Genomic DNA, 114,514 nt, shown 5'->3' on the forward strand with positions numbered 1-114,514 from the left:
GTGCTGCTGCTGTGGGCCCTGCTGTAACGGCATCATAAGGATCCTCACCTGAAAGACGCATTTAGCAGCCGCAGTCGGGCAGCATGGCCGCTTTCGGCCAGCGGCCCGGCGCGTCACCGGTCGCTACCGGATGACCGTCCCGCAGCCAGAAGTCCAGCCCGCCGATCAGCTCTTTCACCTTAAACCCCGCCGCCGCCAGCTTCCACGCACCTTTGGTGGAGCCGTTGCAGCCGATACCGTCGCAGTAGGTCACGTATACCTTGCTGCGATCGAGCGCCGCCAGGGTTTCGGCGGTCATGGTGCGATGCGGAAAGCTGATGGCCCCGCAGATATGCCCGGCCTGATACTGCTCCGGGGAACGCGTATCGATCGCCACAATCTCTTCGATCCCCTGCGCTAAATCCTGCGCCAGATCCCAGGCATCGGCATACCAGGCCAGCTTTTGCCGCAGATGGGCTTCGCTCTGTTCCGGTGTCATTGGGGGAAACTGTAAAACGGCAGATGATGTCATCATAATTATCCTCTTGAAGTCAGTGCTGGCATGATAGGGCGAAATTGGCCTTAACAGTAAGACCATTACCCGACGAGGGATAAGACCCATATGCCACACAACGCCGTACCTTATCTGGCACTGCTGGGCCAGCAGCAGGCCGCCACGCTGCGCGAACGCGTCTGCGCCATGCTGCGTGAGGCGATCCGCAGCGGGGCTCTCGGCAGCGCGGCACGCCTGCCCTCTTCCCGCCTGCTGGCGCAGGATCTGGCGGTATCCCGCGTGACGGTCGAAGCGGCCTATGCCCAGCTGGAGAGCGAGGGCTATCTGACCCGGCAAACCGGGCGCGGCACCTTTGTTGCACATGACCTGCCCGCCGTGAACCGTCGGAAGGTGAAGTCACCCCCGGTGCAGCTTTCCACCCGCGGCCGGCTGATTTATCGCGGCGGCGGCTGCGATGACCCGCAGTTTCCGCAGGCGTTTGCCGCCGGTTCCCCCGACCTTCATGCCTTCCCGCACCGCACCTGGCGACGGCTAATGCAGCAGCGGCAGCGGCTTGAGGGGGAAAAACTGATGCGCTACGGCGACCCGCAGGGCTTGCCGCAGCTGCGGGCGGCGGTGGCAGACTACCTCGGCCAGTCGCGCGGCGTCAGATGCAGCGCCGACCGGGTGATGATCCTCACCAGTTCGCAGCAGGCGCTGCAGATGATTGCGCTGCTGCTGTGCGACAGCGGCGATCCGGTATGGCTGGAGGAACCCGGATACGCCGGTGCCTGGCACGCCTTTCGCAGCGCCGGGGCGCGCGTAAGCGGTATCAACGTGGACGATCGCGGGGCAGTGCCCGCTGCGGAAGGCACGCCGAAGCTGGTGTACCTGACGCCCTCCCACCAGTATCCCACCGGAGTGACTCTTGGGCTGCCGCGCCGGCTGGCGTGGCTGGACTTCGCCCGCCGCAGCGGCTGCTGGTTGGTAGAGGACGACTACGACAGCGAATTTCACTACGACCGCAATCCCCAGCCTGCGCTACAGGGGCTGGAGGACAACGCGCGGGTGCTGTACGTCGGCACCTTCTCCAAGGTGCTGTTTCCCTCGCTGCGGCTGGCCTATCTGGTAGTGCCCGACGCGTTAATCGAGCCGCTTTGCCGCCTGCGCAGCATGATGGACGGACACAGCGCGCAGCTGATGCAGGCGGTAACCGCCGATTTTATCCAGCACGGTCACTTCGCCGCCCACCTGCGGCTGATGCGGCAGCTGTACGGCAGCCGTCGCGATCTGCTGTGCCGGGAGCTGGCGGATAAACTGGGCGACAGGCTGACGCCGCTGGCACATCAGGGAGGCTTACAGCTCACCGTGCAGTTAAACCACGGCGGTGAGCAGCGGCTGACGCAGCAGGCCGCCGCGCAGGGGCTGCTGCTGCCGCGCCTGTCGCCGCTTTATCATCAGCCGGGCAGCAAGGCGCGTGAGGGATGGATACTGGGATATTCGGCGTTGCAGCCGAACGAAATCACTCAGGCGGTCGCTAAGCTGGCGCGCCTCAGCTACTGACAGCGCTGCGGGCAAAGCTGAAGGTCACGGCAATCCCCAGTGCCGCGCAGGCGGCCCCGGCCAGAAACACTGAACCGTAGCCGAAGGTGGTGGCAAGGATGCCGGTCAACGGACCGCTGGCACCGTAGGCGATGTCCTGGAAGGCGGAGAATCCGCCCAGCGCCGTGCCGCGCACCTGCGGCGCGACCCGTTTCAGCACCTCAACGCCCAGCGACGGGAACACCAGCGAACAACCGCAGCCGGTCAGCGCTGCACCGGCCAGCGCCACCCAGCCGTTCGGCGCAACGCCCAGCAGCAGCAGGCCCAGCGCCTCAACGCCCAGTGAGATCAGCGCAACCCGCGCGCCGCCCAGCCGGTCCGGCAGCCCGCCGAAGAAAATTCGCACCATAACAAACGCCACCCCAAACGCGGTGAGCGCAAATCCGGCATTGCCCCACAGGCGATCGGCAAAATAGAGCGAGGTAAACGTGCCGATCACCGCGAAGCCAGTGCCCTGCAGCGCCAGCGCGCAGCCGGGCTGCATAATCTGCCCCACCACTTTCCACAGCGAGGGGCGTTCTCCCCCCAGCACCGGCACCGGCCGGATGCTGACGTTAATCAGCAGCGCCACCAGCGGCAGCAGGATCGTCGCCGCACCCAGCGCCATAAAGCCCCACTGACTGTGCAGCATCAGGCCCAGCGGCGCACCGGCCGCCAGCGAACCGTAAATCGCCATGCCGTTCCACGACATCACCTGGCCGGAGCGCTTCGCCCCGACCAGCCCCATTCCCCAGGTCAGGTTGCCGGTCAGCAGCAGGCTTTCACCGAAGCCCAGCAGCAGCCTGCCCGCCACCAGCAGCGCAAACTTTCCGGCCACCGGCAGCGGCAGAAAAGCCGCCAGCAGGTAGGCTACGCCCACCAGCGCCAGCGCCAGGATCCCCTGCACGGTCGTGCGCTTGGCACCGCGCTGATCCGCCAGCCTGCCCGCATAGCCGCGCGTCAGTAAGGTGGCGAAAAACTGAATACCGACCGCGATGCCGACCATCACGTTGCTGAGGCCCAGCTCCTGGTGAACGTACAGCGGGATCACCGGCAGGGCCAGCCCGGCGGTCAGATAGGTAAGAAAAACGGCAAACGAAATCCGCGCCAGCTCGCGGGTAGCCTGCGCGGGGCGCGCTTCAACACTGACCGACATGCTTACGACTCCTGAGGAAAACCCACGCTGCCCGCAGAGGGTGGAGCGACTTCGTGGAATTTTTTTTTCAAAGATGAAAATATTGGCTGTTAAATTTCATTTCGTCAATAATTGAAAACGGAGTTCGTGAGATGCCTCGCATTCACCGTTTTTGGCAGAGCAACTGCATTTTGTACGAAAATAACGTAATAAATTCTAACGTTGACTCCATTCAGGGCATGGCGCCCGGGGAGAGAAATGCGATGATTCTCGCAGTTTCGATAACAAAATCGCCCGATAATCACCCTGAGTAACCATTTCTGCCCGAGACAGAGAAGCACAGAGATCAAATGATATGCATTTGTTAACAAACAGATAATAATTAACAAAACAATAACCAGTATTTGGCGTAAAATTACTACTAAACCACAATAATTAACAATTATTTAACCAAATAAATCATAAAAACAAACATAAAAAGTCACCGATCACATAATTCCATTCTGCTCCGATCCTCCGCAAATCCTTCTTGCTATCCTGGTGCCGTTGTTAAAACCCCTGTTACCTGACAAAAACACGCCCTACAAAACAAAGGTACTGCTATGAAATTCAATCTCGCATTACTGAATGCATGTGTTGTTTCCGCCTGCATGCTGTTAACCACCCCGCTGATGGCTGCGGAAAAACACGATATTGCGCTGGTCGCCAAAGTAACCGGCATTCCCTGGTTCACCCGCATGGCAGTAGGCGTGGATGAAGCGGCGAAAAAACTCGACGTCAACGCCTATCAGGTCGGGGGATCCACCGCCGATCCGGCGCAGCAGGTGAAAGTGATTGAAGACCTGATCGCCAAAAAAGTCGATGCGATTATCGTGGTGCCAAATGACGCCAAGGTACTGGAGCCGGTGCTGAAAAAAGCCCGCGACCAGGGCATTGTGGTGCTGACCCACGAATCTCCGGACCAGCAGATTGGCCAGTGGGATGTGGAAACCATCGACAGCGTGAAGTACGCACAAAAAAATATGGATGAGCTGGCCAGCGCGATGGGCGGCCAGGGCGGCTATGCCATTTACGTCGGCTCGCTGACCGTACCGCTGCACAATGCCTGGGCGGATGCGGCGATTAAATACCAGAAAGAAAAATATCCCAACATGCATGAGGTCACCTCACGCCTGCCGGTGGCGGAAAGCATTGATAAATCCTACGCCACCACCCTCGACCTGATGCGTACCTATCCGGACCTGAAGGGCATCATCGGCTTCGGTTCACTTGGCCCAATCGGTGCCGGCCAGGCGGTGAAGAGCAAGCGCGCGAAAAACAAAATTGCCGTCGTCGGTATTGCCATGCCGGCGCAGGCTGCGCCATACCTGGCCTCCGGCGACATCAAAAAAGCGCTACTGTGGGATCCGAAAGATGCCGGTTTCGCGCTGGTCAGCCTGGCAGACCAGCTGCTGGACGGCAAAGAAGTCACGCCTGACCTGACCATCGACGGCATCGGCAAGGCGGATGTGGATATGGAACATCACGTGATCCGCTTCAACCGCATTCTGGAAGTCACCAAAGACAACGCAGCATCCCTCGGCTTTTGACAGATTCGGGCCAGCGCTTGCTGGCCCCTCCCCAACACCAGGGCACTAATTATGGCCACGCAAAATACCTTTATTTCGCTGGAAAATATCAGCAAATCGTTCCCGGGCGTGCGCGCGCTGGATAACGTTTCGCTGACGCTGAATCGTGGTGAAGTCCACTGCCTGGCCGGGCAAAACGGCTGCGGCAAGAGCACGCTGATTAAAGTGATTTCCGGCGTTTATCAGCCCGATAAAGGCTCGCATATCAGCGTTGACGGCAAGCGCTTTCCGCGCCTGACGCCGGCGCTCTCTTCATTCTACGGCGTGCAGGTGATTTATCAGGATCTGTCGCTGTTCCCGAATCTGACGGTGATGGAAAACATCGCCATCCACCGCATGCTGCCAGGCGGCGATCTGCTGGTTAATCGACGCGCCATGCGCCAGCTGGCGGTAGAGACGATGAACCGCATCGGGGTTAACCTCGACCCGTCTCGCAAAGTGGAAAAGCTGTCGATCGCCGATCGCCAGCTGGTGGCTATCTGCCGGGCACTGGCGGCCAAAGCCAGCCTGGTGATTATGGATGAGCCAACCGCCTCCCTGACCCGTCATGAGGTCAACGGCCTGCTGCGGGTGGTCAACGAACTGAAGGCCGCCGGGATCTGCGTGGTGTTCGTCAGCCACAAGCTGGATGAGGTGATGGAAGTCTCCGACCGCATCAGCGTGATCCGCGACGGTAAGCTGGTGGGCACCTGGCAGGCCAGCGAACTGGACAGCGACGAGCTGGCGTTTCTGATGACCGGCCAGCGCTTCAGCTTCAGCCATCTGCCGCAGCGCGCCGACGGCGACGAAACGCCGCTGCTGGAGGTGCGCAACCTCAGCCGCCGCAACGAATATCAGAATATCAGTTTACAGCTGCGGCGCGGCGAGATCGTCTCCATCGTCGGTTTACTGGGTGCCGGGCGCACCGAACTGTGCCTGTCGCTGTTTGGCATCAGTAAGCCGGACAGCGGCGAGCTGATTGTTGACGGCCAGCCGGTGAAACTGCGCCACAACCGCGATGCCATTCGCCACGGCATTGCCTACGTTTCCGAAGATCGGCAGAGCGAAGGGCTGATTATGCCGCAGTCAATTTTCGACAACCTGCTGGTGTCGATTTTCGATCGCCTGCGCGGCGGCCTGGGCCTGATGGATCGCCAGAAAGCGCGGCAGCAGGCGGCCGATTTGATCCGCGAACTGAATATCAAAGTCTCTGACAGCCAGCTGCCGGTGCAGACGCTCTCCGGCGGTAACGCCCAGCGCGTGGCGATCGGGAAATGGGTGGCAACGCAGCCGAAAGTGCTGATCCTCGACTCACCGACCGTCGGCGTGGATATCGCTAATAAAGAAGGGATCTATCGCATTGCGCGCCAGCTGGCCGAGTCGGGCATGGCGGTGCTGATGATCTGCGATGAGATCCCGGAAGCCTACTACAACAGCCATCGGGTACTGGTGATGCGCAAAGGCGAGCTGGTTGCCAGCTTCGCACCGCATCAGTGCCGCGAAGAAGAGATCGCCGGGGTGGTCAATGAATAATAAATTACGCCAGCTTATCGGCTATCACGAGTTCTGGCTGGGCATGCTGATCCTGCTGCTGGCGGTGGGCCTCAGCCTGCGCACCAGCGAATTTTTAACCCTCGGTAACCTGACCGACGTCGCCACCAGCTATGCCATTCTCGGCATTCTGGCCTGCGGCCTGTTTGTGGTACTGATTGCCGGCGGGATTGATATCTCCTTCCCGGCGATGACCGCTATCGCGCAGTACGTGACGGCCAGTACCATGCTGGCGCACGGCGGCAATCTGTTCAGCGTGTTTGCCGTGGCGATGGTCGTCGGCCTGCTGCTGGGCATAGTCAACGGGCTGCTGGTTTATCTGCTGCGGGTTCCGGCGATCATCATCACCATCGCCACGCTGAATCTGTTCTACGGCCTGCTGGTGTGGTTCACCGGCGGTACCTGGCTGTACGGCTTCCCGGACTGGTTTATGAACGGCATTAACTGGTTCTCCTTTACCGCCGCCGACGGCTATGAATACGGACTGACGCTGCCGCTGCTCTGCCTGCTGGGCACCTTTATCGTCACCGGATTCCTGATGAACTATACCCGCCTGGGTCGGCAGATCTTTGCGATGGGCGGCAACCGCGAATCGGCGGCACGGCTCGGCATCAATCTGCGCGGCCTGCACTTACGGGTGTATGGCTATATGGGTCTGCTGGCGGGCGTGGCGGCGGTCGTACAGGCGCAGACTACCCAGTCGGTGGCCCCTAACTCACTGGTCGGCTATGAGCTGACGGTGCTGGCGGCGGTGGTGCTGGGCGGCACCAGCATGAGCGGCGGGCGCGGTTCGCTGACCGGGACGCTGCTTGGCGTGCTGCTGCTGGCCTTCCTGCAGAACGGGCTGACGCTGCTGGCCGTCTCCTCCTACTGGCACATGGTCTTCAGCGGCGCGATTATTCTGTTCAGCGTCAGCGCCACGGCGTGGAACGAAAAACGCAAACAGGTTGAGGGGAATTAAGATGCAGAGTCTGATGAAGGTTTTGCCAGGCGACCGGATTATTCGCCTGCAGCTGTTAATGATCGCCATCGTGCTGGTGCTGTTTTCCCTGACGCTGGGTACACGCTTTTTCAGTTCAGGTAACTTCCAGTCTATCGCCGGGCAGCTGCCGGTACTGGGCCTGCTGGCGCTGGGCATGGGCGTCACCATGCTGACCGGGGGCATCAATCTGTCGATTATCGCCAGCGCCAACGCCTGTTCGCTGGTGATGGCGGCGATTATCGTGGCCCACCCCGACCAGCCGGTCTGGCTGGCGATTGGCCTGCTGGCCGGGCTGCTGCTGGCGGTGGCCATCGGCGTGCTGAACGGCGTGCTGATTGCGGTGATTGGCGTATCCCCGATTCTGGCGACGCTCGGCACCATGACGCTGATTGCCGGGCTGAATATTCTGCTGACCAACGGCGCGGTGATCTCCGGCTTCCCGCCGCTGATCCAGGCGATCGGCAACAGTTCGCTGGCGGGCATTCCGCTGTCGCTGCTGCTGTTTTTAGCCGTGGCCGCCCTGCTGTGGCTGCTGCTGGAACGCACCACGCTGGGCCGCAGCATCCTGCTGCTCGGGTCGAATCTCAAGGCTACCCGCTTCAGCGGCGTGAATACCACCCGCGTGCTGATCACCGTTTACGTTCTGTCCGCCCTGATGAGCTGGGGCGCGGCCCTGCTGATGATGTCGATGTTTAACTCGGCCAAGGCGGGCTACGGCGAATCCTGGCTGCTGGTGACCATCCTGGCCTCGGTGCTGGGCGGCATTAACCCCGACGGCGGCTTTGGCCGGGTTATCGGGCTGGTGCTGGCGCTGATTGTCTTACAAATGCTGGAAAGCGGACTGAACCTGCTGGGGGTCAGTAGCTACCTGACCATGGCGCTCTGGGGCGGCGTACTTATCCTGTTTATTGCGCTACAGAATCGCAAAAACTGATTATCGAGGGAAAAAATGAGCAGCTATTACATTGGTGTGGATGTAGGGACCGGTAGCGCACGCGCGGGCATTTTTGATATTACCGGCCGAATGATGGGCCAGGCCAGCCGCGAAATTGCGCTGTTTCGCCCGCAGGCAGATTTCGTTGAACAGTCCTCGGATAATATCTGGCAGGCGGTGTGCCAGTCGGTGCGCGATGCGCTTAACCAGTGCAATATCAACCCGGTACAGATTAAGGGGCTGGGATTCGATGCCACCTGTTCGCTGGTGGTGCTGGATAAAGAAGGCCAGCCGCTGACGGTCAGCCCGTCCGGGCGCAACGAGCAGAACGTGGTGGTGTGGATGGATCACCGCGCTATCGTGCAGGCCGAGCGCATCAATGCCCTGCAGCATGAAGTGCTGGACTACGTGGGCGGGGTGATCTCGCCGGAGATGCAGACGCCGAAGCTGATGTGGCTGAAGCAGCATATGCCGGGCAGCTGGAATAATATCGGCCACCTGTTCGACCTGCCTGATTTTCTGACCTGGCGCGCCACCGGCGATACCACCCGCTCGCTCTGTTCGCTGGTGTGCAAGTGGACGTATCTGGCGCACAAAGAGGGCTGGGATGCCAGCTACTTCCGCGAGATTGGCCTGGACGATCTGCTGGAACACGATATGGCGAAGATCGGCAGCGAAGTGAAAAGCATGGGCGAGCCGCTGGGCCGCGGCCTGACCCAGCGCGCCGCGCTGGAGCTGGGGCTGCTGCCCGGCACCGCGGTCAGCGCATCGATCATTGATGCCCACGCCGGCAGCCTGGGCACGCTGGGTGCCTCCGGCCCTTCCGGCGAGCTGGCCGATTTTGACCGCCGCATCGCGCTGATTGGCGGCACCTCAACCGGACATATGGCGATTTCCCGCGAGCCGCGCTTTATTAAGGGCGTGTGGGGGCCATACTTCTCGGCGGTACTGCCGGACTTCTGGCTGAACGAGGGCGGCCAGTCGGCCACCGGCGCGCTGATTGACCATATTATCCAGTCCCACCCGTGCTACGCCGCGCTGCGCGAGCAGGGCAAAAGCCAGGGAAAAACTATCTACGAGGTGCTGAACGAGCTGCTGCGCAAGATGGCCGGCGAGGTGGACCAGATCGCCTTCCTCACCCGCGATATCCATATGCTGCCCTACTTCCACGGCAACCGCTCACCGCGTGCAAACCCGCATCTGACCGGCATGCTGACCGGGCTGAAGCTCTCCCGCACGCCGGAAGATATGGCCCTGCAGTATCTGGCGACCATTCAGGCGATTGCGCTGGGCACCCGCCATATCGTTGAAACGATGAACCAGAGCGGCTACAGCATCGATACCATTATGGCCAGCGGCGGGGGCACCAAGAACCCGATCTTCGTGCAGGAGCACGCCAACGCCACCGGCTGCACCATGCTGCTGGCCGAAGAGAGCGAGGCGATGCTGCTGGGCGGCGCGATGATGGGCACCGTGGCCGCGGGCGTGTACGACACGCTGCCGGAAGCGATGAACGCCATGAGCCGCATCGGCAAGACCGTGACGCCGCAGACCAACGAGATCAAACGCTACTACGATCGTAAGTACCAGGTGTTCCGCGAGATGTATCACGACCAGATGAAGTATCGCCAGATGATGCAGGAGGGATCATGAGTTCCCTGCCCGACTGGCAGCAGGCCACGGCGGCCTGGCAGACCTATCGCCAGGCGCTGGACGCGCTGGAAGCCGAACTGGACCGCCCGCAGTGGCAGGCGGTGCTTGACGCGCTGGCCGGCTGTCGCGGGAAAATTGCGGTGACCGGCATCGGCACCTCCGGCATCGCCGCGCGCAAAATCGCCCATATGCTGGCCTGCATTGAGCACCCGGCAATCTGGCTGAGCGCGGCCGACGCCGCCCACGGCGATATCGGCTTTCTGCGCGAAGATGATGTGTTGATTATGCTGTCGCGGGGCGGCAACTCGGACGAGCTGACGCGGCTGCTGCCAACGGTGAAGGCGAAAGGCACCCGGCTTATCGCCGTCACCGAAAACGGCGCATCCGCCATCGCACAGCAGGCCGATCTGCTGCTGCTGATACCGAAGAGCCAGGAGGTCGACCCGTTGCAGATGCTGGCGACCACCTCGATTATCAGCGTTCTGGCGGTTTTCGACGCGATGGTGGCGGCGCTGATGCGCCGCAGCGGCTACAATAAAGAGACCCTGCTCGCCGTACATCCCGGTGGCAACGTCGGTAAGGTGCTGCGTGAAGCGCAGGATTAAGCGTTAAAAATGATACACAGGTCAACCAATGAAAGATAATTGGTTGACTTCACTTCCCACCTGACCGATTTTATCTGCCAGCAGATGATCTTTCTTCCGCGCTCCACGGCGGCGGCGTCATCTCCCCATTCAATGCAGATAAAAGAGGGATCCAACATGAAACAAACCTGGCGCTGGTACGGCCCTGACGATCCGGTAACGCTGGCCGATGTACGCCAGGCGGGTGCCACCGGCGTGGTGACCGCCCTGCACCATATTCCCAACGGCCAGATCTGGCCGCTGGACGAAATCCTCAAGCGTAAAGCCATCATCGAAGCCGCAGGCCTGGTCTGGTCGGTCGTTGAAAGCGTGCCGATCCATGAGGAGATCAAAACCCACAGCGGGCAGGTCGATCTCTGGTGCAGCAACTACCAGCAAACCCTGCGTAACCTGGCGCAGTGCGGTATCCGCGTGGTGTGCTACAACTTTATGCCGGTGCTGGACTGGACCCGAACCGACCTCGAATACCTGCTACCGGACGGCGCAAAGGCGCTGCGCTTCGACCAGATTGAATTTGCGGTATTCGAGCTGCACCTGCTGAAACGCGCAGGCGCGGAAGCGGACTACACGCCGGAAGAGATTAGCGAAGCCGCGCAGCGCTTTGCCAGCATGAGTGAGGCACATAAAGAACGGCTGGTTCGCAATATTATCGCCGGCCTGCCGGGTGCCGAAGAGGGCTATACGCTGGAGGCCTTCAGCCAGGTGCTGGCCACCTATGACGGGATTGATAAGGTGAAGCTGCGCGAAAACTTCGCTTATTTCCTGCGGGCGATTATTCCGGTCGCCGAGGAAGTCGGCATCCGCATGGCGGTTCACCCGGACGATCCGCCGCGCCCGATCCTCGGCCTGCCGCGCATTGTCTCCACCCGTGACGATATGCAGTGGATGGTGGAAACGGTCAGCAGCCCGGCCAACGGCTTTACCTTCTGCACCGGCTCCTACGGCGTGCTGGAGGAGAACGACCTGGTGGCGATGTTCAACGAGTTTGCCCCGCGCGTCTGGTTCGCTCATCTGCGCTCCACCCGCCGCGAAGAAAACCCACGCACCTTCCACGAGGCCGCGCATCTGTACGGCGACGTGGATATGTATGCGGTGATCAAGGCGATTGCCGAAGAGGAGCAGCGCCGCCGTGACGAGGGCCGCGACGATCTTATCCCGATGCGCCCCGACCACGGCCATCAGATGCTGGATGACCTGCACAAGAAGACCAACCCGGGCTATTCGGCCATCGGCCGCCTGAAAGGACTGGCCGAAATGCGCGGGGTTGAGTTAGCCATTCACCGCGCCTTCTTCAGTCAGTAAACCGTTGCGGCAGGTTTCCCCTGCCGCCATCCCTCTTTCCTGCCCGACATTGTATCCGCCGACCCCGCCGCAGCGCGGGCGCAGCGGATATCAGGAGTTTGCTATGGAACAGAACCTCGCCAGCGGGGCGGTAAACGCCCAACGCCCGGGCTGGGACGCTTCACGCCTGGTGCCCCGCATCGTCCACCTCGGCTGCGGCGCTTTTCACCGGGCGCATCAGGCGCTGTACACCCACCGGCTGCTGAGCATTAGCGACAGCGACTGGGGCATCTGCGAAGTCAGCCTGATGTCCGGCCGCGGCGCGCAACTGATCCGCGATCTGAACGCGCAAAACCGCCTCTATACGGTGGCCGAGCGCGGTGCAGATGAAACAGAACTGCATATTATCGGCGCGGTGGTGGAAGCCCTGCACCCGCAGACCGACGGTTATCAGGCGATCCTGGAGGCGCTGGCCCGGCCGGAAACGGCGGTCGTTTCGCTGACTATTACGGAGAAAGGCTACTGCACCGGTGCCGCCAGCGGCCAGCTGGACCGCGATAACCCGCTGATTCAGCACGACCTGGCTCACCCACAGCAACCGCAGTCGGCGATTGGCTATCTGGTGGAGGCGCTGGCTATTCGCCGCCGCCGGGGGCTGCCGGGTTTTACCGTACTCTCCTGCGATAACGTCCGCGAGAACGGCCACGTGGCAAAGGCGGCGGTCATCGGTCTGGCACAGGCTCGCGATGTGGAGCTGGCCGCGTGGATTGCGCAGCACGTAACCTTCCCCTGTACCATGGTCGACCGCATTGTGCCCGCCGCGACCGCTGAAACCCTGGATGAGATTGCCCGCCAGCTGGGCGTTTACGATCCCTGCGCCATCGCCTGCGAGCCTTTCCACCAGTGGGTAATTGAAGACCACTTCGTTAACGGCCGGCCGGACTGGGATCGCGCCGGCGCGCAGTTCGTCAGCGATGTGGTGCCCTTCGAGCTGATGAAGCTGCGAATGCTCAACGGCAGCCACACCTTCCTTGCCTGCCTGGGTTACCTGGCGGGCTATCGCACCGTCGCGGAAACGATGAGCGATCCGGAGTTTCGCCGGGCGGCACGCTCGCTGATGCTGGATGAACAGGCACCCACGCTGACCATGCCACCGGACACCGACCTGCCCGGCTATGCCGCACGGCTGATAGCGCGTTTCAGCAATCCGGCGCTGAAACACCAGACGGCACAGATTGCCGGCGACAGCAGCCAGAAGCTGCCCCAGCGCCTGCTGGATCCGATCCGTCAACATCTGCGCGAGGGCAGCGACTGGCGCTATCTGGCGCTGGGCGTGGCGGGCTGGATGCGCTACGTCGGCGGGGTTGACGATCGCGGCAACGCCTATGAGGTAGTTGACCCGCTGGCCGCCACGCTGCAGGCGATATCCCGGCAGCCGCACACCCCGTCAGAACGGGTTCGCGCCCTGCTGGCGATCGGCGATATCTTCGGCAGCGATTTACCGGCGCAGCCCCAGTTTGTCGACGCGGTCACGGCCGCCTACTGCCAGTTACTCAACGACGGTGCCGCCGCCACGGTAGCCGCACGTTAACTCTGAAGGAGAACCACATGACCGCATTTATGAGTGAGAATTTTTTACTGCACAACGGCACCGGGCGTCAGCTGTACCACCGCTATGCGGCGGACATGCCCATCTTTGATTATCACTGTCACCTCAACCCGCAGGAGATTGCTGAGGATCGGGGCTTTGAAAACCTCAGCCAGATCTGGCTGGCGGGCGACCACTACAAATGGCGCGCGCTGCGCGCCGCCGGGGTGGATGAATCGCTGATCACCGGCAGTGAGACCAGCGATTATGATAAATACCTCGCCTGGGCAAATACCGTGCCGCGCACGCTGGGCAATCCGCTCTACCACTGGACGCATCTGGAGCTGCGCCGTCCATTTGGCCTCAGCGGTACGCTGTTCGGCCCGCAGACCGCGCCGGCAATCTGGCAGCAGTGCAATTCGCTGTTAGCCACGCCTGAGTTTTCCGCGCGCGGGATCATGCGCCAGATGAACGTGCATATGGTCGGCACCACCGACGATCCAACCGATTCGCTGGTTTATCATCGCCAGATAGCGGACGACCCGCACTTTAACGTCGACGTCGCCCCGAGCTGGCGACCGGATAAAGCCTTTAAAATCGAACTTGAGGGCTTCGCCGACTATCTGCAAAAATTATCCGCCGTGGCGGACGTCAACATCACCCGCTTTGAGCATCTGCGCACGGCGCTGACCCGGCGGCTGGACCACTTTGCCCGCCACGGCTGCCGCGCGGCCGATCACGGCATTGAAACGCTGCGCTATGCGCCGGTGCCGGACGATGCGCAGCTGGATCTGATCCTCAGCAAGCGCCTGTCGGGCGGCGAACTGAGCGAGCTGGAAACGGCGCAGTTCAGCACCGCCGTGCTGGTGTGGCTGGGGCGGCAGTATGCGGCTCGCGGCTGGGTGATGCAGCTGCATATTGGTGCCCTGCGTAACACCAACTCGCGGATGTTCCGCCAGATCGGCGCCGACTGCGGTTTTGATTCCATCGGCGATGGGGCTATCGCCTGGCCGCTTTCGCGCCTGCTGGACAGCATGGACGTCAGTAACGAGCTGCCGAAAACCATCCTCTACTGCCTGAATCCGCGTGATAACGCGCTGCTGGCCACCATGGCCGGTAACTTCCAGGGTTCCGGGATCGCCGGGAAAGTGCAGTTTGGCTCCGGCTGGTGGTATAACGACCAGAAAGACGGCATGACCGCACAGCTGACCCAGCTGGCGCAGATGGGCTTCCTCAGCCACTTCGTCGGTATGCTCACCGATTCCCGCAGCTTCCTGTCCTACACCCGTCACGAGTACTTCCGCCGCCTGCTGTGCAATATGATCGGTCAGTGGGTAGAGGATGGCGAGCTGCCGGACGACGAGGGGATGCTCAGCGGGCTGGTTGAAGATATCTGTTTTAACAATGCGCAGCGCTATTTTGCCACGGCGTGATCTTCACCCACGGCAGACGCAGCCACTGGCTGACCCATTATGCTATAGTGGCCGACATCAATCGGTGACAGCGGATGCCTGTACAGAAGATGAAAGCGGATAGCATGATAAAACAGACCGGCCAGCAGCGCCCCTATCAGGAAGTGGCAACGATGCTGCGCACGATGATCGCGCAGCAGCAGTATGCGGTGGGCGACAGGCTGCCGCCGGAGCGTGAGATCGCCGAACGGCTGAACGTCAGCCGGACGGTGGTGCGCGAAGCGCTGATCATGCTGGAAATTGAGGGGCTGGTCGACGTGCGGCGCGGCGCGGGGATCTTCGTTACCGATATGCCCGCTGAGTCCCCCGACGCCGCCGCCGCGGTCACCTCCGACAGCGCCGCCGGGCCGTTTGAACTGCTGCAGGCGCGCCAGCTGCTGGAGAGCAATATCGCCGAGTTTGCCGCCCAGCAGGCCACCCGCGACGACATTATTAAAATGCGGCGAGCCCTGCAGATTGAAGAGCAGGAGCTGGTCAGCGACGACCACGAAAGCGGCGATATGCAGTTTCACCTGGCCATTGCCGAAGCGACCCACAACAGTATGCTGGTTGACCTGTTTCGCCAGTCCTGGCAGTGGCGTGAAAACAATCCGATGTGGATCCAGCTGCACAGCCACCTGAAAGATACCCACTATCGACAGCAGTGGCTGACCGACCACCAGCAGATCCTCGCTGCGCTGATTAAGAAAGATGCCAAAGCCGCCAAGCAGGCGATGTGGCAGCACCTGGAAAACGTCAAAAACCGCCTGCTTGAGTTCTCCGACGTTGATGACATCAATTTTGACGGCTACCTGTTTACATCCTGGCCGCTAAACCACCTCAATTCCTGACGGCAGGCGAGCAGCATGGAACCTGAAATCCCTTCCTCTTCTCCGACCCGGCTGCGCGTGCTGGCCGCGGCGCGCGCCTGTTTTTCCCGCGACGGCTTCCACGGCGCATCGATGAAAAACATCTGCAAAGCGAGTGGGATCAGCCCCGGCACGCTCTACCACCATTTCCCCGGCAAAGAAGCGCTGGTGGAGGCGATTATAGAGGAAGACCAGCTGCGCGCCTTCTCGCGCTTTGCGCAGGATAACCCGGACAGCGACCCGGTCGAGACGATCGTGTACAACCTGCTGGCGGTGCGTGAGGAAGATCGCGCACAGCGCGCGCTGGTGGTCGAGATTATGGCCGAAGGCATGCGCAACCCGCTGGTGGCTGAGATGCTGGATCGTAAACATCAGGCCATCATTGGCATGATTGTGGCACGCCTGCGGCTGGCGCAGCAGCAGGGATTTGTCGCTGGCGATATCGATCTGCCGGCGGCCTCCAGCCTGCTGCTCTCGCTGACCTACGGCATTCTGGCCGATACCGCCGTCGATTCCGGGTTGAGTGAAGCGCAGCGCCGCCGGGCGCTGTTGGCGATGATTAACGGCGTGCTGCGCCCGGCCGGATAAGCGGCACCCCACCCCTCACCCCTCACCTCTCACCTCTCACCTCTCACCTCTCACCTCTCACCTCTCACCTCTCACCTCTCACCTCTCACCTCTCACCTCTCACCCAGAATTTTACAATTATCATCTAAAACAGCATGTTATATCAGATACTATCGCGTTATTTTATGCAACCGAACTCGAACGAACGTTCGATTGATCATCTGGCGATGAAAGTCAATGACCCTCCATCGCCGAACGTGAAGCCCCTCTCCTTTTCGGCTATTGACGCGTGGCTTTTATGATCCATCCACCACCGATCGCTTCTACCGTTAACGATCCTGAGGCCTGCATGGTATTTGTTTAAACCGTTAGTAATTTGGTTGACCTTTTTAAAACTGGTTAACCATTACGGAACTTAAACCTGTAATGGAGAAAGATCGATGTTAAAACCCGTTGAAACCCGTAGTCGTGAAATCAAAACGCTGGATGGCCTGTGGGACTTTGCCGTTGACCGCGACGGCCAGGGGATGACCCGGCAGTGGTGGAAGCAGCCGCTGAATGAGAGCCGCAGCATTGCGGTCCCCGGCAGCTTCAATGAACAGTTTGCCGATGCGGAAATTCGCAATCACGTGGGTAACGTCTGGTATCAGCGCACGGTGATCGTTCCTGCGGGCTGGGAGGATCGCCGCATCGTACTGCGCTTCGACGCCGTGACCCACTACGGCAAAGTGTGGGTGAACGATCGGGAAGTGATGGAACATCAGGGGGGCTATACCCCATTTGAATGCGTGATTTCCCCGCAGGCTAAACCCGGTGAGAGCATCCGCATCACCGTCTGCGTCAACAACGAGCTGAGCTGGCAGACCATCCCGCCGGGCACCATCGTCGAAGACGATGCCGGTAAATGCGAGCAGCTCTACTTCCACGATTTCTTCAACTACGCCGGGATCCATCGCAGCGTGATGCTTTACACCACGCCGGAAACCCACGTCCGCGATATCCACGTGGTCACCGATCTCACCGACGATCGTCAGCAGGCTATCGTTCGCTACAGCGTGGCGGCGGAAGGCAAGGTGCGCGTGGTGCTGAAGGATCGCCAGCAGCAGACCGTAGCTGAAAGTGAGGGTGCCAGCGGTGAACTGCGGGTGAATGCGCCGCATCTGTGGCAGCCGGGCAATGCCTATCTCTACACCCTGTGGGCCAGCGTCAGCAACGGCAGCAGCCACGACGAGTATCCGCTGCGCGTCGGCATCCGCACGGTAAAAGTGGTGGGCGAGCAGTTCCTGATTAACGACCAGCCTTTCTACTTCACCGGCTTTGGCCGACATGAGGATGCGGATATTCGCGGCAAGGGCTTCGATCACGCGCTGATGGTGCACGACCACGCGCTGATGAACTGGATTGGCGCGAACTCCTACCGGACATCGCACTACCCTTACGCGGAGGAGATGCTCGACTGGGCGGACGAACACGGCATTGTGGTGATTAACGAAACGCCGGCGGTGGGGCTGAATCTGGCGCTGGGCATCACCTTTGACGGCGCGGCCAAACCGGCACAGCTGTTCTCCGACGAAGCGGTCAACGATGAAACCCAGCGGGCGCACCTGCGGGCGATTGAAGAGCTGATTGCCCGTGATAAAAACCACCCGTCGGTGGTGATGTGGAGCATCGCCAACGAGCCGGATGCCAACCAGCAGGGCGCCAGGGACTACTTTGCCCCACTGGCCGCCGCCACGCGTGAACTGGATCCGACCCGCCCGATTACCTGCGTCAACGTGATGTTCTGCACCGCCGAAACCGACACCATTACCGATCTGTTTGACGTGGTATGCCTGAACCGCTACTTCGGCTGGTACACCCAGTCGGCAAATCTGGCGAAGGCGGAACGTGCGCTGGAAGCCGAGCTGCGCGCCTGGCAGGAGAAGCTGCACCGCCCAATCATTATCACCGAATACGGTGCCGATACGCTGGCAGGGCTGCACTCGTCCTATCAGGAGATGTGGAGCGAAGAATTCCAGAACGCCTTCCTCGACATGTATCACCGGGTCTTCGACCGCGTCAGTGCGGTGGTGGGCGAGCACGTGTGGAACTTTGCCGACTTTGCCACCTCGCAAAACATTATTCGCGTCGGCGGCAACAAAAAAGGCATCTTCACCCGCGACAGAAAGCCAAAATCCTCCGCGTTTGTCCTGCGCGAGCGCTGGACGTCACGCACCCCGTTTACCAAACCCGGCGATGCGGAGTAATCCCCGATGAAAAATAGCCTCACATGGAAAAATATTGTGGGCTATGGCTTAGGCGACGTTGCTAACAACTTCGCCTTTGCTATGGGCGCGATGTTTTTACTGAACTATTACACCGATACCGCCGGGATCTCTGCGGCCGTGGCCGGAACCATGCTGCTGGTGGTAAGAGTTTTCGATGCCGTCGCCGACGTGGTGGTGGGCAGAGTGGTGGACAGCACCCGCAGCCGCTGGGGAAAATTCCGGCCGTTTATCCTGTTCGGTGCGGTACCCCTGATGGTCTTCAGCATCCTGGTGTTTTCCGTGCCGTCATTTTTAAGCGACGGCCAGAAGATCTTCTATATCTATCTGACCTACATGGGCCTTGGGGTCTGCTATTCGCTGGTCAATATCCCCTACGGATCGCTGTCTACCGCCATGACCCAGAATCCGGAAGAGCGCGCCAGGCTGGGGGCCGCCCGCACGATTATGGCCTCGTTTACCTATACGCTGCTGGCCTTCGTGATTTCTCCGGCCATTGGCGGCGGCCACGGTGAGTCGCAGTCCACCTACACGCTCTATACCGCGATTCTGGCCGTGGTTGGCGTCGGGCTGTACTGGATGTGCTTTGCCAGCACGCGGGAGAACATCACCCGCACGGTTGAACAGCCCTCGCTGCGCATCAGCCTGCGCACGCTGAAGAGCAACCGGCCGCTGATTATTCTGTGCCTGGTGGCGATAGCCACCCTGACCGGCACCTTTTCACTCAGCGCCGCCGGGCTGTATTACGTGCGCTATATCCTCAACGATATGAGCTATTTCAGCGTGCTGATTTTTATCCAGACCTTCCTCGGCGCGGTGCTGGCCGCACCGCTGGTGCCGCGGCTGGTGAAGCGCATGGGGAAAAAATCGACCTTCCTGCTCGGATCGGGAATTGCCGCCTGCAGCTATCTCACGCTGTTTTTTTTCCTCTCTGCATCGCCGTACGTCGCCTTCGCCCTGTTTGCCTGCGCCTCGTTTGGCGCCAGCCTGTGCATGACGGTGATGTGGGCGCTGGAGGCGGATACCGTGGAGTACGGCGAGTATCGCACCGGGGTACGCATTGAAGGCTTAACCTACTCGCTGTTCTCCTTCACCCGCAAATGTGGCCAGGCGCTGGGGGGTTCCCTGCCCGCGTTTATTCTCGTTTCGTTCGGCTATGTTTCTAACCAGCCGCAAACGGTGGAAGCGGTGATGGGTATTAAACTTTCCGTGGCGGTGATCCCCGCGCTCTTTATGCTGCTGGCCTTTATCGGAATGATTTTCTATCCGCTGACCGAAAAACGCTACCAGCAGATATTAGCCGAAATAGAACACCGCAAGAAAAACAGCCAGGAATTCTTAGAGACGCTGGAAGAAAACCAGGTTTACCGCCGCAGAACAGAATAATAACCCATTCGGGGTAAATAATGATGACACTGATAGCGAGAAATACGCTGATCGGCGGCTGCGTGCTGCTCTGCAGCTGGCCGCTGTATGCCTCCTCATTTAATCAACAGGATGACGATGCGGTAAGATTACGCTTAAGAAACGAACTGCGCCGGGCGGACAAACCCAGCGCGGGCAGCGGGCGGGATATTTACGCCTGGGTGCAGGGTGCGGCGCTGGAATATAACAGCCATTATTATCAGGACCGTGTGGGCGTGGATCTCGGTGATTTTTATGTTTATAAACTGGGCGCACGAAATAACTGGAGTTCACGCTGGTATCTCAACGGCACGGACAGTTTTAATCGCTACACCGCCGCGTTGAAATTTAAATGGTCCGAACGGCTGTATATTAAGGCCGGACGGATGGTGACCGACAGCGCATACAGCGGTGGAAAAGATCTGCTAATTATTAACTCGTCGTCGCAGCGAACGGTGCCGACATTATCCGATGCGGTATTGATGCAGTATCGGGTGAATGAAGAGCTGGATATTTATGCCATGTATCGGCACGGGATTTATACCTACCCGGACGTTGCGGAAGGGGTACATAAAACCGGGCCGGTCAACCCGGAAACCTATCGCCATGATACGCTCAGGCCGCAGTATATCGCCGCTCTGGCCTGGCAACGCCAGTGCGACAACGCCGGGCTGGCCGTCTCCTGGCAGGAGGACGTGGCGGCGCAGGTGATGACCAAAGGCGCACGCTGCATCCCGCTGGCGGGCGACGGGCAGGAGGTCATCAAACCGGAGTTTATGGCGTTCTACGCCCGGCTTAACGGCACCAGCACCCGCTATGACGGACCGGATAACGCCTGGGTGATGAGCGGGCAGCTGAGCTACATCGTGCCGCGCGGTCGGCTCTCGTTTGGGGTGGGTAAAACCGGGAATAAACCCAACGGACTGAGCGGCATCGATACCGATCTGGGCTACCCGTTCGATCTGAGCATCGACCGTAACCACAGCGATATGTGGTCGGTGCAATTCGGCGGCACGCTGAACCTGCCGGGTGAAACCTTTATCGGCATCGCCCCGATCCTGACCCACGGCTATGAGGATATCCACCACCGGGTGACCATTAACGGGCTGAGTACCAACCTGCTGTTCGGCTATCAGCCGCAAAGTGGGCTGTTTAAGGGCGCGAAGGCGCTGCTGGTGCTGAATAAGGCGCGGGAGCATCGCAACGGCAGTGCCTTTGGCGACCGGCTGGACTATTACGATATCAAGATGAACCTGCAGTATGATTTTATGCTGAAGTAACCGCGTGATGGCGTCAGTAGTGAGTGGTTGACGCCGGACATCCCCCCTGCAGAGAAGCGGCCGCCCGCACGTATCGCCCAACTCCGTTTTGCAATCCTCCGTAAGTTGTCTACGCCCAACGCACACAGGGAACAGACTATGTTACGGATGCTCGCGCTCATCATTTGCCTGACGGCTCTCACCGGCTGTGCCACCATGGACAGCAGAACGCCGGAAAACTATCAGAGAAACTCATTTTATTCAGGAACGCAGCAGGACTATCACTGCTTTTTTGATTCGGCGCTGTGCGCGCTCGATCTGCCGCTGTCGGTGGTGGGGGATACGCTGATGACGCCGTTTGACGGCTGGTACTATTATCAGACGCCGGATGATGGCGAAACAGAGCGTCACTGAGGAACGGTGTGAACGGGGGTGAGGCTCACCCCCGCTGAAAACTTACTTCAGCTTGCGCATCACCAGGGTGGCGTTGGTGCCGCCGAAGCCGAAGCTGTTGGACATGACGGTAGTCAGTTCACGCTCGGTCGGTTCGGTGATGATGTCCAGGCCTTCTGCTGCCGGGTCCAGCTCGTCGATGTTGATGCTTGGGGCGATAAAGCCGTGTTCCAGCATCAGCAGCGAGTAGATAGCTTCCTGCACGCCTGCAGCACCCAGTGAGTGGCCGGTCATGGCTTTGGTTGCCGACATCGCCGGAGTTTTGTCCGGGAAGACGGCACGGATCGCGCCCAGCTCTTTCACGTCGCCAACCGGTGTGGAGGTACCGTGAGTGTTGAGGTAATCCACCGGCGTATCCACGCCTTCCATCGCCATACGCATGCAGCGCATTGCGCCTTCGCCGGAAGGTGCCACCATGTCCGCACCGTCAGAGGTTGCGCCATAGCCGACGATTTCGGCGTAGATGTGCGCGCCACGCGCCAGCGCGTGCTCCAGCTCTTCAACCACCACCATGCCGCCGCCGCCGGCGATAACGAAGCCGTCACGGCTGGTATCGTAGGTGCGTGAGGCTTTTTCCGGGGTTTCATTGTATTTGGTAGAGAGTGCGCCCATGGCGTCAAACTCACAGGACATTTCCCAGCACAGCTCTTCGCCGCCGCCGGCAAATACGATGTCCTGTTTACCCAGCTGGATTTGCTCAACCGCGTTACCGATGCAGTGGGCAGAGGTCGCACAGGCGGAGCTGATAGAGTAGTTCACGCCGTGAATTTTAAACGGGGTTGCCAGGCAGGCAGACACGCCTGAGGCCATCGCCTTAGTCACCATGTAAGGACCGACGCCGCGCAGACCTTTTGCGCGCATGCCGTCAACGCTGGCCGCCTGGTAGAACGGCGAGCCGCCGCCGGAACCGGCAACCAGGCCCACGCGTGGGTTATTCTGATACTGCTCAACGGTCAGACCGGAATCCTTTACGGCATCCTGCATAGCGAGGAAAGCGTAGATAGAAGCATCGCTCATAAAGCGCAGCATTTTGCGATCGATACGCGCGGAGATATCGTCTTTAGACAGTTTGACGTTACCCCAGACGTGACTACGCATACCGGAATCTTTCAGCTCCTGCGAGAAGGTAATGCCGGAACGTCCTTCGCGTAATGACGCCAGAACTTCTTCCTGGTTATTACCAATACTGGATACGATTCCAAGGCCAGTAATCACAGCACGTTTCATTCAATACCTCTTCTACTTCTATTATTAGGATTCGACACGCACTCTAGCTTACAGATGTACGCCGAACAAGTCCGATCAGCGTTTTCCTTGTGTAAATTTGCGTAGCCTGGCTCACATAGTTAGAATCCCGCCACTGCCTGAGCAATGAGCCTTTGTCGTGAAAACCGCCCCAATTGAGTACGCTGCGCTAAGCTGGAACGAACAGGGTACACCTGTATCCCGAGCGTTTGATGACGTCTACTTCTCCAACCAGAATGGTCTGAAAGAGACGGAATACGTCTTCCTGGACGGTAACGGCCTGCCCGATCGCTTTGCTCAGCATCCGCGCGATCTGTTTATCGCCGCCGAAACCGGTTTTGGCACCGGGCTGAATTTTCTCACCCTGTGGCAGGCGTTCGATCGCTTCCGCCAGCAGCATCCCGATGCCCCACTCCAGCGCCTGCATTTCATCAGCTGCGAGAAATTCCCGCTCAGCCCTGAGGATTTAGCCGCCGCGCACGCCAGCTGGCCGGAGCTGGAACCCTGGGCGCGCGCCCTGCGGCAACAGTGGCCTTCCGCGCTGGCGGGCTGCCATCGCCTGCTGCTTGACGGCGGCCGTATCACCCTGGATCTGTGGTTTGGCGATATTAACCAGCTAATTCACACTTTTGATGACACGCTGAACCAGCAGGTGGATGCCTGGTTCCTGGACGGCTTCGCCCCGTCGAAAAACCCGGACATGTGGACCGATGCGCTGTTCGCCTGCATGGCGCGGCTGGCGCGGCCGGGCGCGACGCTGGCCACTTTCACCTGTGCCGGATTCGTGCGGCGCGGACTGCTGGCCGCAGGCTTTAGCGTCAGCAAGCGCAAAGGCTACGGGCAAAAACGCGAAATGCTGGTAGGCCATCTGCCCGCCGCCATTGAGGCTCCGCTTCAGGCACCGTGGTACGCCCGCCCCGCGGCCAGCGGTGACGATATCGCCCTGATTGGCGGCGGCGTGGCCAGCGCGCTGCTGGCCAACGCGCTGCTGCGTCGCGGCAGGCGCGTCACCCTCTACAGCGAAGCATCCGCGCCCGCCGAAGGGGCTTCCGGCAATCGCCAGGGCGCGCTTTACCCATTACTGACCCATCACGATCCGGCGCTGGCGACCTTCTTCCCCGCCGCGTTTACCTTTGCGCGGCGTATGTACGACGCGCTGACCGTTCCCTTTGAGCACGACTGGTGCGGCGTGACCCAGCTCGGCTGGGATCAAAAAAGCGCGGATAAGATCGCGAATATGCTGGGCATGGCGCTGCCTGCCGATATCGCGCGTGCGGTGGACGCCGACGAGGTCAGGGCCATGACCGGGGTGGAAACCGGCTGCGGCGGCATAACCTACCCTGCGGGCGGCTGGCTTTCCCCCGCCGAACTGACCGCCGGACTGATTCGTCAGGCCTGCGATCGGGGAATGACCGTGCACTGGCAGCACGAGCTGAGCGGTCTACTCCGCCAGCAGGATGAATGGCAGCTAAGCTTCCGCCAGCAGGAACCTGTTCGGCATCGCAACGTGGTGCTGTGCAGCGGCCACCGTCTTGCCGATCTCGCTCAGAGCGAGAAGCTGCCGGTTTACGCCGTGGGCGGCCAGGTGAGCCACGTCACCGGCGGTAGCGGACTGGCGGCGCTAAAGCAGGTGCTGTGCTACGACGGCTATCTCACCCCGGTCAGCCCGCAGTTCCAGCAGCACTGCATCGGGGCCAGCTACCGCCGGGGCGACAGCAGCACCGATTACCGCGATGAGGATCAGCAGGAAAACCGCGACCGCCTGCTGCGCTGCCTGCCGCAGGCGGAGTGGGCGAAGGAGATTGATATCAGTGCCGGATCGGCACGCTGCGGGGTGCGCTGCGCCTCCCGCGATCATCTGCCGCTCATTGGCGCGCTGCCCGACTACGATCGCCTGATTGAGCAGTACGCGCAGCTTTCTCAGCAACGGGAGCTGGCGGGCACGGCACCGGTTCACGAGGGCGCTTTTGTACTGGGCGCGCTCGGCTCGCGCGGCCTGTGCAGCGGCCCGCTGGCGGCGGAGATCCTTGCCGCACAGCTATGCGGGGAGCCGATCCCGCTGGACAGCGAGACGCTTGCCGCCATCAGCCCAAATCGTTACTGGGTGCGTAAACTGCTGAAAGGGAAAATGCTGCGATGATGGCCGTGTTTTAATGTAATCGTGCGTTAGCCGGGAAATCCGCTTAACAACTGGCACGAAAATCGCCTAAAATTTTAAAACCCGTGCTTTTATCATGGGTTTTATTATTTTCAGGCCAGGCACCTTGATCATGGATGTGCCTGACCATCAACGGATGATTCAGCTATGCACTTCACGCTTAACGGCAGGCGCGTCGAGATTGACGACGCGCTGTCTGATACTCCCCTGCTCTATATCCTGCGGAATGATTTTCAGCTTAATGGTCCCAAATACGGCTGCGGCGTTGGGGAATGCGGCGCCTGCACCATCCATATTGACGGGCTGGCCGCACGTTCCTGCAGTATCCCTGCCGGCAATGTCGCAGGGAAAAGCGTTGTCACGCTGGAAGGCCTGGCAGAAGGTTCGCAGCTCCATCCGGTACAGCAGGGGTTTATTGACGAACAGGCCGCGCAGTGCGGCTACTGCACCAACGGCATGATTATGACGCTGGTGGCGCTGTTTACCCGTCACCCGAATGCCTCTGAACAGCAGATTAAAAGTGAGCTGGCCTTCAACCTCTGCCGCTGCGGCACTCACCTGGAGATCCTGCGCGCGGCGGAAAAGGCACGGGCGATTATTGCCGGAGGGCAATCGTCATGAACACCTTTGCCCTCACCCGACGCCGCCTGCTGCAGGCGGGCGGCATCCTCAGCGTCAGCGCCCTGCTGCCGCACTTCGCACGGGCATCGGGTCTGCCCGATTCCGTATTCCCGGTCAGCGAACGGTCAATGGGCCAGCTGGACAGTTTTATCGCGCTCTCCGCCGACGGCAGCGTGACCGCATTCAACGGCCATGTCGACCTCGGCACCGGCGTGCGGACCGCGCTGGCCCAGTACGTAGCCGATGCGCTCGACGTGGACTTTAGCGCGGTGACGATGATCCTCGGGGATACCTCTCTGACGCCCGATCAGGGGCCGACCATTGCCAGCTCCACGTTACAGGTCACGGCGATCCCCCTGCGGAAAGCCGCCAGCCAGCTACGCCAGCAGCTGATCCATCTGGCCGCCGCCGCGATGAAGGTGCCGGCAGAGGCGCTGCACACCGAATCCGGCTGGGTGGTGGACAGCAGCACGCCATCCCGGCGGCTGAGCTACGGTCAGCTTGCCAGCAACAAGGACAGCCATCAGCCGCTCGATCCGAATACGCCGCTGAACACCGGCAGCCCGCGCTACGTCGGCCGGTCGGTCGCCCGCGTGGATATTCCGGCCAAGGTCACCGGTAAACTGAGCTGGATCCACGATTTACGCCTGCCGGGTATGCTGCATGGCCGCGTCATCCGGCCGCCCTATCCCGGTACCGACAGCAGCGCCCCGCTGGGCTACAGCCTGATTTCCGTCGATGAAAGTTCAATTGCGCACCTGCGGGGGATCGTGAAGGTGGTGGTTAAGCATGATTTCATCGGTATTGTTGCGCGCCGCGAAGAGCAGGCTATCGCCGCCATGCGCGCGCTGAAAGTCCAGTGGCAGCCCTGGGCGAAGGTTCCGCCGCTCGATCCTGATACGCTGGCGGTGACGCTGGCGAACTGTGCGAAAGACCCGCGCGTGCTGCGTGAGGATGCGGGTATCGACGGCGCGCTGAACGAGCGGCATATCGCGGTCGATGCCGATTACGTCTGGCCCTATCAGATGCACGGTTCAATCGGGCCTTCCTGCGCGGTGGCCGACGTGTCCACCAGCCAGGCGGTGATCTGGTCCGGTACGCAGAACCCGCACGATCTCCGCCACGATTTGTCGCTGCTGCTGGGAATGGATGCCTGCTGGATTGAGGTGAAGCGCATGGAGGCCTCCGGCTGCTACGGCCGTAACTGCGCCGATGACGTTTCGGCGGATGCCGCGCTGCTGTCTCAGGCGACGGGGCATCCGGTACGCGTACAGCTGATGCGCGAACAGGAATCCGCGTGGGAGCCGAAAGGCAGCGGGCAGCTGATGCGCGTTCGCGGCGGCCTGGACAAAGACCTGAATGTTTCCTGCTACGAGCTTTTCACCTGCTATCCCTCCAATAACGCCACTACGTTACCGCTACTGTTAACCCGGAAAACTAAAAATACCCCGAACGTCCAGACGATGGGGGATCGCTCCGCGATTCCTCAGTATCGTTTCCCGCAGATGCGAGTGGTCTGCGAGGATGCCGCACCGCTGGTGCGCGCCTCGTGGATGCGCGGCGTTTCGGCACTGCCCAACGTTTTTGCTCATGAAAGCTGGCTGGATGAAGTGGCCTGGCGTGCCGGGCAGGACCCCATTGCGTTCCGTTTACGCTCGCTGGACGACAAGCGTGCCGTCGCACTGATTGATGACGTCAAAAACCTGTCCGGCTGGCAGGACGGGCCAACCCACCGCCAGCGGCAGCAGGACGAAATCCTGCAGGGCCGCGGCTTTGCCTGGGCCCGCTACTTCCACAGCAAATTCCCCGGGTTCGGGGCGGCCTGGGCGGCGTGGGTGTGCGATCTGACGGTTAATACCCGCACCGGCGAAGTGCGGATTAAAAAGGTGTTTGTCAGCCACGACTGCGGGCAGATGGTCAATCCGGCGGGGGTCCGCCATCAGGTCCACGGCAACATTATCCAGTGTTGTAGCCGGGTGCTGAAAGAGACGGCGACCTTTGATAGTCGCGGCACCACCTCGCTGGAGTGGGGAAGCTACCCGCTGCTGCGCTTCGATGAACTGCCGGAGGTCGATATCCGGCTGCTGGATTATCCCGAACAGCCGCCGATGGGCGCGGGGGAGTCGGCCTCGGTTCCCGGTGCGGCAGCGATTGCCAATGCGCTATTTGACGCCACAGGAAGGCGATTCCGTGCTCCTCCGTTTACCGCGGAGCGGGTACTGCAGATTTTACAGGGAGCTGAACAATGAACCGCTGGAAAAAAAGAACGCTTTCGCTGTTTGCTCTGGTGCTGGCCACCGGAGCCACAGTGCTGATATTCAGCCTGCAGCCTGAGATCGTGCCCATCGCTCCCCCGCAGGCCAGCCAGTTCAGCGCTGAACAGGTGGCGCGAGGCAAAATGCTGGCAGCGCTGGGTGACTGCAGCGTTTGCCACACCCGTGCCGGCGGGCAGCGCGATGCCGGCGGAATGATGTTCGAAACGCAGTTCGGCACGATCTACAGCAGCAATATCACCCCCGACGTTGAAACCGGTATCGGTAACTGGTCCTATCCGGCCTTTAAGCGGGCCATGCGCTATGGCATTAACCGCGAGGGGCATTACCTCTATCCGGCCTTCCCCTATACCTCGTTTACCATTGCTCGCGATGACGATCTGCAGGATCTTTACGCCTGGCTGATGACGCAGCCCGCCGTGAAAAATCGCCCGCCGCGCACCGAACTGCATTTTCCCTTTAATATCCGCCAGGGGATGTTCGCCTGGAACTGGCTTTTCCTGAAGCCCGGGCCTGTCCCGGCCAACCCTCAGCAGAGCGAAGAGTGGAATCGGGGAGCCTATCTGGGGGAAGGGCTGGGCCACTGTAGCGCCTGCCACTCGCCGCGCAATCTGGCCGGTGCGGAAAAAGGCGGCCATCATCATCTCAGCGGCGGCAATGCCGAAGGCTGGAACGTTCCGGCGCTGAATGCCCGGTCCCCTGCCCCCATTCCCTGGAACCATCAGCAGCTGGTGCAGTATATGCGTCAGGGTTACGCCCCCTCTCACGGGGTGGCGGCCGGGCCGATGGCGCCGGTGATTGCCGAAGGGTTGTCGCAGCTGCCGGACAAGGACCTGCAGGCGATTGCCACCTGGCTGGCCAGCTTCCAGCCGTCCTGGCCGGACCACAGCAGCGAAGTCAGCCGCCAGGCCGAGCAGCAAATGATGCTGGCGGACTCGCCCGGTGCCCGTCAGTTCGCCGGCTCCTGCATGGCCTGTCACGCGCAGAATACGGGCCCAAAGCTCTACGGCGTCCGGCCCTCGCTGATGCTCAACAGCAACCTGTATAACGACAGCCCGGACAACCTGATTCGCGTGATTCTGGACGGGATCCCGCATCCGGCCACGCCAGCGCTGGGCAGCATGCCCGGTTTTCGCTACCAGTTGGACGATCGGCAGATCGCCGTATTGCTAAATTACCTGCGGACCGATCTGGCCCAGCGCGCTTCCTGGCCGGACCTGCCCCATCGCGTACAGCTCATTCGCCAACAAACCGAGGCCACGCCATGATTGCCAGTACCGGGATCCTGCTGATGGCGGCAGGGTTAAGCCGCCGCTACCGCCAGCAGTGCGGGCAGCACAAGCTTCAGACCGCTCCCGCCGATAACAATCCGTTTCCCCTGCTGGAACGCAACCTGCAGCTGGCGACCGCCGTCGCGGGCCAGCAGGTCAATGTGGTGCTGCGCCCGGAAGACCGCGAGATGATCGCCCTTGCGCGACGCTATCAGTGTGCGGTTACGCTGCTGGCCAGCCCCGGTTTAGGCAGTTCAATTGCCGCCGGCGTGGCAAATCGCCCCTGGTGGACGGGCTGGCTGGTGATGCTCGCCGATATGCCGTGGCTGCAGCAGAAGACCGTCATGCGGGTCTTTCAGGGACTGCAGTTTGCGGATACCGTGCGTCCGGTGTGGCACCAGCAGCCAGGGCACCCGGTAGCGTTTAGCCGGATGCTGCGCCAGTCGCTGCTGGCGCTGAGCGGTGACGCGGGCGCAAACAGCATTCTGGATCGGTACCCACCGCTGCTGATTGAGGTGAACGATCCCGGCTGCGTGCGGGACATCGACGAGCCGATGGACTGGCAAAGAGAGAGATGAACATGCTTTCACCGGATACCCGGGTGCTGGAGTTTGCGCTGAGCGAAGCCGGGCAGCACAAAGACCTCTGGCTGTGTACCGTGCTTTATACCTGGGGGTCGGCACCGCGCTCGCCAGGCGCGCTGATGGCGGTCAGTCAGACGGGGGAAGGATGCGGTTCACTTTCCGGCGGCTGCATTGAAGAACACTTCCTGCAGCGGCTGGCGCAGGGCGAATATCACATGCCAAGCCAGCGAGTGCGCTACGGCGCGGGCAGCGATATCACGGAGATTACCCTGCCCTGCGGCGGCAGTCTTGAGGTGCTGGTGGAATACCTGCCGGCTACGGCCGCAACCCTGGATTATCTGCACCGTATGCTGCTGGCCCTGCGCGGTGAGTTTGCGCAGGAAAAAAGGCTGGAACCCGGCCAGCCCGCGACGCTGGAACCCTGCCCTCATCCGACGCCCGGCCCGGCGGTGTATCAGCAGGGCACCACGCTGTGCCTGCGGCTGGCTCCGCCGGTAAATATCATTATCGCCGGGCTGTCACCGGTGGCGGAATACTGCATTGAGTTTGCCCGCGCGGTGGGTTTCACCGTGCTGGTGTGCGAACACCGCGAGGCGCTGCGGGCGGCATTCAATGCGTCAACGGTGCTGCCGGATTTCCCCGCCCGCTACCTTGAACGGCAGGGATGCACCCCGAACAGCGCGATACTTTGCCTGACGCATGACGCACGAATTGACGATTTGACGCTGATGGAGGCCTGCCGGACACCGGCTTTTTACATCGGGGCGCTGGGTTCGTGGCGCAACAGTGAAAAGCGCCGGGATCGGCTGAGGAGCGTTGCGGACCTGGATGAAATACAGCTGGCGCGTATCCACGGCCCGGTCGGCCTGGCTATCGGCAGCAAAACCCCGGCTGAAATCGCGCTGGCAATAATTGCCGATATTGTACGAGTTAAGAACGGTGCAGCAGGGAATTCTCAGCCACCGCGGTAAGGATTGTCACCCACCGCGGTGGCCTACACGTCACGGCACGTCAGGAAGGCTGACGTGCCTGACTGAACAGATTTTCCCACATGCCGATCACCAGCGCCTGATCGCGCGGCGACAGTTCGGACTGAATGGTATTTTCCAGGCTCTGCTGAACGTGGGCCTGCAACGCTTCGGGCGTATGGTCGCCGGAGAGTTCAATTTCAGCCACCGCCACGGTCAGATGGCCGCGCAGATAGCCGCTGGCAAACAGCTCGTCGTCGCTGGCGTGCTCTACCATGTCATCAATCAGGCCCAGAATACGCGCCTCGAATTCATCGATCATATCATTCCTCTGTAGGCAATTCGCTCCACGCGCATTACAAATCTTCCGGCCACGGAAAATGTTCTGCAGTCAGCGGTGGGGTAGTATAAAACGAGCGGAGTTCGGCAATCAGACGCGCCGGGCGGGCGGGGATGCCCTGTTCCAGATAAGCCATTACCTGCGCATGGACCTTGCGCTGAAAAGCAATGCGATCTGGCTCACAATCTCCTTCAAGATTGTCACAGCTTACGTTGAACGGAAAGCCCGCCGCAACAGAAAACAGCCACTCCAGCGCCTGCGGTTTAATCTCCGCGGCTTCGAACTGCGCCTGAGTAGTGGCATCACGCCCGTCCGGGCAGTACCAGTAGCCAAAATCCACCAGCTTGCGGCGCTCGGCCCCGGCAATACACCAGTGCGAAATTTCGTGCAGCCCGCTGGCATAATAGCCGTGGGCAAACACCACCCGGTTCCATGGGGATGTATCGTCTGCCGGCAGATAGATCGGCTCATCGTCGCCTTTAATCAGGCGGGTTTGAAAATCATCAACAAAGCAGCGATCGAAGATCTCAATCAGCTGCTGATAGTGGTGTTGCGTGCTCATAGCTGTTTGTCGTCAAAGTAAAAAAACGCGCAATTGTCGCATTATGTCAGCCCGGTTACGAGCACTATTACAGCGTCTGCGACTGGCGGCGAAAGGCCAGCGGCGCCAGCCCGTAATGCTCCTTGAAGGCGCGCGAAAAATGGAACGGCGAAACAAATCCGCACTGCTCGGCAATCAGCGCGACCGGCAGCTCGCTGTGGATCAGCTGGCGACCGGCATGGCGAAGGCGTACGTCGCGCAGGTAGCGTGCCGGAGTCTGGTGCAAATGGCGGCGAAACAGCGCAATGAGGTGATTAACCGAGCAGTGCGCCTGTGCGGCAATATCCTCCAGCGCCAGCGGATGCTGATAGCGCATGGCAATATATTTACAGGCTTCACGTACCCCTTTCGGCATGGTTTGTAGCGAGTCGCCCTGCGGGCCGCCGCCGCGCGAGGCATAATAGTAGAGCAGCGTTTCCGCCAGCGAGATCAGCGCACGAGCGGCACCGGCGGGCTGTGCGGCCAGGCTCATGCCCAGCTCCATCAGCTGTTCCACCTGGTTATCAAACACAATCGTCGGCGGCAGAGGCTGCAGGTCACGGTTAAAATCTCCCGGCAGCGCGGCAAAATCCAGCTGGCACCAGATATGTTCGCTGGGCCCGGCGGGATCGAAGCGAAAGAACTCGCGCTGGCCGGGCAGCAGCAGCGCCAGCATTCCTGGCAGCAGCTGCTGCGTCCGGTCGTCAATTTCAATGGTTACGCTACCGCTCAGCATGGCGATAAACTGGATGCCGCGCTGCACGCGTGGCCCGTGCGTTTCCCCCGCACCGTAGCGCGACAGACCAAAATATCCTTCCGTCGGTGCAACCGGCAGTGTGATTTCAGATATTTTTCTCACTACTCTGGTCATGTACCCTCCCGGGCCTGTCAGGCTATCTTTTCCCCCATCTTCAGCCGGATGGCGGCTAATGCAATCTCAACGCTGATGCAGCCGCTGATTTTGCGACGCGGATCAAACTTTGATTTCAGACAGGAGAAATGATGAGCAACACCAATGTTCAACTTGGCGTCAGCCCGCTGGCATGGACCAACGACGTGCTGGAAGACCTGGGCGATAACGTCTCGGCCCTGCAGTGCATGCAGGAGGCCGCCGCTATCGGCTATCAGGGGATTGAGCTGGGGCGTAAGTTCCCTCGTGAAGTCGCCACTCTTCAGCCGCTGCTGCAGGAAACCGGCCTGTCGCTGGCCTCCGGATGGTTCTCCGGCACGCTGGCGGACATCAGCGTGGAACAGGAATTACGCAACGTGGCCGATCACGCCCGTCTGCTGAGCGGCCTCGGCTGCGGGGTGATGGTGTACGGCGAGTGCAGCGGGATGCCGGGGGAGACGCCGCTGGATATCGGTATCTCGCACTCACCTGCGCTCAGCGCCATCGATTTTGATGCCTATGCGCGGCGGATGAGCGAGTTCTCTTCGGTGCTGTATCAGGAGTACGGCCTGAAGCTGGCCTACCATCACCATCTGATGATGCTGGTTGAGCACCAGGATGAGATCGAGCGCTTCTTCTCCGCCACCGCTGACGACGTCGGTATGCTGCTGGATACCGGCCACGCGGTGGCTGCAGGCAGCGATCTGAACGCGCTGATTAGCCGCTTCGGCAGCCGTATCTGCCATATCCACCTGAAGGATATCCGCCGCGAGCGCATGGCACAGGTCTACGCGCAGGATCAAAGCTTCAACGAGGGCGTGCGCGGCGGCATGTTTACCGTGCCGGGCGACGGCTATATCGACTATCAGCCGGTGGTCGACTACGTCAACGGCAGCGGCTATCGCGGCTGGCTGATTGTGGAAGCCGAGCAGGATCCGCTGAAAGCGCCACCGGTACCGACGGTGACGCGCGCCTTTACCCACGTTAACTCCCTCTTCTCGCTGTAAGGAATCATCATGTCTGACACGCTGAATATTGGTCTTATCGGCTCCGGTTTTATGGGCCAGGCGCATGCCGATGCGATTCGCCGCGCCGCGCTGCTCTACCCCAACCTGCCGAAAACGCCGGTGCTGTACGCCATTGCCGATCAAAATCAGTCGATGGCTGAACAGGCGGCGAAACGCTTTGGCGCGCTGCACGCGTTCGGCGACTGGCGCGAAATGCTGCAGGATCCGAACATCGACGTGATTGATATCACCTCGCCAAACCATCTGCACCATCAGATGGCGCTGGAGGCGATTGCCGCCGGTAAACACGTTTACTGCGAGAAGCCGCTGGCCGTCACCGAGCCGCAGGCGCGGGAGATGGCGGAAGCCGCGCGTAAAGCCGGGGTGAAAACCATGGTGGCCTTTAACAACATTAAAACCCCGGCGGCGCAGCTGGCAAAACAGCTGATTGAACGCGGCGAAATCGGCACGCCGGTGCGCTTCCGTGGCACCTTCGACCAGGGCTTCTATAACGATCCTGAACTGCCGTGGTCCTGGCGCTGCTCGAAGGAGCTGGCCGGTTCAGGCTCGCTCGGCGATTTGGGCGCGCACACGCTGTCGGTGGCGCAGTATCTGATGGGCGGCGTGAGCGAAGTCTGCGCCAGCGGCCAGACCCATCTGAAAACCCGCCCGGTGCCGGGCGTCGACAGCGGCTATGCCAGCAAGGTTGAGGCCAACGCCGAGCGCCGCGAGGTGGAGAACGATGACCAGATGCAGTGCCTGGTCACCTTCGACAGCGGTGCCGCCGGGGTGATTGAATCCTCGCGCATCGCCGCCGGGCGTATTTTTGGCGTCTACTGGGAAGTTTCCGGCACCGAGGGCACGCTGTATATGGACGGCGAGCGTTTTAACGAGCTGCAGGTGTTCCGCTTTAACGACGACAAGCGCGATCGCGGCTTTAAAACCCTGTATGCCGGTAGCCAGATCCCGTCCTATTTCGCCTTCTTTGGCTTTGATTTCGGCGGCGGCGGGCTGGGCTACTTCGACGTGAAGGTGCTGGAAGTGCACGATCTGGTACAGGGCATCTGCCGCGATGACGACTGCTACCCCAACTTTGCTTTTGGCTGGGAGAACCAGCGGATCCTGCAGGCGATTGAGGATTCAATGGATCAGCGCCGCTGGGTCAACGTCAGCCGGGGCTGAATCTCAGAAGGAAAGCGGATGCTTTGTCAGGCGCTACGACGGTTAAATTTTGCTTAATCGTAGGGGGTAGCGCCTGATTTTTTCGTATCCGGCAGGAGAATGACGCGCCGCTTACAGCGCGTGGAACCACGCAATAATTTCCGCACCGTGGCTGTCAAACAGCAGTTTGGCGCTCATCACCGCGGAAACAATGACGATCATTGGGCGAATCAGCGTCTGGCCCTTGCTCAGCACCATTCTGGCACCGAGGCGCGCGCCGCACACCTGTCCCGCCAGCATCACCACGCCCACGCCCCACACCACCTTACCGCCGAGCATAAACAGCAGCAGGCCGCCAAGATTCGAGGTGAAGTTCAGCATTTTGGCATGCGCGGTGGATTTCGCGAGGTTGTAACCGCACAGGGTGACGAACGCCAGCGCGTAAAACGACCCGGCTCCTGGCCCGAAGAAGCCGTCATAGAAACCGACGCAGCCCCCGGCGACCAGCGCAAACGGCAGGCCGTGCAGGCGACGATGACGATCCTCTTCGCCAATGCGCGGCATCAGCAGGAAGTACAGACCAATGGCAATCACCAGCAGCGGCAGCAGCTGGCGCAGAATGTCGCCCTTGACGTGCTGCACCAGCAGCGCACCGCAGATCGAACCCAGAAACGTCAGGGCGATATTCAGCTTCTGCTCGCGCAGATCCACCGCCTTACGGCGAATAAAATAGAGGCTGGCGGAGAACGAGCCGCCGACGGACTGCAGCTTGTTGGTGGCCAGCGCCTGCGCCGGAGACAGCCCGGCAGCGAGCAGTGCCGGCACGGTCAGTAACCCACCGCCCCCGGCGATTGAGTCAATAAAACCGGCAAGCAATGCCACCAGAAACAGCACCCCCAGTAACCACGGGGCAACGGCAAACCACTCCATCTGAGTTCCTTAGATCCTGAATGTAACGGCGATCAGAGCAAATGCCGATCCAGCAGCGCCTGACAGGCCTGCGGCAACGGTGGCGGCTCGCGTTTTACCGGCGGGGTGGTACCCGGTTTCGGCGGAGCAAACCAGCTTTGCAGCTCGGCTCCGCAGCCATCGCCCGCAGGCGGCAGCGGCTGATCCTCACACTGCAGGCTGCCCGCCGGGCAGCGCAGGCGCACGTGCATATGCGCACGATGCTGGAACCACGGACGCACCTTGCGCAGCCAGTCGCGATCGGCGCCGGCATCGGCGCACAGCTGCTTTTTGATCGCCGGGTTGACGAAGATACGCGTCACGTCATTATCCTTCGCCGCCAGCTTGATCAGGCTGTCGATCTGCGGCTGCCAGTGGCGCGCAACGACGTTTTTACCGTCGGCGCTGACCAGATCCAGCGGCTGCGGCTTCAGCAGCATCTGCTGCGTCCAGCGCTGCTTCGGCAGCTGGAGCCAGATATCCACGTCCAGACCGGACTGGTGGCTGGCGTGGCCGCTGCTGAAGCGCCCGCCGGCCGCCATGCCCATATCCCCCACCAGCACTTCGCCCAGACCCAGCTGGGTGGTACGCGTACTGAGGCGCTGGATAAAGGCGATCAGATCGGGATGACCGAAATAACGACGCTGATCGGTGCGCATCACCTGATAGCCCGGTGCCTCCAGCGGCAGCGCCTGAGCGCCGATAATGCAGCCGTTAGAAAACGCGCCAATCGACTGCGGCGCACCGCTTATCGGCTGGCGAATTGTCTGCCACGGCGTGGCCGCCACGGATGCGGCAGAAACCAGCAGGGTACACAGCAGAAGCAGCGTCTTTTTCATCGTCGTTACCAGCGTGGGATATCGGTGTGAACGTCAGCGTTCTGCGCGCGATGGCGCAGCAGGTGATCCATCAGCACAATCGCCATCATCGCTTCGGCAATCGGCACCGCACGAATGCCCACGCAGGGATCGTGACGGCCTTTAGTGATCATTTCCACTTCTTCGCCGCTGCGGGTAATGGTCTGGCCCGGTACGGTGATGCTGGAAGTGGGTTTCATCGCAAGGTGCGCAATAATGGTCTGGCCGCTGCTGATGCCGCCGAGAATGCCGCCCGCGTGGTTGCTCTGGAAGCCGCTGGCGCGGATTTCATCACGGTGCTGGCTGCCACGCTGGTTAACCACCGCGAAACCGTCACCGATTTCAATGCCCTTCACAGCGTTGATGCTCATCAGCGCGTGCGCCAGGTCGGCGTCCAGGCGATCGAAGACCGGTTCACCAAGGCCGACCGGAACCCGCTCCGCCATCACCGTGATTTTCGCACCAATCGAGTCGCCCTCTTTTTTCAGGCCGCGCATCAGTTCGTCCAGCGCCTCGATTTTGTCCGGATCCGGGCAGAAGAACGGGTTCTGCTCAACCTGATCCCAGTCCTTCAGTTCGCAGGCCACGTCGCCGATCTGCGCCAGGTAGCCGCGCACCTGAATACCGTGCTTCATTTCCAGATATTTTTTGGCAATCGCCCCCGCCGCAACGCGCATGGCGGTTTCACGGGCGGATGAACGGCCGCCGCCACGATAGTCGCGGAAGCCGTATTTTTGATCGTAGGTGTAATCGGCATGGCCAGGGCGGAACAGATCTTTGATCGTGCCGTAATCCTGTGAACGCTGGTCGGTGTTCTCGATCAGCAGCCCAATGCTGGTACCGGTGGTGCGGCCTTCAAACACGCCGGAAAGGATTTTGACCCGATCCGGTTCGCGGCGCTGGGTGGTGTAGCGCGAGGTGCCAGGGCGGCGACGGTCGAGATCGTGCTGCAAATCGGCTTCGGTCAAGGGAATGCCCGGCGGCACGCCGTCAACGATACAGCCGAGGGCGATACCGTGAGATTCGCCAAACGTCGTTACCCGAAATACTTGTCCAATGGTATTACCCGCCATACTGGCTCCTCGATCTGTTTTTCTAATTAGTCTTTGAACATTTTGAAGTGATGCTGGGCATCGATAATCTGCTGTTTGGTCAGCATAAATACGCCGTCACCACCGTTATCGAACTCCAGCCAGGTGAAAGGCACATCCGGGTACTGTTCGATCATATGCACCATGCTGTTACCCACTTCGCAGATCAGCACGCCGTCATCGCTCAGATAGTTTGGCGCGCAGGCCAGAATACGACGCACCAGCTTCAGGCCATCGCGCCCCGCCGCCAGGCCCAGCTCCGGCTCGTGACGATATTCATCGGGCAGATCGTCCATATCGTCCGCATCCACGTACGGCGGATTGGTGACGATCAGATCGTACTGCGTTTCCGGCAGGCCGCGGAACAGATCGGCGCGGATCGGCGTGACGTGCTGGTCAAGACCGTGAGCGCTGATGTTCTGCTCGGTGACCGCCAGCGCATCGGTGGAGATATCAACCGCATCCACTTCCGCTTCCGGGAAGGCGTAGGCACAGGCTATCGCGATGCAGCCGCTGCCGGTGCACATGTCCAGAATATGGCGCGGCTCGTCGCTGATGATGCCGTCGAAACGGTTATTGATCAGTTCACCCACCGGCGAACGCGGCACCAGCACGCGCTCATCAACGTAAAATTCATGGCCGCAGAACCACGCTTTATTGGTCAGATAGGCAACCGGAATGCGCTCGTTAACGCGGCGGATCACCCGCTCAACGATACGGTGACGCTCGCTGGAGGTCAGGCGCGCGGTGTGCATATCTTCCGGGATATCCAGCGGCAGGTAGAGCGTTGGCAGCACCAGCTGAACGGCTTCGTCCCAGGGATTGTCGGTGCCGTGGCCGTACCAGATATCAGCAGCAGAAAAGCGGCTGACCGACCAGCGCAACATATCCTGAATGGTGTGCAGTTCATTCACTGCTTCATCGACGAAAATTTTGTCCAAAGTGCCCTCCGCAGGCCGTTCGTTAAACCCGGGCGCTAGTTTGCCACGAAGACGCAGATAATTCAGCGCGAGGGGATGAAAAAGCTGAGATTTGTTTAGTGCCAGGCGGAAGAAAAGGTAGACTGACGGCAGAAAACATTATGATGATGCTGAATGCAGGCCTGATGCCCGCGTCATTCTGAGAACAAGCGGTGAGTTGAGATGAGTAAAAAAGAGAAACTGAGCGTGGAGGACCAGGCGCTGTTTCGCGGGCTGATGACCGGAACGCGCAAGCTGGCGCAGGACACCATCGTTCATAAACCGCCGCGTAAAAAAGTCAGCGAAGTGCCGCAAAAACGCCTGCTGTCCGAGCAGATGGATGCCAGCCACTACTTTTCCGATGAATTCCAGCCGCTGCTGGCCAATGAAGGCCCGGTGCGCTACGTGCGTGCCGACGTCAGCCACTACGAGCTGAAGAAGCTGCGGCGCGGCGACTATACACCGGAAATTTTTCTCGACCTGCACGGGTTAACCCAGCAGCAGGCCAAGCAGGAGCTCGGTGCGCTGATTGCCGCCTGTCGGCGCGAGCATATTTTTTGCGCCAGCGTAATGCACGGGCACGGCAAACATATTCTGAAGCAGCAGACGCCGCTGTGGCTGGCTCAGCATCCGTGGGTCACGGCGTTTCATCAGGCGCCAAAGCTGTTCGGTGGCGATGCGGCCCTGCTGGTGCTGATTGAAGTTGAAGAGTGGGCGCCGCCGGAACTGCCCTAAAAAGCATCAGAATTGATTGCGGACGCAGCGCTGGCGCAAGAGATGAACAGGCAGGAGTGCAATATGGGCCGACCGCAGAACGAGGTCGACCCGGAGCCTGATCTAGATAGCTTTGGCGAGTTTGGCTGGAGAAACCTGCCACTCAAGTTTGCCCTGGGCGCTGTCAGGATCGAAATCCACGCAGGCAATGGCGGAGGTGGAAAACATCGGCGGCGCTTCCTGCGGGCAGAGCTCGGCAACCAGATACCCCACCAGCGGCAGGTGCGAAATCACCAGCGCCGATTTCACGCCCTTGTTAGCCAGAACCTGCAGATAGCACGCCACCTGAGCGGGATCGCCGCCGGGCGTCAGTTCAGGCAGGACCTCTTCACCTGACGGCAGGTTCAGCGCTTCACGCACCGTATTCAGAGTCTGCCTTGCCCGCAGGTAAGGACTGACCAGCACGCGTTCAATATCCACAGACTGACCGTTAAGCCAGGCCGCCATTTGACGGGACTCATCACAGCCGCAGTGGGTCAGAGGTCTTACTGAATCACTGGCTGCATCCAGAGCCGCATCACCGTGACGCATTATAAAAACTTGCATATAGCACCGCTGTTGTTAAACAAAAACGCCGGAGGTACAACGCCACCGACTCTTCATTCAGAGAATGAACGGTGTGTTGTACCTAATGCCTTTAGTATAGTCAACCGATTGTTTACTTAGTGAGCGACCGGTATAACACCCCGACAGAGCAACCTACTTTCTGGTCAGAATTAACTCGCTGAATCGCCGCCGCTATCCAGCGTAACATCCGGTCCGTAGAAGGTTTTCTGTTCTTCCATCATTTTTTTCAACCCTTCACAGGGCGCGAAGCGCGGACCAAATCGCTGCGCCAGCTGCTCAAGGGTAGCGACAACCTGAGCAATTCCTATCCGGTCCATATAGCGGAACGGACCGCCGAGGAACGGTGGGAAGCCAATACCGAATACCGCGCCGATATCCCCATCCCGCGGGCTGCGAACGACCCGTTCGTCCAGGGCGCGGGCGGCCTCGTTAAGCATCATCATCACACAACGGGTGGCAACATCTTGTGCGCTAAGACAAGGTTTTGGCGTCAGCCTCAGCAGACGGTAGATTTCAGCGTCAGCCTTTTTCTTCGTGCCCGGGCGCTTACCGTAAAGATAAAAGCCGCGCCCGTTTTTACGCCCCTTGCGGTTATCATTAAGTACCGCGTCCAGTTCTTCAGGCAGCGCGAAGCGTTCCCCCCAGGCCTTTTCCAGCACCGGCATAATATGCGTGCCGACATCAATGCCCACCTCGTCCAGCAGCTGCACCGGCCCGACCGGGAAACCAAACCGGACCAGCGCATCGTCGATCGCTTCGATTGGTTCACCGGCAAGCAGGCAGTGCATCGCTTCAATAACGTAAGGCGCGAGGATACGGTTGACGTAAAAACCGGCTTTATCCGCGACCACAATCGCCGTTTTTCCCTGTTTCTTCGCCAGCGCTACCGCCGTTGCCACGGTCACATCGCCGGTGCCCGCATGCGGGATCACTTCGACCAGCGGCATTTTTTCCGGCGGGCTGAAGTAGTGCAGGCCGATCACGTTTTCCGGGCGCTGCGCGTGGGCAGCGATATCGGCAATCGGCAGCGAAGAGGTGTTGGAAGCAAAAATCGTCCGGGGTCCACAGTGGGCCTCGACTTCCGCCACCATTTTTTGCTTGAGCGCCAGGTCTTCGAACACGGCTTCAATAATCACCTCCCGCTGGCTGAAGCCCTGATAGTCGGTGCCGCCGGTAATCAGCGCCATTTGCTGCTGTCTGCCAGACTCCGTCAGGTGCCGGCGCTTAACCGCTTTGCTTAATACCTGCCAGCTGGTTTTCAGCGCGTGGTTTATCCCCTGCACATTGACATCCTTGATGCGCACCGGCAGCCCGGCGCGGGTGGCGGTCACGCAGGCGATACCGCCGCCCATCAGCCCACCGCCCAGTACGCCAATGCTGCGCAGCGCAAGCGGTTCCTGCCCTGCTCCCGGATCTTTCTTTAGCGCGGTAGTGGCAAAAAACAGCCCGCGCAGCGCGGCAGACTCCGGCGTCATCGCCAGCTCGCCAAAAGCACGAGCTTCCGCCTCGTAGCCGCTGCCGGTGCCCTGCTCCAGACCCTGGCGCACCACCGTCAGGATTTTATCCACCGCGGGATAGTTGCCGTGGGTCTTTGCCTGAGCGCGGCGTTTTGCCAGGGTAAACAGCAGCGCCCTGCCCGCCGGGCCGGTCAGCAGACGCTCGCGCAGCGGCAGCGGTTTTCTTACCTCGCGGGCTTTCAGCACCGTCTTTACCGCCGTTTCAAGCAGGATAGCGTGCGGAACGGCTTCATCCACCAGGCCGCACTTCAACGCCTGCCGCGCGCGCAGGGTTTTCCCGCTCAGGATCATATCCAGCGCCACCGAGGCACCGATCAGCCTTGGCAGCCGCTGCGTACCGCCGGATCCCGGCAGTAATCCCAGCTGAACCTCGGGCAGCCCCAGGCGGGTTTTATCATCAAGGGTGCAGACGCGGTGATGACAGGCCAGCGCCAGTTCAAGGCCGCCTCCGAGACACGCGCCGTGGATCGCCGCCACCACCGGCACCGGTAAAGCCGCGATTTCGGCCATCACTTTCTGCCCCTGCCGCGCCAGCTTTTCCGCCTGCTGCGCGCTGTCACAGGCGGCGATCATCGCGATGTCCGCACCGGCAATAAACGAGTCAGCCTTACCGGAGACGATGACCAGACCGGCCAGTTGAGGATTGGCGCAGGCGCGCTGCAGCACGCTGCGGATCTCGCCGGCAAATTCTGCCTTAAGGGTGTTCATCTTCTCGCCCGGGACGTCGATGGTGATCACCCCGACGTTATCCAGCCGCATCGTCAGGGTAAATGCAGATATCTGTTCCATTATTCCGCCTCCAGAACCATTGCCGCGCCAAGACCACCCGCCGCACAGGCGGTCACCAGCCCCAGACCGCCGCCGCGACGACGCAGCTCGTTCAGCGTCTGGGTAATCATCCGCGCCCCGGTCGCCGCAAACGGGTGGCCGTAGGCGATGGAACCGCCCAGCACGTTGAATATCTCCTGATTAACCTCGCCCAGCGCGTGCGGACGATTCAGCACCTCGCGGGCAAAACGCTCGTCGGCGAACATTTTAAGGTTGGCGAGGGTCTGCGCAGCAAACGCCTCATGCATGTCGATCAGCGTCAAATCGCTGAGGGTAATGCCCGCCCGCTCCAGCGCCAGCGGTGAAGACCACGCCGGACCGAGCAGCATATCCTCACGCACGCCAATCGCGGTAAAGGCATAGCTGCGCAGATAGCCCAGCGGGGTAATGCCGAGTTCGCGGGCGCGGGATTCGGTCATCAGGATCACCGCCGCCGCGCCGTCGGTGAGCGGCGTGCTGTTGGCGGCGGTCACCGTACCGTGGCGGCGATCGAACGCCGGTCGCAGGCGCGCATAGTCTTCCGGCTTTGAGTCAGGGCGAACGTTATTGTCCTGCTCCAGCGCGGCGCGCCACGGCGGCACAAAAGCGGTCATCACCTCCTGATTCAGCAGACCCTGCTGCCAGGCACGGGCCGCGCGCTGATGGGAGCGATGCGCCAGCGCGTCCTGCTGCTCGCGGCTGATGCCGTGACTTTTTGCCATCTGTTCGGCGGTATCCCCCATTCGCAGCCCGGTGGAGTACTCAGCGACTGCCGGCGGCACCGGGAGAAGATCGCGCGGGCGAAGCTGGCTGAACAGTTTAAGTTTTTGCGACAGGGTACGCGCCTTGTTGAGATCCACCAGCGTTCTTGCCAGCTTGCGGCTGACGCCAATCGGCAGTACCGAGGACGAGTCCGCGCCGCCGGCAATCCCCGCCTGAATGCTGCCCGCCATCAGGCTTTCCGCCACGTTCGCCACCGCCTGAAAACTGGTGGCGCAGGCGCGGCTGACGCTGTACGCATCGGTATGGACGCTCAACCCGCTGGCCAGCACGATTTCCCTGGCAATGTTCGGCGCTTCCGGCATCTGCACCACCTGACCGAATACCAGCTGTTCAATCACCTCGGCGGGAATTTCACTGCGGGCCAGCAGTTCGCTGACCACCATTCTTCCCAGCTCCAGCGCAGGGATGCCGTGGAAGGCCGTTGCCTGCTTAGCGAAGGGCGTGCGCAGTCCGTGAGTAATGGCGATACGGTCGCCCTGGCGCGTCAGCAAAGGTAGCGCTTTGCTCATGGTTATCACCTGTTTAGTGTCGAAGGACGGCATCACTGCCAAAGAGGTCTGACCTCCTCAGTGTTAACCAGAATAAGACGGGGCGCTACGACGGGAAGAAAAAAATGCGAGAGAAAACACGGTTTATGGGGAGCATGGCACTCCCCACAGCCTGTCAGCACGGACGGGCAGGAAGATTAGCGCAAACCAAGCTGGAAGATCAGCGTTTCGGCCTGGCAACAGAAGGTAAAGCTGCAGTCGAGCACCACCCCTTCCGGCGTTTCGGTCAATGCACTCTCAATTACGCAGGGATCGGACTCAACCTCACGCGCTTTCGCCGACAGCGACGCAAGCATCGCTTCAGCTTCGCTACGGCTGGTGAAAGTACGGCTGTAGGTCGCCGTACAGTCGGTGTTATCCATTACGGTGCCCACATCGACGCAGCAACAGGCTGCCGTTTCGCTGGCACTGCAGCGGTTAATCGCATCGGTCATTTCATCCTCCGGCTTGCCGCTACAGGAGAGCGGCGGGTTAATTTAAGACTAAATCCATTTTACGCCTGACGCTTTTCTGGCTCCAGCAGGTGCGCGAAATGAGGCCGTTAAGTGATGAAAATCACACTAATATTTGATCCACCGCAATCTGAAGCGATGTGCGAAATTTCAGCCTGTAAGTTTTTGTTAGGCAGATCTCTTTTCTTGCATCATTTTGGAAATAAGTCGAAAACATTATTGCAACATCTGTACAGGTCGGACCTATACTTGGGCCACTGGTCTGATTTGTTGCCCGTCAGTCAGTCCCTACAATCCGCGATCCCTTGTTACTTCAGGTAACAGAGTTTAATAAAATCTAATGAGGTTGTGGTTATGAACCATAAAAACCTGTTTACGAAATCTACACTTGCCGTGGCAGTGGCCCTTGTTTCTTCAAATGTGTTTGCGGCTGGCTTTCAGCTGAATGAATTTTCCTCTATTGGTTTAGGCCGTGCTTACTCCGGCGAAGGTGCGATGGGCGATACCGCCGCGTCCGCCAGCCGTAACCCTGCAACCATGGCGCTGATGGATCGCCCGATGTTCTCCGTCGGCGCAGTATTTATCGATCCCGGCGTTGATATTGACGGCCAGTCGGCCAGCGGCAACAGTCTGGATGCCAGCAATATCGCTCCTACCGCCTGGGTGCCGAACATTCACTATGTGCAGCCGCTGAACGACCAGTGGTGGTTGGGGGCCAGTGTCACCTCTAACTACGGCCTGGCGACCGAGTTCAACGACAGCTATACCGCCGGGCCTTACGCCGGTAAAACCGATCTGACCACCATGAACTTCAACCTCAGCACCGCCTACCGCCTGAACCAGCACTTCAGCTTCGGGGTGGGGTTTGATGCGGTTTATGCGCGTGCCAAAATTGAACGCTACGCCGGTGAATCCCTCGGTTCGCTGGGGATCCCGGCCAATACCCAGATCGCGCATCTGAAAGGTGACGAATGGGGCTACGGCTGGAACGCCGGTATTCTGTATGAAGTGGATGACAATAACCGCTTCGGCCTGACCTACCGTTCAGAAGTGAAAATCGATTTCGACGGTGACTACCGCAGCAGCCTCCCCAGCGCGATTAACCCGCTGAACCAGGCGCTGGGCCTTGGCCTGCCGTTTGGAACCGATGGTAATACCATTCCGGGTGCGCTGACGCTGAACCTGCCGGAAATGTGGGAAGTGTCCGGCTTCCACAAAGTGGCACCGAAGTGGGCCGTACACTACAGCCTGGCGTACACCAGCTGGAGCCAGTTCCAGGAGCTGAAAGCCACCGGCACCAGCGGCCAGCAGCTGTTCTACAAGGATGAGAGCTTTAAAGATGCTTACCGCATCGCGCTGGGTACCACCTATTATCATGACGATCACTGGACGTTCCGTACCGGTATCGCCTTTGATGACAGCCCGGTTCCGGCACAGACCCGCTCTATTTCCATCCCTGACCAGGACCGTCTGTGGCTGAGCGCCGGTACATCCTATGCCTTCAACGAAGATGCCTCGGTTGACGTCGGCGTTTCCTATATGCACGGCCAGCACGTCACGGTGAAAGAAGGCCCCTATACCTTTAACTCCACCGGTAAAGCCTGGCTGTATGGCGCCAGCTTTAACTATAAGTTCTGATTTTTTCAGTACAAAAAAGGCCCGCCGGGAAACCAGCGGGCCTTTTTATTGTGCTTCACGAAACGATTATTTAGCGCAAAAAACTAGGGGGAATCGATATCGTTAAGTTCGTCTTTGATCGCTGCCGCGTTCGGGTTTTCCTGCGGGATCAGCTTGCCGTCGCTGGCAAGGAAATCGTGATGCTGGAAGTAGGCTGAACGCATAAAGGCGTAAGGATCTTTCGAATTGCTCAGGATGGAGTCGGAATCCAGCAGCTGCGCACGGGTTTCGATACCTTCCAGCGCCCACTTACCGGCGGACATCCACCACGTCAGCCAGGCTAACGGCGGATAGAGATCGTCTACAATGCCACCGACATCTTCACGCGGCGTAAAGCTGCCGTAGCCCGGCACCACCACATACGTACCGTAACCCACGCCGTAATGGCCCAGCGTGCTGCCGAAGGCACGCGGTTCTTCCTTGGCCAGTTTCGGGTTCGCCATTGAAGCAACGTCAATTAAACCGCCCATACCCAGCAGGGTGTTCAGGAAGAAGCGGTTGAAGTGAATCATCGCCTTGTAGGGATTTCCCTCAACGAAGTAGTTCACCATTGAGGCAGGTTCATCAAGGTTGCTGAAGAAATTACCCAGGCCGGTTCGCGCCGGTACCGGCACGTAGTCACGCCACGCTACGGCAACGGGCCGAAGGACATACGGATCCAGCACGTTGTAGTTAAAGTTGAACATTGACCGGTTGAAGCCTTCCAGCGGATCGGAACGTCCCTGAGGATCATCGGCGTTCTTAGAGCTGGCGCAGCCCACCATCATTACGCTTGCCAGCACTAAGCCCGTCAGGCGATAGTTCATTTTTTTCTCCCTGTACTGGTTTATGGATTATCGCCTGCCACCTGCTGGTCGATTGTGACCGCAAGCTGCTGTTGACCGTTGAATGGCGTAACCTCGCTCAGTCCGAACCAGTCACCGGGCTGAGGATTGGCGCTGCCGTCGCGCGAAATTCTTACGCGAACCCGCACCTGATGCAGCGCTGAGAGCAAGCGCCCGGGCATCATTGCGTTACTGTCATCCAGCGTGAGCGATAGAGGAAAATGGCTCAGCGGCAACTGTTTCACCGCAACGGGAACTGGAGTGGTTCCGTCAGAAACAGAAATATACAACACTCCACCTTCCGGTAACATTTTTTCTGCCCCTGATGACAGATTTATCTTAACCCTCAGATAGCTGTTTTGCTGGCCCGACGCGCTTCTGGCCTGTTCGATACTGCGGCGAATGACCTCAACACGCGCGTCCGTGGCCGGTAACAGTATCAACATCTTATCCCAGGCTTCGATAGCCGCGGGGTAATCCTGCTGGCTAACCGCATTAAATGCCAATAAACCCAGCAGGCGGAGGTTGTTGCCGTCGTGCTGCAGCATATCATGCAGCATGACCGTCGCCTGGCGGTTATCCTGCGGATCGCCGGAGCGGGTCAGTACTTCGGCATAGCTCAGCCGGACTTCCGCATTTTCCGGGGCCAGGTTCAGGGCACGTTCAAAAGACGGCGTGGCGATGGCGGCATTATTCAGCACCATCCCCAGCCGCCCTAGCATCATCCAGTCATTCAGATTATGCGGTTCCTGCAGCAGTTCGCTGCGGATCCCGAGGGCCAGCTGAGCCAGCTGGTCCCTGCTCAACGGTGCGGCCTGTGGGTCCATCACCTGCCTGCGCAGCGCGGGCAGATCGTTTTTCACCTGCTGCCAGGCCAGCACCTGCGACAGTCCGCCGGTTTTCAGATAAAACCCCACGCTGATAATCACCAGCAGCACGCCGCCCGGCAGCAGAACCCAGCGACTTAGCGGCCGCGTCAGGGCTAACCCCGCTGCCCGCCTTTCTGCATCCGGCTTTGGCTCACCCACGTCGTCAACCTGGGTTCCAGCCCCGTATTGACTGGCGTCTTCAGCTGCGCCTGAACGCTGCCTGCCGCGCAGCACAATAATCAGCGCGCCCATCACAACAAATAACGCCGGGCCAGCCCACAGGATCAGCGTGGAGAGCTGCAGCGGGGGTTGATAGGAGACAAAATTGCCGTAGCGGTCGATCATCCACGCCTTAATCTGCTCCGGGGTTTGCCCCTGGCGCAGCAGCTCGTAGACTTTGAGCCGCATGTCCGCCGCAATCATCGAGTTCGAATCAGCGATGCTGTTGTTCTGGCATTTTGGACAGCGCAGCGACTCGGTCAGGTGGCGGTACTGCTGCTCCTGGCTGAGCGAGTCAAACTGCCAGGTATCGATGCTGTCCGCCTGCGCAATGGCGCTAAACAGCATCAGTACCAGCGCAATGAAAAAATGCTTCACCGGCTCCCCTCCCGGCTGTACTGCTGCCAGAGCGGCATCAGCTCATCCCGCCACACCTGAGCGTTCATATCTCCCGCATGGCGGTAGCGGATAATGCCCCTGCCATCAATCAAAAACGTTTCCGGTGCGCCGTACACGCCCAGATCCAGCCCGAGCATGCCGTCACCGTCATACAGGCTCAGGGTGTAGGGATTTCCCAGCGTATTCAGCCAGTTCACCGCCTTACGGCGATCGTCTTTATAGTTTAACCCCACCACACGCACTCCCTGCGTTGCCAGCGTATTCAAATACTGATGCTCGGCCCGGCAGGTCGGACACCAGGTTGCCCAGACGTTCAGCAGGATCGGCTGACCGGTCAGCAACACCGACCTGTCGTACACTTTCCCCGGCTGTTCCAGAGACTCCAGCCGGAACTGCGGGACCGGCTTGCCCACCAGCGCGGATTCCAGACGGGTGGGATCGTCACCGTTGGCGTTGCGGCCAAGCTGCCACAGCAGCGTTGCCGCCAGCAGCAGGAACAGGCACAGTGGAATAAATAACAGCTTCCTGTTCATCGCTGCCCCACCGTTTTTTTGCGCGAACGATAGCGCGGATCCAGCAGGCAAAGCACCCCACCGGCGGCCATCATCAGGCCGCCAAACCAGATCCAGCGCACAAAGGGTTTGTAGTAAATCCGCACCGCCCAGGCATTTCCTTCCAGCTCTTCCCCCAGCGCGGCGTACAAATCGCGGGTGAAGCCGCCATCAATTGCGGCCTCCGTCATCATGGTGCGGGCAACGCTGTAGTAACGTTTCTCCGCATACAGCGTCGCCTCATGTTGACCGTTGCGGGTAACATCGATAATGCCCACGCCGCCAGAGTAATTCGGCCCCTGCAGGTTGTGTAGCGCGCGGAATGTGAAGTGATAATTATGGATATCCACCGAGTCCCCGGCCTTCATCCGGACGTCGCGCTCCACGCTGTAGTTCTGGCTGAACGCAATACCAATCACCGTTACCGCCACGCCGAGATGGCCGAGAACCATCCCCCAGTGGCTGCGTGACAGGTGCAACAGGCCCCGCAGGAAACCGTGACGGTAGGCAGCACGCTCGTGCAGCTCCATCAGCGTCAGAATAATTACCCAGATCGCCATCAGCAGACCGACCACGGTCATCGCCTCAATACGATCCTGCATCAGCCACGGCAGCAGAACAGACAGCAGGAAGGTCGCCAGCGCGGCAACGCTCAGCCGTTTCCACAGCGTTCGCGGATTATCCCGCCGCCAGCGCACCAGCGGCCCGATGCCCAGCATCAGCGCCACCGGAGCCATCAGCCAGCTAAACAGCAGATTAAAGAACGGCTCACCGATGGAAATACTCCCCAGCCCCAGCTGCTTATGCACCAGCGGCAGCATGGTGCCCAGCAGCACCACCAGCATGGCGGCGATGAGCAGCACGTTGTTGCCCAGCAGGAATGATTCGCGCGACCAGACCTCATTCTGCACTCTGCCGCGCACCCGCCCGCCCCTGAGGGCATACAGCAGCAGCGATCCGCCGATAGCAATGACCAGGAAGGCGAGGATAAACATGCCGCGTGCCGGATCGGAGGCGAATGAGTGAACCGAAATCAGCACGCCAGAACGGACCAGGAAGGTGCCCAGCAGGCTGAGTGAAAAGGCCGTAATCGCCAGCAGGACCGTCCAGGCCTTAAACGCCCCGCGTTTTTCGGTCACCGCCAGCGAGTGCAGCAGTGCCGTTCCGGCCAGCCACGGCATCAGCGAGGCGTTTTCAACCGGATCCCAGAACCACCAGCCTCCCCAGCCCAGCTCGTAATAAGCCCACGCCGAGCCCAGTACAATACCGACGGTCAGAAAGACCCAGGCGGCAATGGTCCAGGGGCGCGACCAGCGTGCCCACGCCGCATCCAGCCGACCGGCCAGCAGCGAAGCAATCGCAAAGGCAAAGGCCACGGAGAAGCCCACGTAGCCCATATACAGCAGCGGCGGATGGAAGATCAGCCCGATATCCTGCAGCATCGGGTTAAGGTCGTTGCCGTCGATCGGCAGATCCGGCAGCGTGCGGATAAACGGATTGGAGGTCAGGGTGATGAACAGCAGAAAAGCCAGGTTGATCATGCCCATCACCGCCAGCACGCGGGCGACAGCCTCCTGCGGCATGCTGCGGCTGAACAGGGCGACCGCCAGCGTCCAGCCGCTGAGCAGCAGCACCCACAGCAGCAGCGACCCTTCGTGCGCTCCCCAGGTTGCCGCCACGCGGTACCAGACCGGCAGCAGGCTGTTGGAGTTCGCGGCCACGTAGGCCACGCTGAAGTCGTTGACCACAAAGGCATGCACCAGAATCATAAAGGCGCCGGTAACGCAGCCGAACAGCGCGTAAGCCAGCGGCCGCGCCAGCGCCATCAGACGGGTATCCTTACGGGCAACGCCCCACAGCGGATAAATAACCAGCAGCAGGGAGACGCCCAGCGCCAGGCACAGCAGGAAACTGCCTGCTTCGGGGATCATGGCTGACCTCCCGGCTGCGCATCGGAGGAAGCCGGGCGGTGATTTTTCCTCATCGCATCACTGATTTCCGGCGGGGTATACTTTTCATCGTGCTTCGCCAGCACCTCTTTCGCCTGCACATGATGGCTGTCCTGCAGCACGCCCTGTGCCACCACGCCCTGCCCCTCCCGGAACAGATCCGGCAGAATGCCCTCATAGCTGACGGTAATCACTCCGCTGTTGTCATACAGCTGGAACGAGACCTTCAGCGTGTGGGGATCGCGCTTGACGCTGCCCGGCATCACCATGCCGCCAACCCGCAGACGCTGGCCCGGTTCAGGTTTAATCCGCGCTTCGCCTTTGCCAGCGATAATTTCACTGGGGGTATAGAACAGATCGATATTGGCGCGCAGCGCGTACATCACCAGCGCCGTGGCGATGCCAAGCCCCGCGAGCACCACCATCGTCAGGATCAGGCGGTTTTTACGGCGTGGATTCATAATTGCTCCCCCGTTGATGCGGAGCCATTTTTGTTGAGCCTGGCCGCGCGAACACGCTGTTCTCGCGCTGCACGCTGACGGATCCCCGCCAGCAAACGCTGGCGCTGTATGACGGTATCCAGCAGCAGCATAATCAGGGCCAGCAGCGTGCAGCCCACCGCCAGCCAGACATAGCTGGCATAGCCGCCCATCGCGAAGAAGTCCTGCCCGCTGGAGAATGCCGGAGTCATAGCCTGCGCCCCCCTTTCATCGCCATCTCCACCACCCAGGGCCGATGGCTTTCGCTCAGCAGCAGCAGGTTGCGCAGGCGCATCAGCGTGAGGGTAATAAAGACCAGCAGCAGGCCGAGAATTGACCAGCGCAGCGGGGTGCGCATGCTGGGATCGATAGCCTGCTGCATCACGCCGGAAGATCCCTGATGCAGCGTGTTCCACCATTCCACCGAGTAGTGAATAATCGGCAGATTGACTACGCCGACGAGGATCAGGATCCCGGCCGCACGCCCGCCGATACGGCGATCGTCAAACGCGCGCCGGAGGGCGATCGCGCCCATATACAGGAACAGCAGCACCAGCTCCGAGGTGAGCCGCGCATCCCAGATCCACCAGGTGCCCCACATCGGTTTTCCCCACGCCGCGCCGGTTATCAGAGCGATAAAAGCGTAAACGGCACCGATCGGGGCCATCGCCGCAGCGGCGAGATCGGCCGTTTTCCACTGCCACACCACGCCTGTCAACGCCGCAACGGCCATGGCCGCGTAGATCCCCATCGACCACATCGCGGCGGGTACATGGATATAAATAATGCGATAGCTGTCGCCCTGCTGGTAGTCCGCCGGGGCAAAGCCGAATCCCCATGCCCATCCCAGCAGCAGCGTCAGCGTACCGGCGACCGCAAACCAGGGAACAAAACGGCCGCAGATTTGATACAGCCGCTCCGGCTTGCTAAGTTGATGAATCCTTTTCAACATATTTAACCTGCTAATAATAATAGAAAATTATTTCCACTCTTCGATCCGGACACGCCGCACCGTTGCTTAATTTGCTTCCTGCTACTGCACACTAACCCTTAGTGCGGCAGCCGTAGCAAACGGAGCCAGAGCAAAGCTGGCAGCCAGCAACGCGCCCAGGATCGCCAGATAACCGCCAATCGGCAGCCCCTGACCGGCGGCATCCATCGCGCTACTGGCAAAAATCAGTACCGGGATCGCCAGCGGCAATACCAGCAGGCTTAACAGCACGCCGCCGCGCCGTAGCCCGACGGTCAGCCCCACGCCGATAGCCCCGAGGAAGCTTAGCGTTGGCGTGCCCAACAGCAGGGTTAAAGCCATTGCGCGCCAGCTGGCAAAATCCAGCGACAGCAGCAGCGCCGCCAGCGGGGAAAGCAGCAGCAGCGGCAGTCCGGTCACCACCCAGTGTGCGGCCACCTTGCCCAGCACGGTCAGCGTCAGCGGCGCGGGCATCAGTAACAGCTGCTCCAGCGAGCCATCGATAAAATCATCACGGAACAGCCGCTCCAGCGCCAGCAGTGAGGATAACAGCGCGGCTACCCAGACGATGCCCGGCGCAATCCGCGCCAGCAGCTGCGGTTCCGGCCCGATACCCAGCGGAAACAGGGTGACCACGATTAAAAAGAACCACAGCGGATTCATCACCTCCGAGCCGCTGCGGAACGCAATCCGCAGCTCGCGCCTCAGTACGCGCCAGAACATCAGCGAACCTCCGTGGCGCTCAGCCTGACGGCGCTGATTCGCGGCAGGCCGGAGGGCAACGGCTGATGGGTCGTGAGGATCAGCGCGCCGCCCTCTGCCGTATGGCGGGTAAAAAGTGACATCAGCGTCGCCGTGCCGGATCGATCGATCGCCGTCAGCGGCTCGTCGAGGATCCACAGCCGCGCCCGGGTCAGCCACAGCCGCGCCAGCGCCACGCGTCGCTGCTGGCCGGCCGACAGCTGGGCGACCGGCACCTCTTCGTCACCGGCGAGATCGACCTGCTCCAGCGCCTGCCACAGCATCGCCTCTGGACAATCGCTATGGTAGAAACTGAGATTTTCCAGCGGGGTTAACAGCGCCTTCACCCCCGGCTGATGGCCGAGGTACAGCAGGCTGGCGTGGTAAGCTTCCCGCTGCCGATCAATGCTTTGCTGCTGCCAGAGTACGTCCCCTTCCTCTGCCCGGCTCAGCCCGGCCAGAATGCGCAGCAGTGAAGTTTTCCCCGCCCCGTTGGCTCCTTCAATCTGCACGAGTTCTCCTGCGGCCACGGTAAAACTCAGGCCGCGAAACAGCGTCCGGTTATCACGAATACAGGTCAGGTTTCTGGCAGACAGCATGGGAAATTCACACATTAAAAACAGGGCGATGGATCATATCACAGGCGTTGCGGCAGCCGAAAAGCGCGCAAACAAAATATCCACACTAACCTCAGGTTATTTCACTATTACCACCTTCATTTCCCAGCAAAAACGTCGCAGTTAAAGCTTTGTTACTCTTCTGATTGCACCGCATCGTACTTTTCCCTGCCCCCCCTTTATCACCCGGGAGCAGGACAAATGAAAAACTCCGCTACGCTTAACAGGATATGACCATGCCTCCGGGGGAATGATGAGCGACAAGCAAAACGATAATAACGCTGAAAACGAAGTTGAAAGCGAAGAGAGTGAACAGGGAAAAGAGATTGAAGTGGATGAGGAAGTGCTGCCCTCACGCGCCGCTGCGGTCCACGAGCAGATACGTCAGGAGGGAGAAAAAGAGCTGGAGCGCGACGGTCTGGCACTGCTGTTTTCGGCCATCGCCGCCGGGATTTCGATGGGTGCTTCGCTGATGGCGAAAGGGATTTTCCAGGTCAATCTGCACGAGGTGCCGGGTGGTTTTCTGCTGGAGAACCTCGGCTACACCTTCGGTTTTATTATCGTGATCATGGCCCGCCAGCAGCTGTTTACCGAAAATACCGTCACGGCCGTGCTGCCGGTAATGCATAAACCCACCGCGGGCAACGGGCTGCTGCTGCTGCGACTGTGGAGCCTGGTGCTGCTGGGTAATCTGATCGGCACCGCGCTGGCTTCGCTGGCCTTTATCCATATGCCTATTTTTGACGAGGCGACCCGCGGTGCGTTTGTCAGTATCAGCCAGAAAGTGATGGAAAATCCGGCGGATGAGATGTTTGCCAACGCCGTGGTGTCCGGCTGGATTATCGCCACCATGGTCTGGATGTTCCCGTCCGCCGGTGCCGCCAAAATCTGGGTGATTATTCTGATGACCTGGCTGGTTGCGCTGGGCGATCTGGCCCATATCGTGGTCGGCTCCGTCGAGATCTTCTACCTGGTGTTCAACGGCAATATTCCGTGGCAGCAGTTTATCTGGCCGTTTGCCCTGCCGACTCTGGCCGGCAATATCATCGGCGGCACCTTTATTTTTGCCCTGCTCAGCCACGCGCAAATACGCAACGATATGCGTAACAAAGCCAAAGCCGAGGCGGAAGCAAAGGCGAAGCGCGAGAAGGAAAAACAGCGTAAACACGCGGCGGATTGATGGTTAAATGCGCAGTCAGTTCGGTAAGTAGTTAATCTGCGGCAGGAATTGCGCTATACTCCCGCCGCTGTCTCCTTAGTTAAATGGATATAACGAGCCCCTCCTAAGGGCTAGTTGCAGGTTCGATTCCTGCAGGGGACACCATTATCAGTTCTTCTCCCGCCGTAACCGTTCGCCATCCTCCTGAAAGCAGATCGTCGCCTTCCGTCATGTTCCCGACATATCCCGGCCCTACACTCACGCCATCCGCGATGTGAGAAAAGCAAATGAACTCCTTAAAACTGGCAGAAACCTGGATCGACCCGAGCGTGCGTATGCGCGAGTGCGTAACTGGAAGGCAGTGCGAGGTGCTGGCAAACAGCCAGATGGAGTACAGCACGCTGGGTGATTTTTCCTACGTAGGGGAATATTGCAGCGTGGCGGATGCCTCGATTGGCAAGTTCGTCGCGATTGCCAACAGCGTGCGTATTGGTGCACCGAACCATCCGATGGAACGTCCGTCGCAGCATCGCATCACCTATTGCCCGGAATACTATTCGGCCAGCGCGGTACGCGACGCCGGCTTCTTCAGCCGCCGTCGGGACGACAAGGTGATTATCGGCCACGACGTCTGGATCGGCCATGCGGCAATCGTGCTGCCCGGCGTTACCATCGGCGACGGCGCGGTGATTGCCGCCGGGGCGGTAGTCAGTAAAAACGTCGAGCCTTACACCATCGTCGGCGGCGTGCCGGCCAAAACTATTCGGCCGCGATTTTCGCCGCAGACAGGCCACAGACTTCAGCAAATTGCCTGGTGGGACTGGCCACTGGAAACAATTATCGAGCGTCTTGCCGATTTCCAGGATGCGGACGTTGAGGCGTTTTGCGACAGGTGGGAGTGAAAACGACCGTAACGCCTCCCCCTCCCGTCAAATAAACTGCTGCTCCCGCAGGTGGCGCAGCAGCACTCTTCCTTCCGGCATAAAGTCGGTGCCGTAGCGTACCAGGCCAATACCTTTCAGCTCAGCATCGATGGCGTAGCGCAGTTCGCCGGGGCTTTTCTGCTCCAGCATCACCACCGCAATTTTTTTCAGGCGCGGCTCGTACTTCAGCAGCACGTCGGCAAGGGTGTTCATCAGCTGATGTGCCGTACCCGGCATCCCCTGCAGGATCCGCGTCATATCCGGCAGGCCGAAGTCCGGCAGGTGGGCCAGCGTACCGGCCCGGCAGTTGAGGATGCGCTGCATATTATCCAGCACGGAGAGGATGACCTGGTTCTCCTCATTCACCCGGTCCAGTTCCAGGCCGCCGGAGAAGTTGCCGAATAGGATTTCATAGAGTGAGGGACGGGATGACTCACTCATCTTTCAGCGCCTGAAGGGTTAGCCGGTTGTTGCCCGCTTCAATCACCCGGGCCTTGTCCGGGTCAAGGTCATCGCGGCTCAGCACCACACGCCAGGTGTTATTCACCTGATCCGGTGACATAAACATGCCGGCCACCGCCACATACTGCGCATTTTTCTCCATCGGCATATCGACCGTCACCGCCCCGCCTGGCTGCAGGCGGATATCTTTCTCCGCTACCAAATCAGCCTTGATAGCCTGGCTATCAGCTTTAAACAGCGACGGATAGTCCGTGCTGTCGAAAGTCTTGCGGTCCCTCAACTGATATATACGCACCACTGTGGAGAGCCCCACCCCACCGGCATTGCTGTTAGCGGCCTCGCGGGCGCGGATATCCAGATGCAGGTTTTTTACCTGTTTATAAAAAATCGATTTGGTCACAGCAACGGTGCCATCTGTCACTTTTTGAGTCAGCCCACAGCCCGCCAGTATCAGTGTGATACCGGCGGCCAGTGCAGCCAGAGGAAATTTACCAGCGGTAATCGCCATCTTCATCGGTCTCCCTGCGGTGAATATTTTCCTGTACCCGCTCATAGCGGCCAAGATTGATGGTTATGGTTTTGGGGTGAGCGACGGTATTCGCCGCGTTCAGCGGCCGCATCACGGCTGTGCGGCCCAGCTGCACTGCACCAGCTTCAGGCTTAGTGCTCATTGTCGCGTCTGGTAGCAGGCTGCGGTCGACACACAGCTGCAGACGCACATCAAGCCGTGAGCCAAGATACACATGCAGCAGCGCTATTAAGTCACCGTGCAGTTCACCGCCGTGCAGCCAGCCCTGAACTTCCGTAGGGTCGGAGGTGGTCAGACGCATCAGTACCTGGCTGTTCACGTCAGTGCCATAGTTGCCCATCACCGGGCGATGAGTCAGGGTGACAGGCTGGCTGATGCTCATGGTCAGGGGCTTCTTCAGCGGCACGCGGCGTTTATCGTGGTGCCAGATTTTCGCCTGCGTGTTGGGTGCCAACAGACGCACTAGCGAGGCCATGCCTTCCGCAGTGCGCCCTGGCAACAGCATGACCGGCAACAGCGCCAGAAAGCGTGAAGCCGGAGCCGCGATACTGTCCGTGCAGCCGTTAATCCCGAGCCCCGCCAGCCCCAGCAGGTACTGCGAAGTTTTATCCTTACCCCCTTCCTCAAAGGTTGCTGGATACGAATATTTCCGCCAGATGCGGTAGTACTGGGCAATCAGCCGGTGGTTAAAGATATCGAGGAAGTCCGCTGTGGCTTTGTACCCTTCCCGCCGTTGAGTGATGTCATCGATGTAGTGCGTCGGCAGCGGGGATTCCACGCCGTAGAGCCCCATAAAGGTGATGCGTACCGTCGGCGGCAGATGAGGATGTTCAGGCGACTCAACCCCTTTTATTTCAGAGGCAGGAAACCCCATCCCCGGATGAGGCCGGAAGCGCACCGGCTCATATCGCATCTGCCAGGTACTGCCGATAACCGGTTTATCCGGCTGGCTCTGCTCCAGTAGCTGACAAAAGCGGTAAAAGTTCATGTACGGCAGGTGCTGCCGTAGCTGCTCCATCAGCCGGGCAGGCGCGGACTGTGATTCTCTTTCCACCGGATGCATTTTCCTTCTGGCTGTACGATGAAGGTAAGCTGGTTGAACTGGTTCATGTCGGCATAGAGCGCAAAGAAGCGGTTGAGCATTTCGCCGAACAGGTGAATATCGCCCTCACCCGTAAAACCATTACTGTCGAGGGTCACCTCAATATCCAGACCGCGCAGAAGGAAGCCCTGCTCAAAACGCTGCAGGCGATGATGTTCCACATGCTGAATCGCCTCCAGACGGCGGGTGTTCAGCTCATCTTCCTGCCAGTTATAGAGTGCCAGTGTCCCGCGCAGTACTTCAGCGGTACTCATCATGTTCAGGAACCCCGAGCCCAGGTGGCTTAGTACCCTCCAGTGGAAACGGTCTTCCGCAGGCGGATAGACAGGCAGCGTGGGTTTGCAGAGGTTACGCACCGAGAGTTGGGTGTCCACCACCTGTTCGCAGCGGTCCAGCAGCGTGCTCTGCAGTGCTCGACGCGGCAGCTGGCCGTTAGTCCCGGTAATTTGCAGCGACACGGCTTCACGCTCAACCAGTCGGTCATCCTCCCACTGATGGCCCCCCAGAATAAGCCAGGTGTCATACAGCCCGCTGACACTGCGCTTCACGCGCGTGTGGTAGTAACGTGGTGGCGCATGGCGGCGCATCATCCCGCCCTTGTGACGAAAGCTGCTAAAGGGTACGTACTCTGCGTCACTGGTCCGGTTTGAACCGGTAACCGAATCCACCGAATAAATCTCGGTATGCCCGTCCTGCAGCCGCTTAGGGCGCAGCAGGTATTCACTTTCAAGCCCCGAAATGGTAAGCGGGTCAGCTTCCAGTGTGAACAGGTTAATCACCGGCACACAGTGCAAACGAACCGCATCATCGGTAACCGGCAGGCCCGAAGGCCATAGCGTGCTGAAAACGACTTCGATGTCGAAGTACTCTGCTCCAGCAGGTGGCGTAATATCGTTCAGGCCATTGAGGTGGACAAACATAAACTTGTCGCGGAAGCTGAAGTATTCCAGCAGCAGCTGATAGCCGCTAAAGGCAGTATCACCTTTCGGCCACAGTCCGTCATCTTCTGCAAACCCGCCCGGCGAGAAGTACCCGTCAAGACGAATACGGCCGATCTGGCCGGGCAGCCGCATGTAGAGTGCCGCCTGTCGTTTTGTCAGCATTAAATGCAGCTGACTGCTGACCGGAGCATCGGCTCCAAGATACAGACTCAGGCGGCTAAGGTCGGCACTGGACCAGTCCGCCTGACTGCTGCAGGCAAAGCGCATCCTCAGCAACGAGCGCCCGTCCGGCTCAGTAGTCATGGTCACCCCTGAAATATTCAGCGGGTTGAGCATCATATCGCGGGTGGTGCGGTATCGGCAGACCGTGTTTTTCGGTCCCACCGGGCGGGAATAAACTTCCAGACCGGCGGGCATCACCTCCGCCATCTTTACGGCCTGAAGCGCAGGCATGAACGCCACCACAGAGAGTGACGGAATGGTACGCAGGTAGTGTGGCCAGAGCATACTGACCAGCCCTTCGGTCAGTTCCGGCAGGTCATCGTCTATCTTTTCACGCAGCCGCCCCATTGAGAAGGCAAAGCCTTCGAACAGACGTTCAACATACGGATCGGGCGTGCCAGCCTTATCCAAATCGAGCATCGCGGCCCGGTCGGGGTGGGTTTGTGCGAACTCTTTCGCGGCTTCACGCAGGTAGTGCATTTCCGCATCGAAATAGTGCAGGGTCAAATCTTCCATTTATTTCTGTTCCTGTGGATTTAACCGCAAAGCACGGCGGCACGGGCTGGATCAACTGCAATCAGCCCGGCAAGTAACTGGTCCATTACCGGCGTGAGGCGTGCTTTATCAACCTCACTGCGACTGGCTTTCAGTCGGAGGAGTTTCAGATGGCGGGCGTGGACTTCAAACAGAAATTCAGGCTCCCAATCAGTGAGGGTAACCTCAGCGGCTCGCTCGCCCAGCTCAGCAAACAGATGCATCGCCAGTTCATTTTTACCGTATTGCTCCGCGATACGCCCCATCAGCAGTCGCAGCAGCCACTGTTGCCGCGCAGACGCGACGCCCTGATGGTTCTGTAGCCAGGCCAGCGCCGCATTCGGACCTTCGCTGTCCGCCAGCGTCACGGCTTCCGGCTCCAGAGCCAGAATGTCATCGTTGCCGCCGGGCATCTGTACGGCAGCAGAGTCATTTCCCCATCCGTCCGTGGTATCCAGCACGATCTGCTGGATCCAGTTCAGCGTCACTTCATCCGCAAACGGTGTACCGTCACTGAACGCCAGCGTTTCAAGCCCGGATAACCGGGCAAGCAGTCCTTTCAGGTCAGCGGCGATAATGTCGGCGAGCGTTTCCTTGCCGGACTTGGTCAGTGCCTCGTGGATATACCACTGCAGATCCAGCCACAGGTGATTGGCACCGCGGGAAAACGTGCTGTCGGCCGTTTCCAGCATTTCAGCCCAGTTTTGCTGCAGGTAGAGGCGTTTTAATAGCGCGCGCTGATCTGCCCTTGGTGGTTCGATGCGGGTACGTCCCTGCGCATCCGGCGCCGGGATGGCACTTAGGGTGTCATGTCGCAGGCTTTTCATCAGATGGTGCGCTGACAGCCAGCCATCAGGTTGCTCGCGCAGGTATTCGGTGAGCATTCGGGCCTGGGCCAGCAAATCCTGACCGGAAGCGATACGCCCGATTGACGGCGCATCGTTGTGGCACGCCAAGGGGGGAGTTTCTCCTGCATTGGCGTTCTGCGGTACCACAGCATCCACACCGCCGGCTTTCTGCAGCCGATTTTCCAGCGCGCCATAAAGTGCATTGAGTTCCGGCCGCGTTTCATCCGGCTCATTTTCAGTCAGCCCCGCGATCAGCAGTAGCGCCCCGGTGGTACGCATCGCCTCTTCCCTGACCACTTCCGGGTACAGTGAGAGTGAATCGGTCATGCGCGAACCAGCCAGCCACTCCAGTGCCGCCTTGCGGCTGCGGTCACGCTGTGGGTGCAGCTGCGAACCGAAACGCTCAAGCAGACCAGCCAGTAATTCAAGTCCTTCTGCCAGCCCCTGCTCACCCTCACGGTGCAGCTTTGCCCAGCAGTAGTACGTCACCACACGGATATCTTTAGCGGTGGTGGTCAACAACTTTTCGGCCAGCTGGCAGATAAGCTCCGTGTCCACCCCTGAGAGTTTGTTGACCTCTTCTCGCATCTGCTGAAAGCGATCGTCATAGCCCGGGTCTTCGCCTGCGGGCGAGGGTCCGGACAGCGGTAGCAGCCAATTATCCCACTGCGCTACGCGCTCGCGAGTAGCCATAAGCAGTGATGTCTGCTCAGACTGGCAGGCGTTCAGTAAAGCATCCAGATTGCTCATTAGTAGATCTCCTCTGCATCACTGGCCGCGGTGGCGGCTATGTCTGGCGCTGGCACGCCGGTTGTGTTGAAGATGGTTTCCGGTAGACGGAAATTACGCAGTTTCAGCAGTGCCAGCGGACCTTCTCCCGATTCGGAACGCAGTGTGTAATTGAGCATGCTACCGTCCTGGGCTTTCCAGCTCAGGCTGTAGCTGCTGCCGACACCCGGGTAAGCGCTAACCACAGCTTTATCCAGCAGGCGTATCCAGCCCCAGGCTCCCGGAATGTCCGCATACTGACGAGTCCCGGCCTGAGTACTAATCCAGCTTAGATTCGCGCCAGGCGCTTCCGTATCCGCAGGCCAGCTGAAGCGCTTCCACGTCGGAATCTGATTCACGTAGGTCAGCCTCAAACTGTCGATAATCATGTCCGTCTGCATCACGCCAGCCGCGGTGCCCGGGCGCAGCTCGAAGTTCATGCCAGCATTGCCTTCAATGAAGGCCACATCCGAGATATGGCTCAGGGTATTGATGGCGTTGAGGAACGCCGGATTAAAGGCCAACCCCTGTGAGTTGATGCTGTCCGGTACCCAGTGGTTACCTTCCTTATGCAGTACGCCTTTGAGTCGAGTCTGCAGGAACTGCGCAATACGCCCGGTATCCGCATTGAGGTATTTCGCCAGCAGTGGCAGTGAAACATCACTGCTGGAGTTATTAAACGGATAACGGCCACCGAAGGCGCTGTTCCACTCAGCCACTACCGCCTGCTGCCACTGGGCATTGAGGCTCCCGACCGCCGGGGTCAGCACCTGCTGCCAGGCCTGATCCATCGGGTTCACAAACACCGTGCGGCCAAAGCCACTCCACTCCTGACCCAAACCGGCGGCAATCAGGCTGCCGTAGTCGCGGGTTTCGGTCAGGTCCACGGCTTTGCCCTGGAATACCGTCTGGGCAATGGTCTGGGTCATCACCTGGGGATCGGCGGCGTTGGTCACCTGTTGCAGGCGCAGACGGACCTGGGTCACGCGAGTCAGGTACGATTGCAGACTAAGCGCCTGTACCCCGGTGTTACTTTTATCCATCAGCGCCAGCACCGGACCAAAGGTCGCATCTAGTAGACCGTGAACGCCGACACTCTGGTTAATGGCATCTTTGTTGTCACCGCCAAGCAGATTTTTCGCTGATTTCACCAGCGAATCCGAAATGGCTTCGCCTGTCTGCCCGGTGCGCCCCTGTACATTCAGGGTATTCATCAGCGCTACGAGAGGTGACTGGCGCACATCCGCCATCAGGGTCAACTGGTCAATAGAATCCGACAACGTCGCCGCCTGGTTCCAGCGCAGGCTGTTAAGGAACTCCAGCCAGACTCCGCTAAAGTCAGCAAAGTAACGCTCCGTCAGGCGCCTTTTCAGCGTTTCCGGTGAGGTTTCATCCTGTAAGGTCACCTGACGTTTACTGTCGGTGAGCACCCAGTCGAGTTCGTCCCGGCGCGCCTTCACCACCTTCTCAATGGCGGGTTGCACCGCCTGCTCCCAGGCCTGGCGGGTGAACATCCCCGGCACAATTTTAGTGGTGCTGAACAGACGCGATGCATCAGTATCGCCAGTCATGTCTTCCAGGCGCATATCAACATACAGGTGCGCCACCTGAGAGAGCATCTTCTGGTAGAGGGTCGATTCACTGTTACGCACACCCATAAGGCGAACCAGCAGGGAGCGCGCCTGGCTGACCATGTTTTCATCGGCACGGAGTTTCCACTCCGGGTGCGCAATCAGCTGCGCGCCATAGAACGACAGCAGTGACGGAGCCATCCCCTGCCAGACGCCGTCTTTCACGCCATCACGCTTCGGCCAGTCGTGCAGCAGCGCAGAGCTGAACCAGGCGGCAACCATATGCTCCGGCCGGGACAACATCAGGTAGAGTTTGAGCTGCTCCCAGGTGGTTTTGGCCATCTGCTCGCGCAGCGGGCTACCCGGTGGCAACGCATTAAAGGCACTGACCTGCTTCTGCAGATGGTCAGCTGCCGCATCCCGCAGCAGCGGCAATGCACTGTCCTGGTAATGGGGCCAGAGTGTGGCCAGCAGGGCATTGTTCTGGCTCAGCCCGGCCTGCTCATACCATGGCACACCATGCTCAGACCGGTACTGCAGGCGAGCCAGCGTTTTCTGCAATTCAGACAGCGCGTGCAGGCGCTGTTCCAGGGGCTGATTCTGTTGGGCGGCAAGTGCGGCCTGGGTATTTGCACCGGCAATCTGGCTGCGGTTGGTGAAATACGCGATGCCCATCCACACAGCCCAGCTCACCATCGTAAGCGCTGCAGCAGACACCAACACCCTGCGCCACGGAATGCCTGGTTTAACGGGGCGCAGCGCAGTAGGAAGCATCCGGACAGATTCAGGCAGGACATCCCAGCGCTTGTCCATACCCCAGTGGTGCGCCACGGCACGTTCAGCACCGGCAGAAGGCTGACTGAACACCACCCCCGCCAGCGGCAGCGGGCGATACGGGTTTAGCATCACCGACAACGGCGCGGTCACGCTCTCCGGTTCGCGGATGAGCTGGTCAGCAAGCGTCAGCAGGAAGTTGTGTTTAACATCATCACAGGTCTGTTGCAGACCCTGCGAGGTCAAATCTGACGTCAGGGCGGACAGGTGTTCTGTCAGTCCTTGGATACGACAACCGGCAGGCAGCAGACAGCCTGTGGCCTGCACAATACGACCATCAGGCATACCGGCACGCGGGTGAAGGGACCAGATATACAGCGGGAGCTTCCAGCCCAGCGTATCCATACGAGCGTTGATGGCGTGAGACAGGGAATCCATGGTGCTTTCTGACGGTACCGGCAGCGGCTTTTCCAGCCCCGGTGCTGAGAGCTGGTCAAAAGCTGAAGTGACCCACACCAGCCCATCGACCGGGCGACGGCGCAGTTTGCGCATCGCGGTCAGCCAGGCACTGTCTACTGGCGTGTTGAGGTCTCCGCCCCATAACAGTAGTGTCCCGCGATCTTCCTGCCAGAGCTGGCCGGTGAGGCCAGGAGTCAGTTGCTCTACCTCAGTGACGGTGCCAGTTACCAGCAGGATGCGCGTTTTATGGCCCCAGCGACGACCGTAGAGATTACGCATGGCGAAGCGGATGGTGTCGACGGTGACGTTACGGGGCGCGGTTTGTTTAACTCGACCTTCATCGGCAGGCAGGACATTCTTTCGCTTAGCCCGCAAGCGATGCCAGCGCTCCTGGATTGCTTGACGCACGATCCCCCCATGGCGAATGAATGAAACTAAAATCATAGCACCTGCAAACCCAACCCATTTTAAGCCCGCAGTATCCAAACCAACCTTGTTACCGTAGTTCCAGATTAGCCAAGCGACTACTGCAGTAATAATTATTGTCAGCCCGAAACGCCCCCAGTTACCACGCCATACAGTATCCTCAACTGCTTTCATTCTTATTCCCTGTTGTCACGGTATTAATAAATCTCTGCCCTTCACCTTCCGATAACATCAGACAGTCCGTCTTCAGTAGCTGTACCGCATCACTGACTATGGCAGTCATTATCCAGGGGGAAAATGGCCCGCAGCGCCCGGCATATGTCTCAAGGCAATGAAGTTGTTCTGTTTTCCAGTGCCCCTGATATAACTCACTGGCTTTAAGCATAAAGGAAAACGACTGCCCCCAACGAACATGGTCGCCAATGATATGCTGTGTGTTGATAGACTGGGTCTGGGTAGAAAAGTAGAGATCAAATTCACTGAGCAGGTCATCGCCTTCCAGAGACATAGGACGGAGCACACATACGTCGTGGTCTAATTCATATTTGGTCGCAACATCATCAGTTGTCAGCAACAGCGTAGCAATCGCATCGCTATACAGATCACGACCACACAGCTGTTGCACCATGACAAGCTCAACTGAAATATCTGGCGTTTTGATCCTTCGTTCTACGGAATCAAAAGAAAGAGAGCGTTGCACTGACAATGAGGGGACTGGGCGCTCCGCTGGCATCAACTCACGCCAGCAATCATCAAAGATCGCTCTTAGCTCAGCGTCTTCCTCGGGAGAATCAGTTAGCAGGAATGCCTTCAACGCTAAATCTGTTGGTAATCGCATCAGCGCATCTTTAACGCCTTCAAGCTGTACCAATGATGCTGCCTTGGCTGAGCTAATATCAAGCCGGATGACCAATCCGTTGTATTCTTCTAATTCTGTACTTTCAGGTATAAACATTGGCACTGTCAGTGACTGAGGTAGGATCACTTCACTGCTCATTACAGCCAAATAACGCCCGGCCCATTCGGTCCATTGCTGTTGAGAGTAATCAGTTTCTTTCGATTCAAATTCGTACTTATCGACACCATTGTTATAAAGCCAGCCTCTCAGGCAAATGCAGAAAATCCAGATAAGTGGTGGAGAGCCGGACACAACCCAAATATTGTAATTCTGCCCTGCTCCCAGCACTTGATTAGCATGGAGAACGAAGATCAACCCTCCTGCGATCAGGGCTGCGAGACCGCCAATAAGCCAGATAAGAAGAGAAGGTTCTTCCGGCATCGGGGTAACTTGAGATTTTTGACGCTCCCAGCTCATTAATTATCCTATAGCGCAATTCGGCGCACTGGAAATGACCTGACAACCACATTCACAATGACAACCATCCACGACCACAGATTTGCCATCGGACGACCATTTAGGCGAGCCTTCAATAATAGCGTTAATTCCGTGCCCCTCTTGGGGACAACTTATTTTATCGCCTACCAAGGCTACCTTTTTATTATTAACGATCATAGTTGAAGAGGCAGATATTACTTCACCACCGTGAGTTGTTTTATCGCCGAGCAACACAAAACCATTTAACATTTCGCCCCCTGTGATTACCAAAAATCTAAAAAAAGCTGTTAGCAAAAGCAATTCAATTTCTTTTAAATCTTTCACATCGTTTAATTTCGACATACTGCCCAACCCTCATGATAAATGGCGCAGATATCCACATCCAATAACCCAAACCATAAGAGATTACAGATCTATCACGACCACCAGCATCAATAATAATACTTTTAACCCCCAGGAAGGAAATGGCCAATAAAAATGACACCAGAGACAATATAAACAATAAGTTATTTTCCTTTTTCCTGACAATTTCAATAAGCGATGCAATATTAAATGGATTAGCTAACCAGGAAAATGAAGCACCGGGGTCAACAAAAAAACCAAACCTTCCAGTTATAAGTAAAGCAAGACCATCGCTTGATCCTGTATCCGTGCTGAAAGAGGGAAAATATAAAGCAGCACAAAAGCACAATACTGATAGTCCTTAGAGACTTGATGAAAAATATTTCATAATCACCCTGTATTTAAAATAACAACTCAACCATTTTAATTTTATATATTCTTTGAATTACACGTTAGAAAAATATAACAACTCGGAGTTTTATTTGAAATATCCACGCATTTAATAGACACATAAAACCATTTAACCTAACAGTCCATGCATTAATTATAAATAACAATTAATCATTACCTTTTGAAAGCAACTGAAGTTTTTTGTAATTAGGGAAGCATGGCACATTCTCGACGGTTCCATCTGGATACAACACTGACATATACACCCCAATCTTTTGCACTTTCGGTTCTGTGGCGCGTAAAATTTTTAAAGAATGAAGTCTAGGCTTAAAAATCACTTCTTTTGCTGATGTTGATTTATAAATCACATCTGGCGAGGATCTAATAATGGAATATTCTACTGGGCTACTACTATCCCTGCGCTTTGTAATTAAAGGGAAGTAATCCCCCTTCAGTTTGATATTTCCATTAATAGCTTCGAACGATCCACTTAGCCGCTGAGGTGAATTATTATCAAATACAACAATTTCTTTAATTGGAATATTTTCACTATTTTCATCGTTACCTGATGGGAGTTCTTTCAAATTAAACCCTAGAGTTATATTACTTAATTTCCAATTACACCGCCCACCACCATCGCGTGAAACTTCTAGATTAAATATACTGCCGCCTGATGCATGATTGAATTCTTTCTTGACAAAATGATATCCTGGTTCTTTTACTACATCTCCATTGGAATTTTTACGACTCTTCAAGCAAGTGGTTGAACGATACATAATTTCCAATGGCAGTATTTTACTATCCGCTGGCATCTTTGCAACTACAAAAACCATTTCACCATCAGGTGGAGGATTCAATGACTCATCTTTATCATATCCTAAAAAAAGAACAGGAAAGATGAACATCATACTCCTAATTAATATTTTCATATTCTTCCCTTGCCGTATTTTTAAATCTGACTAATGCATTCAACCAACTACTCTCTGACTTTGATATCCCTAATGTTTTTGGCAACATATCTTGCAAAGATAAAAAAATCTTATTCCTTTCCACTTCATGCTTCGAGGTGTTTTCTGTTGATTTCGATGCATTGTCAACAGTACGTGAAAATCTATCTCTATTCAGTTTCCGTTCCATTTGTCGCTCAGGATCTACCAACTCAATCAACTCATTATTGATATAGGGCATGTATTTATTTGACATGGAGTGATTTGCTGGATTTGTCCAAGAGTCAAGATCTGGATTGTTATTTTTAGGAAAATAATGCCTCAAGCTTTCAGGAGACAAACATTTTACAAAATTATTTTGCTCATCAGCTGTAGTGCAAAAAATTTGCTCATTAAGTTCTGGAACAAGATATAGTTTACATTTATCAAATGAGATCTCCCTTATCGACATATACGGATTACTAACATCCATACCTATAAGTGGCATTGGTTTTTTTGAATACTTAACAATAGACTGCTCAGCATTAAAAAAGCAGACAGTATTACCATGATGCCAATAAGGATCACCAAAATTTATCCCTGCACCTTGAATTCCCATAGCCCAAACAGAGCCGATAAACCCATAGACGACACCGTAAGGCCCCCAAAGATCATAGAGTTTATTATCTAACTCTAATTCCGGCGGAACACTTGTTACTGAGTCTGAGTCATTAACATGCCTATAATGAGAAATATTTTTAATATTATTAATAGTCGATGCTGTAAATACTCGCGGCATTCCATATGTATAAATTACTGGTTGATAATCACGCAATACGGTGGCATGAATTAGTGTTAATGCGCCGCCTAAACTATGCCCTGCGATAAACAATTCACGTCCATTCGACAAGCTCTGAATTTGCTTGAACTGGTCTATGAATTTTTTTCCAACTAAGTTAAAAGCATCTAAAAAACCTTTGTGACAATGACCCGCAGGCACTATATCTGGACATGGCACTGGCCTAAATGACCCATCAGCACTAAGATCTGCTAGTTTATCTGGCTCAGTACCTCTCCAACCGACTAATAGCTTAGTTAAATTGCTGACGAAGAAAAGCTGTGTTCCCCCATCTCCAGAATCGCCTTCCGTAGTATCGAGAAATACTGGATTTACATAACGATCTCTAAACGGTACATCGACAGAAATGGTTTCATAGAGCATGTCAGGAACTTTAGACAAATCTTGGCACTGATCATTAAAAAACGACAGTATTTTTTCTTTGTCAGAATAAACAAACTCAGCCAAAAGTCCCAAATTAAATGCATTTACGATAGAATAATCGGTTGTATGATGAAGAAGAATATTCCATGCTCTAAATGGACACACCTTCACTATAACCCTCGAATTAAAGTACATATTCGAAATGGTTAACCCGGAAAAATCAGGATCAGGGAAATGAAAAGCTGGTAATTCTTTACTGTTCCAAGCAGGGATATTTGGTGCTTTATCGCACAATTGGCCTACAACAACATAATAACAAATATTATTAGTTTTGTTATCGACAGTCACTGGCGACATTTTCATAGAATAGGAATACGTTCTTTCTATACTTAAAGGCCTTTGCTCCATTTCATCAACAAGTGGCTGGGCTTCAACAAAAAGAGTGAGATCAGGATGAAGCAAATCATCGATCCTCAAAATACCTTCTGAATCAGTAACTCCGCTATAAGGCTGAATAACTTTATCTCGGGTAGCCTCGTTCTCTCCCCGCCATGGCATGTTAGCTACGGCGTTATTATTCTCATCAACCAATTGAATCTCAATCCAGCATTTCTTTTGCGCTGGAGCTTGAGCTTTACCGAATGTCCCTACCGCAGATGTTCTCGATTCGCTCATGATGACGCCCCTTGTTCGCTGCCAGTACTGCTTAGAGGAAATTCAATTTTCATTGATGATGGCGACGCAGTATAAATTGGCATGGTATTGCCGAGTTTATCTGTTGTCCCTGAATAAACATCACCTTCCGCAGTTGTCACCTTATAAAGAGTGTACGGCATCGCTTCCCCCGTATGCTGATTAGTTATTGCAAATCCACCTTTAAATCCTTTTGGCAGTTCCTGCGGAGACAGATTTAAATTCGCCGCCCCCATCTTTTGCACATTCGCAGCTTTCAGCAGGATATTACCTGGGCACCCAAGCTCAATATTTCCGCCACTGATCTTGATATATGCACCATCACAAACAAGGGTTAATTCCTTGCTGGCATTTACCGTCACGCTACCGCTATTGCTGGTAACAGTGACATCCTTCAATGCCTGAACATTCAGAGCGTCTCCCTGAGCCTGCACATCCACTTTGCCCTGCCCTGCAAAAAGATGCATCCCTGCACTTTGTGCAAATAGACTGACCGTTTTCGACGCCGCAACAGTTACCGACTGAGCTGCGCTTATGTCCGTATTGCGACCAGATACTATTCCTACACTTTGGCTTCCAGACGCGATCCGAACTGCCTCGGGGCTGACCATTCCAATTCCCATCGGTGAATGAGCTAATATCCCTGGTTTTTGCAGTCCGGACAGCGCACTATTCAGAGTCGATTGGCTATCTGAATCTGCCGAAGTTGCTTTTGCTGTTTCAGCTGCTTTGCTGAGGCTTTTTGCGAGAGAAAGAGCCTGTTCCAGCTGCTGTACAGCTTTATGCATATCGAGCATTACACCATCAGCATGTGGTTGGGATTCAGCACTTAATAAAATCCCTTTTCCCCCCCGAACAGCCACCCAATCATCGGTGCGCAATTCTGCACCTTTTCCCCTAACAGTTCGCTCCTCGTCAACGTTATGCCCTAAATTAAGCTGGGTCTTACCCCCGTACTCGGTACTGAGTTTAACGTGCTCTTCGCCGCGCTTGTCTTCCATCCGCAGCTTGTTCAGGCCAGCGGTGCGGATAACGTTGCGCGTGCTGTTGGCTTCAGTGACATGGTCAACGTGGCGGGAGTCATGCAGAGCGTGAGCTATATACGGCCGGTCCGGATCGCCTTCGTGGAACGCAATGGCGACTTCAGTACCCTGTATCAGCGGGAAGTGGAAGCCGTACTTGTCACCACCGTAAGGTTTGGCGAAGCGCACCGGCATACTTTCCATACCCTGACGCTTGTCGTCACGATCGGCATCGAATTTCACCCGGTACATCCCCGACGCATCCTGCCAGGCGTAGATATCGTTCTCTTTAGCACTGGTGATGCGGGCCGTCAGCGTCCCGCTGACTATCGGACGTTTTTTCGCGGCAGGACGCCAGCAACGGTTCTCGTAGTAGGGCATCGCTACCCATGCCACTTTCAGGGCATTCTGACGGCTGGCGTAGTAGCCAGTGCGGATAATAACAACACCGTTCTCCGTTTCACGGGGCAATGTTGATGGGATAGCCATTTCGGTAATAGTCAGCACCTGAGCCGGACCGAGGGTGTGGTCGGTACTGCTGCCGGTCACCGTAGTCTGGGTGGACAGGAAGCGTTCATGCTCCAGGCGCGCCCAGAAGTTACCGGTTTCTGCCGTCGGCGTAATTTTGTCACCACGTTCAAGGTGGCGCGGGCGATAATGGTACACATCACCGTAGGTATTCCCCTCCCCGTCGCCACGAGTCATGTCAGCCGGTACAGACATCAGAACGTTCTGGGCTTCACGGTGGTTATAGTCGCTGGCTGTGACCGAACGCTCCACCACGTTATGCCAGACATGCACGTCCCACACCGAGTCAGCCGCATTGTCATTCGCCCCTGACGGGCTGTTCAGCGGCAGTTTTTTTCCATACGTCCAGGCACTCTGCTTGTCCGCAAAGTGCACCACTTCAGTCTGGGTGTCGGGTTGCAGCTTGAAGAAGTAAAAAATCCCCACCTCGGCCAGCAGGCGTTCAATAAACGCGAGATCATTTTCCTGATACTGGTTAATTTGCTCGCGCTTCGGATAGTTGGCTTTGAGGGTGAATTCATACTCCCAACCTTTGAGCCCATGCTCCGTGAGCACCTCAGCCACAACTTCCGGCACCGATTTGTTGACGAAAAAGCGATGGGTACGGAATTGTTTTCGCAGCAGAGACAGGAAAGGCTCAATAATAATCTGGTACGTCGCCTGGTCACGTGAACCAATGATACGCTTAAAATGCGTCACCACACCATGCACCACTTTCTGCCCGGTCAGTCCCATCAGTGGCCCTGTTCCCATGGTCAGCGTGGCAGGCCTGGTCAACAGTTGCGCTGAACTGATATTCTGATCGCTGCTGGTAAAGATAATGTCGTAGTGGTAAAGCTCACTCATGAACTCCTTACCGTTAAACTCTTCCACATCCAGTGAGGCTGTGCAGGACGGAATATCCAGATGGTAGCGGTTCAGTCCGCCTTCAGTTAGCGCAGACAGGGTGTTCTTAAGCGTATCTGTCAGACTCATGATTATTGACTCCATGGGATAACCTGCAGTCCATGACTTTCTTGCCGACGGGCGAGTCACAGGTTAATCAGGGGTACTCAGCGAGTACGTAAAAGCGTGATTAGGGCTCCAGCCCCTAGAGAACTAGCGAGGATTTTCATCAGCAAAACGGTCATTTCAAAATTATTCATGCCGTATTCGCCGTCGCCACTAATGGGGATAAAGCGCTTAACAAATGTGTAAAAAACGTATCAGGAAGAAACAGTACTCCCGCCATCATTAAAGTTAAAAATATAAAAACCTTCATGACCTTATACCGGGACACTACTGAGAAACTTCAATTGAACCATAAGGCCTTGAGATTTCACGATCGGTCAAAGGAAAGTTATATACCTTGGTTTTATTTACACCTATTCCGACAACAAAATTCCGGGGTTCATCTTTGTTGCCTGCTGAATGGAGCACGAATTCGACAATGTATTTACTACCATCCATGAAATAGTAGTGGGACGAAGGAATACACAATGCACCATCAACAATCTTGAGGCTTGGCGAGAAGTTGAATTTTTTCTCTTTAGGCGGCGTTCCCCGAAAATTGATCCCAATGTCTGCAGGCTGATAATCTCGCGCATCATTAATACTCATGCAAACGTCATTACCCTGCCTGCTCACCTGCGCAGTTTCATCCAGGCTCATTCTGTCGCCAGGCCCCGGGCACCCTGTAAGGACTACCGAAGAAATGCCTAAGGAAACGATGAGGATAATTTTTCGAAAATGACTCACGCTTACCATGGGAAACCTCTCAGAGAATTTTTATACCCTTCGCGTATTGCTGCCTCAGACGTGTCACCATCAAGCGTAATGTCTGGATATTTTTTATTTTCAAGGTGCCACCAGATTTCATAGCCAAATGTCTGTAAAACAAAATTATCGGCAATAATCTGTGCCTGCTGCTCCATCGAATAGTCACTCAGCAGGCGGCCATCAAGCGTATATCGATAGCTGACAAGCCAGCTCACAAGCCCTCTGCCAATAACATTCATTCCTTTTTCCCGCTGCCAGACATGACTCATTTCGTGAATAAACATATGCTGAAGCGAATACGTCGAGTGTGAAAAATCATCCCGGTACTGATTAATGAAATATATCTCACCATTTGGCGTCATTGCCGTATTGGCATCCTGTGCATTAAACGGCAGATAGCTACCATGATGAATTTTTACCTTCTCGTAATCGATCCGGTTACCGAATACCGTTCTGGCCAGGGCGATTTCTCCTGTGGTCAGTTTTCTGACAGAATCATCGTCCTGCTTATTGTTGTCCTTCTTTTTCTTGCTGGCATCATGAATGGTCATTCCCTGCCTCCGGATTAGCGTTCAGGTACGCCTGAAAATTCAACCCCAATCCCTTCTTCATCATTCCAGCCGAGCGTCAGGGAGTGTGGTTTCTGTTTCGCGGCCATGTGACTGAGCAGTTGCTGACTCAGTACCGGCAGAATTTGCTGATTGAGCAAGCTGTCGACATTACGCGCCCCGGTATCCGGCAGCAGGCAGGCGCTGGTCAGCGCGTCATACAGACTCTCGTCAATATGGGTCGTCAGGCCATAATGGCGGTGTAAGCGCTGGCTAACCTGTGTCAGCTTCATTTCCACGATGGTACGCATGGCTGCCTTATTCAAAGTCCGGTAAATCACGGTCTGGAAGCGCGCCAGCAGTGCGGGCTGGAAGTGGTCACGCAGGATCGGACGCAGCAGTTCGTGCAGTTCGCTTTCGGTGGCCTCTGGCAGTTCATTCAGTAGCTGCATCAGATGGTCGCTGCCAAGGTTGGAAGTCATCAAAATAACGGTATTGCGGAAGTCGATTTCGCGGCCTTCGCCGTCGCGCATAAAGCCGCGGTCGAAGACCTGATAGAACAGATTCATCACATCACGGTGGGCTTTTTCCACCTCATCAAGCAATACAACGCTGTACGGACGTTTGCGTACCGCCTCGGTCAGAATTCCGCCCTGGCCGTAACCGACATAGCCCGGTGGTGAGCCTTTCAGCTGGGATACCGTGTGCGGCTCCTGGTACTCGGACAGGTTGATGGTAATCAGCGATTTTTCGCCGCCGTACATTACATCAGCCAGTTCCAGCGCGGTCTCGGTTTTACCCACACCGCTAGGCCCAACCAGCAGGAATACCCCCTGCGGGCCGTTCTCGGAAGTGAGGCCTGTTTTCGCTGCACGCAGACGCTGAGCGATGGCTGCAAGCGCCACCTTCTGGCCCACAACCCGTTTGCCGATTTCATTTTCCAGGGTCAGCAGTTCAGTCTGCTCATCTTTCATCAGTGAGGACAGCGGCACGCCCGTCCAGTCGGCAATCACGTTGGCAACCGTACGGGTATCCACATTCGGGTGGATAAGCGCACCGTTCTGCTGTAGAAAATCCAGCTGGTGCAGTAGGGTATGAATTTCTGCCTGGCGACTGACGTCCTGACGGCAGGCTATTAATTCCTCAACCAGCGGGCGCTCGACGACAAGACGGTTTTCCTGCGTTTCCAACTGCACCTCAAGTTCTGTGCGCTGCGTTTCAATGGCGGCCAGCCGGTCATAGTGGGTCAGGGATCCTGTGGCAATGTCCTCCAGCAGAGCCTGCGCTTCCATCCTGAGAGCTATCAGCCGGGCTTTCAGACGCACAATGGTATCCGGCACGGTATCAAGCCCCATGCGTACGCGAGCAGCAGCGGTGTCCAGCAGGTCAACCGCCTTGTCTGGCAGCTGGCGGCCGGTCAGGTAGCGGCGGGACAGCGTGACCGCAGCACGCACGGCGTCATCGGTGATGTGCACATTGTGGTGTTCGGCGTAGCGCGATTTCAGGCCTCTGAGCATCAGACAGGCAGTGTCATCGTCCGGCTCGTCCACCTTCACCATCTGGAAGCGACGTTCCAGGGCCGCATCACGTTCGAAATATTGTTTGTATTCGGACCAGGTTGTCGCCGCAATGGTACGCAGTTCGCCGCGCGCCAGTGCCGGTTTCAGCAGGTTCGCGGCATCCGCGCCACCCGCCTGGTTACCGGCACCGATAATGGTGTGGGCTTCGTCGATAAACAGCAGGACGGGCACTGGCGACTGCTGCACTGCATCGATGACGTTTTTAAGACGCTGTTCGAACTCGCCTTTCACACCTGCGCCCGCCTGCAACAGGCCGAGGTCAAGGGTCCGCAAAATGACCGGTTTAAGGGATTCCGGCACGTTGCTTTCAGCAATGCGCAGCGCCAGACCTTCAACCAGTGCGGTTTTGCCAACGCCCGGCTCGCCGACCAGAATCGGGTTGTTCTTGCGTCGGCGGGAAAGAATATCCACCATCTGGCGGATTTCCGTGTCACGGCCAAACACCGGATCAATCTTCCCTTCTTTCGCTCTGGCGGTGACATCGAGCGTAAACTTATCCAGCGCGTTTTGCAGCGCAGGGCTCAGTTTTCCCTCTTTAACTTCCGCGCCGACAGGACGCCCGATGAACTCTACTTCTCCACTATGGCTCTGCGCCAGCTCCGCCTCCAGTTGTATTTCCGGGCGTTCATCTGATTCTGTATCAAGCAACGACCGCAGGCGCTCAAGTTGATTCTGACCCAGGGTCAGCAAAGGCCACAGGCCATCACAGCGCACCAGCTTTTGTTCCCCTACCAGGGCCATAAGCAGATGATGACTCCGGATCTTTTCTTCACCCGCAAGCGAGGCAATCAACCAGGCTTCCTGCATCAGTATCTGGATGTTTTTCGAGAGCTGTGGACGGCTGCGTATCGAACGCGGTTGATTATCCAGCCAGCCCAGTAAATCCTGCCAGATGGCATCCATATCCCACTCGTAACGACGGGCCAGCACCGTCAGGTCACCCTCCCCCTGCTCAAGCAGTTTCAGCAACCAGTGCTCAGGCAAAATTTCCCCATGTGCGCGGGTCTGACAGAGCGAAGCCGCCCCTTCCATCGCACGGGCACAGTAAGGGTTCAGACGTCGCAGCAGGATGGCTGGATTTTCCATTTTTCTCTCTCTTGATGGCTTCCGGACACGCTACCGCCCTTCGCTGTTTCCCCTTCAGGGGACCAAAGCGCATACGGTCGGGCTGGCAGTTTGTGGGTTTCTTTGCTGAACACCCGCCACGCAGGCGCTCAGCAAAGAAAAAGGCGGGCAGAACGGACTGCCCGTCTGAGTGATTACTCCAAATAGTTCGTGCGGTAACAAGGCGGCAAGTTCGCGAATCCCCGGGAACTTACAGCGGTAAGTGACCGGGATGAGAGAACGCAGCCAACGCCGTTACCATGCGAAATAGGACGAGTAACTTAAGCGGTGGCGCGTTCGTTCCACGAATCGGAATGAATAATGTTGCCGTCTTTGTAGGTCCAGGTGATTTTTTCGTAGCGCAGTTCAATGCGTTCAAGATGGTTGTGCTTCTCTTTAGAAGGATCCTTGATGTCATACATTTCAGGATTGACTTTCACCACTTTCACGTTTTCCAGTTTGGTGTTGAAGTACTCCACTTCCTGGCCCGCATCGTTGATTTTGTACCACTTGAATTCCGCAGACTTGAGGGTCTGACCGGTGGTCACCGCTTTGTACAGATACGGGCTGGAAGAGTCGATTTCCTTGGTGAACTGGAACGGCGTGTGGATACGGGTGCCCGTCAGTTTGCCGGTGTTGTTATCGGTCGGGATGTACAGATTATGCTCCTGAGCGACAACTTCGATGCTGCCTTCACGATCCTGAACGTCCACAGACCCTTTAATGTCCGCGCCGCCATCGTCTTTCAGCCAGAGATAAACAGGAATTGCCATGGAATTACTCTCCATTGTGTAGTGAAGCGCCATCATCCTGAGATGACGCTTTGGGTTGGCCAGGTATCGGGCAGGCATTAGCCTGCGGTACCAGACTGATTTCAACACGGCGGTTAAGCGCTCGGCCATCCGACGTGTCGTTGGTTGCGACAGGGCGGCTCTCGCCATAGCCCTGTACCGCAAAACAGCTTTCCGGTACATCACCGGTGTCACGCATCCAGTCGCGTACCGCTTCGGCACGCTTAAACGACAGCGTCTGATTGAGTTTCGGATTACCGGTGTTATCGGTATGGCCGGACACGACAATCAGCCAGCCCGGTTTAGCCTTAACGCCGATCAGCGAGTTCACAAGCCATTTGGTGGACCCGGCTTTCAGCGCTGATTTACCCGAATCGAACAGCGACATGCTGTCGAGGCGAAGGGTTTTCGGCCCCTGAATGATTTCCTTAATGACCGGCGGTGGCGGTGGGGCCCAGTCGCTGACGGCAGCCTCAACGGGTGGAATCAGACGCCCCCCCTGGTACAGGCCCAGGCGATAACGCAGTGGTTCCCCGCGACGCTGCCAGTCGTCCAGCAATGCGCCATCGGCCTTAAGGTGCTCCTGCGCACGTAGTTTCGGTGCCACAGGCTTACCCGTTAGCCGGTGATATAACGCAAGATGATCGCCAACATTACGAACGAGGCGCTGGTTGTTCATCCAGGACGCCAGCATAGCCATTGCCAGGAAAATCCCGCCCAGCAATCCGGCGTAACGCCAGAACACCATTGTGCAGCTCACGCCACGTCGGCGCGGCAGCGCTGGCAGCAGCGGTTCAGGCAGCGGCATTGGCCCGGTGGTCACGACAACATCCGGTGGCAGCGCCGTCACGGAGGTGATGTGGTGTTGCCAGAGATTGCCCGCGATACCATTCACCGGCACCATGCACATGCCCTGTACGCAGGGCTTCATCACCGGTAATTCGCCCCGCCGTACCGACAACAGGTCATTCACCGCGCTGTTTTGCCAGGCAATAAGACTGTCCAGCCACAGGCCCTGACTCAGACGGGAAAAAAGCTCTTCTGAGTCAGCCTCCCGGGCCCACTCCGTCAGTGACAGATTGCCCTGACCGGGCTGATACACCTGAATAGCGCTCCGCTGTCTTACCGTGGTAAACCAGACAGGCTCTGCCTCCGCCCAGGCCATCGGTGGCGATATCCAGGCCACGGTCCAAAGTGGGGGGATCGTGCCAAATGCCGCACGGCAATGGGCGACTGCACGCTGCCAGCCTCGCAGAGACTGGGTAAAATCATCACCGGATGTGTGCTGTTCAGGTACCACCGCCAGCATGACCGAGATTCGCGACACCAGGTCCGGGCGAACCAGGCTCAGGTGCTGCGCGAAGTGTGGCAATTGCTCCGCATCCTTCACCCACAGATACCAGCCTTGCCGGGTTTCCCGGTGACGGGCACCGGACACAAAGAGTGCTGAGTTGTCACCGCAGACGAGGATAACCGCCCCCTGAAAATCTTCCGGCGGCAGATTTTCATCGATGATGCCCCGGACTGCGGTCGCCCGCGCCTGAGAAACCCGGTGCTGACGCCAGAACATCACTCCAGACAACAGAACAACCAGCAGGCTGAATACCACACGGCTGCCCGTGGACAGAGGCCAGAATCCGAGGATGAGCCACAGCGCCAGTACGGCCCCCATGACTGTTAACAGACTTCGGTACGCATCCCGCATCGCTTACCCCGGCCTGACGATCTGGCTTACCAGTTGGGCAAGCGAAGACGAGAGTAAGAACCAGAGAATTGCCAGGGCGGCAGTGGCCACAACCCAGGTCAGCCAGTACCCGCGACGGCCGCTGCTCAGGCGTGAAACGCGGGCAACAATGGGGGCGTCCTGTGCCAGCGTGAAGGCCGGTACCCGTTCAGCGAGCACGCGAAAAATATTTTCGCGACGCCCATCATCCTGGGCGCGATACTGACCAACGAAACCCAGTTGCAGGGTCCGGTACATACAGGTCAGGACGGCGGCATCAGGGGCGGTTTCTTTCAGCAGGTCTCGGATCCTTTCCCACAGCTCCTCACCGGCATTGAGGGTGCCAAAGAAGTGTGCCTGCAGCGGGTCACGCCGCCAGGTCAGATAGCCATCATCGGTGGTTCCCCTGTTCATCACGCTCTCATCAAGCAGTGCACACAGGGCATACACCATATGGTCACAGCTGATGTCGCTGTAGCCTGCCTCCGTAAGCGCCGCTTTTGCCTCCTGCACCAGACGGCAGGCCCGACGATAGAGCCCTTCCCCGTCACGAACCTTCTGTCCGCCCCGCAGCTGGCTGGCCATCAGCCAGCCGGGGTAGAAAATACGCTCAATTAGACTCATTTCTGATGTATTCATGTGCGCAGCACCGCAAAGAGTTCAAGATCCACATCCCCCAGCGAGCGCGGGGTATAGAAGGTGCAGCTTCCCGCTTCCAGCATCGCCCGTGCCGCCTCACTACTCAGATCCAGCGAGAAATACTGGTTCTCAAGGCGTAACGGGATAGCGGCAGGCACATGGGTCAGTGGCTTGATAACCATCCCGCTCAGCGCCACATTCACCACCTCGGAAACATCATCAAAGCTGCCCGCTTTACACAGCTGTGGGAATTTCGTTTGAAGTTCATGGTTCGGCATGGAGGAGCGTACTGAAAGGTAGAAATCCGCCCCTTCGCGCAGGCGCGCATCGTGCAAGGCGCCTTTCCAGATCTGGTCCTGATGCTCCAGGTGAATATTCACCATCCGTGACGGCAGGCTCGCTTCCAGCAGCTTATCGAGCAGTGCCAGCAACGGTGGGAATACCCGTTCCGGTGCATCGTGCTGATAAGCAGGAATGTCTCCGGCTTCGTGCTCCAGTGAGAAGGTCAGCAGACTGCCGGCCAGACGGATCAGTTCGCGATACAGCAGTTCTGGGTGTCGATTCGGCGTCTGCAGCAGTTCCGTCAGTACTGGCTCGGCGCTGTTCAGGGCATTGAGCAACCAGAACAGGGAGACATCCGCGACCGCAAAGTCGGCCATCCGCTCATTACTCTCACGGCGCATGGCCATCAGCCGGCGGCGGCGAGCCTGCAGGCGGACTAGTAGATCACCCAGCTCAGTAGTCAGCAACGGGCTTGCAGAAACGGAAAGCATCGGCGGGATGAAAATCGGGTCCCGGCTCCACTGCCCCTGTGCATTTCGCACCAGACGAGCTACCGGACAGGTCAGGTATGCCGTGTTTTCCTGGCTGGAAAGACGCAGGGTTAACGCGTTACGCAGAATGGCGAGTTCTCCGCTTTCATAACCAGCCAGTTCCTGCACTACTACACGTTCGGCTTTCCAGCGACGCGGACGTTCACTGTCCTGGCCGTTATCGAGGTTGCCACCACTGGCGCTCAGCAGCGGCAGTGCGACAACCACGTCAACAGTCTCAGAGCCGCTTGCGGCGGATAAATCACAGACCGGTGGAAGATTATCCGCCAAATCCGTATCAACAATCGTGCCATCCTGGAAACGAACCGCCAGACGGGTGGCATTCAGGCGCGAAAGCGCCAGTGCGGGATCATCAAATTCTGCCGCAACCACGCCCCAGGGATGAGAAATCCCCATCCGGGCAACCATGTCGGCAACGTACTCACTCCAGCGGGCCTGCTGCTGGAACTGTTGCGGGGCCAGAACGGCCCCATCCTCCCAGAGTGGGCGGTAAATTTTCATCCCTGATTTTTCCTCGGCTTATGCTTTCGCTTTCGGCATCTGCGAGACCAGCGACAGGTTGATGTCCATCCCTTCGACCTGGAAGTGCGGCACCGCATACAGCTTCACGCGGAAGAAGCCCGGGTTGTCTTCGATATCTTCCACCACCACTTTGCCGTCGCGCAGCGGGTGCGAGGCCTGCAGCTCGTCGCCCGGATCGGTCATCTCGGTCACCAGGCCGCGGATCCAGGTATTCAGCTCCAGCTCCAGCAGGCGGCGATCCTTGGTGGTGCCGATGTTTTCACGCTGGATCAGCTTCAGGTAGTGGGCGATGCGCGACAGCAGGAAGATGTACGGCAGGCGAGCGTTGATCCGGCTGTTGGCGGTGGCGTCGGCGGTGTCATACAGGGCCGGCTTTTGGGTGGAGTTTGCCGAGAAGAAACAGGCGTAATCACGGTTCTTGTAGTAGGACAGCGGAATAAAGCCGAGGTTGGCGAACTCAAATTCGCGGGTTTCCGGGATCATCACCTCAGACGGGATTTTCACCTGATTACCGGTGCCCAGGTCGTACAGGTGGATCGGCAGATCTTTCACCGCGCCGCCGGCCTGCGGGCCACGGATCTGTACGCACCAGCCGTTATCAATAAAGCTGCGCACCATGTTGGCGGCAAAGGCAAACGAGGCGTTGGTCCACAGGTATTTATCGTGGTCCGGGCCTTTCACTTCTTCAACGTAGTTGAAACTGCGTACCGGTACGGTGTCCGGTCCGTAAGGCAGGCGGCCCAACACGCGCGGCATCACCAGGCCGATATAGCGCGAATCGTCGGTATCGCGGAAGGATTTCCACTTGATGTACTCGGCGCGGTCAAAGTAGTTGCCAATATCCTTGATCGCCGCCACCTCCTCCATCGACGATTTCAGGAAGAACGACGGGCCGGTAGAACCGATGAACGGCATATGGGCAGCCGCAGAGACTTTGGAAATATTGCGCAGCAGCGCTACGTCCTGTGCGGAAGCGTCAAATTCGTAAGCGGAAATCAGCGCAGCAATCGGCTCACCGCCCGGGGTGTCGTATTCGGCCACGTAGGTTTGCAGGTAGAGGCCGCTCTGGATAATCTCCGGCGCATCATCAAAGTCCTGGCGCAAATCCTCCTTCGACAGATCCAGCAGTTCGATTCTGACGTTCTGGCGGAAGTCGGTTTTATCCACCAGCGATTTGGCCCCCTGCCACAGCGACTCAACGGCCTGGAACTGCGGATGGTGCAGCACCGCGTCCAGCTGGCGGCCAATCTGGAAATCCAGCTCGGCAATGTGGTGATCAATCAGTGCCTTATCCAGTTTCTCGACTTTCGTGCCCGCCTGGCGCAGGCGTTCAAGAAACACCTGCATTCCGGCGGTCAGGCGCTCATCGGCCGTCGCATCAGACATTGCCTGCGCATCCTGCCAGATATCTAACGCGCTGAGGGTGGACACCGGATGAAGGTTAATTTTTTCAAACAGGGAAGCGTAAACACCGCCCGCCTGCGGGTGTTCAAGGGTTACACTTTCCGCAGACGTGGCATTCTTATTTTGTACAGACATCAGCATTTTCTCTTGTTAATCCGTTAAACATTGCGACCGTTTATGCCTGTTCCGGCACCATCGCTGACAGTTCGCTGCGCAGTTCATTGCTCAGTGCCGGGTCAAGCAGGATTTTCTCCAGCTCTTTGCGGAAGTTCTGGTTATCCAGCAGATTGGCTTTCAGATCGCGGAGAAGATTGCGCATGGCCAGCATGGCCTTAAGCTGAGGGATCTGGCGGGCCACCTGTTCGGGAGTGAAATCCTTCATATTGCGGAAGGTGAGGTGAATATTTTCTTCGCTGCCGTCTCCGGCCAGTGTGTTTTCAACGGTGATATTCACCGACGGAGAATATTCCGCCAGCACGCTGTTGAAATTATTTTTATTAACGTCCGTTTTACTGCGTTCCGATAACGGCGCGGTTTCCTGCCCGTTACTGAAATCACCGGTAACCAGTAATTTCAACGGCAGTTCCATTTTCTTACTGGCACCACCGGTATGAAGATCGAGTTTCAGATTAATACGTGCCTTTGGTATTTCCTTCTGGAAGCTGTCGCTCATAATTCCCTCTTTGATATCGCCATGTAATAAATTACTGTCTCAATTTCCTTTCGGGCGATAATAGTGCATTCAGTCTTAATTAATCAACTTTATGAATCAAACGGTTAAAGCAAGAAAAATCCTAACAATATAATTCCACAGGGATTCTGTTATTAGCCGATTATTCATGACAAGTGAGTTACATACCGACTGACAGCCGTCAAATAGAAGCCAGATCACGTTAGTTGATCGAGTATTACGAAATAAAATCATGAAGTCGGATAAAATTGACCTGAATCATTATATTTTCCCGAACGCCTTTATTGATAAGACAAGTCTCAAGAAATGCACGGTTTTAATGTTTTCAGACAACAGATGTTGTTATCAATTTTTTGATGCAGGCTACAAAAATGAAAGCATTAAGGTGGCCGGTATTAATATTGGATTTTTTACTATGTATAAAACAGAAATTAATTATCATGGCGATACCGCTGAGAATTCATCGTCGTCCCTCTCTGCTCTTCTTAAGAGGATATTTACCGGCAGCGATCGTATTTGGCACAAAGATAGTCAGCCCGTCGCGGAGTAAAAGACCGCTGAACGCTCAGCGACTCAGCCTGTTCATTACGCTTCAGGCGCCATGAAAAGGCATAAAATTGATTTAAATCAATATAGTTACCTCATCTCCGGGCCGTGAATTACGCGGCCAGATGCCATTCATGTCGGTATCCATGCATTTCATTCCCTGAACACGGCACTTCATGCCCTTTTCCGTCGTGGGTATCGCAGACAGGCTTAAAATTTCCCCAATTTAAAGATTCTTAGCATTCCCACCGGGAGAATTACATGAGCACATCAACCCTGAGCCGCAGCGCTAACCGCACCCGCTGGTTAACCCTGACCGGCACCATCATTACTCAGTTTGCCCTGGGTTCCGTTTACACCTGGAGCCTGTTCAACGGCCAGCTGTCCAGCAAGCTGGATGCGCCAATCAGCAAGGTGGCGTTTTCCTTTGGCCTGCTGAGCCTCGGTCTGGCCCTGGCCTCTTCCGTTGCCGGGAAATTACAGGAACGTTTTGGCGTGCGTAACGTTACGCTGTCCGCCGGTTTGCTGATGGCCGCCGGCCTGATGCTGACCTCCCAGGCGGATAACCTGTTTATGCTCTACCTGACGGCGGGGGTGCTGGTCGGTCTGGCGGATGGCGCAGGCTATCTGATCACCCTGTCTAACTGCGTGAAGTGGTTCCCGGAGCGTAAGGGGCTGATCTCCGCCTGCTCCATCGGCGCATACGGACTGGGCAGCCTGGGCTTCAAATTTATCTGTAGCTACCTGCTAAGCGTGAACAGCCTGGAAACCACCTTTATCATCTGGGGCGGGCTGGCGATGAGCATGATTGTTCTGGGTTCACTGATGATGAAGGATGCACCGCTGCAGAAAGCTTCAGCCAGTAGCCATTCTCAGCCGGTTCGTGATTACACTCTGGCCGAATCCATGCGTATGCCGCAGTACTGGATGCTGGCACTGATGTTCCTGACGGCGTGCATGAGCGGCCTGTATGTGATTGGCGTGGCGAAGGATATCGGTGAGAGCCTGGTTAACCTCAGCGCGCAGACCGCGGCCAGCGCGGTCACGATTATCGCTATCGCCAACCTGAGCGGTCGCCTGGTACTGGGTGTGATGTCTGATAAAGTGGCGCGTATCCGGGTGATCAGCCTGGCGCAGGTTGTTTCACTGTGCGGTATGGGTATCCTGCTGTTCAGCAGCATGAACGAAACCACCTTCTTTATTGCCGTGGCCTGCGTCGCCTTCAGCTTCGGCGGCACCATCACCGTTTATCCGTCACTGGTCAGTGATTTCTTCGGCCTCAACAATCTGACCAAAAACTACGGCGTTATTTACCTCGGCTTCGGTATCGGCAGCGTGCTCGGCTCGCTGATCGCCTCCCTGTTCGGCGGCTTTATGGTGACCTTCAGTCTGATTATGGCGCTGCTGGTGGTATCGCTGCTGATGTCGGCGGTTATCCGTATGCCAAACGCCACTGCGCAGCAGAAAAAAGAGCTGCAGCACGCCTGATAGCGGGTTGATAAGCTGAACCGCCGTCATCACCGACGGCGGTTTTTTTATGAGTGGACAAAACGTGGCTCGGGCAAGCCGGCCACGCTGACCCGCACCGCGAACAGATCGCCGGACTGCGGATACTGCGCCAGCTCTTCCGGGGTCCGGTTTTCACGCGAGCTGGTGATATACAGCGTTTTCAGGTCGCTGCCGCCAAAGGCCACCATAGTGGGCCAGCGCACCGGCAGCGGGATCTCATCGACAATTTCGCCGCTGGCCGGGTCGAGGCGTATCACCCGCTGACCGTCGAACATCGCCGACCAGTAGAAGCCCTCACTGTCCACGGCGGCCCCGTCCGGCAAACCGCCCTGCTGCTGGATAAAGTGCCTGACCACTTCACGGTTGCCCGGATTGCCCGACGCATCAAGCGGATAGCGAAACATCACGCCGTTCGGCGTATCGGTGTGGTACATCCAGCGGCGATCGGGTGAAAATGCCAGCCCGTTGGAGATCTTGATGTCCTCTGCCTGTACCGTCAGTTGCAGGTTCTCGTCCACGCGGCAGAGCCTGCCGCCGTTGCGATCCTGAGGTTCCCACAGGCTGCCGCACCAGAAGCGGCCAAACGGGTCGACGCGGCCATCGTTAAAGCGGCTCCGCGCGGCCTCTCCGGGATTGTCCGCAATGCGCCGGACGATCTCCCCCTGCTCATTCAGGAAACACACCCCGCTGCGCAGTGCGGCAATCAATCCGCCCCCTTCGCACAGGCCGATGCAGCCGATATCCTCCGCAACCGGCCAGACCTGATGCTCACCGCTGGCGGGATCGAAACGATGCAGCGCCGGGGCCAGAATATCGACAAACCACAGCACCTGCTGTTGCGTATCCCACAGCGGGCACTCGCCCAGTTCGGTCTGCGCGCGCAGTACGTTTTCTACCTGATAGCTCATTAGCGCTCCTTGATAAGAATGTACGGCTAAAATTTACGTTATTTTTGCCGAAGACGCACAAAAAAACGCATTGCCGTTTCGCTGGCGTGAATCAGGCTTTATAATGATTTGAGATGATTCTTATCACCCGGCGATATATTTAATACTATTCTTATTTAATATCCCGTCAGGATTGAACCGGGAACCAAATCAGAAATTATTTGAAATATCTGAATAAATAACTCTACATTACCCGCATTATTCCTCCATTTTGCCTTGTTAAATTTGTACGTATCGAAATGGCAGGAGTGAAATGATGAAAAATATAATGAAAGCAACCTCTGTAATGGCGCTGATTATTATGCTGAGCGGCTGCATCGTGGCCCCCCCTCATCATGGCGGCGGCGGGTATCACGGCGGTGGTGGCTATCATGGCGGCTACCACCGCGGCGGGCCGCACAGGGGCTGGTAACCTTATCCGGTGAGACGTCTCACCGACGGCGGGCAAAGCCTGCACACGGCAAGATAACAATAAAGAAAGGCAGTTACTTTTGATAAAAATTGGGCGGAAATTCATCCGCCCATTTTTTTTAGCTTTTAATACTGTAATTGCACTGATACCAGGCTTTCATTAATCCGGGTACGTGACTCTCCTGCGGAGACAGCGCTTCAACTTTATCAAAACCCCTTTCGGTGCAGTAACGCTCAATATCTTCAGCCAGCGCGACTTTATCAACCTTACCCGGGTTAAAACGATACTGAACGGTATTCACCGCCGGGTCTTCGTCTACTTTTTCAAATGCGCCTGGCTTGCTGGAAGTACAGCCCGCCAGAAGCAGCATTGCCACTAAGGCAGTTATTTTTGATTTCATCATTGCTCTTTTCCTCCGGTCGGCATGATAACAACCTCGCCTCCGGGGACCATCAGACTACGGCGCATTTGCATTTTTTTACTCAGCGACACGCCTGTAACCCTCACAGGACGAAGAGGAGAAAAATGCAAAGTTTTACCGATTGAATCAATTCGGGGAGACGCCTGGCGTTACCGGCCGTTCAATGCGACTATGCGTTCAGACAACGCAAATGTCTGAACCACACCAGGTTTTTATAGTTATATCATTGCTTTACTTTATGACTTGTGCCCGCGGCGAGCGGGCTTTTTTTCAGAACTAATTACCTGTTCCACTAATAATTATACGTAAAACGTTGGCCGAATCTTTATCCGCAAGTGCCAGCACAGACTTATAAAGATCGATGGTCATATCGCAGAGTTTACTTTCATCCACGCCCGCTTCCGCCGGGGTGTTCAGAGTTTGCAGATCGCTGCCCCACTTGCCGTACAGCGTTTTCACTACCGACTGAAGCTGTTTGCGCCCGCGCGGCAGATCCACCACCCGATCGCCACCGCCGCTGTTAATCAATAATCTGTCCATCGCCTGCATTTCGCTTTCAACCAGCGACGGCGGCAGCAGCTCAGCAATATCCACGCCTCCCCTGACCTGCGGGAAAAGGAAGCGGAAGCAGCGATCGGCGCTTTGCTGGCGCAGCTGTTTCATTTCCTCCAGCGAGACTTTCATATAGCCGGTGAGATCGTCATCCGCCGCGGAATTTATCCGCTGATTGAGTAAGTCGGCCGCCAGCGGGCGTAGCCGATCGAAAGCCTGCTGTTCAGTCAGGCCGCGGTGCAGGCCGCTAAGCAGTTCATCACTGGCCTGCCTGTATAACGCGGGCTGCTGGGTTTTGATCGTGCGCCAGACCGGCTGCATCGCCAGCTTTTGCTGAGCGGCATCCAGACGCGCTGTTTCGGCCTGCTGGGGTGCCATCCAGCGAAAGTAATAGAGGTTGCCCGCCACCAGCGGCACAACAAGCAGCAGCAGCGCGGATATTTTCCCCAGGCTGCCGCGCTTCACCAGCAGCGCAATCACGACCAGCCAGACCAGCGCAATCGCTGCAGAAATCATCACGGGTTGAGAAATCAAAACGGTTTTCCTGATGCAGTCAGGCCGGGCATCCCGGCCTGAAATAAAAGGGCTTAATCTGCCCGAACGTCAACGAGTACCGGGCAGCTGGCGCGTTCAATGACCGATGCGCTGCACGAGCCTTTCAGCAGGCGATTAAATGAAGAAAGGTGCCGACGGCCCATGATAATCATCGCGGCGTTCAGCGTGTTGGCCTGGGCAACGATGGTTTCAGCCGATTCACCGGCAATCACCCGACCGCGCGCCGCTACGCCAGACTTTTGCAGCTCTGACAGTGCACGACGCACCACGGCTTCGGCGGTGTTTTGTTCGTCCAGCGCCATGCCAAAATCACCGGGATCTTCTCCGGCTTCAATCTCAAACGGCCCGGATGAGGCATAGCTGACGTCAATACAGCACAGCACCACCACCTCGGCCCGCAGCGCCAGCGCCTGTTCCGTTGCCAGCGACACGACTTTACGAGCAATCCCAGAGTTATCAACGGCCACCAAAAGCGTTTTCATAGCGTTCTCCTGTTAATCACGCAATGCCACTTTGCCAATTTCATCCACCATCCCGAGCTTACATTTCAGGATCTCCTGGCGGTAATGATCTTCAAATTTTTCAAAACGGGGAGTGGGAACCAGAAGACTGATGGAAAAACGTCCCAGAATAGTATCGATAGCCACCGCCATCGTGGATACGCCCTCCAGCGTTTCACCGCGGTCATAGGCCAGACCGGTATGACGAATTTCCGTCAGATGCGCCAGCAGCGCCGGGAAATCACGCACGGTCAGATCGGTGATCGCCTGGTAGGCTTCACCCAGCAGCTCCCGGGCGGCTTCGTCGCTGTCCAGCGCCAGCAGCGCACGGCCGCCGGAGGTACTGTAAAGCGGCAGGTTCATGCCAATACGCGGCACCACGCGCAGTTCGCGATCCGCCACCACGTAATGCACGATGGCCAGCTGCAATCCGCTGGCTCTGCCCAGCGATACCGTTTCGCCCGTAGCCTGGCACAGCGCCTGAAGCCAGGGCTGCGCAATCGCCACCACGTCGGTATGCACGTTGGCGATCAGCCGCAGTAGAGCCGGACCAAGCCGCACCCCACCCGCACCGTGGCTGCGTACCAGCTGTACGGAATCGAGCGCGGCGACGATGCGCTGCACGGTAGAACGCGGCAGATCCACCGCCAGCGCAATTTCGCCGAGGCTCATACCGTTAGGTTTTGCGCCCAGCGCATCCAGAATTTTTGCCGCCCGGGTGATGACCTGAATGCCACCGGTCCTTTCTTCATCGTGCGGAGTTGCGGGTTCAGACATAGCGATTCTCTTTCCTTGCTCTCGGGGGTTACTGTAGCACTTTTTTACCTGGCCCGGCACACTGCATCGCATTGCAATACACTGCATCAAGATGTAATATCGGCGGCAATGTATCACGATGCAATACACTGCATCGATAATTATAATCCTCCCGGAGCACCTGCTATGAACAGCCCGCCGGTGGCGATGCCGCCGCCGCATCCTTTTACCCTGCGCCTGGCTCTCGGGCTGATTGGGGTCTTGATTGCCACCCTCAGTTCCGGCCTTAACGATCGCGTCACCGATCTGGCGCTGGCGGATATCCGCGCGGCGATTAGCATCGACTACGATACCGGCAGCTGGATAACCTCTGCCTATCAGGCTGCTGAAGTCGCCGCGATGATGATCGCCCCGTGGCTGGCGGTCACCTTCTCACTTCGTCGTTTTACCCTGGTGGCAACGACGGGTTTTGCCTGCCTGGCGATGGTACAGCCATTGGTGTCCGACCCCACTCTGTTTATTACGCTGCGGGTGATTCAGGGGCTGTTCGGTGGTGCACTGCCGCCGATGCTGATGACCGTCGCGCTGCGCTTCCTGCCGCCGACGATCAAGCTCTACGGCCTTGCGGCCTATGCGATGACGGCGACCTTCGGCCCCAATATGGCCGCGTCCCTCGCCGCCTTCTGGACCGATTCGGTCGGCTGGCAGTTTGCTTTCTGGCAGGTGATCCCCCCCTGTCTGATCGCCGCCTTGCTGATCGGCTGGGGACTGCCGCAGGATCCGCTGCGCCTGGAGCGTCTGCGGCAGATCGATGCCTTTGGGATGCTGACCGGCTGTAGCGGGATGGCGCTGCTGATCCTCGGCCTAACTCAGGGTGAAAGGCTGGAATGGTTTGAATCGCCGCTCATCGCCGGTATGCTGCTGGCATCCGCGGCGCTGCTGCTGACCTTCTTTATTAACGAGTGGTATCACCCGCTGCCGCTGTTCAAACTGCAGATGCTGCAGCGCAAAAATCTTGCCCACGGCCTGCTGGTCCTGGCAGGAGTCCTGATGGTGTCGCTCTCAGGCTCGGCGCTGCCTTCGGCGTATTTTGCGCAGATTGAGGGCTTCCGCACCGCGCAGTTTGCCCCGCTGGCGCTGACCATTGGCCTGCCGCAGCTGCTGATCGCCCCGCTTGTCGCCACGCTGTTGAATCTGCGCCAGGTGGACTGCCGCTGGGTGCTCATCGCCGGAGCCGGACTGATGATTGCGTCCTGCCTGCTGGGCACGCAGCTGACCGGTGAGTGGGCACGGCAGAATTTCTGGCTGATCCAGGCACTGCAGGCCTTCGGCCAGCCGATGCTGATCCTGCCGGTCTTGATGAGCGCCACCAGCGTGGTGATGCCGCCGGAAGGACCGTTTGCCTCGGCAATGTTTAATACCGTGCGCGGTTTTTCCAGCGTCGCGGCCGGCAGCCTGGTCGAGAATTTCCTCACCCATCGCGAGAAATTCCACTCCCATGTGCTGGTCGATAACCTGGGTAACCGCCCCTGGCTGATTGTGGCAAACAGCAGCGATACGGCCAGCAGCCTCCAGCCGCTGTTGCCCGACGGGTCGGCGAGCTCGACGGAAAATCTCAGCCACTTCAGCACGCTGGTGAAACACCAGGCGACGATCCTCAGCATCAGCGACACCTATCTGCTGCTTATCGGCTTTGCCCTGCTGCTGGTAGTGCTGACCGCCTGGCTGCCAAAACGCGTCTGGCCGCCGCAAACCCTGATTAATTCTGCTCCGCAAACAACGAGAACAACATCATGAGTTTCACACCTGCAAAACGTACCTCACTGCTGGCGCTGCTGCTGCTGGCTCTGCTGGGGATGGCCTTTTTTATCTGGTCGGCGATCGGCAGCCACGACTATCGCACCAACGATGCGGTGGTCACCGCAGATTACACGCTGGTGGCCCCGAAAATTTCCGGCTATATCAGCCACGTGAACGTGGCTGACAACCAGCAAGTTAAGGCCGGTGACGTGCTGGCAACGATTGACGATCGCGATTACCGCGTGGCGCTGGAGACGGCCCGGGCGAATTTGCAGATTAGCGAAGCCAAGCTGAGTAGCGTTCAGGCGCAGCTCGACCAGCAGCAGGCGACCATCGCGCAGAATGAAGCGGCGGTCAGCGCCAGCCAGGCGTCTCTTAACTATGCCGGGCAAAACGCGGAGCGCTACCGCCAGCTGTTGAAAAGCGGCACGGCAACCGCCGACGAGCAGCAGAAATCGAACTCAACCATGCTGAGCGCCGCCGCGCAGGTGAAGCAGAGCCAGGCCGCAGTGCTGGCCGCGCGCAAACAGGTTCCGGTCCTGCAGGCCAGCGTGCGCCAGGCGGAAGCCGATATTGCCGCGTCGAAAGCCAGCGTCGATCAGGCCGAGCTGAACCTTTCCTATACCCGCATTGCCGCGCCGATCTCCGGCACGGTGGGTCAGCGCTCGCTGCGTGAGGGGGCGTGGGTGTCTGCCGGTACGCGTCTGCTGGCGGTGGTTCCCCTGCAGCAGAGCTACGTGCTGGCAAATTTCCTGGAAACGCAGCTCGCCCACGTCAGCAGCGGCCAGCCGGTCAGCATTACCGTTGACGCACTGCCCGGCGTAACCCTGCGCGGCCACGTCGACAGCATTGCTCCGGCGACCGGCTCGACCTTCGCGGCCATCACGGCGGATAACGCCACCGGTAATTACACCAAAGTGGTTCAGCGCCTGCCGGTTAAAATCGTTCTGGAGAGGGATCAGCCGGATCTGGCGCGTCTGCGGGTGGGAATGTCGGTGATTCCTGAATTAAAAATGCGCTAAATGTGAGAAAGTTCTCAGCACAATCGCCTTTATTTTGCCAGGCAATGCGGGTAAATTAGCGATCGATCCTGCCGTGGGCTCCCCATGGCGACCCTGCCTCAGCGCGTCCGGCATTAATAAGTCCGCCTGAGGTTGATTCTGTTCGCGTTACGCTGGTCCGGGATCGCCATAGCCGTAACCGCGCAGAGGAGCTGTTCGTGAAATACGCGTTTATGGGGATTTCGTTTATCCTGCTACTGTGGGTCGGCACCTTTTATCTGATGCTGTAGAGCTTCCCCAAAAGCGGGTCAGGCACTGCCTGACCCGTACTGATTACCGCTCGCTGTCAGAGCGTTTCCGCGCTACCTTTCGCGGCGGATGGCAGTATGCCATCTGCCCGGAACATCGTTTTAATCCCTCTTACCGCCTGGCGGATGCGATCGCTGTTTTCAATCAGCGCAAAACGCACGTGGGTATCGCCGTAGTCGCCAAAGCCAATTCCCGGTGAAACGCAGACTTTCGCTTCCTGCAGCAGCAGTTTGGCAAATTCCAGCGATCCAAGGTGGGCGTAGCGATCGGGAATTTTGGCCCAGACGTACATTGAGGCTTTAGGATTATCAACCATCCATCCGGCTTCGTGCAGTCCTTTCACCAGCACATCGCGGCGGCGCTTATACTGCTCGGCGATATCGCGCACGCACTGCTGGTCGCCCTCCAGCGCGGCGATTGCCGCCACCTGCAGCGGGGTGAAAGTGCCGTAGTCGTGATAGCTTTTAATACGTGCCAGCGCGGCAACCAGATCTTTGTTACCCACCATAAAGCCAATACGCCAGCCGGCCATGTTGTAGCTTTTTGACAGGGTGAAGAACTCCACCGCCACATCGCGCGCGCCCGGCACTTCCATAATCGACGGCGCTTTCCAGCCGTCATAGACGATATCGGCATAGGCCAGATCGTGGACCACCAGCACGTTGTACTGCTTCGCCAGAGCGATAACCCGTTCGAAGAAGTCCAGCTCCACGCACTGCGCGGTCGGATTGGACGGGAAGCCCAGGATCATCATTTTCGGCTTGGGATAGCTTTCGCGAATGGCGCGCTCGAGCTCGTTAAAGAAGTCGATGCCCGCCACCAGCGGAACGGAACGCACCTGCGCACCCGCAATCACCGCGCCGTAAATATGGATGGGGTAGCTGGGATTCGGCACCAGCACCGTGTCGCCGTGATCGAGCGTCGCCAGCATCAGGTGTGCCAGCCCCTCTTTCGAGCCGATGGTGACAATGGCTTCCGATTCCGGATCGATATCCACCTGGTAGCGATCGGCATACCAGCGGGAAATTGCCCGGCGCAGGCGCGGAATGCCGCGTGAAGTGGAATAGCCGTGCGTGTCTTCGCGCTGGGCAACGGTGCAGAGTTTCTCCACGATGTGCGGTGGCGTCGGGCCATCCGGGTTGCCCATGCTGAAATCGATAATATCTTCCCCACGACGGCGGGCGGCCATCTTCAGTTCAGCGGTGATGTTGAACACGTAGGGTGGGAGGCGTTCTATACGGGAGAAACGACGGGTTGAACTGATATCAGCCATAGTATTTTTGCTCGCTTACGTTAGCGCCCGGACCGTCCGAGCGACGCCGGCCACTGCGGTGGCCGTGCAACGAACATAGCGTAATATTCCGACGGCTGTCGATAGGCCGGATAAAATTTTTTATCCCAGCGGATTAACGCGCCCAAACAGCCAGTCATTCACCCACTGCCCGCGCAGCAGATAGTTATCCCGCAGGGTGCCTTCCAGCTCGAAGCCGTTTTTTTCCAGCACCCGGCGTGACGCCCAGTTGCCCTCCACCACCTGCGCTTTGAGCTTGTGGAACTCGCATTCGCGAAATAAATATTCACTGAGTGCGGCCAGCGCCTCGCTGCCGTAGCCGTGGCCAAAGTGGGTGCTGAGCAGCGAATAACCGACTTCCGCCTGCCGGTACGGTGCCCATTCTGCATTGGTGCCGATCAGCCCGACCGGCTCGCCGTCCGCCTTGCGCCGCACCACCAGGCACAGCATATGAAAACTGGTGACCAGCCAGGGGGCCAGGCGATCCTGAAAGCGCTGGCGGATGTCAGCCAGTTGCGGTACGGCGCTGATAAACCGCATGCTGTCTTCATCGCTGTGGACCTGTAAAAAAAGCTGCCAGTCTTCCGGCTGCAGTCGGGTAAGAATTAATCGTTCGGTGGTCAGTTGCATAGGGGTCTCATAAACAGGAAAGGTCACAACGTCAGCTGTTTTTTTAATGCCGCTTTTCAACGCTTACGCCCAGAAGGTAACAAAAATAACGGCGGATAACGATAAGGCCCCGTCGCACAATCCACATTTATCCCGTCGCTTTCACCACCGTCATCAGGGTTATTTCTCTCGCGCGAAAAAGGCCGGAATAAGTTTTGCCAGATGATGTGGTGGAGAAGGTTTTTTTGAGTCGGTTTTTTGTCGCAGGGGTGAAAAACAACATCCTCTTTTTAGCGCTCGGTTTTTCCCCTATTAAGAAAACCCCACCTTTCACGCCGAAACATCGACGGTGAATCCGGCGATAACCCCCTTTAAAATTAGGGTATTTCCTCAATTAATGACGTAAAAACGTCAACCCAGCCCAAAACCGTCGAAAATATCAACATCCTCTTTATCTCACTCAACTTTTCCCCTATTAAGACATGAATGCCGCCGAACGCTGCCGCAGGCATAGCGCATCCGTCCGCCTTTTCTTATCATAGGCGCATCGCCCCTCGTCAACCGAGATGCCCGTGCATTCTATGTTTGAAATGTTGCTCGCCGTATTCGACCGTGCAGCGCTGATGCTGATCAGCCTGTTTTTTCTTACCCGCACCCGCCACTTTCGCCAGCTGCTGCAGAAGGATGAACACTCGCGTCAGGAACTGTTCGCCGTCACGGCCATCTTCTCGCTGTTTGCGCTGTTCAGTACCTGGACCGGAATCAATGTTGAAGGCTCGCTGGTCAACGTACGGACCATCGCCATTATGTCCGGTGGGATCCTGTTCGGCCCCTGGGTGGGCATCGCCACCGGGGTGATTGCCGGGGTACACCGTTTTCTGATCGATATTCACGGCGTCACGTCGGTTCCCTGCCTGATCACCAGCATCGTGGCCGGTATCGCTTCCGGCTGGATTAATCTCAAGGTGGTGAAAGAGAAACGCTGGAGCGCCGGGATTATCGGCGGCATGCTGTGCGAATCGCTGACCATGCTGCTGATTGTGCTGTGGGCATCACCGACCTCGTTAGGAATTGATATTGTCTCTGAAATCGCCATTCCCATGATCCTCGGCGCCAGCAGCATCGGTCTGATCGTGCTGCTGGTGCAGAGCGTGGAGGGCGAGAAGGAAGCCAGCGCGGCGCGTCAGGCCAAACTGGCGCTGGATATCGCCAATAAAACCCTGCCGCTGTTCCGTCAAATCAACAGCCATTCCCTGCGTCAGGTGTGTGAAATTATCCGCAGCGATATCAAAGCGGATGCCGTGGCGATCACCGATAAGCATCAGATCATGGCCTATGTCGGCTTCGGTGAGGAGAATTACCGCAACGGTGATGACGGTATCAGCCCGACCACCTCGGCTGCCATTGCCGAAGGGAAAATCATCATCAAGAACAATGATGAGGCCCACCGCACCCCGGAAATTCATTCGATGATTGTCATACCGCTGTGGGAAAAAGGGGAAGTCACCGGCACGCTGAAGATTTACTACTGCCATGCGCACCGCATCACCTCTTCGCTGAAAGAGATGGCTATCGGCCTGTCGCAGATTATTTCCACCCAGCTTGAGGTGTCGCGCGCCGAACAGCTACGGGAAATGGCCAATAAAGCCGAGCTGCGGGCGCTGCAAAGCAAAATCAATCCCCACTTCCTGTTTAACGCGCTGAATGCCATCTCCTCCTCTATCCGGCTGAATCCGGACACCGCGCGCCAGCTGATTACCAATCTCTCTCGCTACCTGCGTTACAACCTTGAGCTTAACGATGATGAAATCATCGATATCAAGAAAGAGCTGTATCAGGTGAAGGACTACATCGCTATTGAACAGGCGCGATTCGGCGATAAGCTGACGGTAATCTACGATATTCAGGAGGATGTCAGCTGTTCGCTGCCGAGCCTGCTTATCCAGCCGCTGATCGAAAATGCGATCGTTCACGGCATTCATCCCTGCCGGGGTAAGGGCGTGGTGACGCTAAGTATTAAAGACCAGGGCGACCGCGTGCGGATTGCGGTGCGCGATACCGGCAATGGCATTGCCGAAGACGTTATCGCCCGGGTAGAAAATAATGAGATGCCGGGGAATAAAATTGGCCTGCTGAACGTTCATCACCGGGTCAGGCTGCTGTATGGTGAAGGGCTGCACATCCATCGGCTGAATCCGGGCACGGAGATTTCCTTCTACATCAGTAAAAATGGATCACCGCTGCCGGAAAACCAGCGTATTTCGCTGTCGGTATAATTTTTATAAACCGGGAAAACGTTGTGAAAGCGATAATTGTTGAAGACGAGTTTCTGGCCCAACAGGAGCTGAGCTGGCTTATCCGCCAGCACAGCCAGATAGTCATTGAAGCGACCTTTGATGACGGGCTGGACGTTTTGAAATATCTGCAGAGCCATCAGGTGGACGTGATATTTCTGGATATCAATATCCCCTCGCTGGACGGGATGCTGCTGGCGCAGAACATCAGCAAGTTCGCCAGTAAACCGCTGATCGTGTTTATTACCGCCTATAAAGAGCACGCGGTAGACGCCTTTGAGCTGGAAGCATTCGACTACATCCTCAAGCCGTACCACGAAATGCGCATCATAACCCTGCTGCGCAAGCTGGAAAACTACGCCGGTCAGGATCAGATACAGAACACCGCCAGCCCGCGCCCCGCCTCCCACAGCATCAATCTGGTGAAGGATGAGCGGATTATCGTGACCGATATCAACGATATTTATTACGCCGAAGCGCACGAGAAGCTGACGTTTGTTTATACCCGGCGGGAAGAGTATGTGATGTCGATGAATATGACCGAATTTTGCAGCCGACTGCCCGAAGATTACTTCTTCCGCTGCCATCGCTCTTACTGCGTTAACCTCAGCAAGATCCGCGAGATCGAACCCTGGTTCAACAATACCTATATTCTGAAACTGCGCGATCTGGAGTTTCAGGTACCGGTAAGCCGCAGCAAGGTGAAGGAGTTTCGCCAGCTGATGCGCCTTTAGACGCGCACCCGCCGGCGGAAGGGAAAGGCGTTACAGCACCTGGCCCAGCGTCTGACGCAGATGCGCACCGGCACCCAGCAGGCCGGGCTGATCGTGAGTGATCAGATACACCGGAATATCGCTGACGTAGTCTTTAAAGCGGCCTTTATCCTCGAAGGCGGCGCGGAAACCGGACGCCTTAAAGAAGTCGAGGAAGCGCGGCACGATACCACCGGCGATAAACACGCCGCCAAACGTGCCCAGATTCAGCGCCAGGTTGCCACCGAAGCGCCCCATAATCACGCAGAACATCGACAGCGCGCGCCGGCAGTCGGTGCAGCTGTCGGCCAGCGCCCGCTCGGTGACGTCGCGCGGCTTCAGCGCATCCGGCACGCGGCCATCTGATTTCACAATCGCCCGATAAAGATTCACCAGCCCGCCGCCGGAGAGAATTCGCTCGGCGGAGACGTGGCCCAGTTCGGCGCGCAGCACCTCGAGGATCCGATCTTCTTCTTCGCTGTTGGCCGCGAAATCGACGTGGCCCCCCTCGCCCGGCAGGCTGACCCAGCGCTGGTCCACGTGAACCAGGTGAGACACGCCCAGCCCGGTTCCGGCACCGTAAATGGCAATCGGCTTGTCTTTGATCGGGGCTTTACCGCCAAACTGCAGTAAATGCTCCTCTTTCAGCATCGGCACCGCCATCGATACCGCGGTAAAATCGTTAATAATTTCCAGATGCTTCAGGCCGAGGCTGGCCTTCATCTCGCGGGTGGAAAATGCCCAGTCGTGATTGGTCATTTCAACGCGGTCACCGGTGATCGGGCAGGCGATAGCAATGCAGGCATCCTGGATATCCTGCTGCTGCTCATCAAGCCAGGTGCGGATCACCGCTTCCAGACTGTCATAGTCCGAGGTGGAGAACGTTTTGGCCTGTGAGATGGCACCGCTTTCAAGATGACAGAGTGCCAGGCGCGCATTTGTGCCGCCGACATCACCTACCAAAGCATACTGGGTCATTATGGTTTTGCTCCGCTTAATCAAGTAGACACACTATAAATTTCCACTGCCAAAACAACAACGCTCACCGGGAATAAAGGTGAGCGTTTAGGGCTAAAATACGCCCTTTCGGAAAATTTCAGTTTATTTACCGACCCGGACGGCGGCCTTCGCCGCCGTTACCGGCTGTTGCGCTCGTGCAGCGAACGGGTGACCGCCGCCAGCAGCGGTGGAATATCGCCTCGCGGCAGCACCACCTCCACCAGCGATAAACGCGGGCTGTCTGCCGCCAGCTGCATCACCTCTTCCAGCTGCACCGTTTGAGTCACCCGCCAGCTCTCGGCCGGATTATCCAGGCTCAGCGCCCGGGTCAGATGCGTCCAGTTCCATTGAGCGATGTCGTTATAGCGCTGTTCGGCCCCGTGGATCGCCCGTTCAACCGTATAGCCGTCGTTATTTAGCAGGAAGATAACCGGGTGCTGACCGTCGCGCAGCATGGTGCCCAGCTCCTGTACCGTCAGCTGTGCCGAACCGTCACCGATAATCAGGATCACCCTGCGCGCCGGCTCGGCCGTGGCGGCACCAAAGGCCGCAGGCAGCGTGTAGCCAATCGATCCCCACAGCGTCTGCACCAGCAGGCGGGAATTTTCCGGCAGCCGTAGCGCGGCAATGCCAAATGCGGCGGTGCCCTGATCGGCCAGAATAATGTCGCCCGGGCGAATAAACGCCTGCATCGCCTGCCAGAAACTCCCCTGGGTCAGCGATGCTGAACGTTCTTCCTCCAGCTCGGGCGGCGCGATTATATGCTGCCGCCAGCCGCTGCCGTGCTGCCGCGCCAGCCGGTGCAGCACCGCCAGCGCGGCCGCCATGGGGATATCGTGGAAACGTTGCTCACGAACCCGGCATTCGTTCAGGCCGACATCAATGGTTTTGCTGCTGTCAATCTGCTGGGTAAACCCGGCGGTAGTGGTATCGGTGTACTTTACGCCGACGGTGATTATCACTTCGCTCTGTTCAATCACTTCTCGGGTGCCCGGTGAGCTGGACGCCCCAGCATAGGTTCCGGCAAAGCCGTACAGGTTTTCGGGCACGACGCTTTTGCCCATCAGCAGGGTGGCAAACGGCATGGGTACCTCACGTAGCCACGCCGCCAGCCTTTCCTGCTGCCGCGTGCGATCGGCCAGGAAGTCCACCAGCATCGCCGCGCTTCTGGCTCCCGCCAGCAGCTGTTCTGCCGCGTCGGCGAACGCCGCCAGCTGCTCCTCGTCGCGGCTGACGCGCAGATCTAACGGAGACGACGGCGGTGCAATCGGGCTTGCCGCAACGTTGGTGGCCAGCAAAAGATAAACCGGCCGGCGCCGGGTCAGCGCGCAGCACAGCACCCGGTCGATTTCCACGGCGGCGTTGTCGGCGGTCAGCACGCTGCTGGCCACCGAGATTTCCTGATGCATCCGCAGGAAATGCCGGAAATCCCCGTCGCCCAGCGTGTGATGCAGCAATTCAGCGTTATCCTGCGCACTCTGCGACGGCGCTCCAACAATATGCACGACCGGCAGGTACTCCGCGTAGCTGCCCGCCACGCCGTTGATGGCGCTCAGCTCTCCCACGCCAAAGGTGGTCAGCAGCGCGGCGGCGCCCCGGCAGCGGGCATAGCCGTCGGCGGCATAGGCGGCATTTAGCTCATTGGCGCACCCCACCCACGCCAGCCGCGGATGGGCAATCACGCTGTCGAGGAACTGCAGGTTATAGTCGCCCGGCACGCCAAACAGATGGTCAATGCCCGATTCATTTAAACGTTCCAGCAGGTAATCACCCACGGTGTAGCTGTTCATCTCTCATACTCCTCTGCGGGGCATAAGGTGAGTATTAGCGATATTTTTCACCCCGTTAGCAGAAAGGCCACGACGAGAATGTCAACAGAACGTTACGCTGAAGTTTATCCCTGAGTTGCGATCCGTGGCGCTATTTTTGTGAGTGTAACCGTATACACTAGTGAACTATGTCGCCACACTTCTTCTTAACTGACGGGATTTTTCTATGTTTTATCAGGCAGATGAACAGCGTTATCAGAATATGACCTACCACCGCTGTGGCCGTAGCGGCCTGAAGCTTCCGGCGATTTCTCTGGGGCTGTGGCACAATTTTGGCGACAGCACCCGGGTTGACGTCAGTCGTGACCTGCTGCGCCACGCATTTGATAACGGTATCACGCATTTCGATCTGGCGAATAACTACGGCCCGCCGCCGGGATCTGCCGAAGAACATTTTGGCCGCATCCTGCGGGAAGATTTTCGCCCGTGGCGCGATGAGCTGATTATTTCCAGCAAGGCCGGTTACACCATGTGGCCCGGCCCGTACGGCGACTGGGGCTCACGTAAGTATCTGATTTCCAGCCTCGACCAGAGCCTGGCACGGATGGGCCTGGAATACGTGGATATTTTCTATCACCACCGCCCGGACCCGGAAACGCCGCTGGAAGAAACCATGACCGCCCTCGACCATCTGGTGCGCCAGGGTAAAGCGCTGTACGTCGGCCTCTCTAACTACCCGGCGGCGCTGGCGGAACAGGCGATTGCTATCCTGAAGGATTTGGGCACCCCCTGCCTTATCCATCAGCCGAAATACTCGATGTTCGAGCGCTCACCGGAAGCGGGTCTGCTGGACGTGCTCTCCGAACAGGGTGTCGGCAGCATTGCGTTTTCACCGCTGGCAGGTGGCATGCTGACCGATCGCTACCTGAACGGTGTTCCTGAGGATTCGCGTGCCGCCAGCGGCAGCCGTTTCCTGAGCGAGGATCAGCTGACCGCTGAGAAGATGGATAAGGTACGGCGGCTGAATGCGCTGGCGCAGCAGCGCGGACAGAAGCTGTCGCAGATGGCGCTGGCCTGGGTGCTGCGCGGCGACCGCGTGACCTCGGTGCTGATCGGGGCCAGCAAAACCAGCCAGATTGACGATGCGCTGGGGATGCTGGATAACCGCAGCTTCAGCGCGGAAGAGCTGTCGCAGATTGAATCGATTCTTGGCTGACAGGCAGGGCTGGCTGGCTGGCTGGCTGGCTGGCTGGCTGGCTGCGCAGGTTTAACTCACCCCACTGCGGCCACCAGCAATATATCGTTTCAACTTATAGTCAGGAACTGCCGCCATTTTCTCAGCCCCATCCATCCTCATGAGCAGACTCGTGACGGGTTAGTTTACCGCCCTGCTCCAGATAATTCCCAAATCCACATTTCTGAGCGTATTTCAGACTCCGCCAGTCGCCACGCGCTGGCTCCGTCCCTATTCTGCTGATACGGCGGGGAAGTCGCACCGTTGATAAGGAGATAATATGAAACGCTTATTGTTGATTGCCGCGTTACTGGCATGTTTATCACCGCTGGCTCTGCACACAGCACAGGCAGACAGCGCACGCATTACTCTGGCACCGGGCATTACTCTGCATCTGGGCGACCGGGACGACCGGGGCCGCTACTGGGACGGTGGGCGCTGGCGGGACGACCGCTGGTGGCGCAATAACTACCGCTATAACGAAGGCCGCTGGTGGCGGCACGAGCAGTGGCGCCGTCATGAAGAGATGCGCCGCCATCATCAGTGGGAGAAAGAGCGCCGCTGGCGGGAACGTGAGCGCGACCGCGAATGGCGACACCACGAGCGCGATCGCCGCCACCATCACTGACGCCCTTAAAATCAGCTAAAAAAAGGGGCAATCCACGACGGATTGCCCCTTTTAACTCTGGAAAGAAATTACAGACCGGCTGCCATCGACACCAGCAGATAGCCGTTAAGCAGCACCACAATCACCACGATCAGTCGGCCAATATTCTGCATCAGCCGCGAGTTCACCATATCGCCCATCAGTTCGCGGTTGCCGGTAAACGCCAGCAGCGGCACCAGCGCCAGCGCAATACCAAAGCTCAGCACCACCTGGCTCATCACCAGAATACGGGTTGGATCCCAGCCGGCAATGATGACGATAAACGACGGCACCATGGTGATAACCCGGCGCACCAGCAGCGGGATATGGAAGTGGATAAAGCCCTGCATCACCACCTGCCCGGCCATCGTACCAACGACCGTTGACGAAAGACCGGCGGCCAGCAGGCTCAGGCCAAACACCACCGCAGCCGCTTTGCCCAGCAGCGGGTCGAGGGTGAGATATGCCTCATCCAGATCGGCAATGCCGCTGTGGCCGCTGAAGTGAAACGCAGCGGCGGCGGTCGCCATCATCGCCAGGTTGACAAAACCGGCGATGGTCATTGCGATGGCCACATCCAGTTTGGTGGAACTGTAGCGCTCGCTGCGCGTGCCGCCATCGCTCTTCTGGGTCAACGACGAATGAAGATAGATAACGTGGGGCATAATGGTGGCACCTAATACCCCGGCCGCCAGCAGCACGGCGTCGGCGGTCGGCAGCGACGGCACCGCCATCCCCTGCAATAAATCCACCACTTTTGGCTGGGAGAAGAACAGCTCAATGACGTAGGCGGCAGCCACAAACAGCAGCAGGCCGCCAATCACCAGCTCAAGTGGCTTCTGACCGCGGCTTTGCAGCATCAAAATCAGGAAGGTGGCAACCCCGGTCAGCATGGCCCCCTGCAGCAGGCTGACGCCAAACACCAGCTTGAAGCCGATGGCCGCCCCGATGAACTCCGCCAGGTCCGTCGCCATCGCGATAATTTCCGCCTGCACCCAGTAGAACCAGACCGCCGGGCGCGGAAAGCGATCGCGGATATGCTCACAGAGATTTTTACCCGTGGCGATCCCCAGCTTGGCGGACATAAGCTGAATGACCATCGCCATGATGTTGGCCCAGACCACCACCCACAGCAATTTATAGCCGTAGGAGGCACCGGCCTGAATATTGGTGGCGAAGTTGCCGGGATCGATATAGCCGATCGCCGCGATGAAGGCGGGCCCCATCAAGGCAAATTTGATTTTCCGGTTACTGCGGACGCTCTGCTGCGCAGTGCGACTTTCCAGCATAGTTTTGACCCCTGATCCGCGACTGATACACTATTTCGACACATATGATAATGATTATCAAACGCATGTAGAATGTTTGTTGCTATCGCTGTGATAGCCACCGCTATGAAATATAGCACTGGCTATACTTCAGGACAAAATACGACAAAGCTAAAATTTGAGCAACCCCTTTCACTGTAGGGTATTCGGAATTCAGTTACCAGATACCGGGTGATTTTTTCATCGCCTTTTCACCGTGATTACGCTAAGTAGTAAGGAGTAAACGAATGACGCGAGGAAAAATTCGCTGGTTCAAGAGAAAAACCTGTGACGGCTCATGCTTTTCTGCAAAAAGCTGTAATAGCTAATTGTTATATTGTGGATTAAGTCTCGTTTTTCCAAACCTTGTTACATAGAATGTGCAACGAAATATAACTGCCCTCAAATTATTGGAGCAAACATGTCCCGCATTCTGCACTTTGCACTGGCACTGGCGGTGGTTGCGCTGTTGGCCTTACTGGTCAGCCGCGACCGAAAAAATATCCGCGTCCGCTTCGTTATCCAGCTTTTGGTGATCGAGGTTCTGCTGGCCTGGTTCTTCCTGAACTCTGAAGTCGGCCTCGGCTTCGTTAAAGGCTTCTCAGATCTGTTCGAGAAACTGCTGAAATACGCAGCGGAAGGTACCAACTTTGTCTTCGGTAATATGAGTGACAAAGGTCTGGCCTTCTTCTGGCTTAATGTACTGTGTCCGATCGTCTTTATCTCTGCGCTGATCGGTATTTTGCAGCATTTCCGTATTCTGCCGATCATTATCCGCGCCATCGGTACGGTGCTGTCAAAAATCAACGGCATGGGGAAACTGGAATCCTTTAACGCGGTAAGCTCGCTGATTTTGGGACAGTCAGAGAACTTTATCGCCTATAAAGATATTCTCGGAAAAATGTCCGAACGCCGCATGTACACCATGGCCGCGACCGCCATGTCGACCGTTTCCATGTCGATTGTCGGTGCTTACATGACCATGCTGCAGCCAAAGTACGTCGTCGCCGCGCTGATCCTTAACATGTTCAGTACCTTTATCGTGCTGTCGCTGATCAACCCTTACCGCGTCGAAAACGAAGAAGACCTGAAGCTGAATAACACGCATAAAGGGCAGAGCTTCTTTGAGATGCTGGGTGAATATATTCTGGCCGGTTTCAAAGTGGCGGTTATCGTTGCCGCGATGCTGATCGGTTTCATCGCGCTGATCTCAGCCATTAATGCCCTGTTTGATACCATTTTCGGTATCAGCTTCCAGGGGATCCTCGGCTACGTGTTCTTCCCGTTTGCCTGGGTGATGGGCGTACCGGCCGGCGAAGCGCTGCAGGTTGGCAGCATCATGGCCACCAAACTGGTCTCTAACGAGTTTGTTGCCATGATGGATCTGCAAAAGGTGGCTTCCCAGCTCTCACCGCGTGCGGAAGGTATCCTGTCGGTATTCCTGGTTTCCTTCGCTAACTTCTCTTCGATCGGCATCGTTGCCGGTGCGATTAAAGGTCTGCATGAAGAACAGGGTAACGTGGTTTCCCGCTTCGGCCTGAAGCTGCTGTACGGTTCAACGCTGGTCAGCGTGCTGTCGGCCTCTATCGCCGGACTGGTGCTGTAATACAGATCGGGGCCAGTCGGCCCCGATTTTCATCCGCTCAAACCGCACTCTCCCGCAGTCACCGCGCTTCTCCCTGTCACCTTATTCCTGCACTTTGCACGTCCACCCGTACCGACCCGTGCCTGCCATCAACGTTCCCTGCTATCGCACTATCTCCGCCAGCTGGCTGACATCTTATTCCCCGATCACCCCCCCCTGCGCCACAACATTGCTGATTTACTGGTTAACAATGAACAATTATTGATTTCACTCGTCTTTTAATCCGGCTTAGTGTTGCCCTTTTGAATTACCACCCTTCGACGTTTACTGCGGATTGCTGTGGGTGAAGGCCCGTCGCTCAACGACAGCGCATTCATTTCCGACGGTAGCGGCCTCTTTCACTCTCTGTCTGGAATCGTTCATATGGCTGAAAATACTCTGTTAACCCGCGATTATCATCAACTGCGCCTGGCGCTGCTGAACCGCCAGGAAGTCGCGCTGATTGATGTGCGTGAAGAAGTGCAGTTTGCCAGCGGACATCCGCTGTTTGCGGTCAATATCTCCCTCTCCAAGCTGGATCTGGAGATCCTGAACCGTATTCCCCGCCTGACCACCCCGGTGACCGTTTACGATAACGGCGAGGGACTGGCACAGGAGGCGGTCGCGCGGCTCCGCGAAATCGGCTATCCCGATGTCGCCCTGCTAGCAGGCGGGCTGTCCGGCTGGACGGAGGCAGGCGGCGAGCTGTTTAGCGATGTTAATGCCCCCAGCAAAGCGTTTGGCCAACTGCTTGAGAGCCGTGCGCACACGCCTCTCCTTTCCGCCGACGAAGTGAACGCGCTGCTGCACAATGGTGGCGACGTGGTGGTGCTCGACGCCCGGCGCTTTGACGAGTATCTGGTACAAAGTATCCCCGGCAGCATTAACGTACCCGGCGGCGAGTTGGTGCTACGCAGTCGCGACCTGGCCCCATCCCCGGAAACCACCATTATCGTGGTCAGCGCAGAGCGCACCCGGAGCATTATCGGCGCACAGTCGCTGATCGACAGCGGACTGCCCAACCCGGTTTATGCCCTGCGCGACGGTCTTCTCGGCTGGTCGCTGGCGGGCCTGCCGCTGGAATCCAGCCAAACGCACCGCTACGGCGAGGTCAGCGATACCGCGCGTCTTCATGCGTCACGCTACGCGCGTACCGCTGCGGACAAGGCCGGCGTTCAGCGGGCAACACTGCAGGATCTGCAGGTCTGGCAGCAGCAGGATAAACACACGGTGTATCTCTTTGACGTGCGCGACGAGGCTGAATATCTGCAGGGGCATCGGCCCGGTGCGCGGTGCGTGGGTCGTGCTGATCGATGACGAGGGTGTCCGGGCAAATATCAGCGCGTCGTGGCTGGCACAGCTGGGTTGGCAGACATTTGTGCTTGATGGCCTGAAATCAGCGGACTTCAGCGCCACCGGAGGCTGGTCACCGCGCGTGCCACCTCAGGCTGCACTGCCAGAAGTTGAACCGGCGGAGCTGGCCGCACTGCTTGCCGGGGGAGATATTCAGGTGCTGGATTTCACCACCAGCGCGAGCTACGTCAATGCGCATATTCCCGGTGCCGCATGGATCCAGCGCTCGGCGCTGACCACCGAAGGTGTCGCCGGGCTGCCAGATTCACCGCGCTATGTTGTCACCTGCGGCAGCAGCCTGCTGGCACGCTATTCTGTCGCCAAACTGGAACAGCTGACCGGCAGGCCGGTACTGGCTCTGAAAGGTGGCAACACCGCGTGGAAGGCCGCCGGCCTGCCGGTAGAAAGCGGAGAAACCCGGCTGCTGCTGCCGCGCGTCGATCGCTACCCGCGCCCTTATGAGGGTCGGGACGTGGCACCCGCCGCTTTACGGGCCTATCTGGACTGGGAGCGCGGGCTGATTGCGCAGCTCGATCGCGATGGCAGCCATGGCTTCCGGGTATTGAGATAATGCGCGAAGGACAGGCGAGCTGACTGCTCCTGAGGCTGTGCTGAGGGTAATAGCAACGCAGATTAATCGAGCGGGAAAACGATAGTTCTCCTCACCGCCACGCAAGGATAGTGAAAAATTAACCGGGGGGCTGAAGCTGGCTTCCCGGGTTTTTCGTGTACGAAGCCGTGTGGTAATAAAAAACAGACGAAAAAAATCCGCCGAAGCAGATTTAATTTTAACAGCGACATTTTTGAGAATTTGGTGGAGATAAGCGGGATCGAACCGCTGACCTCTTGCATGCCATGCAAGCGCTCTCCCAGCTGAGCTATACCCCCACTACTAAACTCTGTTTTTCGGTGCCACCTGAATCTTCTGGTAAGATTTGGTGGAGATAAGCGGGATCGAACCGCTGACCTCTTGCATGCCATGCAAGCGCTCTCCCAGCTGAGCTATACCCCCAGTCCGAAAAACCGTGTCGTGTTGACGGCGGGGATAATATGAAACAGCGCGGTTGGTGTCAACGGCAAATTAACAATCTGAGATCGATCGCTGAAAAAGCCGCCAAAGCGATGATAAAAGCGCTCATTCCCCGTTTTTAACCACCCCCGTTGCGCACTTATTTCGCCTGGTTATTATCAGCCCGTTCTGCTTTCCTTAAGAAAGGCCTGAGATTTAGCCTGGTTCAGCGACCTCTCTTTCGCTGTTAATTATTGGTAATTTTTATAAGTAAAGTTGCTTGTTTTTGTTAACTCAGCGTGCAAAACTTGCGCCCGAATTTGGATGCCGGGCCTTCTCAGCGCTGGATGCGCGCGTTTCAGCACGCGACGGAATCCGGCAGTTGATCATCACTATAAATCAGAGCCCCCATGTCTTTGCACACACCAAAAGAAATTGCTGCCCTTGCCGTTCAGGCAGGCGTGATTAAAAGTCGTTCGTCCCTCTCATCGTTACTTATCCTGGGTTTTATGGCCGGTGCCTTTATCGCCTTCGGCTTCCTGCTCTATATCCACGTCATCAACCAGCTGCCTGCCGACTGGGGTTCATTCGGCATTCTGCTTGGTGCAGCGGTCTTCCCGGTAGGGATTATTATGACCCTTCTGGCCGGTGGCGAGCTGCTGACCGGAAATATGATGCTGCTGCCGGTCGCCTGGTTCGCCCGCAAAATAAGCGCATTAAGCCTGCTGCGTAACTGGTTCTGGGTAACCATCGGTAACTTTATCGGCAGCGTGGCCATCGCCTGGCTGTTCGGTCATATGATTGGCATGACCGAGGGGGATTACCTCAAGAAAACCGTAGCGATTGCCAGCGCGAAGGTTAACGCAGACTTTATGCATGCGTTTATTTCCGGTATTGGCTGTAACTGGCTGGTTTGCCTGGCGACCTGGCTGGCTTTTGCCAGTAAAGATGTGGTCGGTAAAATCTTTGGCATGTGGTTTCCGGTTATGGCCTTTGTGGCCATCGGCTTCCAGCACGTCGTCGCCAATATGTTTATCGTCCCTGCGGCTATTTTCGCCGGTTACCTGAGCTGGGCGGAATATCTGCCAAACTTCGTGGCCGTCTTCCTCGGTAATACCGTGGGCGGCGCGGTGTTTGTCGGTCTGGCTTACTATATCGCCTATCGCCCTCGCCCTGAAGAAGCGGCCCTTTCCCGCTAATATCTCCTCCCCCGCGCGCCCGCGTCGGGGGATATTTCCTGTTGTCCTGCGAATTTTTCTCTTCAGTTTACTAAAGGTTAGTAATTTGTATTAGTTGTTCAAGTGATGAATTGTTGTAATATGTTCAATTACTTTGTTCGGCTAATAGGGATAGATAGTGAAAAAGGATTGGTTAACGCCGGAAGAACTGGCACAGCAAACAGGTTTCAGCAGACAAACCATCAATAAATGGGTTAAGAAAGAGGGCTGGACAACCGCCCCAAAACCCGGCGTTCAGGGTGGCAAAGCCCGGATGATCTTTATTGATGAACAGGTAAAATCATTCCTTAAATCAACGCGTCACGCGACTGAACCCACAGCTCATTACCGCGTTAATCAGAGTTCTCTTTCTGCTTTGCTGGTATCGTCACTGCAGCAACTCAGCACCGACGAACAGGAAAAACTGGCAGCACTGCTGCTACGCGAAGGAATTCAGGGGATTTTGCAACGGTTAGGTATTCGTAACGTTTAAACCTGCCGAACCGGGTGGTTACCGCCTTATACATGTCGGTTAATAAACTCAGTAACTAAAAAACTAAAGGGCTCATTATCGCTATGGGCCCTTTTTAATTGAACGCTATTCGCAGTTCCCAGACTGAAATCCCCCGTTAATCTCACGCATCGGTTCTGCATCAGGCAAAAAAATGCCGGGCACCTCAGTGACCGGCATGGTTTACCGCACGCAATCAGCCGGCTGAAGCCGGCGTGATGGCCTGAAATCAGCCTTCGCGGGTGGCGATAAACGCCAGCGCTTTTTCAATACGCGCAATGCTGCGGGATTTGCCGATAGCCTGCACGGTCACATCCAGGCCCGGTGACTGACCGGCACCGGTAACCGCAACGCGCAGCGGCATACCCACTTTACCCATCCCGACTTCCAGCTCGTCCGCCGTCGCCTGAATGGCGTGGTGAACGTTTTCTGCCGTCCAGTCAGCCACGGCTGCCAGCTTATCACGCACCACTTCCAGCGGCTGACGCGCCACCGGGCGCAGGTGTTTCTTCGCCGCATCGGCATCAAACGCTTCGAAGTCTTCGTAGAAGTAGCGACAGGATGCCGCCATCTCCTTCAACGTCTTGCAGCGCTCGCCCAGCAGGGTCACCAGCTGAGACAGCTGCGGGCCGGTACGGGTATCAATATTTTCCTGCTCAATGTGCCACTGCAGGTGAGTCGCCACGTATTCCGGTGCCAGCGTATTGATGTAGTGATGGTTCAGCCACTGCAGCTTTTCGGTGTTGAACGCGCTGGCAGATTTGCTGACGGCATCCAGGTCGAACAGTTTTTTCATCTCATCAACGGAGAAAATCTCCTGGTCACCGTGGGACCAGCCCAGGCGCACCAGATAGTTCAGCAGTGCTTCCGGCAGGTAGCCGTCATCACGATACTGCATCACGCCGACCGCGCCGTGGCGTTTGGACAGTTTTTTACCGTCGTCGCCGAGAATCATTGAAACGTGTGCATATACCGGGACGTGCGCGCCGATCGCTTTCAGAATGTTAATCTGGCGCGGGGTATTGTTGATATGGTCCTCGCCGCGGATCACGTGCGTAATGCCCATATCCCAGTCGTCGATGACCACGCAGAAGTTATAGGTTGGCGAACCGTCGGTGCGGCGGATAATCAGATCGTCCAGTTCCTGGTTGCTGAACTCGATCGGGCCGCGGATCTGGTCGTCAAAAATAACAGACCCTTCCTGCGGATTGCGAAAGCGCACCACGCACGGCTCGTCGTCGGCGTGATGTTCGTGGCTGTCGCGGCAGCGGCCGTCATAACGCGGCTTCTCACCGTTGGCCATCTGCTGTTCACGCAGCGCTTCCAGGCGCTCTTTAGAGCAGTAGCATTTGTACGCAGTGCCGGCTTCCAGCATTTGATCGATAACCGCGTTATAGCGATCGAAACGCCTGGTTTGATAGTACGGGCCTTCATCCCAGTCGAGATTCAGCCAGTTCATACCATCCATAATGGCATCGATCGCCTGCTGGGTTGAACGCTCCAGGTCGGTATCTTCGATACGCAGCACAAACTCACCGCCGTGATTACGGGCAAACAGCCAGGAGTAAAGTGCGGTACGAGCGCCGCCAACGTGCAGATAGCCAGTTGGGCTGGGAGCGAAGCGGGTTTTGATTTTCATTAATGAATGCCTTATTACGCGGATGCTTTGGCCAGAGTCAGGGCAAATTTTGCCAGTCTGATTTTCGTGGCAGATATTCTATCACTCGCGGGCGAATCCTCAACGCCAAACCCCACTTCTGCTCGAGGCATCAGGGAGATTTTGTTCGGCAAGCCTCTGTTTTTGCCTGAAATCAGAACATCCTGACTATTTTTAAGGCGAACTCACATTTTACTTATAAAAAGCGTTGACTCATTTTGGCGGATCCCTATAATGCGACTCCACACAGCGGGGGTGATTAGCTCAGTTGGTAGAGCATCTCCTTTACACGGAGGGGGTCGGCGGTTCGAGCCCGTCATCACCCACCATCTACTTCGGTAGGCTCGCAGTGTAGATAAGTAGTGAGATTGGGCGATTAGCTCAGTTGGTAGAGCATCTCCTTTACACGGAGGGGGTCGGCGGTTCGAGCCCGTCATCGCCCACCAATCTCAACTTATCGAAAGCAGTAACGATATGGGTGATTAGCTCAGTTGGTAGAGCATCTCCTTTACACGGAGGGGGTCGGCGGTTCGAGCCCGTCATCACCCACCATATCGGGTCGTTAGCTCAGTTGGTAGAGCAGTTGACTTTTAATCAATTGGTCGCAGGTTCGAATCCTGCACGACCCACCAATGTAGAAAGGCGCCTTAAAGGCGCCTTTTTGCTGTCTGCGATTCGGGTAGGGTTCGAACCTGCAGCAGGTTCGGGTCGAACGCAGTGAGACAACGTTGCCCACGGCAACGGCCCGGAGGGCGAGGCGAAGCCGAGTCATCCTGCACGACCCACCAATGTAGAAAGGCGCCCTAAAGGCGCCTTTTTGCTGTCTGCGATTCGGGTAGGGTTCGAACCTGCAGCAGGTTCGGGTCGAACGCAGTGAGACAACGTTGCCCACGGCAACGGCCCGGAGGGCGAGGCGAAGCCGAGTCATCCTGCACGACCCACCAATGTAGAAAGGCGCCCTAAAGGCGCCTTTTTGCTGTCTGCGATTCGGGTAGGGTTCGAACCTGCAGCAGGTTCGGGCAGGGTTCGAGCCGGGCTTCACGTCGCTGCTGCGGTTGCGGGCGGTCCTCGCGTCACGCTTTGCGTGATACCTTCGGCGATAGCCGCGCGCCTCCCGGACCGGCGTGGAGCGGGCGTCCTGCCCGCGCCACGCCTGATGGCATCGTCCCTGCTGCCATCTCCTGGCCCACGGCTTTCACCTCAGCGCTGCGGATTGCCCTCCACTCGCAGCAGCGACGTTCCCCCTTTACGTAACGCGAACGCGGCTTTCAAACAAAATCCAGATCGGCGTAACGGCTGACGTAAAGCTGGCCAAATTATGATTGCCAATCGATCGTATCAGTGGCCTACCTTATTGCTACTGAATTGGGCATCACTCACTGGCTACGTTTACGCAGAAGCATTGAATGTTTTCAGCAAACAAACTTACGCCGGTAAATTAAGTCTTTTGGCAGGCAGTACGAAAGTCAGAAAGCGGGCTGGCCGTGCTCCCGAGAGGGCAATCCGCAGCGCTGAACGGAGAGAGGAAGCCAGGAGTCGCCCACACGGACGTGGGCGAAAGACAAAGCCGGGCCATGGACGGCCCGTCTTTGGCGGTCCGACAGGCTGACGAGCGAAGTGAAGGGACCGCAACGCGGCGCGAGGACCGCCCTCTCGGGGGCACGGCCAGCCAGCGCAATCTCCATAATGACAAAAAAGCGCCCAGCATTCAGCACCCAAAATTACTGATATCTGACCCCATAACCAGAAAACTCAATTTAGCCCATCGCGGCTTAGATACCTCCCCTCACCCGCTGTGGTAAAGTTTCCGAACTCCATGATTAATGCACTCGCCTAACCGGCCATTAAGCACCAGACATACAGCAAATATGAGAAAAAAAATCGCCAGAAACGATCTGGACCGCTTTGACCTCGCGATCCTCAATATCCTGCAAACTAACAATCGCCTGCCGCACTCGGCAATCGCCGAGCAGGTGGGACTTTCCACCCCGTCAATTCAGCGGCGCATCAGCAGGCTGGAAGAGAAAGGCGTGATTAAAAGCCAGATCGCCGTGATCGACCCGGCAGCGGTGGGCAATCCGATCACGGCAGTGATTGAGTCTCGGCTGGTTGAAGACCGCAGCATGGTGATGGACCGGGCGAAGCGTTATTTTCGCAACGTCGAGGAAATCCAGCAGTGTTATTTCGTCAACGGCGGCGTCTCTTTTATCATCATCATGATTTCCCGCGACTTACAGCATTTCGAGCAGCTGGTCCGGCAGCACTTCGCTGACAATATGGATATTCTTACCTACCGCACGCTGATCGTGCTCGACCCGGTAAAAACCGGTCTGAAGATCCCGTTATTCGATCTCGACGACAGGCCCTGATAATCATGATGCCGTTCGCTGCCGGGAGAACAGCGCGCAGCCGGCACAGGCCGCCATCACGCAGGCGATACCCGCGCACTGGATCAGGCTCAGCGTTTCATGCAAGACCAGCCATCCGGCAATGGCGCTGACCGCCGGGGAACCGCTCAGCAGCACGCCGAACACCCGTGAAGGCAGCCAGCGCATCGCGTACATGTCCAGCAAAAACGGTAACATACTCGACAGTACTGCCACGCTAAAGCCCACCAGCAGCACCCCGGGCGAGAACAGCGCGGTTCCGGCCTGAATGACGCCGGGGGGAACGGCGATAACCGCCGCGATCGTCATGCCGATCGCCACCGACCGCCCGCCGCCGCCTGAAACCCGCCGTCCGATTATCACGTACAGTCCCCAGAACATGGCCGCAGCCAGTGAGAAACCCACACCGCGCAGGTCGATTTCGCCCTTCACATCCCCGGCGGCCAGCAGCACCATCGCCAGCGCAGAAAGGGTAATCCAGAGAAAATCCGACTTCTGGCGCGATGTCAGCAGTGCAGCCAGCAGCGGCCCCATCACCTCAATGGAAATGGCGATACTGACCGGAATATAGCTAAAGGCGCGATAGATCAGCAGGTTCATCAGCGCCAGTATCACGCCATACAGCATCATTGACGGCCACGGAATGTCGCTTCTCCTGTTCCAGGGGCGAAAAATAGCCAGCAGAACAATCGCCGATATCCCCAGACGCAGCGCTGCCACGCCATCGCTGCCCACCAGCGGGAAAAGCGTTTTCGCAAAGGCGGCACCGGACTGAACGGAGATCATCCCGGCGAAGGCGGCAATAAACGGCAGATTACGGTTACTCGACATTGATTTTATTCATAAAAGAAAAGAATAGAGAATTGTAAACCGGCGCGGCGAGTAGTTTTCTCATAAATTCGACGAGCATAATTTTTATCATTGAGTTCGCGCCATCCGCCAATACGAAAACTCGGCATTAGTCGCCAGTGTATTTTTCTCAGTCTGATTTCATTCCCGCCGCTCATTGGCGGCGGGTTAATCAGTACGACGGCGCAATGCTGCGCTGTGCCGTCAGCAATGCCGCCTGCTGCCGCACCTCCTGCCAGATCGCCTCTGCGGCGGGGGTCAGCGAGCGGTTTTTACGCCGCACCAGCATGATAGTGCGGTTAATCTCCGGCACCATTCTTCTGACCATCAGCGGCCTTCCCTGCGGCAGCGGCAGCGCCAGGGCGGGCAGAATGCTGATCCCAATCCCCGCTTCCACCATCGGGTAGAGCGTGGCCGGGTGGCCAATCTCCTGCGCAATCTCTGCCTGTACCTGCTGCTGCCGTAGCGCCTCATCAATCAGCACCCGGCTGCCGGAGGCGTAGTCCTGCAGCACCAGCGTGCGCTGATTGAGCATATGCCAGTGAATGGTTCGCTGCTGCGCCAGCGGGTCGTCTATCCGACAGAGCAGCAGGAACGGCTCATCAAGGATAGCTTCACACTCCAGATCGTCGGAATGCAGTGGGCCGATCACGATACCGAAGTCCACCTCTGCATTGCGAATGCTTTGCAGTACCCACTGCTGCGGACGATCGCGCAGCATCACCCGGATTTCAGGATAGTTCAGCTGCCCGGCGGCCAGGCACTGCGGCATCAGATGCGCAGAGATAGTCTGGCTGGCGGCCACGCGCACCGTGCCGCTGCGCTGCTGGCCGTAGCTGCGGACCTCCAGCAACGTGTTGTCCAGCTCCTCCAGCAGATGTTCCAGCCTGCTGGCAAGCTGTTCTCCCGCCTCCGTCAGCACCACCTCCCGCGTGGTGCGGTCGAGCAGGCGAATGCCCATCTCCCCTTCCAGCTCTTTAATGCTGTGGCTGACGGCTGACTGGCTCAGGCCAATAGTTTGCCCCGCCTGGCTGAAACTACCCTGCGCGGCAACGGCTACGAAGACCCTGAGCTGGCGTAAGGAGTAATTCATCGATTCACCTCATATATTCATTTAATAAATTAATTTTATTTCTAAACCCGCCCGTCGCACAATAGCCGCATGTTTGTATAACAAGGCATTAACAATGGGTAAATTTCGTCTCGATCCGCTGATGTTGAAACTGATCGCCACCGTGCTGCTGGCTTCATTTCTTCCTGCGCGCGGCCACTTCGTGGATTTCTTTGAATGGCTGACTACCGCTGCCATCGCCCTGCTGTTCTTTATGCACGGTGCCAAACTCTCACGGGAGAAGATCATTGCCGGCGGGGGTCACTGGCGGCTGCATCTGTGGGTGATGTTCAGTACCTTCGTTATCTTCCCGGCGCTCGGTATGCTGCTGGTCTGGTGGCATCCGCTGCCGCTCAGCACCGAGATCTATACCGGCTTTATGTATCTGTGCATTCTGCCAGCTACCGTACAGTCGTCGATTGCGCTG

101 protein-coding genes, 7 tRNA genes, 2 other RNA genes and 1 pseudogene (2 of these 111 only partly in view) are annotated in these 114,514 nt (G+C 57.5%); 53 read left to right on the forward strand and 58 right to left on the reverse strand.

The genetic code is table 11. The features are described from left to right. On the forward strand, positions 1 to 27 hold the 3' portion of the coding sequence (gene flk / locus PGH32_RS11590) for a flagella biosynthesis regulator Flk (protein ID WP_337894087.1). The gene continues 987 nt to the left of window position 1, outside the view; only the last 27 of its 1,014 coding nucleotides appear in the window; its start codon lies beyond the left edge, outside the window; its stop codon occupies positions 25 to 27. A gap of 34 nt (positions 28 to 61) precedes the next feature. On the opposite strand, the gene PGH32_RS11595 is transcribed toward flk, so the two are convergent. Next, complete coding sequence (locus tag PGH32_RS11595) at positions 62 to 514, reverse strand: rhodanese-like domain-containing protein (protein WP_337894088.1); 453 nt, start codon at positions 512 to 514, stop codon at positions 62 to 64. A gap of 87 nt (positions 515 to 601) precedes the next feature. On the opposite strand from PGH32_RS11595, the gene pdxR reads away from it, so the two are divergent. Beyond that, complete coding sequence (pdxR, locus tag PGH32_RS11600) at positions 602 to 2,035, forward strand: MocR-like pyridoxine biosynthesis transcription factor PdxR (protein WP_337894089.1); 1,434 nt, start codon at positions 602 to 604, stop codon at positions 2,033 to 2,035. Here the strand turns inward: pdxR and PGH32_RS11605 are convergent. After that, positions 2,025 to 3,209, reverse strand: coding sequence for an MFS transporter (locus tag PGH32_RS11605; RefSeq protein ID WP_337894090.1), 1,185 nt, complete (start codon positions 3,207 to 3,209; stop codon positions 2,025 to 2,027). The genes pdxR and PGH32_RS11605 overlap by 11 nt on opposite strands. A 581-nt stretch (positions 3,210 to 3,790) precedes the next feature. Here PGH32_RS11605 and PGH32_RS11610 point away from each other — a divergent pair. The 15 genes from PGH32_RS11610 to PGH32_RS11680 all read left to right on the forward strand — a co-directional run bounded on the left by PGH32_RS11610 (position 3,791) and on the right by PGH32_RS11680 (position 21,656). Beyond that, complete coding sequence (locus tag PGH32_RS11610; RefSeq protein ID WP_314420827.1) at positions 3,791 to 4,777, forward strand: autoinducer 2 ABC transporter substrate-binding protein; 987 nt, start codon at positions 3,791 to 3,793, stop codon at positions 4,775 to 4,777. A 51-nt stretch (positions 4,778 to 4,828) separates the two neighbouring features. Next, positions 4,829 to 6,328 carry a sugar ABC transporter ATP-binding protein gene (locus PGH32_RS11615; protein ID WP_314420830.1) on the forward strand — a complete coding sequence of 500 codons (1,500 nt, stop codon included), beginning with the start codon at positions 4,829 to 4,831 and terminating at the stop codon, positions 6,326 to 6,328. After that, positions 6,321 to 7,307: an ABC transporter permease gene (locus tag PGH32_RS11620; RefSeq protein ID WP_337894091.1), complete on the forward strand. Its 987-nt coding sequence runs from the start codon at positions 6,321 to 6,323 to the stop codon at positions 7,305 to 7,307. The genes PGH32_RS11615 and PGH32_RS11620 overlap by 8 nt, the downstream gene beginning before the upstream one ends. 1 nt (position 7,308) lies before the next feature. Further along, on the forward strand, positions 7,309 to 8,262 hold the full coding sequence (locus PGH32_RS11625; protein WP_314420835.1) for an ABC transporter permease: 954 nt from the start codon (positions 7,309 to 7,311) through the stop codon (positions 8,260 to 8,262). A gap of 15 nt (positions 8,263 to 8,277) precedes the next feature. Then, positions 8,278 to 9,915 (forward strand): FGGY-family carbohydrate kinase, encoded by a 1,638-nt coding sequence (locus tag PGH32_RS11630; protein ID WP_314420837.1) that lies wholly within the window; start codon positions 8,278 to 8,280, stop codon positions 9,913 to 9,915. Next, the gene (locus PGH32_RS11635; protein ID WP_314420838.1) at positions 9,912 to 10,520 is read left to right on the forward strand and encodes an SIS domain-containing protein; all 609 of its coding nucleotides are present in this window, start codon (positions 9,912 to 9,914) and stop codon (positions 10,518 to 10,520) included. The genes PGH32_RS11630 and PGH32_RS11635 overlap by 4 nt, the downstream gene beginning before the upstream one ends. Positions 10,521 to 10,676: 156 nt before the next feature. Further along, entirely contained in the window at positions 10,677 to 11,861 is a 1,185-nt protein-coding gene (uxuA, locus tag PGH32_RS11640; RefSeq protein WP_337894092.1) for a mannonate dehydratase, read from the forward strand. Positions 11,862 to 11,964: 103 nt separating this feature from the next. Beyond that, positions 11,965 to 13,431, forward strand: coding sequence for a fructuronate reductase (locus PGH32_RS11645; protein WP_337894093.1), 1,467 nt, complete (start codon positions 11,965 to 11,967; stop codon positions 13,429 to 13,431). Between the two features lie 17 nt (positions 13,432 to 13,448). Then, a complete protein-coding gene (uxaC, locus tag PGH32_RS11650; protein WP_337894094.1) occupies positions 13,449 to 14,861 on the forward strand; it encodes a glucuronate isomerase in 1,413 nt (470 codons plus the stop codon). Between the two features lie 104 nt (positions 14,862 to 14,965). Next, positions 14,966 to 15,730 (forward strand): Uxu operon transcriptional regulator, encoded by a 765-nt coding sequence (gene uxuR, locus PGH32_RS11655; RefSeq protein ID WP_337894095.1) that lies wholly within the window; start codon positions 14,966 to 14,968, stop codon positions 15,728 to 15,730. Positions 15,731 to 15,745: 15 nt separating this feature from the next. Further along, positions 15,746 to 16,336: a TetR/AcrR family transcriptional regulator gene (locus PGH32_RS11660; RefSeq protein ID WP_337894096.1), complete on the forward strand. Its 591-nt coding sequence runs from the start codon at positions 15,746 to 15,748 to the stop codon at positions 16,334 to 16,336. 419 nt (positions 16,337 to 16,755) lie between these two features. Beyond that, positions 16,756 to 18,561, forward strand: coding sequence for a beta-glucuronidase (uidA, locus tag PGH32_RS11665; protein ID WP_337894097.1), 1,806 nt, complete (start codon positions 16,756 to 16,758; stop codon positions 18,559 to 18,561). 6 nt (positions 18,562 to 18,567) lie between these two features. Then, positions 18,568 to 19,965, forward strand: a complete 1,398-nt coding sequence (gene uidB / locus PGH32_RS11670) for a glucuronide transporter (RefSeq protein ID WP_314420851.1) — start codon at positions 18,568 to 18,570, stop codon at positions 19,963 to 19,965. 20 nt (positions 19,966 to 19,985) lie between these two features. Next, positions 19,986 to 21,263, forward strand: a complete 1,278-nt coding sequence (locus tag PGH32_RS11675) for a glucuronide uptake porin UidC (RefSeq protein ID WP_337894098.1) — start codon at positions 19,986 to 19,988, stop codon at positions 21,261 to 21,263. A gap of 138 nt (positions 21,264 to 21,401) precedes the next feature. Next, positions 21,402 to 21,656, forward strand: coding sequence for a YceK/YidQ family lipoprotein (locus PGH32_RS11680; protein WP_314420854.1), 255 nt, complete (start codon positions 21,402 to 21,404; stop codon positions 21,654 to 21,656). 42 nt (positions 21,657 to 21,698) lie between these two features. Here the strand turns inward: PGH32_RS11680 and fabB are convergent, their stop codons facing one another. Continuing rightward, positions 21,699 to 22,922, reverse strand: coding sequence for a beta-ketoacyl-ACP synthase I (gene fabB / locus PGH32_RS11685; protein WP_105591216.1), 1,224 nt, complete (start codon positions 22,920 to 22,922; stop codon positions 21,699 to 21,701). 157 nt (positions 22,923 to 23,079) lie between these two features. Here fabB and mnmC point away from each other — a divergent pair, with 157 nt between their 5' ends. The 6 genes from mnmC to PGH32_RS11715 all read left to right on the forward strand — a co-directional run bounded on the left by mnmC (position 23,080) and on the right by PGH32_RS11715 (position 30,818). Next, the gene (mnmC, locus tag PGH32_RS11690) at positions 23,080 to 25,080 is read left to right on the forward strand and encodes a bifunctional tRNA (5-methylaminomethyl-2-thiouridine)(34)-methyltransferase MnmD/FAD-dependent 5-carboxymethylaminomethyl-2-thiouridine(34) oxidoreductase MnmC (protein WP_337894099.1); all 2,001 of its coding nucleotides are present in this window, start codon (positions 23,080 to 23,082) and stop codon (positions 25,078 to 25,080) included. Positions 25,081 to 25,245: 165 nt separating this feature from the next. Continuing rightward, positions 25,246 to 25,719, forward strand: coding sequence for a (2Fe-2S)-binding protein (locus PGH32_RS11695; protein WP_337894100.1), 474 nt, complete (start codon positions 25,246 to 25,248; stop codon positions 25,717 to 25,719). After that, positions 25,716 to 27,968 carry a xanthine dehydrogenase family protein molybdopterin-binding subunit gene (locus tag PGH32_RS11700; protein WP_337894101.1) on the forward strand — a complete coding sequence of 751 codons (2,253 nt, stop codon included), beginning with the start codon at positions 25,716 to 25,718 and terminating at the stop codon, positions 27,966 to 27,968. Before PGH32_RS11695 ends, PGH32_RS11700 begins: the two co-directional genes overlap by 4 nt. After that, positions 27,965 to 29,260 carry a c-type cytochrome gene (locus PGH32_RS11705; protein WP_337894102.1) on the forward strand — a complete coding sequence of 432 codons (1,296 nt, stop codon included), beginning with the start codon at positions 27,965 to 27,967 and terminating at the stop codon, positions 29,258 to 29,260. Before PGH32_RS11700 ends, PGH32_RS11705 begins: the two co-directional genes overlap by 4 nt. Beyond that, a complete protein-coding gene (locus PGH32_RS11710) occupies positions 29,257 to 29,841 on the forward strand; it encodes a nucleotidyltransferase family protein (protein WP_337894103.1) in 585 nt (194 codons plus the stop codon). Before PGH32_RS11705 ends, PGH32_RS11710 begins: the two co-directional genes overlap by 4 nt. Beyond that, a complete protein-coding gene (locus PGH32_RS11715) occupies positions 29,838 to 30,818 on the forward strand; it encodes an XdhC family protein (protein ID WP_337894104.1) in 981 nt (326 codons plus the stop codon). The genes PGH32_RS11710 and PGH32_RS11715 overlap by 4 nt, the downstream gene beginning before the upstream one ends. A 40-nt stretch (positions 30,819 to 30,858) precedes the next feature. On the opposite strand, the gene PGH32_RS11720 is transcribed toward PGH32_RS11715, so the two are convergent. From PGH32_RS11720 to PGH32_RS11730, 3 genes are all read right to left on the reverse strand, one after another. Then, complete coding sequence (locus PGH32_RS11720; RefSeq protein ID WP_314420867.1) at positions 30,859 to 31,137, reverse strand: YfcL family protein; 279 nt, start codon at positions 31,135 to 31,137, stop codon at positions 30,859 to 30,861. A 34-nt stretch (positions 31,138 to 31,171) separates the two neighbouring features. Continuing rightward, complete coding sequence (locus PGH32_RS11725; protein ID WP_314420869.1) at positions 31,172 to 31,717, reverse strand: elongation factor P hydroxylase; 546 nt, start codon at positions 31,715 to 31,717, stop codon at positions 31,172 to 31,174. 67 nt (positions 31,718 to 31,784) lie between these two features. Further along, positions 31,785 to 32,606: a helix-turn-helix transcriptional regulator gene (locus PGH32_RS11730; protein WP_314420870.1), complete on the reverse strand. Its 822-nt coding sequence runs from the start codon at positions 32,604 to 32,606 to the stop codon at positions 31,785 to 31,787. A gap of 131 nt (positions 32,607 to 32,737) precedes the next feature. Between PGH32_RS11730 and iolE the strand changes: the two genes are divergently transcribed. Continuing rightward, the gene (iolE, locus tag PGH32_RS11735; protein ID WP_337894105.1) at positions 32,738 to 33,631 is read left to right on the forward strand and encodes a myo-inosose-2 dehydratase; all 894 of its coding nucleotides are present in this window, start codon (positions 32,738 to 32,740) and stop codon (positions 33,629 to 33,631) included. Positions 33,632 to 33,640: 9 nt separating this feature from the next. Beyond that, positions 33,641 to 34,813: a Gfo/Idh/MocA family protein gene (locus PGH32_RS11740; RefSeq protein ID WP_337894106.1), complete on the forward strand. Its 1,173-nt coding sequence runs from the start codon at positions 33,641 to 33,643 to the stop codon at positions 34,811 to 34,813. Between the two features lie 111 nt (positions 34,814 to 34,924). On the opposite strand, the gene PGH32_RS11745 is transcribed toward PGH32_RS11740, so the two are convergent. Genes PGH32_RS11745 through prmB form a run of 4 tightly spaced genes read right to left on the reverse strand, consistent with a single transcriptional unit; the run spans position 34,925 to position 38,629 of the window. Further along, positions 34,925 to 35,722, reverse strand: coding sequence for a sulfite exporter TauE/SafE family protein (locus tag PGH32_RS11745; protein WP_337894107.1), 798 nt, complete (start codon positions 35,720 to 35,722; stop codon positions 34,925 to 34,927). Positions 35,723 to 35,754: 32 nt separating this feature from the next. Next, complete coding sequence (mepA, locus tag PGH32_RS11750; protein WP_337894108.1) at positions 35,755 to 36,579, reverse strand: penicillin-insensitive murein endopeptidase; 825 nt, start codon at positions 36,577 to 36,579, stop codon at positions 35,755 to 35,757. Positions 36,580 to 36,584: 5 nt separating this feature from the next. Then, the gene (aroC, locus tag PGH32_RS11755; RefSeq protein WP_314420876.1) at positions 36,585 to 37,670 is read right to left on the reverse strand and encodes a chorismate synthase; all 1,086 of its coding nucleotides are present in this window, start codon (positions 37,668 to 37,670) and stop codon (positions 36,585 to 36,587) included. 26 nt (positions 37,671 to 37,696) lie between these two features. Further along, complete coding sequence (prmB, locus tag PGH32_RS11760; RefSeq protein WP_123335339.1) at positions 37,697 to 38,629, reverse strand: 50S ribosomal protein L3 N(5)-glutamine methyltransferase; 933 nt, start codon at positions 38,627 to 38,629, stop codon at positions 37,697 to 37,699. Between the two features lie 201 nt (positions 38,630 to 38,830). On the opposite strand from prmB, the gene smrB reads away from it, so the two are divergent. Continuing rightward, on the forward strand, positions 38,831 to 39,382 hold the full coding sequence (smrB, locus tag PGH32_RS11765; RefSeq protein ID WP_314420877.1) for an endonuclease SmrB: 552 nt from the start codon (positions 38,831 to 38,833) through the stop codon (positions 39,380 to 39,382). Positions 39,383 to 39,484: 102 nt separating this feature from the next. Here smrB and sixA read toward each other — a convergent pair whose 3' ends face one another. From sixA to PGH32_RS11785, 4 genes are all read right to left on the reverse strand, one after another. Beyond that, on the reverse strand, positions 39,485 to 39,967 hold the full coding sequence (gene sixA / locus PGH32_RS11770) for a phosphohistidine phosphatase SixA (RefSeq protein ID WP_314420879.1): 483 nt from the start codon (positions 39,965 to 39,967) through the stop codon (positions 39,485 to 39,487). 170 nt (positions 39,968 to 40,137) lie between these two features. Further along, positions 40,138 to 42,294 carry a fatty acid oxidation complex subunit alpha FadJ gene (gene fadJ, locus PGH32_RS11775; protein WP_314420880.1) on the reverse strand — a complete coding sequence of 719 codons (2,157 nt, stop codon included), beginning with the start codon at positions 42,292 to 42,294 and terminating at the stop codon, positions 40,138 to 40,140. Beyond that, positions 42,294 to 43,604, reverse strand: coding sequence for an acetyl-CoA C-acyltransferase FadI (gene fadI / locus PGH32_RS11780; RefSeq protein ID WP_337894109.1), 1,311 nt, complete (start codon positions 43,602 to 43,604; stop codon positions 42,294 to 42,296). The genes fadJ and fadI overlap by 1 nt, the downstream gene beginning before the upstream one ends. A gap of 176 nt (positions 43,605 to 43,780) precedes the next feature. Next, positions 43,781 to 44,077: a YfcZ/YiiS family protein gene (locus tag PGH32_RS11785; protein ID WP_314420884.1), complete on the reverse strand. Its 297-nt coding sequence runs from the start codon at positions 44,075 to 44,077 to the stop codon at positions 43,781 to 43,783. A gap of 372 nt (positions 44,078 to 44,449) precedes the next feature. Between PGH32_RS11785 and fadL the strand changes: the two genes are divergently transcribed. Continuing rightward, on the forward strand, positions 44,450 to 45,733 hold the full coding sequence (fadL, locus tag PGH32_RS11790; protein WP_314420886.1) for a long-chain fatty acid transporter FadL: 1,284 nt from the start codon (positions 44,450 to 44,452) through the stop codon (positions 45,731 to 45,733). An 83-nt stretch (positions 45,734 to 45,816) separates the two neighbouring features. Here the strand turns inward: fadL and mlaA are convergent, their stop codons facing one another. The 9 genes from mlaA to ccmA all read right to left on the reverse strand — a co-directional run bounded on the left by mlaA (position 45,817) and on the right by ccmA (position 53,372). After that, entirely contained in the window at positions 45,817 to 46,578 is a 762-nt protein-coding gene (mlaA, locus tag PGH32_RS11795) for a phospholipid-binding lipoprotein MlaA (RefSeq protein WP_314420888.1), read from the reverse strand. A gap of 20 nt (positions 46,579 to 46,598) precedes the next feature. Then, on the reverse strand, positions 46,599 to 48,032 hold the full coding sequence (locus PGH32_RS11800; protein ID WP_443112774.1) for a cytochrome c-type biogenesis protein CcmH: 1,434 nt from the start codon (positions 48,030 to 48,032) through the stop codon (positions 46,599 to 46,601). Between the two features lie 26 nt (positions 48,033 to 48,058). After that, on the reverse strand, positions 48,059 to 48,616 hold the full coding sequence (locus tag PGH32_RS11805) for a DsbE family thiol:disulfide interchange protein (RefSeq protein ID WP_314420890.1): 558 nt from the start codon (positions 48,614 to 48,616) through the stop codon (positions 48,059 to 48,061). Beyond that, a complete protein-coding gene (locus PGH32_RS11810; RefSeq protein WP_337894111.1) occupies positions 48,613 to 50,565 on the reverse strand; it encodes a heme lyase CcmF/NrfE family subunit in 1,953 nt (650 codons plus the stop codon). The genes PGH32_RS11805 and PGH32_RS11810 overlap by 4 nt, the downstream gene beginning before the upstream one ends. Beyond that, positions 50,562 to 51,044: a cytochrome c maturation protein CcmE gene (gene ccmE / locus PGH32_RS11815; protein ID WP_337894112.1), complete on the reverse strand. Its 483-nt coding sequence runs from the start codon at positions 51,042 to 51,044 to the stop codon at positions 50,562 to 50,564. The genes PGH32_RS11810 and ccmE overlap by 4 nt, the downstream gene beginning before the upstream one ends. Continuing rightward, complete coding sequence (ccmD, locus tag PGH32_RS11820; protein WP_337894113.1) at positions 51,041 to 51,274, reverse strand: heme exporter protein CcmD; 234 nt, start codon at positions 51,272 to 51,274, stop codon at positions 51,041 to 51,043. The genes ccmE and ccmD overlap by 4 nt, the downstream gene beginning before the upstream one ends. After that, positions 51,271 to 52,014 carry a heme ABC transporter permease gene (locus PGH32_RS11825; RefSeq protein ID WP_337894114.1) on the reverse strand — a complete coding sequence of 248 codons (744 nt, stop codon included), beginning with the start codon at positions 52,012 to 52,014 and terminating at the stop codon, positions 51,271 to 51,273. Before PGH32_RS11825 ends, ccmD begins: the two co-directional genes overlap by 4 nt. An 81-nt stretch (positions 52,015 to 52,095) precedes the next feature. After that, complete coding sequence (gene ccmB, locus PGH32_RS11830) at positions 52,096 to 52,755, reverse strand: heme exporter protein CcmB (RefSeq protein ID WP_337894115.1); 660 nt, start codon at positions 52,753 to 52,755, stop codon at positions 52,096 to 52,098. After that, positions 52,755 to 53,372: a cytochrome c biogenesis heme-transporting ATPase CcmA gene (gene ccmA / locus PGH32_RS11835; RefSeq protein WP_337894116.1), complete on the reverse strand. Its 618-nt coding sequence runs from the start codon at positions 53,370 to 53,372 to the stop codon at positions 52,755 to 52,757. The genes ccmB and ccmA overlap by 1 nt, the downstream gene beginning before the upstream one ends. Positions 53,373 to 53,643: 271 nt before the next feature. Here ccmA and PGH32_RS11840 point away from each other — a divergent pair, with 271 nt between their 5' ends. The 3 genes from PGH32_RS11840 (at position 53,644) to PGH32_RS11850 (ending at position 55,451) form a co-directional block, all read left to right on the forward strand. Further along, positions 53,644 to 54,570 (forward strand): formate/nitrite transporter family protein, encoded by a 927-nt coding sequence (locus tag PGH32_RS11840; RefSeq protein ID WP_314420899.1) that lies wholly within the window; start codon positions 53,644 to 53,646, stop codon positions 54,568 to 54,570. A 69-nt stretch (positions 54,571 to 54,639) separates the two neighbouring features. Then, positions 54,640 to 54,714, forward strand: a tRNA-Arg gene (locus PGH32_RS11845). Between the two features lie 122 nt (positions 54,715 to 54,836). After that, positions 54,837 to 55,451 (forward strand): DapH/DapD/GlmU-related protein, encoded by a 615-nt coding sequence (locus PGH32_RS11850; RefSeq protein WP_337894117.1) that lies wholly within the window; start codon positions 54,837 to 54,839, stop codon positions 55,449 to 55,451. 27 nt (positions 55,452 to 55,478) lie between these two features. Here PGH32_RS11850 and tssE read toward each other — a convergent pair whose 3' ends face one another. From tssE to PGH32_RS11890, 8 genes are read right to left on the reverse strand one after another with little or no spacing between them, the layout of a single operon-like run. Further along, complete coding sequence (gene tssE, locus PGH32_RS11855; protein WP_337894118.1) at positions 55,479 to 55,913, reverse strand: type VI secretion system baseplate subunit TssE; 435 nt, start codon at positions 55,911 to 55,913, stop codon at positions 55,479 to 55,481. Further along, complete coding sequence (gene tssJ / locus PGH32_RS11860) at positions 55,906 to 56,442, reverse strand: type VI secretion system lipoprotein TssJ (protein WP_337894119.1); 537 nt, start codon at positions 56,440 to 56,442, stop codon at positions 55,906 to 55,908. The genes tssE and tssJ overlap by 8 nt, the downstream gene beginning before the upstream one ends. Continuing rightward, complete coding sequence (tssG, locus tag PGH32_RS11865; RefSeq protein ID WP_337894120.1) at positions 56,423 to 57,526, reverse strand: type VI secretion system baseplate subunit TssG; 1,104 nt, start codon at positions 57,524 to 57,526, stop codon at positions 56,423 to 56,425. Before tssG ends, tssJ begins: the two co-directional genes overlap by 20 nt. Continuing rightward, positions 57,481 to 59,244, reverse strand: a complete 1,764-nt coding sequence (gene tssF / locus PGH32_RS11870; protein WP_337894121.1) for a type VI secretion system baseplate subunit TssF — start codon at positions 59,242 to 59,244, stop codon at positions 57,481 to 57,483. Before tssF ends, tssG begins: the two co-directional genes overlap by 46 nt. 20 nt (positions 59,245 to 59,264) lie before the next feature. Next, positions 59,265 to 60,860, reverse strand: coding sequence for a type VI secretion system protein TssA (tssA, locus tag PGH32_RS11875; RefSeq protein WP_337894122.1), 1,596 nt, complete (start codon positions 60,858 to 60,860; stop codon positions 59,265 to 59,267). Continuing rightward, the gene (locus PGH32_RS11880; protein WP_337894123.1) at positions 60,860 to 64,282 is read right to left on the reverse strand and encodes an ImcF-related family protein; all 3,423 of its coding nucleotides are present in this window, start codon (positions 64,280 to 64,282) and stop codon (positions 60,860 to 60,862) included. Before PGH32_RS11880 ends, tssA begins: the two co-directional genes overlap by 1 nt. Beyond that, complete coding sequence (locus tag PGH32_RS11885; RefSeq protein ID WP_337894124.1) at positions 64,269 to 65,423, reverse strand: hypothetical protein; 1,155 nt, start codon at positions 65,421 to 65,423, stop codon at positions 64,269 to 64,271. Before PGH32_RS11885 ends, PGH32_RS11880 begins: the two co-directional genes overlap by 14 nt. Positions 65,424 to 65,426: 3 nt before the next feature. Beyond that, positions 65,427 to 65,693 carry a PAAR domain-containing protein gene (locus PGH32_RS11890; RefSeq protein ID WP_337894292.1) on the reverse strand — a complete coding sequence of 89 codons (267 nt, stop codon included), beginning with the start codon at positions 65,691 to 65,693 and terminating at the stop codon, positions 65,427 to 65,429. A 215-nt stretch (positions 65,694 to 65,908) separates the two neighbouring features. Here PGH32_RS11890 and PGH32_RS11895 point away from each other — a divergent pair, with 215 nt between their 5' ends. Beyond that, entirely contained in the window at positions 65,909 to 66,151 is a 243-nt protein-coding gene (locus PGH32_RS11895) for a hypothetical protein (RefSeq protein WP_337894125.1), read from the forward strand. Between the two features lie 192 nt (positions 66,152 to 66,343). Here the strand turns inward: PGH32_RS11895 and PGH32_RS11900 are convergent, their stop codons facing one another. The 12 genes from PGH32_RS11900 to tssB form a co-directional block, all read right to left on the reverse strand. Beyond that, positions 66,344 to 67,105: a hypothetical protein gene (locus tag PGH32_RS11900; RefSeq protein ID WP_337894126.1), complete on the reverse strand. Its 762-nt coding sequence runs from the start codon at positions 67,103 to 67,105 to the stop codon at positions 66,344 to 66,346. Then, positions 67,089 to 68,999 (reverse strand): lipase family protein, encoded by a 1,911-nt coding sequence (locus tag PGH32_RS11905; RefSeq protein ID WP_337894127.1) that lies wholly within the window; start codon positions 68,997 to 68,999, stop codon positions 67,089 to 67,091. The genes PGH32_RS11900 and PGH32_RS11905 overlap by 17 nt, the downstream gene beginning before the upstream one ends. Further along, positions 68,996 to 71,542, reverse strand: a complete 2,547-nt coding sequence (locus tag PGH32_RS11910; protein ID WP_337894128.1) for a type VI secretion system Vgr family protein — start codon at positions 71,540 to 71,542, stop codon at positions 68,996 to 68,998. Before PGH32_RS11910 ends, PGH32_RS11905 begins: the two co-directional genes overlap by 4 nt. A 303-nt stretch (positions 71,543 to 71,845) precedes the next feature. After that, positions 71,846 to 72,313 carry a putative T6SS immunity periplasmic lipoprotein gene (locus PGH32_RS11915; RefSeq protein WP_337894129.1) on the reverse strand — a complete coding sequence of 156 codons (468 nt, stop codon included), beginning with the start codon at positions 72,311 to 72,313 and terminating at the stop codon, positions 71,846 to 71,848. Then, positions 72,307 to 72,876 carry a type IV secretion protein Rhs gene (locus PGH32_RS11920; protein ID WP_337894130.1) on the reverse strand — a complete coding sequence of 190 codons (570 nt, stop codon included), beginning with the start codon at positions 72,874 to 72,876 and terminating at the stop codon, positions 72,307 to 72,309. Before PGH32_RS11920 ends, PGH32_RS11915 begins: the two co-directional genes overlap by 7 nt. Positions 72,877 to 72,890: 14 nt before the next feature. Further along, entirely contained in the window at positions 72,891 to 75,539 is a 2,649-nt protein-coding gene (gene tssH / locus PGH32_RS11925; RefSeq protein ID WP_337894131.1) for a type VI secretion system ATPase TssH, read from the reverse strand. A gap of 299 nt (positions 75,540 to 75,838) precedes the next feature. Next, positions 75,839 to 76,330 carry a type VI secretion system effector Hcp gene (hcp, locus tag PGH32_RS11930; protein ID WP_337894132.1) on the reverse strand — a complete coding sequence of 164 codons (492 nt, stop codon included), beginning with the start codon at positions 76,328 to 76,330 and terminating at the stop codon, positions 75,839 to 75,841. Between the two features lie 4 nt (positions 76,331 to 76,334). Beyond that, on the reverse strand, positions 76,335 to 78,053 hold the full coding sequence (locus PGH32_RS11935) for an OmpA family protein (protein ID WP_337894133.1): 1,719 nt from the start codon (positions 78,051 to 78,053) through the stop codon (positions 76,335 to 76,337). Between the two features lie 3 nt (positions 78,054 to 78,056). Beyond that, a complete protein-coding gene (tssL, locus tag PGH32_RS11940) occupies positions 78,057 to 78,710 on the reverse strand; it encodes a type VI secretion system protein TssL, short form (protein WP_337894134.1) in 654 nt (217 codons plus the stop codon). Further along, positions 78,707 to 80,044: a type VI secretion system baseplate subunit TssK gene (tssK, locus tag PGH32_RS11945; protein ID WP_337894135.1), complete on the reverse strand. Its 1,338-nt coding sequence runs from the start codon at positions 80,042 to 80,044 to the stop codon at positions 78,707 to 78,709. Before tssK ends, tssL begins: the two co-directional genes overlap by 4 nt. A gap of 18 nt (positions 80,045 to 80,062) precedes the next feature. Further along, a complete protein-coding gene (gene tssC, locus PGH32_RS11950) occupies positions 80,063 to 81,610 on the reverse strand; it encodes a type VI secretion system contractile sheath large subunit (protein ID WP_337894136.1) in 1,548 nt (515 codons plus the stop codon). 34 nt (positions 81,611 to 81,644) lie between these two features. Further along, complete coding sequence (gene tssB / locus PGH32_RS11955; RefSeq protein ID WP_337894138.1) at positions 81,645 to 82,142, reverse strand: type VI secretion system contractile sheath small subunit; 498 nt, start codon at positions 82,140 to 82,142, stop codon at positions 81,645 to 81,647. 250 nt (positions 82,143 to 82,392) lie between these two features. On the opposite strand from tssB, the gene PGH32_RS11960 reads away from it, so the two are divergent. Together PGH32_RS11960 and PGH32_RS11965 are read left to right on the forward strand one after the other, a co-directional pair. After that, positions 82,393 to 82,710 carry a hypothetical protein gene (locus PGH32_RS11960; protein ID WP_337894139.1) on the forward strand — a complete coding sequence of 106 codons (318 nt, stop codon included), beginning with the start codon at positions 82,393 to 82,395 and terminating at the stop codon, positions 82,708 to 82,710. A 257-nt stretch (positions 82,711 to 82,967) separates the two neighbouring features. After that, the gene (locus PGH32_RS11965; protein ID WP_337894140.1) at positions 82,968 to 84,194 is read left to right on the forward strand and encodes an L-lactate MFS transporter; all 1,227 of its coding nucleotides are present in this window, start codon (positions 82,968 to 82,970) and stop codon (positions 84,192 to 84,194) included. A gap of 47 nt (positions 84,195 to 84,241) precedes the next feature. Here the strand turns inward: PGH32_RS11965 and PGH32_RS11970 are convergent, their stop codons facing one another. Continuing rightward, positions 84,242 to 85,123 carry an SMP-30/gluconolactonase/LRE family protein gene (locus PGH32_RS11970; protein ID WP_337894141.1) on the reverse strand — a complete coding sequence of 294 codons (882 nt, stop codon included), beginning with the start codon at positions 85,121 to 85,123 and terminating at the stop codon, positions 84,242 to 84,244. A gap of 292 nt (positions 85,124 to 85,415) precedes the next feature. On the opposite strand from PGH32_RS11970, the gene PGH32_RS11975 reads away from it, so the two are divergent. Continuing rightward, on the forward strand, positions 85,416 to 85,574 hold the full coding sequence (locus PGH32_RS11975) for a hypothetical protein (protein ID WP_158612811.1): 159 nt from the start codon (positions 85,416 to 85,418) through the stop codon (positions 85,572 to 85,574). Positions 85,575 to 85,692: 118 nt separating this feature from the next. On the opposite strand, the gene PGH32_RS11980 is transcribed toward PGH32_RS11975, so the two are convergent. The 4 genes from PGH32_RS11980 to PGH32_RS11995 all read right to left on the reverse strand — a co-directional run bounded on the left by PGH32_RS11980 (position 85,693) and on the right by PGH32_RS11995 (position 88,379). Continuing rightward, entirely contained in the window at positions 85,693 to 85,974 is a 282-nt protein-coding gene (locus tag PGH32_RS11980; protein WP_314427636.1) for a hypothetical protein, read from the reverse strand. Positions 85,975 to 86,271: 297 nt separating this feature from the next. Beyond that, positions 86,272 to 87,081 carry a hypothetical protein gene (locus tag PGH32_RS11985; protein ID WP_337894142.1) on the reverse strand — a complete coding sequence of 270 codons (810 nt, stop codon included), beginning with the start codon at positions 87,079 to 87,081 and terminating at the stop codon, positions 86,272 to 86,274. A gap of 53 nt (positions 87,082 to 87,134) precedes the next feature. Continuing rightward, positions 87,135 to 87,584, reverse strand: coding sequence for a universal stress protein (locus PGH32_RS11990; protein ID WP_314427586.1), 450 nt, complete (start codon positions 87,582 to 87,584; stop codon positions 87,135 to 87,137). 12 nt (positions 87,585 to 87,596) lie between these two features. After that, positions 87,597 to 88,379, reverse strand: a complete 783-nt coding sequence (locus PGH32_RS11995) for an IclR family transcriptional regulator (RefSeq protein ID WP_314427589.1) — start codon at positions 88,377 to 88,379, stop codon at positions 87,597 to 87,599. A gap of 165 nt (positions 88,380 to 88,544) precedes the next feature. Here PGH32_RS11995 and PGH32_RS12000 point away from each other — a divergent pair, with 165 nt between their 5' ends. From PGH32_RS12000 to ypdK, 3 genes are all read left to right on the forward strand, one after another. Next, a complete protein-coding gene (locus PGH32_RS12000; RefSeq protein WP_337894143.1) occupies positions 88,545 to 90,155 on the forward strand; it encodes an MFS transporter in 1,611 nt (536 codons plus the stop codon). Beyond that, positions 90,152 to 91,180, forward strand: coding sequence for an HlyD family secretion protein (locus PGH32_RS12005; protein WP_314427594.1), 1,029 nt, complete (start codon positions 90,152 to 90,154; stop codon positions 91,178 to 91,180). Before PGH32_RS12000 ends, PGH32_RS12005 begins: the two co-directional genes overlap by 4 nt. Positions 91,181 to 91,377: 197 nt before the next feature. Further along, positions 91,378 to 91,449 (forward strand): membrane protein YpdK, encoded by a 72-nt coding sequence (gene ypdK, locus PGH32_RS12010; protein ID WP_314427640.1) that lies wholly within the window; start codon positions 91,378 to 91,380, stop codon positions 91,447 to 91,449. Positions 91,450 to 91,505: 56 nt separating this feature from the next. Here the strand turns inward: ypdK and alaC are convergent, their stop codons facing one another. Together alaC and PGH32_RS12020 are read right to left on the reverse strand one after the other, a co-directional pair. Further along, positions 91,506 to 92,741, reverse strand: coding sequence for an alanine transaminase (gene alaC / locus PGH32_RS12015; RefSeq protein WP_314427597.1), 1,236 nt, complete (start codon positions 92,739 to 92,741; stop codon positions 91,506 to 91,508). 120 nt (positions 92,742 to 92,861) lie between these two features. Further along, positions 92,862 to 93,389 (reverse strand): GNAT family N-acetyltransferase, encoded by a 528-nt coding sequence (locus PGH32_RS12020; protein ID WP_314427600.1) that lies wholly within the window; start codon positions 93,387 to 93,389, stop codon positions 92,862 to 92,864. Between the two features lie 569 nt (positions 93,390 to 93,958). Here PGH32_RS12020 and PGH32_RS12025 point away from each other — a divergent pair. Both PGH32_RS12025 and PGH32_RS12030 read left to right on the forward strand, forming a co-directional pair. Beyond that, positions 93,959 to 95,644, forward strand: coding sequence for a sensor histidine kinase (locus PGH32_RS12025; protein WP_314427643.1), 1,686 nt, complete (start codon positions 93,959 to 93,961; stop codon positions 95,642 to 95,644). 23 nt (positions 95,645 to 95,667) lie between these two features. Next, complete coding sequence (locus PGH32_RS12030) at positions 95,668 to 96,396, forward strand: LytR/AlgR family response regulator transcription factor (RefSeq protein ID WP_314427603.1); 729 nt, start codon at positions 95,668 to 95,670, stop codon at positions 96,394 to 96,396. 30 nt (positions 96,397 to 96,426) lie between these two features. On the opposite strand, the gene glk is transcribed toward PGH32_RS12030, so the two are convergent. Then, complete coding sequence (gene glk / locus PGH32_RS12035; protein WP_314427607.1) at positions 96,427 to 97,392, reverse strand: glucokinase; 966 nt, start codon at positions 97,390 to 97,392, stop codon at positions 96,427 to 96,429. Between the two features lie 158 nt (positions 97,393 to 97,550). Next, positions 97,551 to 99,203, reverse strand: coding sequence for an alpha-keto acid decarboxylase family protein (locus tag PGH32_RS12040; RefSeq protein ID WP_337894144.1), 1,653 nt, complete (start codon positions 99,201 to 99,203; stop codon positions 97,551 to 97,553). 205 nt (positions 99,204 to 99,408) lie between these two features. Here PGH32_RS12040 and mgrA point away from each other — a divergent pair, with 205 nt between their 5' ends. Then, on the forward strand, positions 99,409 to 100,398 hold the full coding sequence (mgrA, locus tag PGH32_RS12045) for an L-glyceraldehyde 3-phosphate reductase (RefSeq protein WP_314427611.1): 990 nt from the start codon (positions 99,409 to 99,411) through the stop codon (positions 100,396 to 100,398). 298 nt (positions 100,399 to 100,696) lie between these two features. Then, positions 100,697 to 101,044, forward strand: coding sequence for a DUF2502 domain-containing protein (locus PGH32_RS12050; protein WP_337894145.1), 348 nt, complete (start codon positions 100,697 to 100,699; stop codon positions 101,042 to 101,044). Positions 101,045 to 101,112: 68 nt separating this feature from the next. Here the strand turns inward: PGH32_RS12050 and PGH32_RS12055 are convergent, their stop codons facing one another. Then, complete coding sequence (locus tag PGH32_RS12055) at positions 101,113 to 102,351, reverse strand: Nramp family divalent metal transporter (protein WP_314427617.1); 1,239 nt, start codon at positions 102,349 to 102,351, stop codon at positions 101,113 to 101,115. A gap of 439 nt (positions 102,352 to 102,790) precedes the next feature. Here PGH32_RS12055 and PGH32_RS12060 point away from each other — a divergent pair, with 439 nt between their 5' ends. Together PGH32_RS12060 and PGH32_RS12065 are read left to right on the forward strand one after the other, a co-directional pair. Next, complete coding sequence (locus PGH32_RS12060) at positions 102,791 to 103,975, forward strand: NupC/NupG family nucleoside CNT transporter (RefSeq protein ID WP_314427619.1); 1,185 nt, start codon at positions 102,791 to 102,793, stop codon at positions 103,973 to 103,975. Positions 103,976 to 104,377: 402 nt separating this feature from the next. Next, positions 104,378 to 105,917 (forward strand): annotated as a pseudogene (locus PGH32_RS12065) (rhodanese-like domain-containing protein). Between the two features lie 241 nt (positions 105,918 to 106,158). Here PGH32_RS12065 and PGH32_RS12070 read toward each other — a convergent pair. Together PGH32_RS12070 and PGH32_RS12075 are read right to left on the reverse strand one after the other, a co-directional pair. Continuing rightward, a tRNA-Ala gene (locus PGH32_RS12070) sits at positions 106,159 to 106,234 on the reverse strand. 48 nt (positions 106,235 to 106,282) lie between these two features. Then, a tRNA-Ala gene (locus PGH32_RS12075) sits at positions 106,283 to 106,358 on the reverse strand. A gap of 407 nt (positions 106,359 to 106,765) precedes the next feature. Here PGH32_RS12075 and PGH32_RS12080 point away from each other — a divergent pair. After that, positions 106,766 to 107,554: a formate/nitrite transporter family protein gene (locus PGH32_RS12080; protein WP_314427625.1), complete on the forward strand. Its 789-nt coding sequence runs from the start codon at positions 106,766 to 106,768 to the stop codon at positions 107,552 to 107,554. Positions 107,555 to 107,711: 157 nt separating this feature from the next. Continuing rightward, the gene (locus PGH32_RS12085) at positions 107,712 to 108,065 is read left to right on the forward strand and encodes a YfeC-like transcriptional regulator (protein WP_314427628.1); all 354 of its coding nucleotides are present in this window, start codon (positions 107,712 to 107,714) and stop codon (positions 108,063 to 108,065) included. Positions 108,066 to 108,312: 247 nt separating this feature from the next. On the opposite strand, the gene gltX is transcribed toward PGH32_RS12085, so the two are convergent. Next, on the reverse strand, positions 108,313 to 109,722 hold the full coding sequence (gltX, locus tag PGH32_RS12090; RefSeq protein WP_314427632.1) for a glutamate--tRNA ligase: 1,410 nt from the start codon (positions 109,720 to 109,722) through the stop codon (positions 108,313 to 108,315). A gap of 271 nt (positions 109,723 to 109,993) precedes the next feature. On the opposite strand from gltX, the gene PGH32_RS12095 reads away from it, so the two are divergent. The 7 genes from PGH32_RS12095 (at position 109,994) to PGH32_RS12125 (ending at position 112,109) form a co-directional block, all read left to right on the forward strand. Beyond that, positions 109,994 to 110,069 (forward strand) — tRNA-Val (locus PGH32_RS12095). A 41-nt stretch (positions 110,070 to 110,110) separates the two neighbouring features. Beyond that, positions 110,111 to 110,186 (forward strand) — tRNA-Val (locus tag PGH32_RS12100). A gap of 30 nt (positions 110,187 to 110,216) precedes the next feature. After that, a tRNA-Val gene (locus PGH32_RS12105) sits at positions 110,217 to 110,292 on the forward strand. Between the two features lie 4 nt (positions 110,293 to 110,296). Beyond that, a tRNA-Lys gene (locus PGH32_RS12110) sits at positions 110,297 to 110,372 on the forward strand. A 31-nt stretch (positions 110,373 to 110,403) separates the two neighbouring features. After that, positions 110,404 to 110,528, forward strand: a non-coding RNA gene (locus tag PGH32_RS12115) — RtT sRNA. Positions 110,529 to 110,559: 31 nt separating this feature from the next. Beyond that, a non-coding RNA gene (locus tag PGH32_RS12120) (RtT sRNA) lies at positions 110,560 to 110,684 on the forward strand. Between the two features lie 924 nt (positions 110,685 to 111,608). Beyond that, positions 111,609 to 112,109 carry an Lrp/AsnC family transcriptional regulator gene (locus PGH32_RS12125; RefSeq protein ID WP_314423138.1) on the forward strand — a complete coding sequence of 167 codons (501 nt, stop codon included), beginning with the start codon at positions 111,609 to 111,611 and terminating at the stop codon, positions 112,107 to 112,109. 3 nt (positions 112,110 to 112,112) lie between these two features. Here PGH32_RS12125 and PGH32_RS12130 read toward each other — a convergent pair whose 3' ends face one another. Together PGH32_RS12130 and PGH32_RS12135 are read right to left on the reverse strand one after the other, a co-directional pair. Further along, a complete protein-coding gene (locus tag PGH32_RS12130; protein WP_337894146.1) occupies positions 112,113 to 112,958 on the reverse strand; it encodes an EamA family transporter in 846 nt (281 codons plus the stop codon). Between the two features lie 190 nt (positions 112,959 to 113,148). Then, on the reverse strand, positions 113,149 to 114,069 hold the full coding sequence (locus tag PGH32_RS12135) for a LysR family transcriptional regulator (RefSeq protein ID WP_337894147.1): 921 nt from the start codon (positions 114,067 to 114,069) through the stop codon (positions 113,149 to 113,151). 94 nt (positions 114,070 to 114,163) lie between these two features. Between PGH32_RS12135 and PGH32_RS12140 the strand changes: the two genes are divergently transcribed. Beyond that, a protein-coding gene (locus tag PGH32_RS12140; RefSeq protein ID WP_337894148.1) for a bile acid:sodium symporter family protein crosses the window boundary here: on the forward strand, positions 114,164 to 114,514 show its beginning. Its footprint extends 663 nt past the window's final position; only the first 351 of its 1,014 coding nucleotides appear in the window; its start codon is at positions 114,164 to 114,166; its stop codon lies off the right edge, out of view.

Origin of the sequence: Erwinia sp. SLM-02, assembly GCF_037450285.1 — a bacterium.
In the GTDB taxonomy this organism is placed as follows: domain Bacteria; phylum Pseudomonadota; class Gammaproteobacteria; order Enterobacterales; family Enterobacteriaceae; genus Erwinia.

Excerpts from the sequence above, each read along its gene's own strand:
- PGH32_RS11595 (WP_337894088.1), bottom strand. The coding sequence starts at position 514 with ATGATGACATCATCTGCCGTTTTACAGTTTCCCCCAATGACACCGGAA.
- pdxR (WP_337894089.1), top strand. The coding sequence starts at position 602 with ATGCCACACAACGCCGTACCTTATCTGGCACTGCTGGGCCAGCAGCAG.
- PGH32_RS11605 (WP_337894090.1), bottom strand. The coding sequence starts at position 3,209 with ATGTCGGTCAGTGTTGAAGCGCGCCCCGCGCAGGCTACCCGCGAGCTG.
- PGH32_RS11610 (WP_314420827.1), top strand. The coding sequence starts at position 3,791 with ATGAAATTCAATCTCGCATTACTGAATGCATGTGTTGTTTCCGCCTGC.
- PGH32_RS11615 (WP_314420830.1), top strand. The coding sequence starts at position 4,829 with ATGGCCACGCAAAATACCTTTATTTCGCTGGAAAATATCAGCAAATCG.
- PGH32_RS11620 (WP_337894091.1), top strand. The coding sequence starts at position 6,321 with ATGAATAATAAATTACGCCAGCTTATCGGCTATCACGAGTTCTGGCTG.
- PGH32_RS11625 (WP_314420835.1), top strand. The coding sequence starts at position 7,309 with ATGCAGAGTCTGATGAAGGTTTTGCCAGGCGACCGGATTATTCGCCTG.
- PGH32_RS11630 (WP_314420837.1), top strand. The coding sequence starts at position 8,278 with ATGAGCAGCTATTACATTGGTGTGGATGTAGGGACCGGTAGCGCACGC.
- PGH32_RS11635 (WP_314420838.1), top strand. The coding sequence starts at position 9,912 with ATGAGTTCCCTGCCCGACTGGCAGCAGGCCACGGCGGCCTGGCAGACC.
- uxuA (WP_337894092.1), top strand. The coding sequence starts at position 10,677 with ATGAAACAAACCTGGCGCTGGTACGGCCCTGACGATCCGGTAACGCTG.
- PGH32_RS11645 (WP_337894093.1), top strand. The coding sequence starts at position 11,965 with ATGGAACAGAACCTCGCCAGCGGGGCGGTAAACGCCCAACGCCCGGGC.
- uxaC (WP_337894094.1), top strand. The coding sequence starts at position 13,449 with ATGACCGCATTTATGAGTGAGAATTTTTTACTGCACAACGGCACCGGG.
- uxuR (WP_337894095.1), top strand. The coding sequence starts at position 14,966 with ATGATAAAACAGACCGGCCAGCAGCGCCCCTATCAGGAAGTGGCAACG.
- PGH32_RS11660 (WP_337894096.1), top strand. The coding sequence starts at position 15,746 with ATGGAACCTGAAATCCCTTCCTCTTCTCCGACCCGGCTGCGCGTGCTG.
- uidA (WP_337894097.1), top strand. The coding sequence starts at position 16,756 with ATGTTAAAACCCGTTGAAACCCGTAGTCGTGAAATCAAAACGCTGGAT.
- uidB (WP_314420851.1), top strand. The coding sequence starts at position 18,568 with ATGAAAAATAGCCTCACATGGAAAAATATTGTGGGCTATGGCTTAGGC.
- PGH32_RS11675 (WP_337894098.1), top strand. The coding sequence starts at position 19,986 with ATGATGACACTGATAGCGAGAAATACGCTGATCGGCGGCTGCGTGCTG.
- PGH32_RS11680 (WP_314420854.1), top strand. The coding sequence starts at position 21,402 with ATGTTACGGATGCTCGCGCTCATCATTTGCCTGACGGCTCTCACCGGC.
- fabB (WP_105591216.1), bottom strand. The coding sequence starts at position 22,922 with ATGAAACGTGCTGTGATTACTGGCCTTGGAATCGTATCCAGTATTGGT.
- PGH32_RS11695 (WP_337894100.1), top strand. The coding sequence starts at position 25,246 with ATGCACTTCACGCTTAACGGCAGGCGCGTCGAGATTGACGACGCGCTG.
- PGH32_RS11700 (WP_337894101.1), top strand. The coding sequence starts at position 25,716 with ATGAACACCTTTGCCCTCACCCGACGCCGCCTGCTGCAGGCGGGCGGC.
- PGH32_RS11705 (WP_337894102.1), top strand. The coding sequence starts at position 27,965 with ATGAACCGCTGGAAAAAAAGAACGCTTTCGCTGTTTGCTCTGGTGCTG.
- PGH32_RS11710 (WP_337894103.1), top strand. The coding sequence starts at position 29,257 with ATGATTGCCAGTACCGGGATCCTGCTGATGGCGGCAGGGTTAAGCCGC.
- PGH32_RS11715 (WP_337894104.1), top strand. The coding sequence starts at position 29,838 with ATGAACATGCTTTCACCGGATACCCGGGTGCTGGAGTTTGCGCTGAGC.
- PGH32_RS11720 (WP_314420867.1), bottom strand. The coding sequence starts at position 31,137 with ATGATCGATGAATTCGAGGCGCGTATTCTGGGCCTGATTGATGACATG.
- PGH32_RS11725 (WP_314420869.1), bottom strand. The coding sequence starts at position 31,717 with ATGAGCACGCAACACCACTATCAGCAGCTGATTGAGATCTTCGATCGC.
- PGH32_RS11730 (WP_314420870.1), bottom strand. The coding sequence starts at position 32,606 with ATGACCAGAGTAGTGAGAAAAATATCTGAAATCACACTGCCGGTTGCA.
- iolE (WP_337894105.1), top strand. The coding sequence starts at position 32,738 with ATGAGCAACACCAATGTTCAACTTGGCGTCAGCCCGCTGGCATGGACC.
- PGH32_RS11740 (WP_337894106.1), top strand. The coding sequence starts at position 33,641 with ATGTCTGACACGCTGAATATTGGTCTTATCGGCTCCGGTTTTATGGGC.
- PGH32_RS11745 (WP_337894107.1), bottom strand. The coding sequence starts at position 35,722 with ATGGAGTGGTTTGCCGTTGCCCCGTGGTTACTGGGGGTGCTGTTTCTG.
- mepA (WP_337894108.1), bottom strand. The coding sequence starts at position 36,579 with ATGAAAAAGACGCTGCTTCTGCTGTGTACCCTGCTGGTTTCTGCCGCA.
- aroC (WP_314420876.1), bottom strand. The coding sequence starts at position 37,670 with ATGGCGGGTAATACCATTGGACAAGTATTTCGGGTAACGACGTTTGGC.
- smrB (WP_314420877.1), top strand. The coding sequence starts at position 38,831 with ATGAGTAAAAAAGAGAAACTGAGCGTGGAGGACCAGGCGCTGTTTCGC.
- sixA (WP_314420879.1), bottom strand. The coding sequence starts at position 39,967 with ATGCAAGTTTTTATAATGCGTCACGGTGATGCGGCTCTGGATGCAGCC.
- fadJ (WP_314420880.1), bottom strand. The coding sequence starts at position 42,294 with ATGGAACAGATATCTGCATTTACCCTGACGATGCGGCTGGATAACGTC.
- fadI (WP_337894109.1), bottom strand. The coding sequence starts at position 43,604 with ATGAGCAAAGCGCTACCTTTGCTGACGCGCCAGGGCGACCGTATCGCC.
- PGH32_RS11785 (WP_314420884.1), bottom strand. The coding sequence starts at position 44,077 with ATGACCGATGCGATTAACCGCTGCAGTGCCAGCGAAACGGCAGCCTGT.
- fadL (WP_314420886.1), top strand. The coding sequence starts at position 44,450 with ATGAACCATAAAAACCTGTTTACGAAATCTACACTTGCCGTGGCAGTG.
- mlaA (WP_314420888.1), bottom strand. The coding sequence starts at position 46,578 with ATGAACTATCGCCTGACGGGCTTAGTGCTGGCAAGCGTAATGATGGTG.
- PGH32_RS11800 (WP_443112774.1), bottom strand. The coding sequence starts at position 48,032 with ATGCTGTTTAGCGCCATTGCGCAGGCGGACAGCATCGATACCTGGCAG.
- PGH32_RS11805 (WP_314420890.1), bottom strand. The coding sequence starts at position 48,616 with ATGAACAGGAAGCTGTTATTTATTCCACTGTGCCTGTTCCTGCTGCTG.
- PGH32_RS11810 (WP_337894111.1), bottom strand. The coding sequence starts at position 50,565 with ATGATCCCCGAAGCAGGCAGTTTCCTGCTGTGCCTGGCGCTGGGCGTC.
- ccmE (WP_337894112.1), bottom strand. The coding sequence starts at position 51,044 with ATGAATCCACGCCGTAAAAACCGCCTGATCCTGACGATGGTGGTGCTC.
- ccmD (WP_337894113.1), bottom strand. The coding sequence starts at position 51,274 with ATGACTCCGGCATTCTCCAGCGGGCAGGACTTCTTCGCGATGGGCGGC.
- PGH32_RS11825 (WP_337894114.1), bottom strand. The coding sequence starts at position 52,014 with ATGTTGAAAAGGATTCATCAACTTAGCAAGCCGGAGCGGCTGTATCAA.
- ccmB (WP_337894115.1), bottom strand. The coding sequence starts at position 52,755 with ATGTTCTGGCGCGTACTGAGGCGCGAGCTGCGGATTGCGTTCCGCAGC.
- ccmA (WP_337894116.1), bottom strand. The coding sequence starts at position 53,372 with ATGCTGTCTGCCAGAAACCTGACCTGTATTCGTGATAACCGGACGCTG.
- PGH32_RS11840 (WP_314420899.1), top strand. The coding sequence starts at position 53,644 with ATGAGCGACAAGCAAAACGATAATAACGCTGAAAACGAAGTTGAAAGC.
- PGH32_RS11850 (WP_337894117.1), top strand. The coding sequence starts at position 54,837 with ATGAACTCCTTAAAACTGGCAGAAACCTGGATCGACCCGAGCGTGCGT.
- tssE (WP_337894118.1), bottom strand. The coding sequence starts at position 55,913 with ATGAGTGAGTCATCCCGTCCCTCACTCTATGAAATCCTATTCGGCAAC.
- tssJ (WP_337894119.1), bottom strand. The coding sequence starts at position 56,442 with ATGGCGATTACCGCTGGTAAATTTCCTCTGGCTGCACTGGCCGCCGGT.
- tssG (WP_337894120.1), bottom strand. The coding sequence starts at position 57,526 with ATGCATCCGGTGGAAAGAGAATCACAGTCCGCGCCTGCCCGGCTGATG.
- tssF (WP_337894121.1), bottom strand. The coding sequence starts at position 59,244 with ATGGAAGATTTGACCCTGCACTATTTCGATGCGGAAATGCACTACCTG.
- tssA (WP_337894122.1), bottom strand. The coding sequence starts at position 60,860 with ATGAGCAATCTGGATGCTTTACTGAACGCCTGCCAGTCTGAGCAGACA.
- PGH32_RS11880 (WP_337894123.1), bottom strand. The coding sequence starts at position 64,282 with ATGAAAGCAGTTGAGGATACTGTATGGCGTGGTAACTGGGGGCGTTTC.
- PGH32_RS11885 (WP_337894124.1), bottom strand. The coding sequence starts at position 65,423 with ATGAGCTGGGAGCGTCAAAAATCTCAAGTTACCCCGATGCCGGAAGAA.
- PGH32_RS11890 (WP_337894292.1), bottom strand. The coding sequence starts at position 65,693 with ATGTTAAATGGTTTTGTGTTGCTCGGCGATAAAACAACTCACGGTGGT.
- PGH32_RS11895 (WP_337894125.1), top strand. The coding sequence starts at position 65,909 with ATGGCCAATAAAAATGACACCAGAGACAATATAAACAATAAGTTATTT.
- PGH32_RS11900 (WP_337894126.1), bottom strand. The coding sequence starts at position 67,105 with ATGAAAATATTAATTAGGAGTATGATGTTCATCTTTCCTGTTCTTTTT.
- PGH32_RS11905 (WP_337894127.1), bottom strand. The coding sequence starts at position 68,999 with ATGAGCGAATCGAGAACATCTGCGGTAGGGACATTCGGTAAAGCTCAA.
- PGH32_RS11910 (WP_337894128.1), bottom strand. The coding sequence starts at position 71,542 with ATGAGTCTGACAGATACGCTTAAGAACACCCTGTCTGCGCTAACTGAA.
- PGH32_RS11915 (WP_337894129.1), bottom strand. The coding sequence starts at position 72,313 with ATGGTAAGCGTGAGTCATTTTCGAAAAATTATCCTCATCGTTTCCTTA.
- PGH32_RS11920 (WP_337894130.1), bottom strand. The coding sequence starts at position 72,876 with ATGACCATTCATGATGCCAGCAAGAAAAAGAAGGACAACAATAAGCAG.
- tssH (WP_337894131.1), bottom strand. The coding sequence starts at position 75,539 with ATGGAAAATCCAGCCATCCTGCTGCGACGTCTGAACCCTTACTGTGCC.
- hcp (WP_337894132.1), bottom strand. The coding sequence starts at position 76,330 with ATGGCAATTCCTGTTTATCTCTGGCTGAAAGACGATGGCGGCGCGGAC.
- PGH32_RS11935 (WP_337894133.1), bottom strand. The coding sequence starts at position 78,053 with ATGCGGGATGCGTACCGAAGTCTGTTAACAGTCATGGGGGCCGTACTG.
- tssL (WP_337894134.1), bottom strand. The coding sequence starts at position 78,710 with ATGAATACATCAGAAATGAGTCTAATTGAGCGTATTTTCTACCCCGGC.
- tssK (WP_337894135.1), bottom strand. The coding sequence starts at position 80,044 with ATGAAAATTTACCGCCCACTCTGGGAGGATGGGGCCGTTCTGGCCCCG.
- tssC (WP_337894136.1), bottom strand. The coding sequence starts at position 81,610 with ATGCTGATGTCTGTACAAAATAAGAATGCCACGTCTGCGGAAAGTGTA.
- tssB (WP_337894138.1), bottom strand. The coding sequence starts at position 82,142 with ATGAGCGACAGCTTCCAGAAGGAAATACCAAAGGCACGTATTAATCTG.
- PGH32_RS11960 (WP_337894139.1), top strand. The coding sequence starts at position 82,393 with ATGAAGTCGGATAAAATTGACCTGAATCATTATATTTTCCCGAACGCC.
- PGH32_RS11965 (WP_337894140.1), top strand. The coding sequence starts at position 82,968 with ATGAGCACATCAACCCTGAGCCGCAGCGCTAACCGCACCCGCTGGTTA.
- PGH32_RS11970 (WP_337894141.1), bottom strand. The coding sequence starts at position 85,123 with ATGAGCTATCAGGTAGAAAACGTACTGCGCGCGCAGACCGAACTGGGC.
- PGH32_RS11975 (WP_158612811.1), top strand. The coding sequence starts at position 85,416 with ATGATGAAAAATATAATGAAAGCAACCTCTGTAATGGCGCTGATTATT.
- PGH32_RS11980 (WP_314427636.1), bottom strand. The coding sequence starts at position 85,974 with ATGAAATCAAAAATAACTGCCTTAGTGGCAATGCTGCTTCTGGCGGGC.
- PGH32_RS11990 (WP_314427586.1), bottom strand. The coding sequence starts at position 87,584 with ATGAAAACGCTTTTGGTGGCCGTTGATAACTCTGGGATTGCTCGTAAA.
- PGH32_RS11995 (WP_314427589.1), bottom strand. The coding sequence starts at position 88,379 with ATGTCTGAACCCGCAACTCCGCACGATGAAGAAAGGACCGGTGGCATT.
- PGH32_RS12000 (WP_337894143.1), top strand. The coding sequence starts at position 88,545 with ATGAACAGCCCGCCGGTGGCGATGCCGCCGCCGCATCCTTTTACCCTG.
- PGH32_RS12005 (WP_314427594.1), top strand. The coding sequence starts at position 90,152 with ATGAGTTTCACACCTGCAAAACGTACCTCACTGCTGGCGCTGCTGCTG.
- alaC (WP_314427597.1), bottom strand. The coding sequence starts at position 92,741 with ATGGCTGATATCAGTTCAACCCGTCGTTTCTCCCGTATAGAACGCCTC.
- PGH32_RS12020 (WP_314427600.1), bottom strand. The coding sequence starts at position 93,389 with ATGCAACTGACCACCGAACGATTAATTCTTACCCGACTGCAGCCGGAA.
- PGH32_RS12025 (WP_314427643.1), top strand. The coding sequence starts at position 93,959 with ATGTTGCTCGCCGTATTCGACCGTGCAGCGCTGATGCTGATCAGCCTG.
- glk (WP_314427607.1), bottom strand. The coding sequence starts at position 97,392 with ATGACCCAGTATGCTTTGGTAGGTGATGTCGGCGGCACAAATGCGCGC.
- PGH32_RS12040 (WP_337894144.1), bottom strand. The coding sequence starts at position 99,203 with ATGAACAGCTACACCGTGGGTGATTACCTGCTGGAACGTTTAAATGAA.
- mgrA (WP_314427611.1), top strand. The coding sequence starts at position 99,409 with ATGTTTTATCAGGCAGATGAACAGCGTTATCAGAATATGACCTACCAC.
- PGH32_RS12050 (WP_337894145.1), top strand. The coding sequence starts at position 100,697 with ATGAAACGCTTATTGTTGATTGCCGCGTTACTGGCATGTTTATCACCG.
- PGH32_RS12055 (WP_314427617.1), bottom strand. The coding sequence starts at position 102,351 with ATGCTGGAAAGTCGCACTGCGCAGCAGAGCGTCCGCAGTAACCGGAAA.
- PGH32_RS12060 (WP_314427619.1), top strand. The coding sequence starts at position 102,791 with ATGTCCCGCATTCTGCACTTTGCACTGGCACTGGCGGTGGTTGCGCTG.
- PGH32_RS12080 (WP_314427625.1), top strand. The coding sequence starts at position 106,766 with ATGTCTTTGCACACACCAAAAGAAATTGCTGCCCTTGCCGTTCAGGCA.
- gltX (WP_314427632.1), bottom strand. The coding sequence starts at position 109,722 with ATGAAAATCAAAACCCGCTTCGCTCCCAGCCCAACTGGCTATCTGCAC.
- PGH32_RS12125 (WP_314423138.1), top strand. The coding sequence starts at position 111,609 with ATGAGAAAAAAAATCGCCAGAAACGATCTGGACCGCTTTGACCTCGCG.
- PGH32_RS12130 (WP_337894146.1), bottom strand. The coding sequence starts at position 112,958 with ATGTCGAGTAACCGTAATCTGCCGTTTATTGCCGCCTTCGCCGGGATG.
- PGH32_RS12135 (WP_337894147.1), bottom strand. The coding sequence starts at position 114,069 with ATGAATTACTCCTTACGCCAGCTCAGGGTCTTCGTAGCCGTTGCCGCG.